Source organism: Pseudoalteromonas sp. NZS11 (assembly GCF_015864765.1).
GTDB classification, from domain to species: domain Bacteria; phylum Pseudomonadota; class Gammaproteobacteria; order Enterobacterales; family Alteromonadaceae; genus Pseudoalteromonas; species Pseudoalteromonas arctica.
In genome coordinates this window covers 57,672-155,777 of record NZ_JADYWP010000009.1, presented here as the reverse complement: position 1 = coordinate 155,777, position 98,106 = coordinate 57,672, and the positions used below count along the sequence as shown (strand labels likewise).

At 40.2% G+C, this 98,106-nt stretch carries 86 protein-coding genes, 1 pseudogene and 1 riboswitch (1 of these 88 cut by a window edge); of the genes and pseudogenes, 42 read left to right on the top strand and 45 right to left on the bottom strand.

Annotated features, from left to right (window positions below; genetic code table 11):
- Positions 1 to 121 (top strand): annotated as a pseudogene (locus I6E82_RS16710) (elongation factor Tu); the annotation flags it as partial.
- 231 nt (positions 122 to 352) lie between these two features.
- Positions 353 to 985, top strand: coding sequence for a hypothetical protein (locus I6E82_RS16705; protein ID WP_165723058.1), 633 nt, complete (start codon positions 353 to 355; stop codon positions 983 to 985).
- A 77-nt stretch (positions 986 to 1,062) separates the two neighbouring features.
- Here the strand turns inward: I6E82_RS16705 and I6E82_RS16700 are convergent, their stop codons facing one another.
- The 5 genes from I6E82_RS16700 to I6E82_RS16680 all read right to left on the bottom strand — a co-directional run bounded on the left by I6E82_RS16700 (position 1,063) and on the right by I6E82_RS16680 (position 6,434).
- A complete protein-coding gene (locus I6E82_RS16700; RefSeq protein WP_197118322.1) occupies positions 1,063 to 2,259 on the bottom strand; it encodes a dipeptidase in 1,197 nt (398 codons plus the stop codon).
- Between the two features lie 64 nt (positions 2,260 to 2,323).
- Positions 2,324 to 2,578 (bottom strand): YheU family protein, encoded by a 255-nt coding sequence (locus tag I6E82_RS16695; RefSeq protein WP_007582257.1) that lies wholly within the window; start codon positions 2,576 to 2,578, stop codon positions 2,324 to 2,326.
- Entirely contained in the window at positions 2,575 to 3,567 is a 993-nt protein-coding gene (locus tag I6E82_RS16690; protein WP_197118321.1) for a hydrolase, read from the bottom strand. The genes I6E82_RS16695 and I6E82_RS16690 overlap by 4 nt, the downstream gene beginning before the upstream one ends.
- Before the next feature lie 538 nt (positions 3,568 to 4,105).
- Positions 4,106 to 4,528, bottom strand: a complete 423-nt coding sequence (locus I6E82_RS16685) for a TIGR02444 family protein (RefSeq protein ID WP_197118320.1) — start codon at positions 4,526 to 4,528, stop codon at positions 4,106 to 4,108.
- On the bottom strand, positions 4,512 to 6,434 hold the full coding sequence (locus I6E82_RS16680; RefSeq protein WP_197118319.1) for an ATP-binding cassette domain-containing protein: 1,923 nt from the start codon (positions 6,432 to 6,434) through the stop codon (positions 4,512 to 4,514). Before I6E82_RS16680 ends, I6E82_RS16685 begins: the two co-directional genes overlap by 17 nt.
- A 132-nt stretch (positions 6,435 to 6,566) precedes the next feature.
- On the opposite strand from I6E82_RS16680, the gene I6E82_RS16675 reads away from it, so the two are divergent.
- Positions 6,567 to 6,770, top strand: coding sequence for a YheV family putative zinc ribbon protein (locus tag I6E82_RS16675; RefSeq protein WP_007378899.1), 204 nt, complete (start codon positions 6,567 to 6,569; stop codon positions 6,768 to 6,770).
- Between the two features lie 32 nt (positions 6,771 to 6,802).
- Here I6E82_RS16675 and I6E82_RS16670 read toward each other — a convergent pair whose 3' ends face one another.
- Together I6E82_RS16670 and I6E82_RS16665 are read right to left on the bottom strand one after the other, a co-directional pair.
- Positions 6,803 to 7,018: a SlyX family protein gene (locus tag I6E82_RS16670; protein WP_007378900.1), complete on the bottom strand. Its 216-nt coding sequence runs from the start codon at positions 7,016 to 7,018 to the stop codon at positions 6,803 to 6,805.
- Positions 7,005 to 8,003, bottom strand: a complete 999-nt coding sequence (locus I6E82_RS16665; RefSeq protein ID WP_101216799.1) for a WD40 repeat domain-containing protein — start codon at positions 8,001 to 8,003, stop codon at positions 7,005 to 7,007. Before I6E82_RS16665 ends, I6E82_RS16670 begins: the two co-directional genes overlap by 14 nt.
- Positions 8,004 to 8,218: 215 nt before the next feature.
- On the opposite strand from I6E82_RS16665, the gene fkpA reads away from it, so the two are divergent.
- Positions 8,219 to 8,965, top strand: a complete 747-nt coding sequence (fkpA, locus tag I6E82_RS16660; RefSeq protein WP_007582243.1) for an FKBP-type peptidyl-prolyl cis-trans isomerase — start codon at positions 8,219 to 8,221, stop codon at positions 8,963 to 8,965.
- Between the two features lie 65 nt (positions 8,966 to 9,030).
- Here fkpA and I6E82_RS16655 read toward each other — a convergent pair whose 3' ends face one another.
- Positions 9,031 to 9,501: an Rsd/AlgQ family anti-sigma factor gene (locus I6E82_RS16655; RefSeq protein ID WP_007582240.1), complete on the bottom strand. Its 471-nt coding sequence runs from the start codon at positions 9,499 to 9,501 to the stop codon at positions 9,031 to 9,033.
- Positions 9,502 to 10,031: 530 nt separating this feature from the next.
- Between I6E82_RS16655 and hemE the strand changes: the two genes are divergently transcribed.
- Positions 10,032 to 11,096 (top strand): uroporphyrinogen decarboxylase, encoded by a 1,065-nt coding sequence (gene hemE / locus I6E82_RS16650; protein WP_002961084.1) that lies wholly within the window; start codon positions 10,032 to 10,034, stop codon positions 11,094 to 11,096.
- Positions 11,097 to 11,365: 269 nt separating this feature from the next.
- Here hemE and sthA read toward each other — a convergent pair whose 3' ends face one another.
- Both sthA and I6E82_RS16640 read right to left on the bottom strand, forming a co-directional pair.
- Positions 11,366 to 12,796 (bottom strand): Si-specific NAD(P)(+) transhydrogenase, encoded by a 1,431-nt coding sequence (gene sthA, locus I6E82_RS16645; RefSeq protein ID WP_007582237.1) that lies wholly within the window; start codon positions 12,794 to 12,796, stop codon positions 11,366 to 11,368.
- 13 nt (positions 12,797 to 12,809) lie between these two features.
- The gene (locus tag I6E82_RS16640) at positions 12,810 to 13,943 is read right to left on the bottom strand and encodes an acyl-CoA desaturase (protein WP_024589509.1); all 1,134 of its coding nucleotides are present in this window, start codon (positions 13,941 to 13,943) and stop codon (positions 12,810 to 12,812) included.
- Between the two features lie 126 nt (positions 13,944 to 14,069).
- On the opposite strand from I6E82_RS16640, the gene fabR reads away from it, so the two are divergent.
- From fabR to leuD, 5 genes are all read left to right on the top strand, one after another.
- Positions 14,070 to 14,693, top strand: coding sequence for an HTH-type transcriptional repressor FabR (fabR, locus tag I6E82_RS16635; RefSeq protein ID WP_010555448.1), 624 nt, complete (start codon positions 14,070 to 14,072; stop codon positions 14,691 to 14,693).
- Positions 14,694 to 15,098: 405 nt separating this feature from the next.
- Positions 15,099 to 16,652 carry a 2-isopropylmalate synthase gene (gene leuA, locus I6E82_RS16630; protein ID WP_008171909.1) on the top strand — a complete coding sequence of 518 codons (1,554 nt, stop codon included), beginning with the start codon at positions 15,099 to 15,101 and terminating at the stop codon, positions 16,650 to 16,652.
- The gene (gene leuB / locus I6E82_RS16625) at positions 16,649 to 17,725 is read left to right on the top strand and encodes a 3-isopropylmalate dehydrogenase (RefSeq protein ID WP_007582207.1); all 1,077 of its coding nucleotides are present in this window, start codon (positions 16,649 to 16,651) and stop codon (positions 17,723 to 17,725) included. The genes leuA and leuB overlap by 4 nt, the downstream gene beginning before the upstream one ends.
- A 60-nt stretch (positions 17,726 to 17,785) precedes the next feature.
- Entirely contained in the window at positions 17,786 to 19,186 is a 1,401-nt protein-coding gene (gene leuC, locus I6E82_RS16620; protein ID WP_165735711.1) for a 3-isopropylmalate dehydratase large subunit, read from the top strand.
- On the top strand, positions 19,186 to 19,785 hold the full coding sequence (gene leuD, locus I6E82_RS16615) for a 3-isopropylmalate dehydratase small subunit (RefSeq protein ID WP_010555450.1): 600 nt from the start codon (positions 19,186 to 19,188) through the stop codon (positions 19,783 to 19,785). The genes leuC and leuD overlap by 1 nt, the downstream gene beginning before the upstream one ends.
- Before the next feature lie 93 nt (positions 19,786 to 19,878).
- On the opposite strand, the gene I6E82_RS16610 is transcribed toward leuD, so the two are convergent.
- Positions 19,879 to 21,378 carry a DUF3360 family protein gene (locus tag I6E82_RS16610; RefSeq protein WP_197118318.1) on the bottom strand — a complete coding sequence of 500 codons (1,500 nt, stop codon included), beginning with the start codon at positions 21,376 to 21,378 and terminating at the stop codon, positions 19,879 to 19,881.
- Positions 21,379 to 21,796: 418 nt separating this feature from the next.
- On the opposite strand from I6E82_RS16610, the gene I6E82_RS16605 reads away from it, so the two are divergent.
- A complete protein-coding gene (locus I6E82_RS16605; RefSeq protein WP_197118317.1) occupies positions 21,797 to 22,783 on the top strand; it encodes a hypothetical protein in 987 nt (328 codons plus the stop codon).
- Between the two features lie 86 nt (positions 22,784 to 22,869).
- Here the strand turns inward: I6E82_RS16605 and I6E82_RS16600 are convergent, their stop codons facing one another.
- Positions 22,870 to 24,495, bottom strand: coding sequence for an endonuclease (locus tag I6E82_RS16600; RefSeq protein WP_197118316.1), 1,626 nt, complete (start codon positions 24,493 to 24,495; stop codon positions 22,870 to 22,872).
- A 303-nt stretch (positions 24,496 to 24,798) separates the two neighbouring features.
- Here I6E82_RS16600 and I6E82_RS16595 point away from each other — a divergent pair, with 303 nt between their 5' ends.
- The 4 genes from I6E82_RS16595 to I6E82_RS16580 all read left to right on the top strand — a co-directional run bounded on the left by I6E82_RS16595 (position 24,799) and on the right by I6E82_RS16580 (position 29,848).
- Positions 24,799 to 26,613, top strand: coding sequence for an assimilatory sulfite reductase (NADPH) flavoprotein subunit (locus I6E82_RS16595; protein WP_101216850.1), 1,815 nt, complete (start codon positions 24,799 to 24,801; stop codon positions 26,611 to 26,613).
- A gap of 61 nt (positions 26,614 to 26,674) precedes the next feature.
- Complete coding sequence (gene cysI / locus I6E82_RS16590; protein WP_007582193.1) at positions 26,675 to 28,372, top strand: assimilatory sulfite reductase (NADPH) hemoprotein subunit; 1,698 nt, start codon at positions 26,675 to 26,677, stop codon at positions 28,370 to 28,372.
- A gap of 43 nt (positions 28,373 to 28,415) precedes the next feature.
- On the top strand, positions 28,416 to 29,156 hold the full coding sequence (locus tag I6E82_RS16585; RefSeq protein ID WP_007582191.1) for a phosphoadenylyl-sulfate reductase: 741 nt from the start codon (positions 28,416 to 28,418) through the stop codon (positions 29,154 to 29,156).
- Positions 29,157 to 29,299: 143 nt separating this feature from the next.
- Positions 29,300 to 29,848: a DUF4124 domain-containing protein gene (locus I6E82_RS16580; protein WP_197118315.1), complete on the top strand. Its 549-nt coding sequence runs from the start codon at positions 29,300 to 29,302 to the stop codon at positions 29,846 to 29,848.
- On the opposite strand, the gene I6E82_RS16575 is transcribed toward I6E82_RS16580, so the two are convergent.
- The 4 genes from I6E82_RS16575 to I6E82_RS16560 all read right to left on the bottom strand — a co-directional run bounded on the left by I6E82_RS16575 (position 29,849) and on the right by I6E82_RS16560 (position 34,364).
- Positions 29,849 to 30,103: a hypothetical protein gene (locus I6E82_RS16575; RefSeq protein WP_010554784.1), complete on the bottom strand. Its 255-nt coding sequence runs from the start codon at positions 30,101 to 30,103 to the stop codon at positions 29,849 to 29,851.
- 403 nt (positions 30,104 to 30,506) lie between these two features.
- Positions 30,507 to 33,251, bottom strand: a complete 2,745-nt coding sequence (acnA, locus tag I6E82_RS16570) for an aconitate hydratase AcnA (RefSeq protein WP_197118314.1) — start codon at positions 33,249 to 33,251, stop codon at positions 30,507 to 30,509.
- 202 nt (positions 33,252 to 33,453) lie between these two features.
- Positions 33,454 to 33,882 carry a hypothetical protein gene (locus tag I6E82_RS16565; protein ID WP_197118313.1) on the bottom strand — a complete coding sequence of 143 codons (429 nt, stop codon included), beginning with the start codon at positions 33,880 to 33,882 and terminating at the stop codon, positions 33,454 to 33,456.
- 98 nt (positions 33,883 to 33,980) lie between these two features.
- Positions 33,981 to 34,364, bottom strand: a complete 384-nt coding sequence (locus I6E82_RS16560) for an RNA-binding S4 domain-containing protein (RefSeq protein WP_010554787.1) — start codon at positions 34,362 to 34,364, stop codon at positions 33,981 to 33,983.
- A gap of 245 nt (positions 34,365 to 34,609) precedes the next feature.
- Between I6E82_RS16560 and I6E82_RS16555 the strand changes: the two genes are divergently transcribed.
- Positions 34,610 to 34,897 carry a hypothetical protein gene (locus I6E82_RS16555; RefSeq protein WP_007582180.1) on the top strand — a complete coding sequence of 96 codons (288 nt, stop codon included), beginning with the start codon at positions 34,610 to 34,612 and terminating at the stop codon, positions 34,895 to 34,897.
- A gap of 55 nt (positions 34,898 to 34,952) precedes the next feature.
- A complete protein-coding gene (locus I6E82_RS16550) occupies positions 34,953 to 35,618 on the top strand; it encodes a hypothetical protein (protein WP_197118312.1) in 666 nt (221 codons plus the stop codon).
- Between the two features lie 9 nt (positions 35,619 to 35,627).
- On the opposite strand, the gene I6E82_RS16545 is transcribed toward I6E82_RS16550, so the two are convergent.
- The 5 genes from I6E82_RS16545 to glnA all read right to left on the bottom strand — a co-directional run bounded on the left by I6E82_RS16545 (position 35,628) and on the right by glnA (position 40,709).
- Complete coding sequence (locus tag I6E82_RS16545) at positions 35,628 to 36,086, bottom strand: cyclic nucleotide-binding domain-containing protein (RefSeq protein ID WP_010554789.1); 459 nt, start codon at positions 36,084 to 36,086, stop codon at positions 35,628 to 35,630.
- A gap of 29 nt (positions 36,087 to 36,115) precedes the next feature.
- Positions 36,116 to 37,501: a nitrogen regulation protein NR(I) gene (gene ntrC / locus I6E82_RS16540; RefSeq protein ID WP_197118311.1), complete on the bottom strand. Its 1,386-nt coding sequence runs from the start codon at positions 37,499 to 37,501 to the stop codon at positions 36,116 to 36,118.
- 14 nt (positions 37,502 to 37,515) lie between these two features.
- Positions 37,516 to 38,586, bottom strand: a complete 1,071-nt coding sequence (gene glnL / locus I6E82_RS16535; protein ID WP_007582173.1) for a nitrogen regulation protein NR(II) — start codon at positions 38,584 to 38,586, stop codon at positions 37,516 to 37,518.
- A gap of 82 nt (positions 38,587 to 38,668) precedes the next feature.
- Positions 38,669 to 39,190 carry a DUF4124 domain-containing protein gene (locus tag I6E82_RS16530; RefSeq protein WP_024589531.1) on the bottom strand — a complete coding sequence of 174 codons (522 nt, stop codon included), beginning with the start codon at positions 39,188 to 39,190 and terminating at the stop codon, positions 38,669 to 38,671.
- A 112-nt stretch (positions 39,191 to 39,302) separates the two neighbouring features.
- Positions 39,303 to 40,709: a glutamate--ammonia ligase gene (glnA, locus tag I6E82_RS16525; protein ID WP_010554792.1), complete on the bottom strand. Its 1,407-nt coding sequence runs from the start codon at positions 40,707 to 40,709 to the stop codon at positions 39,303 to 39,305.
- A 507-nt stretch (positions 40,710 to 41,216) separates the two neighbouring features.
- Between glnA and typA the strand changes: the two genes are divergently transcribed.
- On the top strand, positions 41,217 to 43,040 hold the full coding sequence (gene typA, locus I6E82_RS16520) for a translational GTPase TypA (protein WP_010554793.1): 1,824 nt from the start codon (positions 41,217 to 41,219) through the stop codon (positions 43,038 to 43,040).
- 316 nt (positions 43,041 to 43,356) lie between these two features.
- Positions 43,357 to 44,106 (top strand): potassium channel family protein, encoded by a 750-nt coding sequence (locus I6E82_RS16515; RefSeq protein ID WP_197118310.1) that lies wholly within the window; start codon positions 43,357 to 43,359, stop codon positions 44,104 to 44,106.
- Between the two features lie 160 nt (positions 44,107 to 44,266).
- On the opposite strand, the gene I6E82_RS16510 is transcribed toward I6E82_RS16515, so the two are convergent.
- The 3 genes from I6E82_RS16510 to I6E82_RS16500 all read right to left on the bottom strand — a co-directional run bounded on the left by I6E82_RS16510 (position 44,267) and on the right by I6E82_RS16500 (position 46,873).
- Positions 44,267 to 44,995, bottom strand: a complete 729-nt coding sequence (locus tag I6E82_RS16510) for a CBM9 family sugar-binding protein (RefSeq protein ID WP_197112421.1) — start codon at positions 44,993 to 44,995, stop codon at positions 44,267 to 44,269.
- Positions 44,996 to 45,062: 67 nt separating this feature from the next.
- Positions 45,063 to 46,142 carry an MBL fold metallo-hydrolase gene (locus tag I6E82_RS16505; RefSeq protein WP_197118309.1) on the bottom strand — a complete coding sequence of 360 codons (1,080 nt, stop codon included), beginning with the start codon at positions 46,140 to 46,142 and terminating at the stop codon, positions 45,063 to 45,065.
- A 74-nt stretch (positions 46,143 to 46,216) separates the two neighbouring features.
- Complete coding sequence (locus tag I6E82_RS16500; RefSeq protein ID WP_007582161.1) at positions 46,217 to 46,873, bottom strand: DUF2959 domain-containing protein; 657 nt, start codon at positions 46,871 to 46,873, stop codon at positions 46,217 to 46,219.
- Between the two features lie 87 nt (positions 46,874 to 46,960).
- On the opposite strand from I6E82_RS16500, the gene I6E82_RS16495 reads away from it, so the two are divergent.
- Both I6E82_RS16495 and dtd read left to right on the top strand, forming a co-directional pair.
- Positions 46,961 to 47,866, top strand: coding sequence for a virulence factor BrkB family protein (locus tag I6E82_RS16495; RefSeq protein ID WP_007582159.1), 906 nt, complete (start codon positions 46,961 to 46,963; stop codon positions 47,864 to 47,866).
- On the top strand, positions 47,867 to 48,304 hold the full coding sequence (gene dtd, locus I6E82_RS16490; protein ID WP_197118308.1) for a D-aminoacyl-tRNA deacylase: 438 nt from the start codon (positions 47,867 to 47,869) through the stop codon (positions 48,302 to 48,304). It begins immediately after the preceding gene.
- Here the strand turns inward: dtd and I6E82_RS16485 are convergent.
- Positions 48,293 to 49,006, bottom strand: a complete 714-nt coding sequence (locus tag I6E82_RS16485; RefSeq protein WP_007376217.1) for a spermidine synthase — start codon at positions 49,004 to 49,006, stop codon at positions 48,293 to 48,295. The genes dtd and I6E82_RS16485 overlap by 12 nt on opposite strands.
- 248 nt (positions 49,007 to 49,254) lie before the next feature.
- On the opposite strand from I6E82_RS16485, the gene I6E82_RS16480 reads away from it, so the two are divergent.
- The gene (locus I6E82_RS16480) at positions 49,255 to 50,148 is read left to right on the top strand and encodes a bifunctional GNAT family N-acetyltransferase/hotdog fold thioesterase (protein ID WP_010554800.1); all 894 of its coding nucleotides are present in this window, start codon (positions 49,255 to 49,257) and stop codon (positions 50,146 to 50,148) included.
- 72 nt (positions 50,149 to 50,220) lie between these two features.
- On the opposite strand, the gene I6E82_RS16475 is transcribed toward I6E82_RS16480, so the two are convergent.
- The 5 genes from I6E82_RS16475 to dapA form a co-directional block, all read right to left on the bottom strand.
- Positions 50,221 to 51,255 carry a phospholipase A gene (locus tag I6E82_RS16475; RefSeq protein WP_197118307.1) on the bottom strand — a complete coding sequence of 345 codons (1,035 nt, stop codon included), beginning with the start codon at positions 51,253 to 51,255 and terminating at the stop codon, positions 50,221 to 50,223.
- Positions 51,256 to 51,462: 207 nt separating this feature from the next.
- Positions 51,463 to 52,584, bottom strand: coding sequence for a succinylglutamate desuccinylase/aspartoacylase family protein (locus I6E82_RS16470; RefSeq protein WP_197118306.1), 1,122 nt, complete (start codon positions 52,582 to 52,584; stop codon positions 51,463 to 51,465).
- Positions 52,585 to 52,589: 5 nt separating this feature from the next.
- Entirely contained in the window at positions 52,590 to 53,795 is a 1,206-nt protein-coding gene (locus tag I6E82_RS16465) for a PLP-dependent decarboxylase (protein WP_165722239.1), read from the bottom strand.
- The gene (locus I6E82_RS16460; protein WP_007376223.1) at positions 53,795 to 54,535 is read right to left on the bottom strand and encodes a 2,3,4,5-tetrahydropyridine-2,6-dicarboxylate N-succinyltransferase; all 741 of its coding nucleotides are present in this window, start codon (positions 54,533 to 54,535) and stop codon (positions 53,795 to 53,797) included. Before I6E82_RS16460 ends, I6E82_RS16465 begins: the two co-directional genes overlap by 1 nt.
- Positions 54,536 to 54,550: 15 nt before the next feature.
- Complete coding sequence (gene dapA, locus I6E82_RS16455) at positions 54,551 to 55,435, bottom strand: 4-hydroxy-tetrahydrodipicolinate synthase (RefSeq protein ID WP_165722238.1); 885 nt, start codon at positions 55,433 to 55,435, stop codon at positions 54,551 to 54,553.
- A gap of 190 nt (positions 55,436 to 55,625) precedes the next feature.
- Positions 55,626 to 55,826, bottom strand: a riboswitch (Lysine riboswitch).
- A 191-nt stretch (positions 55,827 to 56,017) separates the two neighbouring features.
- Between dapA and I6E82_RS16450 the strand changes: the two genes are divergently transcribed.
- From I6E82_RS16450 to I6E82_RS16425, 6 genes are all read left to right on the top strand, one after another.
- Positions 56,018 to 56,713 carry a DNA-3-methyladenine glycosylase I gene (locus tag I6E82_RS16450; protein ID WP_165722236.1) on the top strand — a complete coding sequence of 232 codons (696 nt, stop codon included), beginning with the start codon at positions 56,018 to 56,020 and terminating at the stop codon, positions 56,711 to 56,713.
- A gap of 11 nt (positions 56,714 to 56,724) precedes the next feature.
- Entirely contained in the window at positions 56,725 to 58,134 is a 1,410-nt protein-coding gene (locus tag I6E82_RS16445) for a protein adenylyltransferase SelO (protein WP_165722234.1), read from the top strand.
- 390 nt (positions 58,135 to 58,524) lie between these two features.
- Positions 58,525 to 59,586 (top strand): OmpA family protein, encoded by a 1,062-nt coding sequence (locus I6E82_RS16440; RefSeq protein WP_024607656.1) that lies wholly within the window; start codon positions 58,525 to 58,527, stop codon positions 59,584 to 59,586.
- 292 nt (positions 59,587 to 59,878) lie between these two features.
- On the top strand, positions 59,879 to 62,482 hold the full coding sequence (gene acnB / locus I6E82_RS16435; RefSeq protein ID WP_197118305.1) for a bifunctional aconitate hydratase 2/2-methylisocitrate dehydratase: 2,604 nt from the start codon (positions 59,879 to 59,881) through the stop codon (positions 62,480 to 62,482).
- 200 nt (positions 62,483 to 62,682) lie between these two features.
- The gene (locus I6E82_RS16430) at positions 62,683 to 63,315 is read left to right on the top strand and encodes a 2OG-Fe dioxygenase family protein (RefSeq protein ID WP_008167256.1); all 633 of its coding nucleotides are present in this window, start codon (positions 62,683 to 62,685) and stop codon (positions 63,313 to 63,315) included.
- Between the two features lie 11 nt (positions 63,316 to 63,326).
- Complete coding sequence (locus I6E82_RS16425) at positions 63,327 to 64,562, top strand: cysteine desulfurase-like protein (protein WP_197118304.1); 1,236 nt, start codon at positions 63,327 to 63,329, stop codon at positions 64,560 to 64,562.
- 20 nt (positions 64,563 to 64,582) lie between these two features.
- Here I6E82_RS16425 and I6E82_RS16420 read toward each other — a convergent pair whose 3' ends face one another.
- Positions 64,583 to 65,287: a 2OG-Fe(II) oxygenase gene (locus I6E82_RS16420; RefSeq protein WP_197118303.1), complete on the bottom strand. Its 705-nt coding sequence runs from the start codon at positions 65,285 to 65,287 to the stop codon at positions 64,583 to 64,585.
- Between the two features lie 33 nt (positions 65,288 to 65,320).
- Between I6E82_RS16420 and I6E82_RS16415 the strand changes: the two genes are divergently transcribed.
- The 7 genes from I6E82_RS16415 to I6E82_RS16385 all read left to right on the top strand — a co-directional run bounded on the left by I6E82_RS16415 (position 65,321) and on the right by I6E82_RS16385 (position 76,310).
- Complete coding sequence (locus tag I6E82_RS16415) at positions 65,321 to 65,719, top strand: acyl-CoA thioesterase (RefSeq protein WP_076925789.1); 399 nt, start codon at positions 65,321 to 65,323, stop codon at positions 65,717 to 65,719.
- 200 nt (positions 65,720 to 65,919) lie between these two features.
- Complete coding sequence (locus tag I6E82_RS16410) at positions 65,920 to 66,894, top strand: aldose epimerase family protein (protein WP_197118302.1); 975 nt, start codon at positions 65,920 to 65,922, stop codon at positions 66,892 to 66,894.
- A gap of 187 nt (positions 66,895 to 67,081) precedes the next feature.
- The gene (locus I6E82_RS16405) at positions 67,082 to 69,826 is read left to right on the top strand and encodes a TonB-dependent receptor (RefSeq protein ID WP_197118301.1); all 2,745 of its coding nucleotides are present in this window, start codon (positions 67,082 to 67,084) and stop codon (positions 69,824 to 69,826) included.
- A gap of 196 nt (positions 69,827 to 70,022) precedes the next feature.
- Positions 70,023 to 71,549 carry a tryptophan halogenase family protein gene (locus tag I6E82_RS16400; protein ID WP_197118300.1) on the top strand — a complete coding sequence of 509 codons (1,527 nt, stop codon included), beginning with the start codon at positions 70,023 to 70,025 and terminating at the stop codon, positions 71,547 to 71,549.
- Positions 71,550 to 71,561: 12 nt separating this feature from the next.
- Positions 71,562 to 72,323: a SapC family protein gene (locus I6E82_RS16395; protein ID WP_197118299.1), complete on the top strand. Its 762-nt coding sequence runs from the start codon at positions 71,562 to 71,564 to the stop codon at positions 72,321 to 72,323.
- Positions 72,324 to 72,376: 53 nt separating this feature from the next.
- Positions 72,377 to 73,855 (top strand): SLC5 family protein, encoded by a 1,479-nt coding sequence (locus I6E82_RS16390; RefSeq protein WP_007580003.1) that lies wholly within the window; start codon positions 72,377 to 72,379, stop codon positions 73,853 to 73,855.
- 322 nt (positions 73,856 to 74,177) lie between these two features.
- Entirely contained in the window at positions 74,178 to 76,310 is a 2,133-nt protein-coding gene (locus I6E82_RS16385; RefSeq protein ID WP_197118298.1) for an alpha-galactosidase, read from the top strand.
- 160 nt (positions 76,311 to 76,470) lie between these two features.
- Here the strand turns inward: I6E82_RS16385 and recG are convergent, their stop codons facing one another.
- From recG to asnC, 3 genes are read right to left on the bottom strand one after another with little or no spacing between them, the layout of a single operon-like run.
- Entirely contained in the window at positions 76,471 to 78,552 is a 2,082-nt protein-coding gene (recG, locus tag I6E82_RS16380) for an ATP-dependent DNA helicase RecG (protein WP_197118297.1), read from the bottom strand.
- 58 nt (positions 78,553 to 78,610) lie between these two features.
- Positions 78,611 to 79,297 (bottom strand): tRNA (guanosine(18)-2'-O)-methyltransferase TrmH, encoded by a 687-nt coding sequence (gene trmH / locus I6E82_RS16375; protein ID WP_007580009.1) that lies wholly within the window; start codon positions 79,295 to 79,297, stop codon positions 78,611 to 78,613.
- A gap of 41 nt (positions 79,298 to 79,338) precedes the next feature.
- Entirely contained in the window at positions 79,339 to 79,797 is a 459-nt protein-coding gene (gene asnC, locus I6E82_RS16370) for a transcriptional regulator AsnC (RefSeq protein ID WP_002958822.1), read from the bottom strand.
- 197 nt (positions 79,798 to 79,994) lie between these two features.
- Here asnC and asnA point away from each other — a divergent pair, with 197 nt between their 5' ends.
- On the top strand, positions 79,995 to 80,990 hold the full coding sequence (gene asnA / locus I6E82_RS16365) for an aspartate--ammonia ligase (RefSeq protein WP_165735737.1): 996 nt from the start codon (positions 79,995 to 79,997) through the stop codon (positions 80,988 to 80,990).
- A gap of 49 nt (positions 80,991 to 81,039) precedes the next feature.
- Here asnA and I6E82_RS16360 read toward each other — a convergent pair whose 3' ends face one another.
- The 5 genes from I6E82_RS16360 to gmk all read right to left on the bottom strand — a co-directional run bounded on the left by I6E82_RS16360 (position 81,040) and on the right by gmk (position 86,718).
- Positions 81,040 to 82,647 carry a DUF342 domain-containing protein gene (locus I6E82_RS16360; protein ID WP_024589558.1) on the bottom strand — a complete coding sequence of 536 codons (1,608 nt, stop codon included), beginning with the start codon at positions 82,645 to 82,647 and terminating at the stop codon, positions 81,040 to 81,042.
- Positions 82,648 to 82,798: 151 nt separating this feature from the next.
- A complete protein-coding gene (locus I6E82_RS16355; protein WP_007580015.1) occupies positions 82,799 to 83,191 on the bottom strand; it encodes a RidA family protein in 393 nt (130 codons plus the stop codon).
- Positions 83,192 to 83,203: 12 nt separating this feature from the next.
- Complete coding sequence (gene spoT, locus I6E82_RS16350) at positions 83,204 to 85,309, bottom strand: bifunctional GTP diphosphokinase/guanosine-3',5'-bis pyrophosphate 3'-pyrophosphohydrolase (RefSeq protein ID WP_007580016.1); 2,106 nt, start codon at positions 85,307 to 85,309, stop codon at positions 83,204 to 83,206.
- Positions 85,310 to 85,696: 387 nt separating this feature from the next.
- Positions 85,697 to 85,972: a DNA-directed RNA polymerase subunit omega gene (gene rpoZ / locus I6E82_RS16345; protein WP_007378835.1), complete on the bottom strand. Its 276-nt coding sequence runs from the start codon at positions 85,970 to 85,972 to the stop codon at positions 85,697 to 85,699.
- Between the two features lie 125 nt (positions 85,973 to 86,097).
- Positions 86,098 to 86,718: a guanylate kinase gene (gene gmk, locus I6E82_RS16340; RefSeq protein ID WP_165735738.1), complete on the bottom strand. Its 621-nt coding sequence runs from the start codon at positions 86,716 to 86,718 to the stop codon at positions 86,098 to 86,100.
- A gap of 241 nt (positions 86,719 to 86,959) precedes the next feature.
- Between gmk and I6E82_RS16335 the strand changes: the two genes are divergently transcribed.
- The gene (locus I6E82_RS16335; protein WP_197118296.1) at positions 86,960 to 88,435 is read left to right on the top strand and encodes an NAD(P)H-hydrate dehydratase; all 1,476 of its coding nucleotides are present in this window, start codon (positions 86,960 to 86,962) and stop codon (positions 88,433 to 88,435) included.
- A gap of 22 nt (positions 88,436 to 88,457) precedes the next feature.
- On the opposite strand, the gene I6E82_RS16330 is transcribed toward I6E82_RS16335, so the two are convergent.
- From I6E82_RS16330 to I6E82_RS16310, 5 genes are all read right to left on the bottom strand, one after another.
- Positions 88,458 to 88,889, bottom strand: a complete 432-nt coding sequence (locus I6E82_RS16330; RefSeq protein ID WP_165722208.1) for a VOC family protein — start codon at positions 88,887 to 88,889, stop codon at positions 88,458 to 88,460.
- Positions 88,890 to 89,079: 190 nt separating this feature from the next.
- Positions 89,080 to 89,493: a nucleoside diphosphate kinase regulator gene (rnk, locus tag I6E82_RS16325; RefSeq protein ID WP_188161689.1), complete on the bottom strand. Its 414-nt coding sequence runs from the start codon at positions 89,491 to 89,493 to the stop codon at positions 89,080 to 89,082.
- Between the two features lie 193 nt (positions 89,494 to 89,686).
- Entirely contained in the window at positions 89,687 to 91,333 is a 1,647-nt protein-coding gene (gene groL / locus I6E82_RS16320) for a chaperonin GroEL (RefSeq protein WP_007580030.1), read from the bottom strand.
- A gap of 48 nt (positions 91,334 to 91,381) precedes the next feature.
- A complete protein-coding gene (locus tag I6E82_RS16315; protein ID WP_007580032.1) occupies positions 91,382 to 91,669 on the bottom strand; it encodes a co-chaperone GroES in 288 nt (95 codons plus the stop codon).
- A 110-nt stretch (positions 91,670 to 91,779) separates the two neighbouring features.
- Complete coding sequence (locus I6E82_RS16310) at positions 91,780 to 92,256, bottom strand: FxsA family protein (protein WP_007580034.1); 477 nt, start codon at positions 92,254 to 92,256, stop codon at positions 91,780 to 91,782.
- Positions 92,257 to 92,434: 178 nt separating this feature from the next.
- On the opposite strand from I6E82_RS16310, the gene cutA reads away from it, so the two are divergent.
- The 5 genes from cutA to accC all read left to right on the top strand — a co-directional run bounded on the left by cutA (position 92,435) and on the right by accC (position 97,135).
- On the top strand, positions 92,435 to 92,755 hold the full coding sequence (cutA, locus tag I6E82_RS16305; RefSeq protein ID WP_007580036.1) for a divalent-cation tolerance protein CutA: 321 nt from the start codon (positions 92,435 to 92,437) through the stop codon (positions 92,753 to 92,755).
- Positions 92,755 to 94,590: a protein-disulfide reductase DsbD gene (locus I6E82_RS16300; RefSeq protein WP_197118295.1), complete on the top strand. Its 1,836-nt coding sequence runs from the start codon at positions 92,755 to 92,757 to the stop codon at positions 94,588 to 94,590. Before cutA ends, I6E82_RS16300 begins: the two co-directional genes overlap by 1 nt.
- Positions 94,591 to 94,818: 228 nt before the next feature.
- Entirely contained in the window at positions 94,819 to 95,271 is a 453-nt protein-coding gene (gene aroQ / locus I6E82_RS16295) for a type II 3-dehydroquinate dehydratase (RefSeq protein WP_007580040.1), read from the top strand.
- A gap of 38 nt (positions 95,272 to 95,309) precedes the next feature.
- The gene (gene accB / locus I6E82_RS16290; RefSeq protein ID WP_007580042.1) at positions 95,310 to 95,768 is read left to right on the top strand and encodes an acetyl-CoA carboxylase biotin carboxyl carrier protein; all 459 of its coding nucleotides are present in this window, start codon (positions 95,310 to 95,312) and stop codon (positions 95,766 to 95,768) included.
- Between the two features lie 26 nt (positions 95,769 to 95,794).
- Positions 95,795 to 97,135, top strand: a complete 1,341-nt coding sequence (accC, locus tag I6E82_RS16285; protein ID WP_007580045.1) for an acetyl-CoA carboxylase biotin carboxylase subunit — start codon at positions 95,795 to 95,797, stop codon at positions 97,133 to 97,135.
- Between the two features lie 417 nt (positions 97,136 to 97,552).
- Here the strand turns inward: accC and I6E82_RS16280 are convergent, their stop codons facing one another.
- Positions 97,553 to 98,106 carry the 3' portion of a FadR/GntR family transcriptional regulator gene (locus I6E82_RS16280; RefSeq protein ID WP_007580047.1) on the bottom strand. The gene runs 148 nt beyond the window's last position, so the window shows 554 of its 702 coding nt (coding positions 149–702); its start codon lies beyond the right edge, outside the window; its stop codon occupies positions 97,553 to 97,555.

The following is a 98,106-nucleotide window of genomic DNA, read 5'->3' as shown; positions in this document are numbered from 1 at the left end:
TAACATCAAGATGACAGTAACTCTAATCGCACCAATCGCGATGGATGAAGGTCTTCGTTTTGCTATCCGTGAAGGTGGTCGTACTGTAGGTGCTGGTGTTGTAGCAACTATCGTAGCGTAACAATTAACGTTAAAGTTAATTGTTAGAAAAAGGTCACTCAGGTGGCCTTTTTTAATGCCTGAAGAAAAGTGATTTGCTCCTAGGTATAGCATTATTGCCATAGCTTGGGTTGAGTTTTACGAAACCTGAGGGAAAGTTCTTTGTGGTATTATTTGCCAAATAAGGCGGCTTTGGGCATCCTAAAAAAGCTTTTAGAGTAAAGCTGTGTCAATAAAATAAAAAGGAATTAATTTGGACTCTTTTTTTAACTACCTTGAAAAAATAGATAAAAGATATCCTGCCTGGGACTTATCACTGTTTTTTATATTAATTTATTTACCAATATTACAGAGGGTTTATATGGAATTAAGTATTGTAGAAATAGTGACTTGCTCTACAGCAATTGTCACTTTGTTTATTGCTATCCTTACTTGGCAAATTGCCAAAAACTCGCTAAAAGTAGCTAAAGAATCCAATAACTTTGCCAAATTTCAATTAACAGAAAGGCTTTCATTAAAACTTTATGAGTTGAAGGATCTTATAGATAAAGAAAATGGATCGAGACTTTGGACTGATTTTTTATCTAATGGAAGAATATCCAAAGAGTATGAAAATTTGCTTTATATAATTAAAGATAATGCCAGAGCCAATAATGTATTGAGTGAAAAGCAATCAAACGATTTAGTTAATATATATGAATTTTTTATAGATAAGCCAAATAAAAAAATAGAGCTAGGAGAAGGAAAGCTAAATCCTAAAGATATCTTAAGAGAATATAAAGAAGAGAGAAAGAAAGAGGAACCTAATGATGAAGAAGCAGAACATGCACATAATATTATATACGATATTATAAATAACACTTTAATAAAGCTAAAGCTGCCATAGCATTAGTCATATAAACACGGCCAAGACCGCGTTTATAATATTAGGTGTATTAGGTCATTTTGCTTACAGCTAAAATTTTAGTGCTTTTTCGCATACTCTTCAGCTTGTTTTAAAACTCTTAATAAATTACCGCTAAGAATCTTTTTAATATCTTTGTCGCTGTAATCTCTGTCCATTAAACCTTGAACAAGATTAGGGTAGCTAGATACATCTTTTAAACCGATAGGTAATGAATCGCCAACTCCATCATAATCAGAGCCAATACCTACATAATCAATACCAATTAGCTCAACTACGTGATCAATATGGTCAAGCACCTGCTCAAGACTTGCAAATGGATACGGGTTTTTAGCGCGGTACGCAGCATCAAAATCTTTGCTTAATTTAGTGCCGTCTTTTTTAACGGACTCTTTTGTGCTTTTTAACTGCTTGCCCCAACTGCCTGCTTTAGCGGTAACAAAGCTTGAGCCAAAGTTAATTTGAATAACGCCGCCATTTTCTTTAAGTGCCAATAGCATATCGTCATTCATATTACGCTCAAAGCCAGGCGTGTATTTACGAAGTGATGAATGTGAGGCAATTACGGGTGCTTTAGATAGATCCATAACCTGATAAAACGCATCATCAGAAATATGCGATACATCGATTAGCATACCAATATTATTCATTTCAGTGACAAGCTCTTTACCAAATGGGCTTAAGCCTTTCCATTTACGGCGTATATCGTAAGACGAATCCGAAATATGGTTGCTTTGCGAGTGCGCTAGCGTAATGTAGCGAATGCCACGGTCGTAAAAGTGCTGAAGGTTTTTCATATCCCCTTCAATAGGAGAGCCGTTTTCCATACCCATGGCTATAGAAAGCTTACCTTGTTTAAATTGCTCTTCTATATCAGTACTTGAGCTAGCAATAGCAAACTTATCGGGTGCGCGCTGGGCTATGGCTTCCATACTATCAATCATTTGATTGGCTAGCTGGTAGCTTTTTCCTTTACCTTCAAATTCCAAATGCGCAGGAATATAAATCGACATAAACGGTGCGTTTAAACCGCCTTTTACAGCGCGAGGGTAGTCAAAATCGCCATCAGTTGTCGCTTTAGTTACATCAACCCAGCTTTCGTGAATTCGATAAGGTACATCGATATGGGTATCAATTAAAATGGTGTCTTTAGCGAGTTTAATTGCCTTGTCAGATGCTGTTATTGTTTGTTCTGCTTGGGCTTGGCTAGTTAAAGCTAGTGATATGGCTACCACTAGAGTGCTGAGTTTTATCATGTTTTGGCTCTTTGGGTAAAAAGCCATTGTGTACGTTCAATTCAAAAGTTACAAGTACTACACCTTAATCAAACGCCTCTGCTTGATGCTCTTCACTTTGCAGCGCTTTAAATTCGCCCTTAGAAATAATAGTAACTGACTCATGTAATTCAGAGAAAAACACCATCGCTTCGCCATTTTTAAGCTGTAGCTTAACTTGGTTAACTTTAGATTCGATGCTTGCTTCTACTTCGCCATAATCGGTGCCTTCGCGCAGTACATAGCTTTCTATTAGGTTGTATAGTGTATCTTTATCGAGTTGTTCAAAAGGGATAATCATAATTGCTCTTTGTTTGCGTTGCCTAAAACATGTTGCCCAAAATAGCATGGCACGGCTTTCTCTAACCAAAATATAGGCTTAAACGGATTTTTACCGCTAATAAAACCAACGTGTCCGCCTTTGTCAGAGATGCGCAGCGTAACATGCTCACTTACGTCTTGCCTACTTGGTACGGCCTTAATTGAGAGCATAGGGTCGTCTTTGGCATGAATAATAAGTGTAGGTATAGCGATATCTTTTAAGTACGGCATTGCACTGGCTTTGCGATAGTAATCATGTGCGTTTTCAAAACCATGCAGAGGGGCTGTTAACTGATTATCAAACTCTAATAAATCGTCAATTTTCATTAACTGTTTTGGTGTTAGTGAAATTTGCTGCTTAATTTGTGGCAGCTTTCGCTGCATTGATTTTTTCATGCGATCGAGCAGATATTTTTGGTAAATTTTACCTAAGCTTTTACGAATAACATCGCTTGATGACGACAAATCATAAGGAGCAGATACCACCGCTGCAGCACTTAGTGGGCATGCTTGTGATTGTTCACCTAAGTATTTGGCCAGTACGTTACCGCCTAACGAAAAACCTACAGCGACCATAGTGCGCCCAGGAAACTGCAGCTTTAAGTGATTTATAAAAAAGGCTAAATCGGCGGTGTCACCGCTGTGATAAGCGCGAGGTAGGCGATTGACTTCAGTTGAGCAATTTCTAAAGTGCATAAGCACAACTGCATAACCTTGCTTTTTTAACGCCTTCATCATGCCTTTGGCATAAAAGCTATTTATATTGCCTTCAAGGCCATGTAAAACAACGGCAAGTGGAGCGGTTTCGTTATGTGGAAGTGACCATGCGAGCTCAATAAAATCACCATCAGGTGTATCAAGTTGCTCAAGTTCGTAGCGAGTGTGGTGAAATGGGCGGAAAAAACGCGGCATTATGGTTTGAACGTGACGATTGGTCATCCACCATGCTGGTTTGAACTGAGAGATCATGTTTGTACTACGCACTTTGTATTAAACGAAAAGCTAGTGTACCAAATTTTTCGCTTCAGAAAATAAAAAGCGCCTAACTAGTAAACTAATAAGGCGCTTTAGTGCGTCGTGCTTAATTTTGTTCGGGGATCTCTGCATCATGTATTTTTTTCAAAAAGAAAAAAGCAAAAAATATACACAAAGAAACAACGATGGTTAAAAACCCAAAAGACATAAATAAAACTGGATCTGTAAAAAAGTCTCTAAAGAATACGTTCATGAGTTGTTCCCCTCGTTGTTGATGGGTTAATCATAGGTGGTGTTTGCAGGTCGCAACGTGATCGAGATCAAGTTATTTACATAAGCAGATATAGGGGTGAAGCTAAGTTGATTTAGATCATGCTTTAAGGGCTACTAAGTTATTACCACTGAGAGCTAAGAGAGTTTTTCACTTTACCTAAAAGCGTAGCGCTTTAAACTTTTTTGAGTAAACCACTTAAAGATTTTTTGCACAAAGAGAAAAGAATGAGAAGTAAATGAGGGTATAAAAAGTAGCAGCCTAAGTGGCTTTCATATATAGCTTAATATTGTTTGGTTCTGCATGCTCGATTAATTCCAACTCATTTACTGCTTCAATCAACATATGTTGCTGTTGTTTTTCAAGCTTTAGCTCAGTGCTTAGTAACTCTGCGCGTATTGTGGCGTAATCACTTATTGTATTCTGGTTAGCTTTTAAATAGCTACGAGCAGCGCGCAGAGGTTGTAATGCGTGAGTATCAAACTCACTAATTGCGTCTATTAACTCATTTAACTGTTGGGCATTAACACTTAAATTTAATGAATCTAAATAAAGCAGTAATAAGCATAAATTAACGTTTTTTCCTTGCTGGTTTTGTAGTGCCAGCAAGGTTGTTTGTTGATCAGGCTTTGCGTACAAGGTGCACGCAAACTGCCAAAAATGGTCGCTATTGAGCAAGTTCATCGGCGAATGCCTGCTCTTTTTCTTCCATTTCTTCAAGTGCCATAAGTAGCTCTTCTTCAACGTCGTTAAGCTTAGGCGTAAGGGTTGCTTGCTTGGCTAATAACTCTTTAAGCTTGGCTTTGTTGTCGTCGTTGTACAGTTCGTTATCACCTAAGGTCACTTCAACTTCACTTAATTCGGCGGTAAATTTATCGAGTTGCTTTTCAAGCTTTTCAATTTGCTTTTTAAGTGGCTGAGTGGCTTTTCTAAACTCAGCCTCTAAGCGCTTTTGCTCCTTACGGTTAACACCTGGGTTTGCTTTAGGAACGTCGGTTTGCTGCGCTTTAACAGCTTCTTTATTCGCGTTAAGTAACCATTGATAATATGCATCTAAGTCGTAGCCAAACTGAGTTACTTTGCCGTCATCTACTAAGTAAAACTCATCGGCAGTATTTTTAAGCATATGGCGATCATGCGATACGGTAACCATAGCGCCTTCAAAGCCTTGTAGTGCCATAACAAGTGCATGGCGCATTTCTAAATCAAGGTGGTTGGTTGGCTCATCCAGTAATAATAAGTTTGGCTTTTGATATACCAACATGGCAAGCACTAAACGTGCTTTTTCGCCGCCCGAAAATGGGGCTACAGGCTCAAGTGCTTTATCGCCAATGAAGGCAAAGCCGCCTAAAAAGTCACGTAGTGATTGTTCAGTAGCTTTTGGGTCTAGTCGTTGTATGTGCGTTATTGCACTGGCTTTTAAATCAAGAGATTCAAGCTGATGCTGCGCAAAGTAACCAATATTTAATCCGTGATGCTGAATAACTTCGCCCGCTTGCGGCTCTAAATCACCAGAAAGCAGTTTAATTAACGTTGATTTACCCGCGCCATTTCGACCAAGTAAAGCAATTCGGCTACCTGGTACAAGATTTAGCTCTATATTATTTAAAATAGTGACGTCACCATAACCCGCTTTGGCTTTATCTATTGTCATTAGTGGGTTTGGTAATGCTTTTGGCTCTGCAAACTCAAAGTTAAATGGCGAGTCGGCATGTGCTGGCGCTAGTTTTTCCATGCGTTCCAGTGCTTTTACACGGCTTTGTGCTTGTTTAGCTTTACTGGCTTTTGCTTTAAAGCGCGTTATAAATTGCTCTAAGTGTGCAATTTGATCTTGCTGCTTATCAAACATTGCTTGTTGTTGTAGTAAACGCTCTGCTTTTTGGCGTTCAAACTGCGAGTAGTTACCTTTGTACACGTTGATAAGTTGCTTATCTACATGCCAAATTTGATCAACCACCGCATCTAAAAACTCACGGTCATGCGATATAAGTACAAGGGTGCCGGTATAAGCACGTAAAAAGCGTTCAAGCCAATAAACGGCATCTAAATCAAGGTGGTTTGTTGGCTCATCGAGTAATAGTAAATCGGCGTCGCGTATTAATGCTTGGGCAAGGTTTAAACGCATACGCCAACCACCCGAAAACGAGCTGACAGGGTTTTCTATTAGGTTATTGGCAAAGCCTAGACCATGTAATAGCTCACCTGCGGTTGATTCAATGCTATAGCCTTTAATGTTTTCAAGCTGAATATGTACTTTGGCTTGTGTGTCGCCATCGTTGTTTTTCTCGGCCTCACGCAGTGCTATGCGCATTGAGTAGTATTCTGGGTGGCCTTGAAGTACATAATCAATCGCGCTTATTTCAAGTGCAGGTGTCTCTTGCTTAACAGAGGCAATAGACCAATCTTTTGGAATGCTGCAGTTACCGGCATCTAGTTGTAGTTCTGATTTTAGTAAACCAAATAACGTTGATTTTCCACAGCCATTAGCGCCAACAAGGCCTACTTTGTGTTCTGGGAATAATGTAGCTGATGCGTTTTTTAATAAGGCTTTACCGCCACGAAGTAGTTCTATTTCTGAGATTTGGATCATGAATGCGTTACTTTGCTGTGCCCTTGTTAAGTTGGCGCTATCATAACATAGAACTTAATGCTCTTATCAAGCGTATCAACAAGTGAAGTTATACGATAAAATGACAGCAGTTCAAACCACAGGAAAAATGTTGTGAGACAAAAGAAGCGATTTATTGCTGGTGCATCGTGCCCTGACTGCAAAGCCATGGATACTATGATGCTATACAGAGAACATGATGTTGAAAAAGTAGAGTGTGTTGAGTGTGGTCATAAAATGGCGCAACCCGATAACGCTGTTCAGGCGTCTACTCGCCAATTTGAACAAGTAATTGGTGTATTTAAACCGGGCGACTAACCCGGTTTTTTATTGCCTAATTTTTACCGGTTTTAGTAATGCGGTGGAGGCGGCTCAGGTGCTTCAGACATCATAGACGATGATGACTGCGACTCTTTAATCTTCTCTGCTAGCAGCTCAGTTTGGCGTTTCATTTTTGCTAACAGTTGCTGGTGCACTTTTATTTCATCATTTAAGACTTCAATTGTTTCGTCTTGAAAAGCCACTTTGGCTTCAAGTTCCATTAAGCGATGTTCAATTGTGTTCATTATTCTCTCGTATAATAAATCGCTCTGCGATACCGCTGGAGCTTTCGGTTAACAACGACTTACCGTTATCTGTAAATGTCACATCTAGTACCACCGCAGATTTAGGCTTACTGCCTTCGCGCGGGGTAACCTGCCAAGTTTGAATTTTTTCACCGCTTGGTATTTGCCACAAATCTACGCGCTTATTTGGCGAGCCGGTTGCAAGCAAAGTGCCTTGTTCGTTAAAGCGCACAGCAGTAAAAATTTTCTGACGCGCAATATACTTCAGTTTACTCACAAGATCACCTGTAGTCAGCTTCCATACATTTGCTTGTGCCATACTATCGGCCGTAAACGCATAGCGACCTTGTGGATCGAGCGTCACTTGGGTAACACGCGTTGGGTGATTAAAACGATGAATTACTTGCCCTGTACGTGTATCCCAAAAGTAAGCAACATAATCGTTAGAACCACTTAAGGCGTAGCGTCCGTTAGGTGATAGGTCAACGGTGTTAACTTTATCTTGATGACCTAAAAACTCAATACGACGTCCGGTTTCTAGGTTTACAAATACGACAACGCCGTCGCTACGGCCGTATAAAACACTACGGCCTTGATTGCTAATAGCAATATCGCGAATACTGGCTTTTTGTATTTTGTAATAACCTTTATTTTTGCCTGTGGCTATATCCCACACAGCAAACGTGGTTTTTTCGGCGGTAACAGCCACGCTGTTATCAAAAGCAATAGCAACGGCGTATACCAAACTGTCTTGATCTTGCTGCTGAAACCATTGGTATTTTAGTACCTGCTGTTGATTATCCCACAGGGCGACCCCATGGTTGATAGAGGAGATCAAACTGTATTTACCATCGTTTGAAACTGTTGATGAAAACGCACCTTGTGCAGCATGTTCGTAACTTGCTACAGCGTGTTGTTTTTTATCGGTACAGGCGATGGCTAAAAAACAGCTAAATACGATTAAAAAAGTACGAAATATCGACATATTACAGGTATTTCCCCTTAACTCTTAGTGACTGAGAGGTTAGACTAGGACGCGTTAAATGCCTAGGTTGTTTGTCTAATCACTGGATATGTTTTTAGTTTAGCTAACAATGTGGAATTTAGTCATTAAACAAGCAGCCTATCATGTGGGCCGTTAATCTTTAACTAGTAATAATACATTAAAATGACAACTGCAAAGTGTGTCGGAGATTTAAAATGAAAAAGACGATTAGATTGTCATTGATTGCAGCGTCAGTTTTAGCGCTTACAGCTTGTAATCAAGAAGCAAAAAAAGAACAAGCTGAAGTTAAATTAGACACTGTAGAACAGCAACAAGCATACGGTATTGGTGCATCTGTAGGTAACTTTTTAAATAAAGACTTAGCAGACAAAACAGAAATTGGTATTGAACTAGACCAAGCACTTCTAATCCGTGGTTTTGAAGATGCACTTGCTGGTAATGCAAAAATTGACGAAGAAAAAATTCGCGAAGTATTAACTGAACTAGATACATCAGTACGTACTAAGCAAGAAGAAAAAGCAAAAGTAGAGTCTGAAAAAAGCAAAGAAGCGGGTGTTAAATACCTAGCTGACAACGCTAAAAAAGAAGGCGTTACAGTAACTGAGTCTGGCCTGCAGTATGAAGTACTTAGCGAAGGCGATGGCGAAAAGCCAGTAGCAACAGACGTAGTTAAAGTACACTACAAAGGTACTTTATTAGACGGTACTGAGTTTGATAGCTCATATGCACGTAACGAACCTACAACTTTCCCTCTTAACCGCGTAATTGCTGGTTGGACTGAAGGTTTACAACTTATGTCAGTGGGTTCTAAGTACAAGTTCACTATTCCTTCAGAACTTGCTTACGGCGACCGTGACTTAGGTAAGATTCCAGCTAATTCAACACTTGTATTTGAAGTTGAATTACTTGAAATTCAAAATGAAGAAGCACCAGCACAATAATAAGCTTATTGTGTAAATGCAAAAAGGGACCTTAGGTCCCTTTTTTAATATGCGTAAATAACATATTAGTTTGCGTGATTAGAAAACAAGTTATCAATAAGCTCATCTTCAAGTGCAAAGCGTGCTTCTAATGCCTCACCAATAACAGACAAGTCATCATCAAAACCCTTTAACAAGTCTTCTTTGTCTACTTCAGCGTACTTATCATTAAAATCTAACGCTATGTCGGTTGTACTGGAAATACGCGGGTAAATAGAGTTTGCAAGCTCTTGGCTCTGTAAGCCCTTTTTTTCACATGCTTTTGCTATATCGTCATACACTTCAAAATGGCCCGCAGATAGGTAATCCATTAAAAGTTGGCAAAATGATTCAATTAGTTTTGGCTCTGGCAATGCTTGATCTTGTTTTTCGTACGGCGTAAAACCTGCAATTTTGCAATAAAGTACAATAAGGTCTTGGCGTTCGTTTAGCCATTTATCAATTACTGTGTGGCTACCACCCCATTTTTGTTGAGCTTTTTCTACACGCGTCAGCATAACTGTTCTCCTAGCTGGGTTGGTCTTTCAATTAGAATATAATAAGTTTATGTACATCAAGATATATTTAATTTGCGCGTATATCAACAAGTAAAGTTGAGCTACTTTGAGGGGTGTACCTTTTTATATAATCTAAGGCGAGAGATTTTATTTTAGGCAAGAAAAAACCACCAGTTACGGTGGTCTAATTTCTTTCAGTGACTTGTTATAACAAGCTTTCTTATTTTTATGAGATGATTTTTATTGTTATTATTTTAAAACATTTATTTTTATTGTTTTAAGATTTTTATTATTGTTTTTGTTAACGCGGGACAAACAATAACAAGGTTTTTGTAATGTTGCAAACATATTAATAAAAAGTTTTAAATGTTATTCTTTTTTGCTTGTTTTATAATCAAAATGGATTAAAGCACGCCATTATATTGATCTGCCTCTAGGTAAAGCTGTTTTCGTCCCTAAGCAATAGAGGGTCGGAGAATATGGTGGTACAATCTTGCACAATTTATACAAGTCTTAGGATCATTTACGCCATGAGCGAATTAAAAAACGACCGTTATTTACGTGCACTTGCAAAACAACCTGTTGATGTAACTCCGGTATGGATGATGCGCCAAGCAGGACGCTATTTACCAGAGTATCGCGCTACACGTGCACAAGCGGGCGATTTTATGAGCCTGTGCCGTAATGCTGAGCTTGCATGTGAAGTAACACTGCAGCCACTACGTCGCTACCCGTTAGATGCCGCTATATTATTTAGTGATATTTTAACGATTCCAGATGCGATGGGTTTAGGTCTTTACTTTGAAACTGGCGAAGGCCCTAAGTTTGAACGTCCTATTTCATCACTTGCTGATGTTAAAAAAATTCCAAAGTTAGACCCTACAGACGAGCTTGGCTACGTAATGAACGCAGTAAGCACTATTCGTCGTGAACTTAAAGGTGAAGTACCGCTTATTGGTTTTTCTGGTTCACCTTGGACGCTAGCAACTTATATGGTTGAAGGCGGTAGCAGCAAAGTATTTGGTAAAATCAAAAAAATGGCGTTTGCAGAGCCGCAAACACTTCATTTATTACTCGATAAGTTAGCTGACTCAGTTATTGATTATTTAAATGCTCAAATTAAAGCTGGCGCGCAATCGCTAATGGTATTTGACTCATGGGGTGGTGTATTAAGCCCGCGCGATTACAACGAATTTTCACTGCAATATATGCATAAAATTGTAGATGGCTTAATTCGTGAATACGATGGTCGTAAAGTACCGGTTACTTTGTTCACTAAAAATGGTGGTCAATGGATTGAAGCTATTGCAGCAACAGGTTGTGATGCAATTGGTCTTGATTGGACTATTAATATTAGCGACGCTAAACGCCGTGTGGGTGATAAAGTAGCTCTACAAGGTAATATGGACCCATCTATGTTACACGGTACACCAGAGCGTATTCGCCAAGAAGTAGGCACTATTTTAGAAGACTTCGGTACAGGCAATGGCCACGTGTTTAACTTAGGCCACGGTATTACACCAGATGTAGACCCTGAAAATGCTGGTGTATTCATTAATGCAGTACATGAGCTAAGTGCTAAGTACCATAAGTAATAGCTACTTAAATAAACTTTAAAACTGTTTAAAAGTAAAAAACCCGCTAAGTTGCGGGTTTTTTGTTACCTATTTATAAAGGCTTTTAAAACTACTTATACCAATTCGCTTAATTAAGTGATCTATTTTGAGGGAAGAAAATCGTGTCGATAACAAGGCAAAAATTTCGTTATTTAGTGTTCTATATCAGAAATTTTTAACGTAGTTAACGTCAGATTTAACCCCTCAAATTGATTAAGTATTATTGCGGATTGGTATTATTTAAGCAGTTATTTAAATAAGCGATTTAAACCATTTAATGCCGCAACACGGTAGGCTTCAGCCATGGTTGGGTAGTTAAATGTGGTATTTACAAAGTAGTCGATATTATTGCCACCATTTTTTTGTTCCATAATAGCTTGGCCAATGTGAACAATTTCAGATGCACGCTCGCCAAAACAATGTACGCCAAGTACTTCTTTGGTTTCAGTGTGGAATAATATTTTTAAACTACCTACTTCAGTACCAGCAATTTGCGCACGTGCCAAATGCTTAAACTGAGCACGGCCAACTTCATATGGTACTTTAGCGGCTGTAAGTTCTTGCTCTGTTTTACCTACTGAGCTCATTTCTGGAATGGTATAAATACCAGCCGGAATATCAACAATCAGTCTGTCATCGCAGTTACCACATGCAATTGCATCAGCAGCTATGCGACCTTGGTCAAACGCAGCACTAGCAAGGCTTGGATAGCCAATTACATCACCTACAGCGTAAACGTTATCAACTTCTGTTTGATATGTTTCGTTAACTTTTAATTGGCCACGGCTATCGGCTTTTAAACCAATGGCTTCAAGGTTTAATGTATCAGTGTTACCAGTACGGCCATTAGCAAATAAAATACAGTCAGCTTTTACGCGTTTGCCTGATTTTAAATGCATAATAACGCAGTCGTCACGGGTCTCTATTCGGTCAAACTCTTCGTTATGACGAATAACAATACCGCTGTTCCAAAAGTGATAGCTAAGCGCGTCAGATATTTCAGCATCCATAAAAGCAAGCAAGCGGTCACGTGTATTAACTAAATCAACTTTAGCGCCTAAACCTTTAAATATAGAAGCGTACTCACAACCAATTACACCAGCGCCGTATATAAGTACGCGGTGAGGGTCGTGTTTAAGACCTAAAATAGTGTCGCTTTCGTAAATACGAGAATGCGTAAAATCTACCTCTGGTGGGCGATAAGGGCGCGAACCCGTTGCTATAACAATCGTTTTAGCAGTCAGTCGCTCAGTTGAACCATCATTTCTTTTTACTTCAATTGTGTGCTTATCTACAAAGCTCGCATCACCTTGAAACATATGAATGCGGTTACGATCGTAAAAGCTACTACGTAAATTGGATTGCTTAGAAATAACAGAACTTGCGTGACGTAAAATATCAGGAAATGTTAAGCGGCTAGGGCGCTCACCAACATTAAATAACGGATTTGCTTTGTATTCAATATAGCGGCTAACAGAGTGGCGAAGCGCTTTTGAAGGAATTGTTCCCCAATGTACACAACCGCCACCAACTGACTCTTGGCGTTCAATAACCGCTACTTTTTTGTCGTTTTTTGAAAGGTTCATGGCGGTACCTTCACCGCCAGGACCCGTGCCAATAATTATTGCATCATATTGGTATGTCACGGGTACTTTTTTTTGTTCTGGTTGTTTGGCCACAGCCACTCCTAAATTAATTAAAAGAGGCTTTTAATAACCTCGCATTAAGTGCTAGCCATGCCTGTTTTTGATTTTCCCAGGCGGCTTCCAACTCATGGTATTGTGCCATTAATGCTGAGCGTTCACACTGCTTTGCCATGTTATTTTTTTTAACTTCTAACACTTGTTTTTGTAGTGAACAATAATTTTGCAGTTTTTTCAGCAGTAAATCGTACTCTTGTTGTAATAATGTAATCTTATCTTGTGCTAAAGGCAATTTTGCAAGACGCGTTTGCGTTTTGCTCATTAGCGTTTCGGCCTTTGCTTTTTCGATACGTTCAACAGGTGTACGCTTCAATTTATTAGCTAAACCAACAGCTGCTAAAGAGCGGATCATCCATTTTGTTGGATCGTAATGAAACCATTTAATACCGTTACGGTAGTCGCTTGCAAATATATGGTGGAAGTTGTGATACCCCTCACCGTATGTAAATAACGCTAAAAAGCCGTTATCGCGTGCCGTATTTTTTTCGGTGTATGGGCGAGAGCCCCAAATATGTGCAACCGAATTTATAAAAAAGGTAAAGTGTTGGCTTAGTACTAAGCGTAGTAAACCTGCAAGAATTAACATACCCCACACATCACCAACTAATAAACCAAGTGCAAGAGGCAAACCTACGTTCATAGCAATAGCTAGTTTTAAGTAGTGCTTATGTTGCCACATAACGACTTTATTTCGTTGTAAATCACGACAATTACTATAGTCGTTGTAGCTATCGCCTTGGTAGTCACGTAACATCCAGCCGATATGGCTATACCAAAAACCATTGGTAGCCGCGTAAGGGTCTTTTATTGGGTCGTCAACTTGACCGTGATGTATACGGTGATCGCTACTCCAATGCAAAGCACTGTTTTGTAGTGCAAAAGCACCGCCAAGCGCAAAAATAAATTCAACAGCAGGGTGTGCGTTATAGGTTTTATGTGCCCATAATCGATGGTAGCCGGCAGTAATTGATAAGCCTGCATAAAACATGCAGCCAACAAAAGCAATCCAATGCGCGCTGGTAAATCCGTAGCTAATGGCGTACCAAGGTACAAGTGTGGCAGCCGCCAAAAAGGTTAGGCTAAAAAATAGGACGTTTGTCCAAATAATCGGTGGTTTATTCATAATTCTCAATCTCAGCGTACAACTGTAAGCTAAAATAGTATTTCAAACTCTCGTCGTCAAGTATTAGACTGTACAATTGAGCTAATATCACTAAATATTCATATAAAATAATTCAGGGAGCTGTTGATGTCGGGTGTTAGAGCGCAACAGAAACAAAAAACACGACAGGCGTTAATTCAAGCGGCATTTAATCAGCTGAGTGCTGATCATAGTTTTTCGAATTTAAGTTTACGCGAAGTAGCACGAGAAGCTGGTATTGCCCCAACTTCTTTTTATCGTCATTTTAAAGACATGGATGAGCTAGGTTTAACCATGGTAGACGAAGCCGGTTTAACTCTTCGCCAACTAATGCGTCAAGCACGCAGACGAATAGCAAACGATGGCGGCAGTGTTATAAATACCTCAGTGGTTACTTTTATGGAGTTTATTGATAACTCAAGTAACCAATTTAGGTTGTTGCTGCGAGAACGCTCAGGGACTTCTAAAGCATTTAGAGCCGCTGTAGCCCGCGAGGTAAAACATTTTATTTTAGAGCTGGCTCATTATTTAGAAAGTGAAACTAAATGTAATGCTATGCATGCCTATATTCAGGCGGAATCTATGGTAACGCTCGTATTTAATGCGGGTGCAGAAGCGCTCGATATAGAAGGGTTGCAACGCGACGAATTGATTGAGCGCGTTATTTGGCAGCTGCGTTATATTACTCGTGGAGCCGGGCATTACGTAAGAGAAACGAATAAAGAAGCATAGCTTAAAAAAATTGTAAAAAGTTAATATAAGCACGGTATATTGCAGTGCATATTAATTTAAGCGTCACTAGTCACGAATTTGTTATTTTAATTCCTTATAGGTACCTTGTTTGAATTAAAAAACCCAATTGAATCGTTTTTAAATCTGTTTTGTGGAATTTTTATGCTTGCTTCGATCGCTTTGTAATGTTAAAAATAGGCTTCACTGAACACACACACAAGAAAACAAGATGCATATTATTCGTTTAATTACACTAAAACTTAACCTCTTACTGCTATGGTCAGTGAGCGGGGATTAGTGTGTTTGCATCGAGTTGAACACTAAAAACCCCGCAATTGCGGGGTTTTTTTTATCTCGCGGCTGGGATTAATTGAAATTTGGGTAACATAGGAATGAGGGGCAGTTATGCAAGAGCAAGATAAAGTATGGATTTTTGATACCACCTTACGTGATGGCGAACAGGCGCTTAAAGCAAGCCTTACTGAAGATGATAAAATTCAATTAGCGCATACAATTAGCCGCTTGAATGTGGATGTGATGGAAGTGGGTTTTCCGGTTTCGAGCCCTGCTGATTTTCGCTCGGTGCAACGTATTGCAACCGAAGTAAAAGGCCCGATTATTTGTGGTTTAGCACGCTCAGTTGCTAAAGACATTGAAGCCTGTGGGGAAGCACTTCGCACAGCTCAGCAAAGCCGTATTCATACTTTTATTGCTACAAGCCCTTTGCACCTTGAACATAAATTACGTATGAGCTTAGACGATGCAACGGCAATGGCTGTTAAATCAATTAAATTGGCACGTAACTATACTGATGATGTTGAGTTTTCGTGTGAAGATGCCGGTCGTACGCCGCATTGGGATTTATGTAAAATTGTTGAGCAGGCCATTAATGCCGGAGCTTCAACTATTAACCTGCCAGACACCGTTGGTTTTGTAACGCCAGATGAGTACGCCGCGATGATCCGCCATTTAATGAATAACGTGCCAAATATTGATAAAGCGCGTTTAAGTGTGCATTGCCACAACGATTTAGGTTTAGCCGTAGCAAACTCAGTGGCTGCAGTGCAAGCCGGCGCACGTCAAATTGAGTGTACTATTAATGGCATTGGTGAGCGTGCTGGTAACTGCTCGCTTGAAGAAGTGGCGATGATCATGAAAATGCGCCACGACCACTTAAAAGTATACACCGATATTAAAAGTGAAGAAATTTACCGCGCATCTCGTCAAGTGGCTAAAATTTGTAATATGCCAGTACAACCAAATAAAGCGATTGTTGGCGAAAACGCCTTTGCACACAGCTCAGGCATTCACCAAGACGGTGTATTAAAAGCGCAAAATACTTATGAGATTATGTCGCCAGAAAGCGTGGGTGTGCCAAGCAACCAATTAAATATGACTTCGCGTTCGGGTCGTCATGTTATTGAGCATCGCTTAGAAGAGTTAGGCTATCAAAAATCTGATTACGATATGGATGGCTTATATAAAAGCTTTATTGAGTTGGCTGACCAAAAAGGCACCGTATACGATTACGACCTTGAGGCGATGATTTACTTTAATCAAATTAACGACAAAGACGAAAAATACCAATTAGAATTTGTTAACTCAGCCTCTAACTCACAATCGGTAGCAAGCTCTACTATTGGAATGCGCATTGATGGCGAAGCTAAACAAGAAGCCGCGACAGGTAATGGCCCAGTTGAAGCTTCGTTTGCAGCTATTGAGCGCTTAACCGGTATGAGCGTTGAAATGATTGAATATAACTTAGAAGCGACAGGCCAAGGTGCAAGCTCATTAGGCCAAGTAAATATTATAGCTAAATACGATGGCCGACCTTACCACGGTGCGGGCATTGCAGCGGATGTGGTTGAAGCGTCGGTACGCGCCATGATCCGTGTTTATAACTTAATTTATCGTGCACAAAAAGTGTCTGATTTAAAACAACAAAGGAAAGCAGGATGAGTAAAACAAACTACAGCGTTGCGGTATTAGCTGGCGACGGTATTGGTCCAGAAGTAATGGCAGCAGCAGAGCAAGTACTTGATGCTGTGAGCAATAAGTTTGGTTTTACCCTAAACCGCGAGCATTATGCAATTGGCGGCGCAGCCATTGACGAATTTGGTAAAGCATTACCAGAGAGCACGCTTACTGCGTGTGAAAACTCAGACGCTATTTTATTTGGTTCGGTAGGCGGTCCTAAATGGGAAAACTTACCACCAAACGAGCAGCCTGAGCGCGCATCGTTATTGCCTCTTCGTAAGCACTTTGGTTTGTTTTGTAATTTACGCCCTGCACAGTTATTACCTGCATTAAGTGCAGCATCGCCACTTCGCGCTGATATTAGTGAAAAAGGTTTTGATATTTTATGTGTGCGCGAACTAACTGGCGGCATTTACTTTGGTGAAAAAGGCCGCAGTGGTGAAGGCGCAGAAGAGTTTGCATTTGATACGCAAACATATTCACGAAAAGAAATTGAACGTATTGCACGCTTTGCTTTTGAAGCTGCAAAACTACGTAGTAACCATGTTACCTCTGTTGATAAAGCCAATGTATTAGCATCAAGCGTATTATGGCGCGAAGTAGTAACCGAAGTAAGCAAAGACTACCCAGAAGTAAGCTTAGATTACATTTACGTAGATAACGCCGCTATGCAGTTAGTTAAGCAGCCTAGCCAATTTGATGTATTACTTTGCGATAACTTATTTGGCGATATTTTGTCAGATGAGTGCGCCATGATCACAGGTTCAATGGGCTTATTACCATCGGCAAGTTTGAATCAATCAGGTTTTGGATTGTACGAGCCAGCAGGCGGTTCAGCACCAGATATTGCAGGTAAAGGCGTTGCAAACCCAATAGCACAAATTTTAAGTGCCGCATTAATGCTACGTTACTCGCTAGGGCAAGACGAAGCTGCTCGCACGATTGAAAAAGCAGTAGCAGAAGCCGTAGAAGCAGGCGTTGGTACACCAGATATATATCCAAATGCAGGTTACAGCACAAGCGATGTGGCAGCAGCCATCGTTTCACGCATTTAATAACATATTAAAGTTGCAGCACCGTTATGCTGCAACTCAAACAGATTAGGGAATTAGCAAGTGGCCCAAACGTTATACGACAAAATTTGGCAAGCACATACCGTTGCCAGCATAAACGAGCAAACCGACTTACTTTATATTGACCGCCATTTAGTGCATGAAGTTACTTCTCCGCAGGCTTTTGCTGGTCTACGTGAAAAAAACCGTACTGTACGTTGCCCAGAAAAAACCTTTGCAACGATGGATCATAACGTATCGACTAAAAGCCGATCACTTGATGCCGCAAGCGAAGTATCTAAAAACCAATTAATGGCGCTTGATAAAAACTGTAAAGAGTTTGGTATTGTGCTTTACGATTTAAACTCAATTAATCAAGGTATTGTTCACGTAATGGGCCCAGAGCAAGGTATTACTTTGCCTGGCACAACCATTGTATGTGGCGATAGCCATACCTCTACGCATGGTGCGTTTGGCGCATTAGCGCATGGTATTGGTACGTCTGAGGTTGAGCACGTATTAGCAACGCAAACGCTACAGCAAAAAAAGGCGAAATCGTTAAAAATTCAAATTAATGGTGTATTGCGTCCAACGGTTACGGCTAAAGATTTAATTATGGCGGTAATTGGCAAGTTAGGTACTGCTGGTGGCACAGGTTATGTAGCAGAGTTTTGTGGTGAAGGCATTGAAGCGCTTTCAATGGAAGCCCGTATGACGCTATGTAATATGAGCATAGAAATGGGTGCAAAAGCGGGTTTGATTGCATCTGACCAAATTACTTATGATTACCTAAAAGGTCGTCCGTTTGCACCTAAAGGCGCAGATTTTGATGCAGCCGTTGAATATTGGGAAACTTTAAAAACGGATGAAGGCGCACACTTTGATTTAGTTGTTGAGCTAAATGCCGACGACATTCAGCCACAAATTACCTGGGGCACAAGCCCAGAGCAAGTAATTGGTGTTGATGAGTGCATACCCGATCCAGATCAAGAACCAGATTTAATTAAAGCCGATGCTATTCGCAGCGCACTTAAATACATGGATTTAAAAGCGGGCGATAAATTATCAAGCGCGAAAGTAGACACGGTATTTATTGGCTCATGTACAAATAGCCGCATTGAAGACTTGCGCGCTGCTGCAAAAATTGTTGAAGGCAAACATGTTGTTGCCGGCATAGAGGCGTTAATTGTACCGGGCTCTGGCTTAGTTAAAAAACAAGCCGAAGACGAAGGCTTAGCCGATATTTTTAAAGCCGCTGGCTTTGAATGGCGCGAACCGGGTTGTTCTATGTGTTTAGCGATGAACGATGACCGCCTAGGAGCAGGCAAGCGTTGTGCATCTACTTCTAACCGTAACTTTGAAGGTCGCCAAGGTCGTGGCGGGCGTACTCATTTAGTTAGCCCTGCAATGGCCGCAGCTGCTGCAATACATGGTCACTTTGTTGATATTAGAGGAGAAGCCTAATGAGCGTATTTTTTAGTGGCTTAATGGCCCCACTTGATAAAAACAATGTAGATACTGACCAAATTATCCCTAAGCAGTTTTTAACATCAACTAGCCGCGAAGGCTTTGATGCGGCATTGTTTTATGATTGGCGTTACCTAGATAACGACGAGCCAAACCCTGACTTTATTTTAAACCGCCCATGCTACCAAGGCGCGCAAATATTATTAACGCGCGACAACTTTGGTTGTGGCTCATCTCGTGAGCACGCGCCATGGGCGCTGAAGCAATATGGTTTTGAAGTGATTTTAGCTGAAAGCTTTGCAGATATTTTCTTTAATAACTGTGGTAACAACCAAATGTTAGCCATAGCGCTACCTGCCGATACGCTTGAGCAATTGTTTGTACTTAGCGAGCAGCACGACGATATTAACATTGAAATCGACCTTGAAAATCAAACACTAACAAGCAGTAAGTTTGCACCAATTAGTTTTGATATTAGTAAAGAGGTAAAAGAACGTTTGTTAAGTGGTTTAGACTTTATTGGTGTAACCGAAACGCTAAACCCACAAATTGATGCGTTTGAAAAACAACTAGCGACTGAGCGTTCTTGGCAGTAATTGCTTAACCGTGTGTATTAAAAATCACGTATTAAAAAGCACGGCAATTGCCGTGCTTTTTTGTGGGTAAATATGAGATGTAATAACTAAAGGTTAATGCCTAAAGTCAGCCATTAACGCAGGTATACCGGGTAACATGCCTACAATTGCCATTACAGTGGTAAGTAACACAAACATAATAAGTGGAATCACCCAGCGGCTCATTTTAGTTAGCTCAGCGCTGCGCTCTTTACAGCCAATCAGCCCTAAGTTATCAAGTAACATAGTAAGTGACCAACCAAAAGCAGGATTAACCAAGGTCGAAGCAAACACCACAATAGCGGCGGATTGCGTCGTTTTACCTTCGCGCGTCATTTCCATGCCAGCTTCAAGTAGCGGGATAAACACCCCAACAATAAGCGCTACACACAATACAGGCTGCCAAATTGCTAAATCCATAGGGTAACCCCATAAACCAGCAATAATACAAAATAATGCAGTTAAAATAGCGCCAGCAGGGATAGGGCGTTTAGCAATAGCGGCAGGCACAATATAAGTACCCCAAGAGGACGCAAAGTTAGCACCACCGGCAAGTGAGCCAAATGTTTGTCTAACCGATGCACTTAGCATGGTGTCGTCGATATTCATTTGTACTTTTTCAGTACGTTGCGGATAGCTTATTTTTTGAAATACTTGATGGCCTAAAAAATCTGGCGACCACATAGCAACGGCGAGCACTGCAAATGGGAGTACAACAACAAAGCTTTCAAGCGTTGGTAGGCCAAGCATCCAGCCCGTGTTTTCGCCCCACCAGTAAGCTGGGTTCATATTTGGTAAACCCGGTGCAGTATGAAACTCAAACGGTGCACCTAAAGCAAAGGCAACCACACCACCAATAAGGCAGCTTAACGGTACGGCTAACCAACGCTTTTTAAAGTGCTCTAATAGCGCATACAATAAAATGGTGGCTAAAATAACAATAAACGCAATATGTGCCATATCAATGGCTTCAGCCCAGGCAAACAGCTTTTTAACCTGCGAAATAGTACCAATAAAACCTAAATAAATGAGTAGCCCGCCACACACACCTTTACTGGTTAGACGCGCGAGCATACTTCCTCCCTTGGTTATGGCTAAAATAAAGCCAAAGGCACCAATGAGTAAGCCAAACGCCATAGGGTGACCGCCTGCAGCAACAACAATAGGAATTAACGGAATAAGTGGGCCGTGAGTACCAGCCAAGTTGGCTGTAGGTAAAATAAAGCCTGAAAACAAAATGATAAAAATAGAAACAATGAGTAATTCGTAGCGCACGTTTTCTAAAACAAACGCATCGCTTAAACCAAGAGGTGCTGCAAATGTTGCTGCAATAGCCCCCACCATAACGACTTTACCAATAGTACCCGCCATTGCAGGAATGGTGTCTTCAAATTCAAATCGGTAATCTCTAAACGGTAAATTAGGACGCCAGCGTTTAGGCTGCATAATTTGTAATTCGTGTTCGAGATACTCGTCGCGAGTATTAAAGTCAGAGCTGGGTTTATGAAGCTGCTCGTAGCTTTGAGCATCCTTGTGCGTGTTTGATGGTGCATCCCCGGACGGTGTAGTTTGCATGCGTTCTCCTGCAACATTGTTGCTTAATCAAATAAATACGGCTTTTGTTAAAGCAAATGAATATTGAACATGCAGGGTAGATCAGCTCTTAGGCTGGGATGTATAGGCAAAAGGTCGTGCATGGTTGTTTTTAATACAGTTAATCTGACAATCAGCTTTACGTTAAAAATTATAAAACTACACAAAATAATTTAAAGTTACTATAAATCAATGGCTTGTTTTTTATTTTAAAGAGTTTGATCACTGTTTATAGCGGGAAATAGTGTTAATGGCAGGTTATTATCCTTTAGTCTTAGTGGTTGTAAAAGCCGCTTTGTTTGAAAAGCTTATTGGTAGCAGCCGTTAATTTCGTTTTATTTGTGGTGAAATAATACTTCTGTTACTTTCGGATTGTTAATAACAACAATAAAGAATAGAGATGCAACTCAACTCCCCTAAATCAATTGGTATTTTACTTGGTACGCTTTACGGCATATTTATGCGGCTGTTTGTAGAGCTAGTCAATGCTTACAATTTAGGTAGCTTAGTCTCTATATCATTTATGTTTTTAGTGCCTGTTGCTATTGGCTATATTCGTATTCACTTTGAGTACAACGAATCAAAAACATTAACTAAAAAGCAAATGATCACGATTGCTTGGCAGCCTATTTTTGTTTTTTTATTTGTAAGTGTAATTACTTTGCTTGAAGGGAGCATTTGTGTGGCAATGGCTTTGCCTGCTTTTATGTTTTTTGCCAGCATTGGTGGGTTACTTGCGGGCTTTGTTAGAAAGCGTAAAATAAAAAAAGCGAATAGTTCTTTATTATCAATCGCGTTGTTACCTATATTGCTTTCACCTATTGAAGTTAACTTTTTACATTTATCAAAAATATACGAAGTAACAAACTCTATAACAATTAATGCACCCATCAATGTTGTGTGGCAGCAGTTAGCTAATGTGAGTGACATAAAGCCACAGGAAGTGCCTTTTTCACTCACCCAATTAATTGGTGTACCAAAGCCATTAAAGGCAAGTATGAATGCTAGCGGTATAGGCGCTGTTCGCACAAGTACTTGGCAAAAAGGTGTTGTGTTTAAAGAAGTAATAACCGACTGGCAGCCAAACAAAAAAATGCTTTATAGGTTTGAAATAAACCCGGATTTAATTCCGGATGATGCACTTGATAAGCACGTGAAACTTGGCGGTGAATACTTTTCTCCACTTTATGGAGGCTATCAGCTAAGTGAAGATAAAAGCGGCAATACGATTTTAACGTTAAAAACGACCGTGAAAGATAATACAAATTTTGGTGTTTATTCACGAATATGGGGGGAGGTGATATTTCAAGATTTTCATCACACACTTTTAACGTTGATGAAAAACAGAGCTGAAAAGTCACTTATCGCAACTGTTTCTTATAATTAGCTTAAACCATTGTGACTATAAAGAATATTACACACTAAAGGTAAAGCCTTTGCAATTGCAAAGGCTTTTGTTTTAACTGCTAACTTTTACCAAATCATTTCTACAAATTCAGGGTGGTCGATATACGGGTTACGATTACCTTGAAATTCAAAGGCTGCTTGGTTACGGTCAAGTTCCATTTGGCTTACAGGATCGCTGTTATGCCAGTTAAGCAGCATGGCTACAACCCAGTTCTCGAATACTTGGTTGCTTGAACCATTAAGCACTGCATTACTTGAGGTCGTTTTGGTTTGCCAAGTGCCTATTACATTTTCGTAGCGCGTTGCCATGTAAAAATAAGCGCGAGCAAAGTCACCTTTAAATTCGTCAATTGGCTCAAATACAGTACCTGAGTAATTTAATGAATTTGCGGCAGAACCTAATTTACTTCCGTTAGTTGATGTAAATGAAGCGCTTGCTACTTCACCAAATGGGAAGTTACTACGTTTTGAGTTTACATAACCGTCGGTTGCGTAAATATGATGCACATCTGAGTTCATTGGTTCAATAGTGCCGCCAAACCAGCTTTTAGGAAATGAATGTTCACGGTTGTAACAGCCGCCTTCTCCACTATAGTTACCACATTGATCGCTCACCGCAGCATAATTGTAGCTATCTGAGCCGTTTGGTTTTTCGCTATACATATCTAAAATGCTGTTATCGTTTTCAAAGTATGTATCACGTGCAGATGAGTCGTAAAAATTCCAAATAGCCGAGTAACCCTGTGCATTATGATCTTTAATAATATTATAAAGCTCAGTTTTTAATGCATAACCCGATAACCCTTGAGCAGTAACATAGTAGCCAGTTGGTGTTGGGTTGGTCCCGCCGCCATCACCAGAGCCACTGCCTAAAGTAAATGCCGTGCTGTCTGTATTATTAAAACTTGCACCGCTAGCAAGTGTGGTAGAGCCTTGCTTAAGCGCATAACTGCCATTACCTGTTGAACAACACATGCCATCGCCGTAGCTGTCGTTAATAACAAGTGTGTAAGTTCCATCAGTTAGGCATATTTGCTCATCATACTGAGTGTTTGATGCGTAACCACTGCCGTTAGCGATTGCGCTACCTTGATTGTTATTTACGGCCCAGCTAGTTTCGCTGCCGTAATTATCGGTATTAAGCGTTAGGGTAAGGCTATTGTCGGTACAACTTGTTGATGCGCTGCCACCAACGTTTGGTAAAAAGTTATCTACGTATACGGTTTCGCTGCCATCAAATCCACTTACATCGTAAAACCTAAGTCCAACACTAATTGTTTTATCACTGCTTGCTGTATAGCTATGGCTAACTGTTTGCCATTGGTTAGTTTGTGCTTGATTTGAATAGCCTTGATAACCATCTACATACAAGCGAGCTTTAATTTTACCTTCGGTGTGGTAAACATCAGCCGAAAAGTTATAGGTTTTACCCGCTTCTACAGTAACTTGTTGTAATAAATCGGTGTTACTTTGCGATCCTGTTGTTACATTTACAGCAGCAGAGCTACTACCGCTTTTAACTGTACTGGTTGAGCGCGTTAAGCTGATTCCGCTATCAATAGTGCTCCAAGAACTAGGTGTATTGCCAGTCCATTGTTCAAATCCGCCATTAGCTACATTGGCCATTACAGGTAATGAGCCAAGTAACAAAGCGGTACTAAGTAGTTTATTTTTATATTTCCCGTGTAACATAGTTGTTCCTATTTTTATTTTGAATGAGGAATATACCCTACATTAGTTAGGTTGCAAAATTGTTAATTTAAAGTGCTGTAAAAAGCAATAATCGTCCTTTAATCTGTTTTTGAAGGTATTTTTATAAATTAATAACTAAATGGAATATCAAAGCAGATTCTATTCTTTTTTTATCTATGCAGAGCCCGTTATCCTACATACTTAGAAAACCTCAACAGATACGCTCTGGATGAGGTAAAACTCATTTTTAACAATACACAAAGTGTGTTGTGTTTAATTTTCAGGGTTATGGGGAATCGATTCATGTTGTTAGGTCAACTAAATGCTGCGGCAAGCCCGCTATCGCAAGATCAAGTACAAAAGCTGCAAGGTTTAGTGGCTGAACTTAATCCAATTCAACAAGCGTGGGTAAGTGGTTACTTAGCTGCAAATGCTAATTCGGCTGCGTTAGGTGCTCCTACGGCAGGCGTACCGGCTGCGGGTGATGCAGCAGCGCTAACTATTTTATATGGTTCGCAAACAGGTAACGCAAAAGGTGTAGCTACCAAAATGAAAGAGCAGGCTGAGTCGCGAGGCTTAGCAGTTAAGCTTGTTAGCATGTCAGATTACAAACCAACAGCCCTGAAAAAAGAAAAGTTTTTAACTATCGTTGTATCTACTTACGGCGAAGGTGAGCCACCTGAAGACGCAGAAACACTTCACGAGTTTTTAGCCACTAAAAAAGCGCCAAAACTAGACGATGTAAAAATAGCGGTTATTGGCTTAGGTGATTCTAGCTATGAGTTTTTCTGCCAAACAGCAAAAGATTTTGAAGAGCGTTTAAATAAACTCGGTGCGCAAACCATATATCAACGTGCTGATTTAGATGTAGATTACGAAGATGAAGCTGCAACATGGATTGCCGGTGCAGTTGATGCATTCGAACCTGATTTAAAAGCGCAGCAAGAAGCCGCTGGTGGTCAAGTTGTATCAATGCCATTTGGCGCTCCAACCTCTGCAGCAAGCCAATATACAAAACAAAATCCATTTGAAGCAGAGCTATTAACTGTTCAAAAAATTACCGGTCGCGACTCAACTAAAGATGTACGCCACGTTGAAATTTCGCTTGAAGGTTCAGACATTACTTACACACCTGGTGATTCATTAGGTGTGTACTTTTTAAATGATGATGTATTAGTTGATGAAGTACTTACACTTACTCAAATAGATGCAACAAGCATTGTAAAAGTAGGTGATGAAGAGCTAAGCGTACGTGATGCACTTATTGAAAAACTAGAGCTGACTCAGTCATACCCTGGTTTTGTAGAAAAATACGCAACAGCAACTGGTACGCCTGAATTATTAAAGCTTGTAGAAGATAAAGCCGCAATGCGTGCGTATATTGAACCTCGTCAAATATTTGATGTGATTCGCCAAAACCCTGCAAAAATTGATGCACAAACATTAGTAGATTGCCTACGTAAACTACAAGCTCGTTTGTACTCAATTGCATCTAGCCAAGCTGAGGTTGAAGACGAAGTGCATTTAACACTAGGTCTAGTGCAGTTTGATGCATTTGATAGCGAGCATTTAGGTGGCTGTACAGGTTACTTAACTCGTCGTGCAGAAGAAGGTTGTAAAGTTAAAGTATTTAGCGAACACAACGACAATTTCCGCCTACCCACTAACGATGATACACCTGTGATTATGGTTGGCCCAGGTACGGGTATTGCGCCGTTCCGTGCATTTTTACAAGAGCGTGATTCGCGTGAAGCACAAGGCAAAAACTGGTTGTTTTTTGGAAACCCACATTTCACTCAAGACTTTTTATACCAAGTAGAAATACAGGGTTATTTAAAATCGGGTTTACTTAACAAAGTAGATGTTGCATTTAGCCGCGATCAAGCAGAAAAAGTATACGTACAAGATAAGTTACGCAGTAACAGTAAAGACGTGTTTGAATGGCTAGAAGCTGGCGCTCACTTTTATATTTGTGGCGATGCAAATCGCATGGCAAAAGATGTACACAACGCCTTGCTTGATATTGTTAAAGAAAACACAGGCAAGAGCAATGAAGACGCAGAGCAATATTTAAAAGATTTGCGTAGCGCAAACCGCTATCAGAAAGACGTGTATTAATCACGTTTCTTATTTTATTTAACAGCTAGCAGCCGTCACTGTAACAAATTTAGGATTTAAAATGAGCGAACAAGATAAAAACGTAAAACTTTCTGATAACGAACGTTTGAAAAGAGAAAGTAACTTCTTACGTGGCACCATAGAAAAAGATTTAACAGACGAAATTACTGGTGGCTTTACAGCCGATAACTTTCAGTTAATACGTTTTCACGGTATGTACCAACAAGATGACCGCGATATACGTGGTGAGCGCGCTAAGCAAAAGCTAGAGCCGCTACATAATGTAATGTTACGTGCACGTATGCCTGGCGGTATTATTAAGCCAGAGCAGTGGTTAGCAATCGACAAGTTTGCAGATGACAAAACAAGCTACGGCAGCATTCGTTTAACAACGCGTCAAACGTTTCAGTTTCATGGAGTGTTAAAGCCAAATATTAAAGGCATGCACCAAATGCTTGATAGCGTAGGTATAGACTCTATTGCTACAGCGGGTGACGTTAACCGTAATGTGCTTTGTACTACTAATCCCGTTGAGTCTGAGCTACATCAAGAAGCTTACGACTGGGCTGCAAAAATTTCTGAACATTTATTACCAAAAACGAAAGCGTATGCCGAAATTTGGTTAAATGGCGAAAAAGCAGAAACCACAGAAGAGCCAATTTTAGGATCTAATTACTTACCGCGTAAGTTTAAAACCACGGTGACTATTCCACCTAACAACGAAGTTGATGTACACGCTAACGATTTAAACTTTGTGGCAATTGCTGATAACGGCAAACTTGTTGGTTTTAACGTATTAGTGGGCGGTGGCCTTGCGATGACGCACGGCGATACAGCAACTTATCCGCGTAAGGCTGATGACTTTGGCTTTATTACGCTAGAAGATACCTTAAAAATTGCAGAGCATGTTGTATCTGTGCAGCGCGATTGGGGTAATCGTTCAAACCGTAAAAATGCAAAAACTAAATACACATTAGACCGTGTAGGTGTTGATGTATTTAAAGCAGAAGTTGAAAAGCGCTCAGGCGTTACGTTTGCACCAAGCCGTCCGTTTGAGTTTACTCACCGTGGCGACCGCATTGGATGGGTTGAAGGCATTGATGGTAAGCACCACTTAACGCTATTTATTCAAAGTGGTCGTATTTTAGACTACCCAGGCAAACCGCTTAAAACTGGTTGTCGTAAAATTGCAGAAGTTCACCAAGGTGACATGCGTATGACGGCAAACCAAAACTTAATTATTGCTGGCGTACCTGCAGATCAAAAAGCCGTGATTGAAGAAATTGCTCGTAGCCATGGCCTGATTGATGACACAGATTCGCAGCAGCGTAAAAATTCTATGGCGTGTGTTTCACTGCCAACGTGCCCACTTGCAATGGCCGAAGCAGAGCGTTACTTACCAAGCCTAGTAGAAAAAACTGAAGCATTACTTGCTAAGCACGGTATACCCGATGACAGCATTATTATGCGCGTTGTAGGTTGTCCGAACGGCTGTGGCCGCGCAATGCTTGCAGAAGCTGGTTTAGTGGGTAAAGGCCCAGGTAAGTACAACGTTTACTTAGGTGGTAATTTAGAAGGCACACGTATTCCTAAATTGTACCTTGAGAACGTAGGCGAAGACGTTTACCTAGAAGCATTCGATAAGCTCATTGGCCAATGGGCAAGCGAGCGCAATGACGGTGAGTGTTTTGGTGACTTTGTTATACGCAAAGGCATTGTTGCTGAAGTAAAAGTATCAGTAACCGATTTTCACGCTTAATTAAATACCAGCGCTTTGGCGCTGGTGAGGTTTGGAATTTACCATGAGTGAATTTAAAAACATTTTACAGCTAGATAAACAAAGCCAAACGGCTATGTTAGCTGATGCTAATGGTTTACTAGCGAATATGAGCGCAGAACAGCGTGTTGCATGGGCGCTTGATAACTTGCCTAATACGGCTTTTTTATCATCTAGCTTTGGTATTCAAGCGGCAGTAATGCTGCATTTAATGACCTCACAACGTCCAGATATTCCCGTTGTATTAACCGATACAGGCTATTTATTTCCTGAAACGTATCAGTTTATTGAGCAAATGAGTGAGCGTTTATCACTTAACTTAAAGGTGTATAGAGCGCCGCTTAGCCCAGCATGGCAAGAGGCTAAATTTGGTAAACTATGGGAGAAAGGCGAAGACGGCATTAAGCAATATAATCAGCTTAATAAAGTAGAGCCGATGACCCGTGCGTTAAAAGAAATAGAAGCGGGCACGTGGTTTAGTGGTTTGCGCCGCGATCAATCATCTACACGTGCTGATAAACAGTTTGTAGAAATTAGCCGTGGTACCGTTAAAGTGTACCCGATTATTGAATGGTCTAACCGCGACGTGTATCAGTATCTTACCAAGCACGATTTACCTTACCACCCATTATGGGAGCAAGGTTATGTGTCTATGGGAGACGTACATACAACACGTAAGTTAGAACCAGGAATGACAGAGGAAGAAACTCGCTTTTTTGGTTTAAACCGAGAATGCGGACTACACATGGATGGTGACGGTATTTAACGCGACTACGGTGTAGTTAAATTGCAAATAAAAACGCAGCTTCGGCTGCGTTTTTATTTTTTTATTAGGGTACAAAAAATTGCCTAATTAAGTATTTTTTATTAGACTCAAGGCAATAAAGGATTAATTAAAGCAGGAACGCTATGAAATACTTTACCTACTTAGCTATATCAATCATGGCTATTGCAGTCATCTCTTTGTTTTATTTAAAAAAGCCCGATGGTCAAACATGGCTTTCTGCATCATCAATTAGCAGTGAATCTCAGCAAATTAAAGAAAAAATGGTTGCGCTATCTAGCAATACTTTGGACCAAGCAGTGCAGGGCGTTAAGCAAGCTGGCGATAAAATTGCGAGCAGTATTTCTGATGAACCAATGCCTGAAAGTACTACCTCAAGCAGCAAAATTTTTAAGTGGCAAGATGAAACAGGCCAATGGCACTTTTCTGATACACCTAACCCGCATGCAAAAAGTATTGAAGTAAAACTCGATCCTAAAGATATTACTGTTATTGCTGCAGAAGACACATCTATTTTAAATACCTCTCCAAGTACAAATACAATGTCGGCTGCACCAGAGGGGATCAGTATTTTGAACCCAGACTCGGTTAAAAAGTTATTTAATGATGCCAATAATGTAAAAGACAAACTAGAAAAACGTAATAAAGAAATTAATAATTTAAGTGCACTTTAATTATTTAGAGTGAGTGCTTTTATGGTTTTTTAAATAACGTTTTTCGGCTTCCATCAGTAATACGGTTAAATATATTTTAGTAGGGAGCGACAACAACACGCCTATAGCAATGCATGCTGCCGCTATAATTATTCCTTTAATACCATGATTAACAGTGAAGTAACTCGACACAATTAAAGTGTGGCCAGTCACGATAAGGCACAACCCAAGCACTATTGATGTTTTAAGCAGCCTAATTATCATTGTTTGCGACATAGTTACCTCACTAAGAGTAGCCCTAGGGCCTGTTTATCTTTCGAGGTTAAATTTGCAGCAGTGTGTTTGGTATTTAGGCAAGGCAGAGCCTATGTAGTGTGGTTATTCCCCATGAATAGGCGATAACGTGGAATAAATGCCAAACATGCGCTGCCCGAAGGGTTCTGCCTAGGGGCTATTTACTCTTTGTTGCTCGGTTTTTACTTAGCCCACTAGGTTACAAACCTCACGCCGCGATTAAATAGCCCCTAGGTTGAACAAATTTTAATCCTGAAAGGTCAACAGGCCCTAGTGTAGGCACGCTTTAAATGCTTAGCATTGATTTAAGACAACAAACAGCACACATAAAAAAGCCCAGCTTATTATTAAGCTGGGCTTTTAAATGTATTAACTACTGTCTTTGTTAGTCGAGCATATTACGCAGTACATATTGTAAAATACCGCCGTGTTTGTAGTAATCCCACTCTTTAGGGGTATCAATACGTACATCAGCACTCAAGGTTACTTTTTTACCTTCGGCATTTGTAGCAATAACGGTTACTTCATCGGTTTTATCGTACAGGCCATCAATATCAAATTGTTCTTGCCCTGTTAACCCATGTGACTCGTAGCTTTCACCTTCTTTAAATTGCAGAGGTAATACACCCATACCAATTAAGTTAGAGCGATGAATACGTTCATAGCTTTGTGCTACAACGGCTTTAACGCCTAATAAAAGTGAGCCTTTAGCAGCCCAGTCACGAGATGAACCCGTACCGTATTCCTTACCCGCTAAAATGATGAGTGGCGTATTATTTTTTTGATACTCCATTGCTGCATCATAAATACTCTCTAGTGTATCGCCAGGCTGAGTACGTGTTACGCCGCCTTCAGTACCTGGTGCTAGTAAGTTTTTAAGACGAACATTAGCAAACGTACCACGCATCATTACTTCGTGATTACCACGGCGTGAACCGTACGAGTTAAACTGCGCTTTATCTACGCCATTTTCTTGCAAGTATAAACCTGCTGGCGCATCTGCTTTAATAGCACCTGCTGGAGAAATATGATCAGTGGTTACTGAATCCCCAAGCTTAGCTAAACAACGTGCACCCTCAATAGTAGGAATGCCCGGTGGTTCTACTTTCATACCATCAAAAAATGGTGCTTTTTTAATGTAGGTAGATGCGTCATCCCAATCGTAAAGTTTGCCATCTGGTATTTTAATTTGCTGCCAACGGCTATCGCCTTCGTAAACGTTAGCGTAGCTTTTTTCGAACATTTCTTTAGTTACTGTTTCTTTAACTAGGTCACTTACTTCTTTAACGCTTGGCCAAATGTTTTTAAGGTAAATATCGTTACCGTTAGCATCTTGAGCAAGGGGTTCGTTGTATACGTCAATATCGGTTCTACCTGCAATTGCATAAGCTACAACAAGCGGAGGAGAGGCTAAAAAGTTCATTTTAACATCTTGGTGAATACGCCCTTCAAAGTTACGGTTACCCGATAAAATAGAGCTCACTACCAATTTATGTTTTTGAATTGCGTCTGATATTTCAGTTGCAAGCGGCCCTGAGTTACCAATACACGTAGTACAGCCGTAGCCAACTAAGTTAAAGCCTAAGCTTTCTAAGTCGTCCATTAAGCCTGCTTTTTCTAGGTAGTCGGTAACTACTTTAGAGCCTGGTGCAAGTGATGTTTTAACCCAAGGTTTTACATTAATGCCTAACTGTTTTGCTTTTTTGGCAACCAAACCAGCAGCTAAAATAACACTTGGGTTAGAAGTATTAGTACAGCTGGTAATTGCGGCAATAACACAAGCGCCATCGTTTAACTCAAACTCTTGCCCTTTAAATTTAACCTTGGCGGCGCCCATAAACTGCGCTTCGTTAACTGGTTCATCTGGATTTGTTGTTGGCCCTTCACTTTCAATACGAGCTTGTTCTTCGTCGCTATTATCACGACGAGCCATACGTTCATCTTGAAAGTTTTTTAAATGCTGGCTAATCACTTCACCAGCCTTGTCTAGGGAAATTCTATCCTGTGGTCGTTTAGGGCCTGCAAGGCTTGGTACAACATCACCTAGTTTAAGCTCGAGTGTATCGGTATAGCTAGCTTCGTCACCATCGTTACGCCATAAACCTTGGTGTTTTGCGTAATCCTCAATTACCTTTAGGTGACTTTCGTCGCGGTTTGTTAAGCGAAGGTAGTTAATGGTTTCATCATCAATTGGGAAAATACCACACGTAGCGCCGTATTCTGGCGCCATATTCGCTATGGTTGCTCTATCGGCAAGTGGTAAGTCGGCAAGGCCGTCACCATAAAACTCTACAAATTTACCCACTACACCATGGTTACGCAGTATTTCGGTTACCGTTAACACTAAATCTGTAGCGGTAGTACCTTCAGGTAAGCGGCCGCTTAGCTTCATACCGACTACTTGTGGAATGAGTAAGCTAATTGGCTGACCAAGCATAGCTGCTTCGGCTTCAATACCGCCTACACCCCAACCAAGTACACCTAAGCCATTTATCATGGTTGTGTGAGAGTCGGTACCTACGAGTGTATCTGGATAAGCGAACTTTTTGCCATCGCGGTCTTCATTAAAAACAACGCGCGCTAAGTATTCTAGGTTTACTTGGTGAACAATACCGGTTGCAGGTGGCACTACTTTTAAATTATCAAAAGCGGTTTGTCCCCAACGTAAAAATTCATAACGTTCTTTATTTCGGTCGTATTCAAGTTTTGCATTTAAATCAAATGCACCATCATTTCCGTAGCCATCTACTTGTACCGAATGGTCAATAACAAGTTCAGCAGGTGATAACGGGTTTATTTTTGCAGGATCTCCACCTAGTTTTTCCATTGCGTCACGCATCGCGGCTAAATCTACAATAGCGGGTACACCGGTAAAATCTTGCATAACAACACGGGCGGGAGTAAAGGCAACTTCAGATGCAGGCTTTGCTTGAGGATCCCAATTAAGAAGGGCTTGAATGTCTTGTTCTTTTATATTTGCGCCATCTTCGTTACGAAGAAGGTTTTCAAGTAATACTTTTAAGGAAAAGGGCAGTCGTTTCGCTTTGTCGCCAAGTCCTTTTAGAGAATGAATATGATATTGCTCACCATTTATTGTGAGCTGATGTTGGGTATCGAAACTATTATTCATTATTTGCCCCTTTATGAATTAGAAAAATATTTTGAAGAGTGACCTCTGTAGTGTTCGAATTGCAAAGTACATACCAGTGTAAAAAATCGTGTTTAGAGAACGAATTTTATACAGTTAATATAGTAGAGATGATGCTGAAAAGTTTAATTTCAAGAGATGATTTGAAAGAGGTAGGATCAAAAGTTATTTCGACCCTTATTAATTACTGTAACCAACCTTGTTGCTTACCTTTAATACTCAAACAAAGTAAAGCGATGGCAATAACGATTACAAAAATAGGCATAAATACAGCACTTGCGCCAAGTAGCTCAATACTGTTTATGACCACAAAATTATAATATTGCTGAATTAAAATAGCGCCGAGCGATAGCGCAAAAGTAGGTGTTGCCAGCGCGTTTTTAGCAAGCAAAAACAGACAACCCAAAGTGCTTCCAAATACAGCTATAGCAAATGCAATGGTTGACCAAATAGGAACGTTAGAGTAGGCAGCTTGTTGATCTAGCGGAAGTTTACCTATCATTTCGGGTGTCATCATCATGTGCATAGCAAATGCAATAACGCCAAGTAAGTTCCATACGAGTGCCGCCCATACAACGGGCTTAAACCAATTTTTAGGTGTTTTAACAGACATTTTATAACCTTGTTTTTATTATTAACTAGGTTATTAAAGAGTAAAAAGGCCAACTATACAAGTTGACCTTTTTATATAAAAAGAGGGCTTTTAAATGCTTAACCAAACGAAATAGGTCGACGACCTGTTTTATCATCTACTTTTGGTTTTTTAGTTCGCTTACGCTTACTTTTAGCTGGCTGATTTGTTGGTTGTGGTGCAGCTTGCTTTGACTCTGCTTGAGTTTGTACCGCAGGTTTTTCTGCAGGGGTTGCATCTTCACTTAGCGCAAGTTTAAAAAATTCACCATCAAATTCTAATACATCGCCACTGTATAATTTTTTCCGCTTTATTGTACAAATTTCATGGTTAACACCCACATAGCCTTCGGTAATTAGGTTTTTAGCTTGGCCGCCACCTTCAACTAAGTTTAGTACTTTTAATAATTTACAGAGCTCAATCGGCTCTTCTTCTAATTCTATTTCTATGTATTCTTCGTTCATATTTGCTCTCGGTGGGGTAACGCACAAGCTGTAGTATAAAGGCTTGCAGCGACTTTTGCACCAAAGCAAGTAACTTTCGCTAATTGTAATACGTAAATAGCTATGAAATTTTTTATGTATTTTATCTGTCTTTAAAAAAACTGAAGCAATTGAAGAGTAACCTTTGCAGCAGTTAATTTTACGTATGGCCTGCTAATTGCTAAAACTTTGGCGGATTAAATAGTTTTCATTAAATGGAGTAGGAAATGGGCGTAAGATTGGCAATGAAAAAAGAGCTAATGGGATTAGACAATTCAGGTATGTTAACTGCTGACGATGTTAGAGAGCACCTTGCTAATTCTGTAAAAAAGCAAGCTGATCAAGATGAGCGCGGTTTTTCTGTAATTTCAAAGTTCAATGATACCCATAGCCGTTTAGTTAGTGGTGATGCCACGAGAAAAACAAAACTCGAGTTTGAACGTCATCGTTTATTTAAAGAAGTTTTATATACTCGCAAAAGTGTTGATGCTTGGTTAGATAGCCAAACAAATTAAATTGCTATAAATAGTTACCTTTAATAGACTACAAGCGTAATCAAAAGGGGTAACTATGAAAAATGGAATTTTAATGTGTGTGTTGGCATTACCATTAGCTGCGTGCCAACAACCTACCGTGTATGTATTTAGTGAAAACTTGCAAGATGAACAGAGCAATCAGCTCGATGCTGCGCTAAAAGCACAATCGCTCCCTTATGAATATGTAGAGCTGGCAATTCCACCTGATTTTGGTGAGGCTACATTACTCTTATCAAGTGACAAAATTTACCCAAAAGAGACTGAGCAGTTAGCTACTATTATGCAGGGGCTAGGTTACGAGCCACAAGTTAACTATACAACGCGTTCAAATCATTTTTATGGTGATGGCAATATAGGCTTTTATCTAAAAAATGCAGTGGCGGGTACAACCTTTGTTATGCCTAAAAAGTTACGAACAACTCAATGCAGCGAAGACAAGTACAATGATTTACTCGTCACATTTACAGATAAATATGCTGACTTTACCTTACCCAGTGGCGCTGTTGTAAGGTTAGGTTGGGAGTTTTTATACGGTTACGTTGTCATTTATTACAAAAATTATTCGCAAACATACAGTTACTCACAACCACTTATAAATACGCCCTTTGGCGCCAAACCATCCGATACTTACAGGTTTACAGCTCACGTTAATAACCCCAGCTGGCTTGATTGCTCACTACAAATTGTTTATATGGACTGAGTGATAGAGTTAACCGTGAGTTTCTATATGCTCGCTTAGTTTGGCAATGCGCAGACTCATACCTTCTATAATTCGGTCTTTAATTTTTTCGCGGATAACATTAGGTAAACGAGTGAGTGCTTCAGGGGTAATAGCGAGGACTATACTGTCGGTTTTAGCGCGAGCGCTAGTACTACGCTCTCGGTTATTTATAAAGGCACCTTCACCTATAAATTCACCGGGCTCTATAGTGCCAAGTTCTAGCAAATGATTATGTTTAAATACTAATAACGCGCCGCTAAGTACAATGTACAAACGTTTGTCGTTATCGTATTGCTTAAATAAAAATTGATGCTGGCTTACTAAATACAACAGGCCGAACGACTCTAATAAGACTTGGCGCTCGCTGAGCGTAAATTCTTTAAAAAAGTGCAGCCTGTTTATAATTTCCATTTGTTTGAATAATGGAATATGTTCGATTAGCTTCATCAATAACCAAATGTGTTAAAAGCGTTTAATCAGCTAATATTGCGCTCTTTTAATTTTCGGGTCAACGTGTTGCGTCCCCAACCAATTTTTATAGCAGCATCTTGCTTATGACCAGAACAATTAGCCAGTGCGGTTTTAATTAAGCGAGTTTCTAGCTGGGATTGAATGTCAGGCCAAATATTTTCTTTGCCTTGTTTAAGCTCTTGATTAAGCCATTGCTGAAACGCATCTAGCCAATCACCTTCTTCCTGGGTTGGCGAAGCATCCAGAATTTCCGGCGGTAAGTCTTGCTCGCTTACAAGCTCACCCGGTGCCATTACAGTAAGCCAGCGACAGGTGTTTTCTAATTGGCGTACATTGCCTGGCCAATTAAATAAGCGTAATTGCTCAGTTGCCTTAGGGCTCAGCACTTTGCTTTCTACTTGTAGCTCTTTAGCGCTTTTATGTAAAAAGTGTTGCGATAAGCTTTCTATATCTTCAGTGCGCTCTCGAAGAGCAGGTAAACGTAGGCGCACAACATTAAGACGATGGAATAAATCATCCCTAAACTTGCCCTGTTTAACTAAATCTTCAAGGTTTTGGTGCGTAGCCGCAATAATACGCACATCTACTTTTATACTTTGATGGCCACCAACGCGATAAAACTCACCATCGGCAAGAACGCGTAATAAACGTGTTTGTACATCAAGTGGCATATCACCAATTTCATCTAAAAATAGTGTGCCGCCATTGGCTTGCTCAAAGCGGCCTTTACGCACGCTGTCGGCGCCCGTAAATGCGCCTTTTTCGTGGCCAAATAACTCTGACTCAACAAGCTCTTTTGGAATGGCTGCCATGTTAAGTGCAATAAATTGGTTTTCTTTACGTGGGCTATGATTGTGCAAAGCACTGGCGACAAGTTCTTTACCTGTTCCAGATTCACCATTTATTAATACGCTCATGCTAGAGGCCGATAGTTTACCTATCGCTCTAAACACTTCTTGCATTGCGGGCGCTTCACCAATTATGTGGGCACTTTTTGGTGGAGCTTGCTTGCGTTTAGTTTTTTTAGTGGAGTTTGCTCTGCATGCGCTTTCGACTAGCGCCACTGCTTCGTTTAAATCAAACGGCTTAGCTAGGTATTCAAAAGCACCTTTTTGGAATGCATTTACAGCTGAGTCTAAATCTGAGTGCGCAGTCATTATAATAACCGGCAGCCCAGGGTTTTGCTCTGCAATAAGTTCAAGCAACGCCATACCATCCATACCAGGCATTCGTACGTCAGAAACTAAAACAGTAGGTTGGCTAAACTTTAGTGCGCTTAGTACATCTTGCGCATTAGCAAAGCTCTCTGTGTTAAACCCTGCACGGGTTAGTGCTTTTTCAAGTACAAATCGAATAGAAGCATCATCATCTACAAGCCAAACTGTTTTCATGCAAACTCCAAACATTAATCTGCAAAGGGCAGATAGATATTAAATTCAGTATGTCCAGGCCAGCTATCACATTCTATATAGCCATCATGTTGATCTATCAGTGTTTGCGCTATTGAGAGTCCTAACCCAGAGCCACCTTCTTTATTGGTGATCATAGGGTAGAACAGTGTTTCGCGTACACTGGGATCAATACCTGGTCCGTTATCAGATATTTGGATCAACAAGGCTTTTTTAGGTGCTTTACCTGGGCGACGATGCTGATGATTAATGCGGGTTTTTATTGTTATTTCACCGCCATCTACAAGCGCCTGTTGGGCGTTTCGAACAATATTTAATACTACTTGCTGAATTTTGCCTTGATCAATGTATACATCAGGAATACTTGGGTCGTAATCTTTAACCAAGCTAATATTAGAACAATTATCTAACGTACTTAGCCTTGCAACTGATTCAAGTGATTGATGTATATTGCCATACGATTTTTGCGGAAGTTGATTGGGCCCCAAAAGCCTATCTACTAGTTCGCGTAATCGGTCGGCTTGCTCAATGATGAGCTCAGCACATTGATCTCTTTCTTGTTGATCAACCTCATACTGCAATAACTGCGCCGCTCCGCGAATTCCACCTAAAGGATTTTTAATTTCGTGAGCTAAGCCTCTAATTAGGTTTCGGGCAGCTTGATATTGATGCATTTGATTAGACGCTTGGTCATGCTTAATTTCGTCATCGGTTTGGCGCCACTCAAATAAAATATAAAGCGAGCCATTAAACTTAATTTGTCGTGTACTTACGGCTACTTTTGCATGGCGAGAATCGCTAAAAACCACGTCAGCTCTGTGCTGCTGGCAATCTACGCCTTCAACTAATGAGTATTGTTCTATACGCTGTAAATCGATTGAATGGTAGTTAAAAAGGCTATCAAACGGTTGTTCTAACAAGCGCTTATTACCAAGGCCAAGCAGCTCGCTGGTACTAGTATTGGCATATACAACGGTAAAGTTTTTATCAAGTAACATGATAGCGGTTGTTTGATTTTGCCAAATGGCATCGAGTAGCTCAGGGCTAAAGTTTTTATTATTAATCATAGCTGCACCATTTTAGTGCGTGGATGTTTGCAAGCAAGTTATATGGTTAAATACACTGCTGCACGTTTAGTAATGCCCCAATTTAGTTACCTAGGTTTAGCCCTTTTCGGTGCATAAAAAATATGCAGGGTTCGCTTGTAGCAATAACTTGGTTTTTACTATTAAAAAGCTTTAATTGTAGTGTGTGCTGACCACGTTCTACATCTCTAATTGCAAAGGTTGAGCTGTCACTGGCTGGGCCGTGTGCTTTACCATCAATAAAAAGTTGTATAGTAAAACCAGTTTCAAAGCGTGGTTTTATTCGGCTAGTTACATAAACAGTGCCGGTATTTTCACGAATAGTCTGGTTATGATCAGGGGAGGAAATAGCAATACTAAAGGCCGCTTGTTGAGGCTGAGGTTGCTCGTCAAAAATGTCAGTATTTGTTGCAGGCATATTAAGATCTTGGCTGGTGAGCTTTACCTCTTGAGCCCCTTTATGAGGGGTGTCTGAGAACACTAATACGCCATTTTTATCTTTCCAAGCGTATATTTTTGTTTCACCGGCATAACCATAATTACTTAATCCTAAAGTAATTAATAGTAATAAAATCTTGTTATTCACTCTGCAGCCCTGCATTTTTATCGGTAACTTAACTTTAGTGGAGATTGACTAATTTTACCATTAAAAAAGCCCGCAAAGCGGGCTTGAGAACACACATATTTTTACAGCTTAATTAACAGCTGTAGTACATTTCAAACTCAACTGGATGAGTTGTCATGTTAAGCTTTTCAACTTCTTTAGACTTAAGTTCGATGTAAGCATCGATTAAGTCATCAGTGAATACGCCACCTTGAGTTAAGAATTCACGGTCTGCGCTAAGTGCAGATAGTGCTTCGTCAAGTGATGCTGCAACAGTTGGAATTTCTGCTGCTTCTTCAGCTGGTAAGTCGTATAAATCTTTATCCATAGCATCGCCAGGATGGATCTTGTTTTTGATACCATCAAGGCCAGCCATAAGCATTGCTGAGAAAGCAAGGTATGGGTTAGCAGTTGGATCCGGGAAGCGTACTTCAATACGACGACCTTTTTCAGATGGAACCACTGGGATACGGATTGATGCAGAACGGTTACGTGCAGAGTATGCAAGCATAACTGGTGCTTCAAAACCTGGTACTAAACGTTTGTACGAGTTAGTAGACGCATTTGCAAAAGCGTTAATTGCTTTAGCATGCTTGATGATGCCGCCAATGTAGTAAAGTGCATCTTCAGAAAGACCGCCGTACTTATCACCAGCAAAAAGGTTTACACCATCTTTAGCAAGTGACTGGTGACAATGCATACCAGAACCGTTATCACCAACAACTGGCTTAGGCATAAACGTTGCTGTTTTACCGTATAAGTGAGCCATGTTATGGATAACATATTTCATTTCTTGAATTTCATCCGCTTTTAATACCATTGTATTAAAGCGAGTAGCGATTTCGTTTTGACCTGCTGTTGCTACTTCGTGGTGATGTGCTTCTACTACTTGGCCCATTTCTTCTAGAACTAGACACGTAGCTGAACGCCAATCTTGGAAGTCATCAACTGGAGCAACTGGGAAGTAACCGCCTTTAACACCTGGACGATGACCAGTGTTGCCATCTGCATATTCTTTATCTGAGTTCCAAGCAGCTTGCTTAGAATCAATTTTGTACATAGAACCAGACATATCTGATTTGTATTTAACATCGTCAAATACGAAAAATTCTGGCTCAGGGCCAAATAAAACAGTGTCTGCAATGCCTGTAGAACGCATGTAATCTTCAGCACGCTTAGCAACAGAACGCGGGTCGCGCTCATAGCCTTGTAGTGTAGAAGGCTCTACTACGTCACAACGTAAAATTAATGTCGCTTCTTCAGTGAAAGGGTCTAGTTTGATTGACTCAGGAACTGGCATTAATACCATGTCTGATTCGTTTATGCCTTTCCAGCCTGCAATTGAAGAACCGTCGAACATTTTACCGTCTTCGAAAAAATCTTCATCAACTTGGTGATGAGGAATCGATACATGTTGCTCTTTACCCTTAGTGTCAGTAAAGCGTAAATCAATGAACTTGACGTCATTTTCTTTAATAAAATCTAAAACCGATTGTGACATGTGTCCTCCAACTATTGGGTTTTGTTATTGCTGCATAATTGCTTTGGTATTTACTAAGCTGATTTTGTGCCATTATTGTAACTGGCTGTTTATAAATTAAAAAAATATCATTGCATCAAAATGGAATATATAAACGCACCATCTTGGTGCGTAAATATTCCATTTCGGTGCAAAATTTACAGAGCGTAATTTGTTGTTAATTTAATCAGCTGAAATTAGCATAACCTAAATGTAAAAGAGTAACAAAAAGATCGGAAAAATAGCCAAAAAGACTGTTTTTCAAAAAAATATTGAAATTTAATTCATATAATTGTCATATATAAAACAGATACTTAGTAAAAGTATTGAGAAAGTTTTAAAATATGTATTGGATAAACTTTCATCCATGTCATTAATGAGGGATAATATGCGCCCTTTTAAATCCTATGCTGGGACATCTCGCGAAAGCGTGGATGAGTGCGTAGATCTTGCAGGATCATTGAGAATTTAATTTCTCTGAGTAAATATATGAGCATCGAAAAGTTAAGAAATATAGCGATTATCGCGCACGTTGACCACGGTAAAACAACTCTGGTTGACAAACTACTTGAGCAATCAGGTACATTAGAAACACGCGGCGGTAACGAAGAGCGCGTGATGGACTCAAACGACATTGAGAAAGAACGTGGTATTACCATTTTGGCTAAAAACACAGCCATCTCTTGGAACGACTACCATATCAATATCGTAGATACTCCGGGACACGCCGATTTCGGTGGTGAAGTTGAACGCGTACTTTCGATGGCTGACTCAGTATTATTACTTGTTGATGCTCAAGAAGGTCCAATGCCACAAACGCGTTTCGTTACGCAAAAGGCATTCGCGCAAGGCTTAAAGCCAATCGTAGTTATCAATAAAATTGATAAGCCAGGTTCACGTCCTGATTGGGTTATGGATCAAATCTTTGATTTATTCGACAACCTTGGCGCAACTGACGAACAGTTAGATTTTAAAGTAATCTACGCTTCAGCTATCAACGGCTGGGCAACACTAGATTTAGACGAGCCATCAGACAACATGGAACCTATGTTCAAGATGATCGTTGACGAAGTATCACCACCGGATGCAGATCCTGAAGGTGACTTCCAAATGCAAATTTCTCAACTAGATTACAACTCTTATGTTGGTGTAGTTGGTATTGGTCGTATTAAACGTGGTTCTGTTGCTCCTAACCAACAAGTTACTATTATCAGTGCTGATGGCACTACACGTAATGGTAAAATTGGCGCAGTACAAAGCTACCTAGGTCTTGAACGTATCGAAACTGATAGAGCTTACGCTGGTAACATCGTAACTGTAACAGGTATTGGTGAGCTTAAGATTTCTGATACAGTTTGTTTCCCAGGAAACGTTGAAGCATTACCACCACTAAGTGTTGATGAGCCAACTGTAACAATGACATTCTCTGTAAATAACTCACCTTTCTGTGGTAAAGAAGGTAAGTTTGTAACGTCACGTAATATCCGTGAACGTTTAGACAAAGAATTAGTACACAACGTAGCACTTCGCGTTGAAGATACTGGTAGCCCAGATAGCTTCCGTGTTTCTGGTCGTGGTGAATTACACCTAGGTATCTTAATTGAGAACATGCGTCGTGAAGGTTACGAGCTTTCAGTTTCTCGTCCAGAAGTTATCTTACGTACTGTAGATGGCGTTCTAGAAGAACCGTTTGAAACAGTGACTATTGACTGTCAAGACGAGCATCAGGGTTCTGTTATGGAACAAGTTGGCCTACGTAAAGGTGAACTTACTAACATGACTCCAGATGGCAAAGGCCGTATGCGTTTAGATTTCATGATCCCTAGCCGTGGTTTAATTGGTTTCCAAACTGATTTCATGACGCTTACTTCGGGTTCTGGTCTTATGTACCATACGTTCGATCATTACGGTCCTCACAAAGGTGGCGACATCGGTGTTCGTAAGAACGGCGTAATGATTGCAAACGCAACTGGTAAAGCACTTACTAACGCATTATTCAACTTACAAGAACGCGGCCGTTTATTCATCGGTCACGGTGTTGAAGTATACGAAGGTATGGTTATCGGTATTCATAACCGTGATAACGACCTTACAGTTAACGCCCTTAAAGGCAAGCAGTTAACTAACGTACGTGCATCTGGTACTGATGAAGCGCAAACGCTTTCTCCACACCTTAACTACTCACTTGAGCAAGCGCTTGAGTTCATCGATGATGACGAGCTAGTTGAAGTAACTCCACTAAACATTCGTATTCGTAAGCGTTACCTTACTGAAAACGAACGTAAACGTGCAGGTCGTGGACCTAAGTCATAATCTATTAATTTAGAATAATGATTTTAAAAGCCGCTGTATTGAAAAATACAGCGGCTTTTTTGTGTTTGTGACAAAGAGAAGCTTTAAAGTCAAGGCAACTATTTGCATCATTATGATCGTTGAGGTGTTGCATATCAATGAAAGGTTGAGTCAGTAGAATTTTTGCAAAGGTGAAAATTAATAAATTTCAGCATGAAGTACTGGTAAGTTTCTAATATAACCGGAATTATTATTTAATTCGTAATGTAGTTGATAAAGATATAGAGTATTTGCCAATTTCCTTAGTAATTACCTATTAGACCTCAATGGAGTTGAGATGTTACACCTAAAACCTTCATCGTATGGAATTATTTATCTTTCTTACATCCCTATATTCGGGTTTTTATATTACATATTTCCATGTTGTGTAAAAAATTTAAATATAGTGGATTCTTTGTATTTTAGTGTTGTTACCTTGACAACTCTGGGCTATGGGGATATTGCACCTAGTTCGTTTTCAGGTAAAGTTATGGTTTCAGCCCAAACTATCCTAGGAGTTGTAACTGTAGGTTTGTTTTTGAACTCTTTAGCAGAGCTAAGAGCCAAATTAGAGTTTCAGCGATTAGCTGAGAATAGTGTGAGTATTTTAGAGAGACATGTATGCTTGTTACTTGATCAGTTAAAAAATGCTAGACCAATGGCATGGGACAAACATGCTATTAATGCTGAAAGTTATGAACAATTACGAGAGTTTATTGATAGTGTTTATTTAGGGGTGTTAAATGAAAAGTATAAATTACATAAGCCTCAAATCATGACCTTTTTACAAACAGTAGATCAGCAACATGATACGATTGTTGGACTAATACCTATAGCAACTAATGTATCTAGTGATACAGGAATGCAATGGATTTCATTGGTTAGTAATGTTCGTAATTTAACTCAACAATATAAAGCATGTGTAAGTAAAGAGTTAGATGGTGTTTCGTTACCGACACAGAATGATATAGCTTTACAGGTCGAAGAACTAATTAATTCTTTTTATATTATTTGTGATAAAAATCGACCTAATAAGGTACGCAAATAGGGTCGTGTTTGATTTTATCTTTCAAGATAACATACACTAGACCTTACTACATTTAAAACAGCCGATAATGCAAAGCACCTGTGTTTGTTGGTAGGGTATTTTTTCGTTGGGTTTCGCTGCGCTCAACCCAACCTACTTAATTATTTATTGGTGGGGTGGCTTACTTTTTCGGGAGTAGGGTGATTTTGCCAAATACGTCTGCATCTATAAAGCCACGATTTCTGTCGCCATTTACTGGTTGTACTTCGTGTGAACCCATAAAGTGCTCGCGCACGTCACTGCCATCGTTATCGCAATACGCTAACATAAAGCCTATTACTTGTTTTTCGCTAAGTGTAAGTGGGGGGTTTTTAGCACCTTCTTTATAATCATTAGGGTAGAGTTTTATTGCTACTTCCCAGGTAATATTAAAGGGTGCGGTGGTATTGCGCTTCCAGTTACTAACTAGGTGGTCGGTATACAAATGGGCTTTTTTATCAGGTCCGTAATCGGCAGCTTGGTTATCAAGGCCAATATGGTACGCCAAAGCGGTGTGATTAAATTGATGATTTCCGCCTGATGCATCGCTATCAATAAATACTTCAAGCGCGTCGTCATCCCAATATTTATAGGTTGGATCGGCGTGTGTATCTATTAAAACGTCATCCACAATATCGGCTTGTAGGTATAAATAGTTTTGATCCCACAGTAAGCGATAACGCCCTTTAAAGTCGGCATCGTTTGATGGCAGTGTGCCATCCATTAGATAAGGCATGTCGTGCCAAGCGGCTTTATCCCATGCGCTTTCTGATACGCCATCAATAGTAATTGGAGTTGATGTATGTTCAACATCAATAGCCATTGCTGGCGTGCTTAATAAAAAGCTTAAGGCGAGTGCTAATTTCTTCATTAATCTCTCAATTTTATTGTCGATTTGTCTTAATGTAATAACAATCTTAAAACAGCTAAGTAAATAGTTACAGTGAAATACTTTCGCCTTCGTTTAAAATATACAGCGGTGTTTTAGCATCCATTTTTTTAACCATATGTAATAAGCGCAGTAAGGCAGAGTGGCTAGTATGGTCGCCCATTTTCCAACTTGAGTTACCGTATCCCCACGGTATCATTACTTTACAATTAAGCTCTTGTGCTGCGTTGAGCGCATCCTCTGGTGTGGTGTGAACGTAACGATAAAATTTACCACTTTCTTTACTGTAGTAAGATGCGATTGGTATTAAGCACACATCTATATCGCCATATTTTTGCTGTATGTCTTTAAAGTGTTTTGAGTAGCCCGTATCGCCTGCAAAAAATAAGGTACTGCCGTTTTGTTCAAGCAGCCAGCCATTCCATAAGTCTTTATTGTTATCTTCGTAAATAAAGGGCACCAATACACGAGCGCTAAAATGATGAGCTGGCACGGCATTAATAACTAAGTCGTCAATGTTGGTTGTTGAATACCACGGCATTTCGCTAATATTAAAACCACCGGTAGGAAAGTTGTCGGCCATACCGAGTGGTGTTAAATAGCGAGGTTTATTGCCAATGCTTTGTATGTCGGCTTTATTAAAGTGATCGTAATGAATATGTGAATACATTACCGCATCAATATTTTCCAGTTCTTGCTCACTAGGCCAAGCGCCTGCTTTACGATAAATACCACCGCCGAGTTTAAAGCCAAGTGCGACTGGAGAATCAAACTGATTTTTTACCGGATCAAACAGCACATTTTGACCATTTGGAGTGTTAATTACAAAACTAGCGTGGCCAAGCCAGCGTACGGTATAGCCGGTACTAAGTTGTGGTTTAGTTTGCTGGCCTTGGTACTGGCAGTTTTCGCTGCCGGTTTTGCATAGTAAGTCTGGGTGGGCTGGGTAGCAGTTTTCAGTACAGGTAGTGGGATATGTTTTTTCACCTGTGTATAAATTTTTATAACGACCGTTCTTATCATTTATAACAACAACTGAGTCAGAGCTGGTAATACGATTAATATTATTAGGTGCACCGCAGGCAGTTAGTATACATAAGAGCATTGTTGCGGTTAAAAAGCGTTTCATTGTAAATCCCTTTTAGCATTTCCTTTAACATAAAAAAGCCTGCAATTAAGCAGGCTTGTTAAAGTAACAAATGATTAGCCAGCGCTATTCATTTGTTCAATAAATTTGTTTGAGTCGGCAATCGATTTGTTCATGTCGTTCATCAACAATTGAATATCGCGCTTAAGGTTAGTGAATTCACCTTTAATAGCCGATACCGCTTGTGCATTTAAGTTATGCTTTAGGTATAAAACGTTATCATGAAGCGAGGTTAATACTGGCTCCATTTTACTCTCTGCGCTGCGCATTGAGCGTAATAGCTGATCAAATTGACGCTTAGTTGCAGTTAGCTTTTTGCTGCTTTCACGCTTAAGTGATGCACTTTTGTATTGCTCTAACTCATCGGCCCACTCATCAAATAGCGCTTCTGCCACGTCTTCTACTTTATTGATGTTAGTTGATACTTCGTTAGCGGCATTTAAGCTCGACTCGTAATCATCGTTTAGTTGATTGTAAGTGTCTTGTAGTTCGCCACCATTAAAATCGATTAGAGTAGTTAAGCGCTCTAGTGCCGATTTAAATTCTTCTTGTGACTCTTGTTGCGAGTCTTTGGTTTCTTCTACGCGGTCAATTAGAATATCGCGTTTGTGAACACCCACTTTTTCCATCGCAGAATAATAAGCTGATTGGCAGCCAGTTAAAGTAAGTGTTACTACAAGCATTGAAACACTGAGTAATGTTTGTTTTTTCATTTGAATTCCTGTTTACGAGCGTTAGTGCTGTAAATTATGGCGCTGATTGTTATTATAATCAAAACTATATAAGCACAAGTCAATTGTATGAATGATAAGCTCTCACATTACAAACAGCAAGTTAAGTCCTTTATACGCCAGCAACCTGGTTGGTGGATGCAGTATTTTAATCGTTGTATAGACGATCAAATAACGGTTAATGCAGGTTACCTTGCTTACGTAACCCTTCTTTCTTTAGTGCCATTAATTGCGGTGGGTGTTGCTATATTTTCGGCTTTTCCGGGCTTTGAATCTACTCGCATGGAAATTGAGAGCTTTTTGTTTACTAATTTTGTACCCACCTCTACCGATGTTATTAGAGAGCACATTAGCTCCTTTGCGGGCAATGCCAACCAAATGACGGCGGTAGGTATTGGCTTTTTAGCTGCAATTGCATTGCTGTTAATACGTAATGTAGATGCCACATTGAACCGAATTTGGCGAATTAAGAAAAAGCGCCCAATGATGATCTCATTTGCTGTGTACTGGATGGTTTTGAGCTTAGGGCCTATGTTGCTCGGTGCCAGTATTGGTGTTACCTCTTATATTGTATCGTTGGTGTCGTTTGCTGATCAGGGGATTCCTGGGTTTAGCGGGTTTTTGTTAAAGTTATTGCCGTATGGAATTTCGATGGTGGGCTTTATTATGCTCTACACCTTAGTGCCTAATACGCGCGTGTCGTTTAGAGCGGCAATACCTGGCGCTTTTTTTGCGGCACTTTTATTTGAGCTGACTAAAAAAGGGTTTGCACTTTATATTAGCCATTTTCCGTCGTACGAAGTTATTTATGGCGCAGTAGCAACTATTCCTATTTTGTTTGTATGGGTGTATTTGTCGTGGGTCGTTGTTTTGCTTGGCGCTGAATTTACTGCGTGCATTAGCCCAAATGATATTCCAGAAACACCAGAGCTTGAACTAGAAGATGATGAACCAGCAGTAAAGGACACAGTTTAAATGCAAGGTTTAATACAACGCGTAAAGCATGCCAAAGTAGAAATTAACAATCAAGTGGTAGGCGAAATTAACCAAGGTATATTGTTGTTGCTGGGCGTTGAAAAACACGACGATACGCAAACGGCCGATAAGCTTTTACACAAAGTAAGTAACTATCGTATTTTTACTGACGAAAACGACAAAATGAACTTAAGCCTTAAAGATATTAAAGGTGAGTTACTGGTGGTTTCGCAATTTACGCTAGCGGCTGATACTAAAAAGGGTATGCGCCCTAGTTTTTCATCTGCGGCAACGCCAAGCCAAGCTAACGAGCTTTACGAATACTTTGTAGCTCAAGCTAAAGAGTTGGGGCTTACAATAGCCACAGGTGAGTTTGGTGCCGATATGCAAGTAAGCTTGTGTAACGATGGGCCCGTTACGTTTAACTTATCTGTTTAAGTTTTTGGTTACCACGACAATATGATTTACATAGCCCGTAATTTTTTGCGGGCTAACATTACAACCAAATACATCGAGTAATAGCTGCTGAAGTTGCTTTAATTGCGACTCATGCTGCGATAAAAAGTTAATAAATAGCACGCCGTTGTTATTTAAAGCCGAGTAGATTTTTTTATAAAAGGCCTCTTCAAATAAAAATCGAGGTGCATCTATCTGGCTAAATAAATCTAGAATAATCCAATCAATATTTTGCACACTTTCTAAAATCTGTTGCGCATCGGCGCACAGCAGTTGCTCATTCTTATTTGACGAAAAAAACTGGGTATAGCAATCAATAATATCGGCGTTTTTTTCAACCGATGTTATTTGTGCTTTAGGGTATTTGTGTTGTAAATAGTTACGAATTGCACCGCCGCCAAGGCCGAGTTCTAACACTTTTTGTGGCGCGCTAAGAGCTTGCCAATGCTTATCTAGGTACAATAAGTGTGGAAAAAGTAATAAATCCGGGTTATTTAAATCAATAACAGATTGAAGAGTGTCGTTAATAAGTAACCAGCGTAACTGCTCGTGCTCACGTACTTGAATGTGATCGCCACTGCATTTATGCCAATAGATTAACTGACCAATGCTGTGGCTATTTTCAATAAATTGATCGCTCAGCAAACCCGTCAGTGAATTTATATAATTGATTTTTTCAGTCATATTCTCAGCATAAACTAGCAACGTTAAAGCGCAATGGCCTTTGTCATTATTTTTTTACGTTATTTTACAGCCATCACCAAAGTCGTATTTGCAGTTTTTTTAAGATGGAGTATGGTATTTGCCATAATAATGCCACTCAATTTAATTATTTTATTTTTTTAGCTTGGTAGATAACCAATACTATTAGTATAGCGCCGTAGCCTTTTTTTTGACTTTTATTTACGGCTTATATAACAACAGGAGTATGTATGTTTCAGGTAAGCACCCCACAAAGTAGCGAAGATTGGCAAGCGTATTACCAATTGCGTTGGCAGGTATTACGCGCGCCTTGGGGCGAGCCTCGTGGCTCTGAACAAGACGATATGGAACAAGACTCTGAGCACCGCTTTATAAAAAATAAAGAAGGCGAAGTGCTAGGTGTAGCACGTTTGCACTTTAACAGTCATGAGCAAGCACAAGTGCGCTACATGGCAGTTGCAGAGGGGAACCGTAATCAACATATTGGTAGTCGTTTATTACATGAGCTTGAAAAAATAGCATGGACGCAAAATGCTGATGAACTGGTTTTATTTGCTCGCGAACGTGCGCTTGAGTTTTATAAACGCCACGGTTACGAACTAAAAGAAAAAGCACATTTAGCGTATGGCGATGTACAGCATTTTAAAATGATAAAGCAAAAACCGTCTGAGCCAGGCTGGTTCCGTCATCCAAATTGGACGCAAGTACTACAAAATACGTGGCGTGAGTCTATTCCAATTAGTGACGCGATGGGTATTAAGGTAGAAAGCTATACCGATTGGCAATTTACAACCAGCGCCGACCTAGACGCTAACTTAAACCTACATAACACCATGTTTGCAGGCTCTATTTATAGCTTGGCCACGCTAACAGGTTGGGGCGCTACGTACTTAGCGCTTAAAGAAGCTGGGCTTGAAGGTAATATTGTATTAGCCGATGCTAACATTAAGTACTTAAAGCCGCTTACTACCGACCCACGTGGTTGTGTTGATATACAAACCTGTAAGGGCAAGTTAAGCGATTTAGAAACCGACGGTAAAGCAAGTTACGTAGTGCCTGTAACTATTTACGATGGTGATAACGTGGTTGCAGAATTTGAAGGGCAGTTTGTAGTAAAAAAATAACTGTTTAGCTGTTCAAAACACAAAAAAGCCAAGCGATGCTTGGCTTTTTTGTGTGTAAAACTTAGAGAAGTATCACAGCAGATCGGTTAATAATATACCTACACCAATACGTTCTACATCCGCATTGTAATCAATTAAGCTTTCGCCATAACCGTTAAAGTATTGTGCATAACCACGAACGCGGCCCCATAAAGGAAACGACCAGTCGAGTTGAATTGCACCACGATTATCTGAATTTAAGTTGTTACGTGTCATAAAGCTAAATTCATGGTCATGAAAACGATACGCGCCGCTAAACTCAAAGTAACCCATGTATTTATATATGTCTGGGTTGTCGTCGCCATTGGCTTCTAAAATATCTTCTTTTTCGTCCTCAGCTATTCGGTACCAAGGTTTAAAGCTAAAAACAAAGCCTCTATTTTCCCAGATAAAGTCTGCATAAATACGGTTCCACGAACGTGAGTTTGGTTGGCTTCGACCATTTGATTGATGCGAAATACCTAATGCGATTGCCATTTCGTCGCCCCATAATACGTTTTCTGGGTCGAGGTAATTTATCCAAAATATCTCTGGTTCGTAGTTGGTCTCACGAAATGGAGAAGAAATTTCTGAGTTATAAATCTGCCAATATGATTGCAGTGTAAAGCCAAAAAATATGGCTTGGTCTTTATCCGAAAAATCATCGTAAAGAGGCACTTTTATCGATAGCTGGTATTTTGCTTCTAAGTTGTCGAGCGGTTCACCGTCGTTATCGTCTGTTAGTGCATCAAAGCCATCAAATGGGCGATCGTTTGGGTGCGATACGTACGAAAGCGGTAAAATATAGTTACGCTTATGTGGCGTAATTACATTTCTATTTTTTTTACCTACTTCTTCACGAGCTTGGCGTTTATCAAGCGCGGTAAGTTGTTTGTCTTCTTCAAGAGCTGAACACTTTTTACGAAGATCGTCTAATGTTTGTTTACCATCTCCGCCAATTACCTCATTTAAAATACACTGCTTTACAAGTTCGATGTCGTTGTCTTGCTCATTTGTAGCAACTTCTTCTTGTGCGAAGGTAGCTGTACTTATTAAGGCAGAAAGTGTGATCCAGTGGCGCCAGCTCATTGTAATTCCTTGTGGGTTCGGGTTGTGTTGTATGCGTTAATTTAATTATAACGTCTTTTTACATATGTAACGGTGAACTTTTACTGAATTTGTATTTATAACAAGGTCTGTACGTATACAAAGTAAATATAGATCAGAAAAAAAGCGGCCTAGGCCGCTTTTTTAATGCACATTAACTATGTGCTCTCACGCAATGAGAAGGGTGAGCTAAAGCTCAAATATGTTAGTAAAAAACTTATAAAGTTCGGTGCCTTGGTTAACACTCGCCGAGGCAAAGTGCAAAATGGCAATTGCATCGCAATCGAGAGTAAGTGTTTGCAGTGGTTGCTCGCTTAAGTAGCGCTCCATGCGTAAAATATTAGCAATAGGCTCACCGGCTTTAATGTGCCCACCAAGTGGGGCTAAGTATTCAACCATGCCGCCAATAGGGGCGTAATAAGCAAAGTAGTCATCTAAATTACATGCATAGCGAGTCATATTGGCTGGCGTATGCGGTGCGTTTTGTAATACGCCTTTGTGATTTAAGTAACTTAAAATGCTGTTAGCATCGTTTAGTGCTTCTTTTAAGTCTATTTTTTCTTGGCTGCCTAGCTCTACAGTAAATGCTTCTACAGGTATTGATAATTCACGACCTTGCTCGCTAAGTGCATCACTCAAATGCCACCATGGGCAAAAGTTAGCTTCATCCATAGCGCCGTCAAAATCACTCGGAATAAGCAGTACATGTTCAATATTAAAATAGCGCGCGCTGTCGGTTGCATAAGTTGGGCAATACAAGTGTTTGCTTGAAATAGGACCTGTGTGTAAATCGAGTACTATATCAGCCTGATGAGCGAGCTTTTGTAGGTTAAGTGCAATGCGTTTACCCGTATTAAGTAAATAAGCAGGGCCGTTAAGTTTGTTGTCTACTTCGTCAATAAGCGCCTGTTTGAAGTTACTTTTTAATGTAGCGTCGTCATACTGGGTATGATTTTGTGCAAACTGTGCCACTAAATTTTTATTGTAGTGATACATGCGATTCCAATTAGTGCCCGTAATCGGATCGAACCTGCCAAGGGTAAACTCGCCAGATTTTTGATTACAACCAATTGGGTTAGCATAAGGCACTAATGTAATATCGCCATTAAGATTAAGGTGTTTTAATTGCTCAAGTAGCTGAAAAATAACTGCGTTACCTTGCACTTCAGCGCCATGCATATTGGCCTGAACATAAATACTAGGCCCTGTGCCATCGCCTTTTAAACGATACACCGGAATTGTAAGCGGTAAGCCGTTTGCAACTTCCCCTACTACAATGTTCTCTTGGCTGATGTGTGTTGTATTACTCATGCTTATTACCTTAAGTAGTGGCTGGCATTTTCGGCTTGGCGAACACAGGTAAGTTCACCGTTTTGCAATGTGTACTCGCCGGCGAGCTCGTGGCATAAAAAATACGGCATACTTTCGGTAAAGCCGTAAGCACCGCATTGGCTAAACACTAGCCAGTCATGCTCATTTAAATCGCTTGGCAGGTTATGCTCACCTAAGCAATCAAGCGCTGTACAAAGCGGGCCGTATAAAGTGACCGCTTGAATTTTAGCACTGGATTCACGCAGTAACGCAGCAGGAAAATCTTGGCTGGTAACAGCAGGGCGTAATAAGTGATTTATACCGCCGCTTAAAATTACTTGTTCTTGATTGTAGTTTTGTTTGCGCTCTACTACTGGGTTTGCGTAATGACCGCATTCGCCAACGGCATAGCGACCAAGTTCCATCCATAATTCTTCTACACCCGCATCATTTTTAATTTTAGCGAGCGCAGCTATTAAGTCATCCCAATCAAGCGTTGCTTCATTTTGTGTATAAGGAATACCTAAACCGCCACCTAAATCTAAAACTTTAAGATTGATGTTTAAATCGCTGGCAAGTTGGCTAAGTGGTGCAATCATTTGTGACCACAATTCGCTTAGCTTTTGCGTGCTAAGCATGTTGCCCCACTGAAAAATATGTAAGCCGTCAAACTTAAGTGTAGGGTAGTCGGTTACATTGAGTGCTTGCCACTCATCACAACCCAAACCAAACGGCGTAAGGCTGTCGCCGCCCAGTGGGTTTTTTTCACCTTCAGGCCAGCGTAATTGCACTCGCAGTAATACTTGTAACTGCGTATTTTGTAGTTGCGCTTGTTGGTTTAACCAACGTACTTGATTGAGGCTTTCGGCTACGAATATACGTACTCCGCGCTCAATAAAGTGTTTAATTTGTTTAGGGCTTTTTGCAGGCCCTGTGTTGAGCACGCGCTGTGAGCTAATACCTTGTGCTAGCACTTGCTCAAGCTCACCTTTACTTGCTACGTCAAAATTAAAGCCAGCGCTGTCTAAGCTTTGAATAATTTTAGACAGTGGATTTGCTTTTACCGCGTACCACAGTTTTACATCGGTTTGCGCAACTAAACGTGCAAGATGCGCGTTTAGTTGATCTAGGTCGTAAACAAAAAAAGGTGTATCAAGTTGTTGTGTAATTGTATTTACAGCGGTTTTGATAGGCGTGCTCAAAAAGCTCATTATCGTAAAACCTCTTCAAGCAATAATGATGCATCGCTTTTTTCGTCGCGGTATTTAACTATTAACGCACACGACATGCTTAAGCCTTGCTCGCGCGCCCACTCGTTTGACGCAGGGCGAGAGCCTGGTATTACAATGGCATATTCTGGGATTGGCTCGCCTTTATCAAGTTGGCGCTCGTTTACGCAGTCGTATACCGGAATAGTTGCTGATAAACGCACGCCTGGGGCAAGTACTGCACCTTTTTTAATAACTACACCTTCAACAATAATACAGCCAGCGCCAATAAAGGCGTCGTCTTCTACAACTACTGGGCTTGCACCAATTGGCTCAAGTACACCACCAAGCTGCACTGCAGCACTTAAATGTACGTTTTTACCTACTTGTGCACACGAGCCAACTAATGCGTGGCTATCTACCATTGTGCCTTCGTCGATGTATGCACCAATGTTTACATACGCTGGTGGCATAATAATCGTGCCTTTAGCAACATAAGCACCACGGCGAACACTAGAGCCACCCGGCACCATACGTACGCCATCGTCAGTACTAAATTCTTGCGGAGCTAAGTTATGTTTATCAACAAAACCACCTGCAAACTCAGTATTAGTGCCATTTTTGAAGGCATCCAAAATGCCTTGTTTTACTTCTACGTTAGCTTGCCATTGGCCGCTTTCGTTTTGTGATGCTGCGCGTACTGCGCCCGATTCTAAATTATTTAATAGTTCTAACCAGCTCATTATAAAAACCTGTATTTAATGCCAAGATAAAATGGTGTTGTTTGCAGTTGTGATGCAATCGGTTTGAGTTAACTCAAGGTGTGTTAAAGGTGGACGAAGTTGCGGGCTGCTTAAGCGGCCTTGCAAATGCATCAATACCTTTACGGGAATAGGGTTTGCGACAGCAAATAAGCTATTAATAGCGCTTGACCACTGGGCAAATAAATTAGGGTGTTGGCCACTTAAGCTGCGTTTAACAAACTCGTGAGTTTGTGCGGGCCATGCATTTGCAGCTACCGACACTAAACCTTTTGCGCCAGCTTGAGCAAAATAAGGCATCAGCGCATCGTCGCCACTAAAAATAGCTAAATTAGGCGCAGCTTGGCGGTAAGCTTCAAACTGAGCAATGCTGCCGCTCGCTTCTTTTAACGCCCATAAATTTTTATTATTTTGTAAGTTTTGAATTGTTGCCGTTGGAATGCTAACAGCACTTCGACCCGGTACGTTATAAAGCATACACGGGTGAGCACTTGCATTAAGTAGGCTTTCAAACCAATGAGTTTGACCTATAGCGCCGGGCTTTGCATAAAGCGGTGAGCCAAGTAAAAAGCTATGAATTGGGAGTGTATTACAGTAGTTAACCCACTCAATTTGTTGCTTTAAGTTACTACCGCCCACAGCAACCATGAGTGGTACTGCTGGTTTTAGTTGGCATACGTGTTCAACAATGGCTTGTTGTTCTTTTAGCGTTAGTGCTAAACCTTCGCCCGTACTGCCAAGTAGTAAAATACCGTTATGTGCCGCTTCTTGATCGCTAACCAATTTAGTTAACGTGTTGTAGTCAACATCGCCGTGTTGATCAAATGGCGTTACGAGCGCGGTCCACAATGAGTAGTCGTTTAAATTGAAGTTGTTGATCATCTCTCACGAACTTATAATTTGTACCAACTTTATTAAAAACGTGATCATTTTAGCGATAACTAATTTAATGCAATTGATATTATTCGAAGAGTTAAAAAGCTTTATGGAAGGAGCCGCATTAACGTCGTTCGAACTAATAATTCGAAGAGCGAATGGGCTTAAAATAATAGGGCGCACGGCCTTAATATTTAAGACCAGAAGCTCTCCACCAAACTAATAAGCTGCTTTTTATAAGCAGCTATTGGTGACAGTCGCTAGGGTTCAACCTAGTCGCCCGAAATAAACACCTCGCAAAAGTGGTTACTTCTCGGCGTTAATTCCCCTCACGTATGCTCACTGGAGTTTGCGCTCCTAACATACGCTACCTGAATAACGCACCTCTTCTAGCCCTTTGCACCTGTTTGTAGAGTAAAACTTACAAACCTGTGCAATTTAAATAGGGTAATTACGGCGATTAAAGCATTTTAGCCATCTGGGTGTCAAGCTACTAAATACAGATTAATTCACCGAAAAGAGGGGTGGTTACGTATTGGGTGCTTTTCTCGTACACTAGACCCATAGTAGAAGTAAGGTATTAATCAGATGGAAAAATTTAGCGATATTTATAAGCGAGCGGTAGAGCGAAAAGGCTCTGAAAAAATGCTTAAGTTATTACTCGCAAAACCGCTATCTAAAAAACAACTAAGCACGTTAAGTGACGACGATTGGCTTGAGGAATTTACTCGAAAAGTATTTCAAAGTGGCTTTTATTGGTCAGTCATTAATAATAAGTGGCCAGGCTTTAGAGAGGTTTTTTGGGATTTTAGCGTTGATAAGTTATTAATGATGCCACCCGATATGCTGGAACAAAAAGCAACGGATGAGCGAATTGTTCGTAACTATAAAAAAGTAAAAACAATTACCGAAAATGCTTACATGATCAACGAAATAGCAGGGGAACATGGCAGTTTTAGTCAGTTTATCGCTAATTGGCCAACAGACGATATTATTGGTTTATGGGCGTATTTAAAAAAGCATGGTGCGCGTTTAGGCGGAAATACAGGGCCTTATGCACTGCGAGCACTTGGTAAAGATACTTTTTTACTATCACGCGATGTAGAGAGTTACTTACGGGCCCATAAAATTATAGACGGCGGCTTACAAACTAAAAAGTCACTAAATGCAGCCCAAGCCTTTTTTAACGAAATGCAAAAGCAAAGCGGCTTAAGTATGCAAGAGTTAAGCTTAATTGTTGCTTATGGCGTAGGTGACAACCGTGTTGGTATAAGTCAGCAATAATAGGAATTACCATGAAATTAGTGCCAAGATACACAGACATTACGGAAAACTTTGCGATAGAAGATTTCCCTGCAAGTGTTGCCTTTCCTCAGTTATTACTGTGGAACGAGAGCTTAGCAAAAGAGTTTAATATTAACGTTGCAGCTGATTTGCGTGCTAGCACTTTTAGCGGTAACGAAAAACAGGCGATTCCTGCAGTAGCACTTGGTTACTCTGGGCACCAATTTGGACATTTTTCACCACGTTTAGGCGATGGGCGAGCGCATTTACTGGGCGCTATTAATGATGATAAAAACCAGTTGTGGGATATTCAATTAAAAGGCTCTGGTGCTACTCCTTACTCAAGAGGGGGAGATGGGCGTTGTGCTCTTGGTCCTGCTATTCGTGAATACGTAATGAGCGAGGCAATGCATGCACTAGGCATTAAAACCACACGCTGCTTAGCGGTTGTTGGTAGTGGTGAAACGGTTTATCGTAATCCGCCACAAGCAGGCGCCATAGTGACTCGTTTAGCAACGAGCCATATTCGTGTTGGCTCGTTTCAATATTTAGCGACGCAAGGCGATGTTGAAGGACTTAAAAATTTAGCCGATTTAGCTATAGAGCGACACTGCCCAGAAATAACAGATACAGGATCGCAGCGCTATTTAGCATTTTTAGGCGCTGTGATTAAAAACCAAGTTAAGCTAGTTGTGAGCTGGATGCGTGTTGGCTTTATTCACGGAGTAATGAATACCGATAATACGCTAGTAAGCGGAGAAACCATTGATTACGGCCCGTGTGCCATGATGAATAGCTTTGACTTTGATACTGTATTTAGCTCTATCGACAAACAAGGTCGGTATGCATTTGGTAATCAACCTAATATAGCTAACTGGAACTGTGCTCGTTTAGCTGAGAGTTTAATACCGCTTATCAGCGATGATGACGAACAAGCTGTTTCGTTAATGACGCCATACATTAATAGCTTTGCTGAGCAATTTAATACTGAGTTTACGGCTATGTGGGGACAAAAGCTGGGTTTAAATGAATCTTGCAATAGTAGTGGCGAGTTAATCGCAGAGTTGTTAGCACTATTAAAAGATAATCAGCTCGATTACACCAATACCTTCGATGCGCTTACTGAATCCTTAAAAGAAGAAGTAGTAATACCAGAGTCGCTAATTGAATGGAGAGCTAAGTGGGTAAGCTTAACCGACGATAATAGTTATGAAATAATGAGAGCTGCAAATCCTCGTGTAATACCGCGTAATCATGTGATCGAAGAAATAATTGCACAATATAACGCTACAGGGTCTAGTGAGTTACTACAGCGCTTTATAAAAATAGCCAGTAACCCGTATTCTGACAGTGAAAAATTATCAGAATTTCAGGCTGCACCGATAAATGATAATGATTACCAAACTTTTTGTGGTACTTAATACTTAACTTTGAGTATAACTACATGATTAAAAAGAGTCATTTTTTAATCAAATATGTGCATATACCTAGGGTAATGTTAATTCTGGTGGTATTATGCGCCGAATTAAAGCCAAGCAATATTTCTTTGCATTTATAAGTGCATTTAATTTAATTGCTCTTACATTCCTTGCTAAGTACTAATTTACAACAAACTACTATATTTATTTTTCAATAAAGTTTTAATTTCGCCTATAGTAAGTGGATGTGTGTTGTGACGAGGCATAGAAAAAAGTTATAAACTTTATTTTTCGTTAAGTATTGATTAACAAAGGCTCAGTTAGTCTATATAAAACTGATTGAGCTAGTATCGATTAGCTACAATTTAAAATTGTTCAAATGGGAAGAAAACAATGAAATTAAAATCACTTACAATTGCAATCGCGTTGGCTGCAACTAGCGCATCTACATTCGCTGCTGATAAAGAAGAAGGTTTCTACATTGGCGCATTTGGCGACTATTATGACGCATCTTGGAAAAACATGCGTGCTCAAGCTGGTCTTGATGTAAATGAATCAACTGGCTGGGGTGTTGAAGCCGGTTACCGTTTCAGTGATTACTGGAGCGCACGTCTTGAATATGCAGATATGGATTTTAATGCTTTTGATAAAGTTGCTGGCAACCGCAACGGTATTGATGGCGAGCGTTACGGTATTGATGCTCTTTACCATTTAAATGGCGGTCCTTTCTACGGTCTTTTCGGTATTAAAGAAATAGACGTAGTAGATGACAATACATTCTTAAATGCAGGTGTTGGTTACCAACATTTCATTACAGATGGCTTATTTGTAAATGCTGAAACAGCTGTATACCAAGGTCTTGACCGTGGTTACACAGATGTAGGCGCTAAAATTGGTATTAACTACTTATTTGGCCAAAATTCAGCTCCTGTAGAGCCAGTTAAACCAGCTCCAGAGCCTAAGGTAATTGAAGTAGCTGTAGCTCCTACAGATAGCGACAACGACAACATTCCTGATGCAGATGATAAGTGTGCTAACACACCTATGACTGATGCAGTTGATGGCACTGGTTGTACTTTATATGAAGATAAAGAAGTGACTGTAAGCTTATTAGTGACTTTCCCTAACAATGCTTCAGCAGTATCTACTCAGTACTTAAACGATATTGAAAAAGTATCTGCATTCTTAAAAGATTACCCAGATACAACAGTACTTTTAGAAGGTCACACTTCTTCTGTAGGTAAAGCAACTTACAACAAATGGTTATCTAAAAAACGTGCTGATGCAGTAGCTAAGCAATTAGTTACTGATGGCATTGCTAAAGACCGTATTACTACAGTTGGTTTAGGTGAAGAGCGTCTTAAAAATGATGCAAACACTAAAGCTGCAAACGCAGAAAACCGTCGTGTAGAAGCGCATATCAAAACTATCAAAAACGTTAAAGTTTTACGTTAATTAAATAGTTTGTAATAAAAACCCAGCCAAGTGCTGGGTTTTTTTATGGCTGTAATAAATTAATATTGGTTAATGGTAATGATTCTTACTTAACAAGTATTCATGAAAATAGTTTTTACTACAACCACTATTCATAGTATTTATAATCGGTATAATCAGTTGCGTAACTGGATGGATTTTCATCTATCCATAAAAGCTTTATAATTACGCGTTAGAATACTATAAGTATTGGGTAACTTATTTGCGCTTGAAGCGCTACCGGATACTTTCACGTCACCAAGAGGGCAATATTGTGCTACAAGAATATCGTAAACACGTAGAAGAACGTGCCGCGTTAGGTATCGTACCAGCGCCATTAGATGCTCAGCAAACTGCTGATCTTATTGAATTAATCAAAAATCCACCTGCAGGTGAAGAAGAATTCATTTTAGATTTGTTCATTCAGCGTATACCAGCAGGTGTTGATGATGCTGCTTATATTAAAGCGGGCTTCTTAGCAGCTGTAGCTAAAGGTGAAACTAATTCTCCACTTGTTTCTAAAGAAAAAGCGGCAGAATTATTAGGTACAATGTTGGGCGGTTACAATATTGCACCAATGATTGACCTACTTGATGACGAAACACTTGCACCAATCGTAGTTAAAGGCCTTTCAAATACATTACTTATGTTTGATGCGTTCTACGATGTAGAAGAAAAAGCAAAAGCAAAAGCAGGTAATACATTCGCTAAGCAAATTATTGAGTCTTGGGCAAATGCAGAATGGTTTACTAATAAGCCAGCTGTTGCTGAAAAGATTTCAGTTACTGTATTTAAAGTAACTGGCGAAACAAATACTGATGACTTGTCTCCTGCACCAGATGCATGGTCTCGTCCAGATATCCCACTTCATGCTTTAGCAATGCTAAAAATTGAACGCGATGGTATTACACCTGATAAAGCGGGCGAAGTTGGTCCAATTACTCAGATTGAAGAATTAAAAACTAAAGGTTTACCACTTGCTTACGTAGGTGATGTTGTTGGTACGGGTTCTTCTCGTAAGTCTGCAACTAACTCTGTACTTTGGTTTATGGGCGATGATATCCCGTTTGTACCAAACAAGCGTGTTGGCGGTGTATGTTTAGGTAATAAAATTGCTCCAATCTTCTTCAACACAATGGAAGATTCAGGCGCATTACCAATCGAATTAAATGTTGATGAACTCAACATGGGCGAGCAAATCGACATTTATCCGTACGAAGGTGTTGTTAAGCAACATGGTACTGATAAAGTGATTTCTACTTTTGAGCTTAAATCTGATGTGATTTTAGATGAAGTTCGTGCTGGTGGTCGTATTCCACTAATCATCGGTCGTGGTTTAACTGATAAAGCGCGTACATCTCTTGGCTTAGGCGCAACTGATACATTTAAAGTACCAACAGCAACAGAAGTTTCTGATAAAGGCTTCACACTAGCGCAAAAAATGGTTGGTAAAGCATGTAACGTTGCAGGTATTCGCCCAGGTCAGTACTGTGAGCCTAAAATGACAACTGTTGGTTCGCAAGATACAACAGGTCCTATGACACGTGATGAACTTAAAGATCTAGCATGTTTAGGTTTCTCTGCAGATTTAACAATGCAGTCTTTCTGTCATACATCAGCTTATCCTAAGCCTATCGATGTAAGCACTCACCATACGCTTCCTGATTTCATCATGAACCGTGGCGGTGTTTCACTTCGTCCAGGTGATGGTATTATTCACTCGTGGTTAAACCGTATGTTATTACCAGATACCGTAGGTACTGGTGGTGATTCACATACACGTTTCCCATTAGGTATTTCATTCCCAGCAGGTTCGGGTGCAGTAGCATTCGCAGCAGCAACAGGTGTTATGCCACTTGATATGCCTGAATCTATTTTGGTTCGTTTTAAAGGCGAAATGCAACCAGGTATCACTTTACGTGACCTTGTTCATGCAATCCCTTACTACGGTATCAAACAAGGTTTATTAACAGTTGAGAAAAAAGGTAAAATTAACGAATTCTCTGGTCGCGTACTAGAAATTGAAGGCGTTGAGCACCTAACTGTTGAGCAAGCGTTTGAATTATCAGATGCATCTGCAGAGCGTTCGGCAGCAGGTTGTACTGTTAAGTTATCTAAAGAGTCTATCTCTGAATACCTTGAGTCAAACATTGTTATGCTTAAGTGGATGATTTCTGAAGGTTACGGCGATGTACGTACGATTGAACGTCGTATTACTGCAATGCAAGATTGGTTAGCTAACCCAGAACTAATGGAAGCTGACGCTGATGCAGAGTACAAGCATATCGTTGAAATTGATTTAGCTGAGATTAAAGAACCTGTTCTTTGTGCTCCAAATGACCCAGATGATGCGCGTCTTCTTTCTGATGTTGCGGGCGAGAAAATTGATGAAGTATTCATCGGTTCTTGTATGACTAACATTGGTCACTTCCGTGCTGCTGGTAAGTTGCTTGATGGCTTTAAAGGTCAACTTCCGACTCAGCTTTGGGTTGCTCCACCTACTAAGATGGATAAAGATCAGCTTACAGAAGAAGGTTACTATGGTATTTTTGGTCGTGTTGGCGCACGTATCGAAACTCCAGGTTGTTCACTATGTATGGGTAACCAAGCACGTGTTGCAGATAAAGCTACTGTTGTGTCTACCTCTACACGTAACTTCCCTAACCGTTTAGGTAATGGCGCAAACGTATTCTTAGCATCATCTGAGCTTGCTGCAATTGCTGCAATCATTGGTAAATTACCAACAGTTGCTGAGTACCAAGAATATGCAGCGAAGATCAATGCAACGGCTTCAGATACATACCGTTACTTGAACTTCCACCGTATGCCTGCTTACACTAAAAAAGCAGACAACGTGATTATCCAACAAGCTGTATAATTTTTAGAGTTTGTTTAAAAACCCGCTTAGGCGGGTTTTTTATTGGCTAAAATAAATATTAGATAGTTCATGCTTCTTTTTTTATATTATTGTATTAAATCTAGTCTTAAGTTGCTTTTAAAGTAAGTAATCGCGCAAAAATTCCTATCAAAATGCATTAAAATCCTCATCAATATTCTCATTATTTTAGGCGAGATTTTATGACAGCATTAAACAACCAGAATTTACTGCAACTACGTTTTGTTAACCAAGCAAATATTGATTTGGTTAAGCCTTCTTTTGATAACCTGCCTGCAAATCCTTATGCAGATGGCGCCTTTCGTAAACGTCGTTACTCAGTAGTTAAAATGCAAGATGGTGAAATAAAGCTACAGCAAGCCAAAGCATTTGTTCAAGACGATTCAATTAATACTTTTCAAGGTAATGTAGAGCGTACTTACGAAAACCTAGAGCAAAGTTTACTTGAGTCAGAGGGCATGAAAAGCATTGTAAATGAGTTTCGCCAACTTACGGGTATTGATGAGCAGCGTGATATTGAAATTCATCAGTTCCGTATGCTTGCTATTAACAGTGATACGCCAGCAGCGCCAGAAGGCGTACATCAAGATGGTTTTGACCATGTATGTATATGCGGCGTTTCTCATGAAAACTTAGAAGGCGGCGAGCTACTTGTATACGAAAACAAGCAAGCTGAGCCTTGTTTTAAAATGGAAATAAAAGACGGCATGTTTGCATTAATAAATGACCGTCAAGTGTGGCACAACGCAACACCTATGAACAAAATTGATGCTAGCAAACCAGGTTACCTGGATTGTTTTGTATTAACGTCTTAAGGAAGTTAGGCATGAACATAACGCAATTACGTGAGCAGTTTCCTGCATTAATGCAAAACGTTGATGGTAAATCGCCAATATTTTTAGATGGACCAGGTGGCTCGCAGGTACCAACATCGGTGCTTAATGCGATGACAGCTTATTTAGGTCATTATAATTCGAACTTAGGTGGCGCGTTTTTTTCAAGTGATAAAACGGTTGAGTTGATGGTGAATGCGCGCCAAGCCGCCGCTGACTTACTTAATGCACCTAGCTCACAACAAATTGTGTTTGGTCCAAACATGACCAGCCTAACATTTAGCTTTAGCCGTGCAATTTCACGCGACTGGCAGGCTGGCGATGAAATAATTGTAACCAATGCCGATCATTTCTCAAATGTATCGTCGTGGCAGCAAGCTGCAGAAGATAAAGGCGTTGTTGTAAATACAGCGCTTATTAATGAAGCTGATTGCAGCTTAGATATGGTGCAATTTGAAAGCTTATTAAACAGCAACACTAAGCTTGTAGCGGTAACGTATGCCTCAAATACCACAGGTTCAATTAATAATATTAAACGTATTGTTGAGCTTGCTCACGCTGTAGGCGCACTTGTTTATGTTGATGCCGTACATTACGCACCGCACGAACTTGTTGACGTGCAAGCGCTTGATTGCGACTTTTTAGCCTGCTCTGCATATAAGTTTTTTGGCCCTCACTTAGGTATGGTTTACGGTAAAAAAGAACATTTAGACGGGTTTACGCCTTATAAAGTTGAGCCAGCTAAAGATGTAGCACCAGGTCGTTGGGAAACCGGCACACAAAGCTTTGAAGCCATGGCGGGCTTTATTGCTGCTGTTGATTACATTGCAGCAATTAGCGAACTTGACGATAGCCATTCGCGCCGCGAAAAGTTAAGCATAGCTTTTGCTAAAACTAAACAACACGAAATGGCGCTTAGTGAGCACTTTTTAACGCGCTTGGTAAACTACCCACGCATTAAGTTGTTTGGTATTGATGACTTTGATCGCTTAAATGAGCGTACACCTACTTTTGCTTTAATTTTTGAAGGGCTTGAGCCACGCGCCGTTTCAGAATTTTTAGGTAAGCAGCATATTTGTGTGTGGGATGGTAATTTTTACGCGCAAGGTTTGTGCAAGCAATTAGATGTGCTTGATAAAGGCGGTGTAGTGCGCATTGGTTGTATGCACTACAACACGATTGAAGAGCTAGATCAGTTGTTTAATTTATTTGATGAACTGCTCGGTTAAATAATACTGATTTTGGTGCGCTAACTCTTTGGCGCACCATATATTTGTTCTGCACGGTTAAACAATACCCACGATGTTAAAATATACTTATCGTTTGATACTGGCTTATTACCCCTGTGGGTATGTGTAAAGTAGCCAGGAGCTATTACCATAGTGCCTTTTTTAGGTGCTATTTTACGATTTTGATAGTAAAACTCCGTTTCACCGCCTTCATCAACATCGTTTAAATAAAACATAAATAACAACACGCGATGCAAAGCTTCATTGTGCTGTAGCTGCGGGTAAACTTCACTATGCCAGTAAGGGTAGCCACCTTTGTTTACTTCATATTTTTGCGCTTGAATATTACCAAGTCTAAAAATTTGCTGAACTAGCAAAGGTAATTGCGGTTTACCCACTTCTTCAAAATTCTCTTGGGTTAAATCGACTACTTCACCTGTTTTTGGGTGATAGACCTTTAAGCCAAACGCCCCAATCATCATAAAAATATGCTCTTCAACATACTTAAAAACATGCTGTGCAGTCGTTTGTTGTATATGTTTTAATTGTTGTGCATATTCGGGGTGATTATTTAAGTGTAGGTCGTGACTGTCTTTTTTCTTTAAGTCGACACCGCCCGATGTTACCCCTTGTCTTACATGCGGGCTTTGCGCGAATGTGGAAATAAATTCATCGCAAAACTCATCGCTTAATGCGTTATCAATAACGCGTATAAAGTCCGTCATGGTTTACCTTTATATAATTATTATTGGATTTTTATGTTTATTGAAAAAGTGATGCCGCGCTTTAGCGAAACAGATGCACTCGGACACATTAACAATACCGTACTCCCTGTATGGTTTGAAGTCGCGCGTGGACCTATTTTTAAGTTTTTTACACCGGACTTAAATCCACATGATTGGAAGTTGATAATTGCCAAAGTAGAAGTGTCGTTTGTAGGCGAATTATTTTATGGCCACGAAGTGACAGTAAAAACCTCTGTAGAGCATATAGGCACTAGTTCTTTTACGCTGAGGCAAGAAGCATGGCAACACGATAAATGCTGCGCAATAGGCAAAGCCGTGATGGTGAGATACGATTTTATCGCTAAATCAAAGCAAGCGCTTAGCGTTGACGAAAAAGCGGCGCTTAATGAGCATATTTACCAAAGCAGTTAACCTTACGAAGCTTATATTTTATATAAGCTCGTGCTGAGCTGAATTATCGTAAATATATGACGGCAACTGTAAATTTTTGTCGAGAAATTTTAACGCATTTAGATTGAGTTACAGGCTTCAGTTATATAGTATTTATAATATATATTGTTGCGCCGTTATAACAGGAAATGTTAATTCGGTAATTTGATTGGAGTATGCGTGTGACATCTATTGCCAGTGACCAACCTTTACAAGTTATTCAGCTCAGTGATGGTGAAAATTTAACAGCTGAAATTTTGCCGTTTGGCGCAATAATAAAAAGCATTAAATTTAAAAAACAAGAGATGACGCTTAGCGTCGATGACCCTCAATACTATCTTGAAAACCCATTTTATCTTGGCGCTACAGTAGGTCGATACGCTAATCGCATTGCAAAGGGGCGTTTTAACTTATCTGGTACGCAGTATCAACTTGAGGCAAATAACGGTCCTAATAGCCTGCACGGCGGCGTTAAAGGCTTTAATAAAGTACTTTGGCAAGTAATCAAACAAACTGAAAGTGAAGTTGAGCTTTATTATTGCTCTCCCGACGGCGAACAAGGTTTCCCTGGTGAGTTGCAGGTTTGGCAAACTATTAGCGCTAAAAACGGCGAGCTTACTCTGCACTTTAAAGCGCTAACCAATAAAGAAACGCTCGTTAACTTTACCAACCATTGTTACTTTAATCTTGATGGCAGCGAATCAATTAATGAACACCTTGTTCAAGTTAATACCAATTACTATCTTCCCATCGATAAAACCAGTATTCCACTTAATGAATCCGCTTTAGTTACAAGTACTTGTTTTGATTTTACCAAGCCAGCTCAAGTTGGTAAGGCATTAAGCGCTGTTCATCCTCAGTTAGAAGCTGGAAATGGCTTTGATCACTGCTATATTTTTAATGATGACAGCAGTTTAAAGACGATGGCCACATTAACTTCGCCACACACGAAGGTTAATTTAACCCTTAAAAGCACTCAGCCAGGTATGCAACTATATACTGCTAACTTTGTTGGTGCGCCTTTTAAAGCACGGCAAGCTTTGTGTTTTGAAGCGCAAAACTGGCCTGATGCGCCAAATCGTGAAAATTTCCCAAAAGCTAATTTATTGCCGGGAGAGGATTACGAGCAGGTTATTATTTACTCTTTTTCTGAGTGAATGCAGCCTTTCAATGTTAATTTAAAGAAAATTAAAAGCAAAAATACGGTGATTAAATGCTATCTATAGTTTAGGAAAAGGTTGCACTTTTTACTGTTTTAAAGTATTTATAATATAAATAGTATTTGAAACTATATGCACCACCACAACGACACAACGACTACACACAATCAGGAGTTTTTAAAAAATGATAATCAACAATAAGTTATCGTTCAACAAAAAAACCGCGCTTAGTATTGCTATCACAGGCATATTGGCAAGCGGCAGCTTTGCAGCTCAAGGCGCTGAAGGTGACACACCTAAAGTAAATGAAGATGTTGAAGTTATCGCAGTAACGGGTATACGCAGCAGCTTACGTTCATCAATGTTAGATAAAAAAGCCTCTAATGTTGTTACAGACGGGATTAAAGCAGAGGATCTTGGTAAATTTCCTGATTTAAACGTAGCAGAATCTCTGCAACGTATTACAGGTGTAGCCATCGATCGCAGTGGCGGTGAAGGACAAGCAGTTACAATTCGTGGTTTTGGTCCACAGTTTAATACGGTTCTTGTAAACGGTCGTCAAATTGCGACAGACAGTGCAGGTCGTGAATTCAACTTTGATGTATTAGCTGCAGATCAAATCACCGGTGCTGATATTTATAAGAGTAATACAGCAACTCTTCAAGAAGGCGGCATTGGTGGTACGGTTAACGTAACTACAGCACGTCCTTTTGATTTTGGTGGTTTACATATTTTAGGTTCAGTTAAAGGTATGTACGAAAGCCTTTCTGAAGAAGTATCTCCATCAACATCATTCTTAATAAGTAATACGTTTAACGATGACAAGCTAGGTGTGCTTTTTGCCATCACTAATCAACAACGTAAACTTCAAAATAACCAAATTTTAACGGCAGGTTGGCGCGGTGGCCAAACAATTTCTAACCCAACGGATGGTGTATTGTTTGAAAATGCTTACATTCCACGTAACTGGGACCAAGTAGTTGATGAGCAAGACCGCGAGCGTACAAATGCAAGTTTAGTACTTCAATACGCACCGTCTGACGATGTTACGATTACTGTTGATGGTATGATTTCAAAATTCGAAGTTGACTCAACAGTACGCGATTTAGCATCTTGGTTTGAACCAGACCGCGTAGGCAGTGCAACGATTGATCCAGAAACAGGCACTCTTTTAACTTTCTCTCAAGAAGTTGGTTTAGGCGCGCCAAGTGGCGACCCTGCAAGTGACTTTGTATCGCATACACGTAATTCACGTGATGTAACTAATAAAGCATTTGGTATTAACGTTGATTGGCAAGTAAACGAGTCATTAAAAGCTAAATTTGATGTATCTCGCTCAACAGCCGAAAACGACCGTGCTGGTAGAGATCGTTTTAACGTTGTAGGTGTTATCAATAGCTATACTTTTGACGGTACAGGCAGCATTCCTACTGTACAGCATGACGGTTTTGAAAATGGTTCGTTGCCTGATCCAAGCCTAGCGCGACTTCATTACAACGAAATTGGTAATCAATTTACAGATGAAGATGAAATTACTGAAGTAAAAGCCGATTTTGAATATGTGCCAGATAAAGGCCCAGTTGAGCGTATTAACTTTGGTGCTTATCGCCAAGAGCGTGAAAAATCAAGCTTTCAAATCTTTGGTAGTCAATGTCAGTTCTGTGGTTATGGTACACAAGCACCACTTGATGCAATTGATTTTGAAGCTTATACAGCGAGTAACTACTTCCCTGGTTTAATCGATACATTTTATAGCTACGATGGCGATAAAATGCTTGATTACTTAGCCGATCAAGGTTTCCCAGTAGAGCCAACACTACAAAATAACCGTTACACAATTAACGAAGACATCACTAGCTTATACATGGACTTTACGCTTGGTTTTGACCTTTCAGATATGCCCGTAACAGTTAACTTTGGCGCGCGTTACTCAGAAACTGATATTGAAGTTGCTGCAATACAAAGCTTTATTAGCGATGTAGTTCCAACGTCAGATGCGACATTGTTTGCTAACGTATTTGGCCCAGCGACTAATATTGAACAAGGTACTAGCTACTCAAACTTACTACCGTCTTTCAATGTTAAGTTAGAGCTGCAAGACAACATGATTCTACGCTTTGCAGCGTACGACAGTATTACTCGTCCAACGATGTCTCAGCTATCTCCTGCGACAAACTTTAACGAGCCACGTCGTCAAAACTTAACGGCAAGTGGTGGTAATCCAGCACTTAAGCCATTCCAATCAGAAAACTGGGATATTTCTTACGAGTGGTACTACAACGATGCTAACTTATTTAGCTTTGCAGTATTTAGTAAAGAAGTAGATGACTTTATTGTTACCCTAACAGGTGCCGAAACATACGAAATGTCTGATCGTTCAGGCCCTGATTTTGCGTGTACTACATGTACAGATCAAACAGATGACGAACTTATTGGTAGTTCAGAAGTTTACACTGTAAGTCGTCCTCAAAATGGTGAGTCTGCAACTGTAACCGGCTTTGAAGTCGGTGTTACTCACATGTTTGAAAATGGCTTTGGTTTTATTGCTAATGCAACCGTTGTGAATAGCGACATTAGTGTGGGTGACGATACTACACAAACATTTGCACTAGAAGGTCTTGGGGATTCACAAAACTTAATATTTTTCTATGAGCAAGAAAACTGGCAAGCACGTGTTGCATTTAACAACCGTGAAGGCTTTTTACGCTTAGTTGATAACGGCTTTAACGGTGAACCAGTGAACGTAGAAACTTACGGCCAGTGGGATATTAGTGCAAGCTACGATATTAACGAAAACTTCACTATTTTTGCAGAAGGTATCAACATCACTGAAGAAGAGTTAGTGCAAACAGGTCGTTTTGCTAACCAAATCTATTCAGTAGAAGATAATGGCTCACGTTACGCGTTTGGTATTCGCGGATCGTTTTAATTAATGATGGAGGCGTATTTTTTCGCCTCTTAGTTTTCATTACAGCACCGAGGTGCTAATACCAATTAGGTTAATTTAGCAGTAATGTATATTAGTTAACCTAATTGGCTAAAATGAATTCACATTAAATCAAAATGCCCTAACGGGCATTTGCTGTATAAAACGTTATCAAAAAATACTCAAAGAGTAGTCCATTATGAATAAAGCAATAAAAACAGTAGCGGTAGTTGGCGGTGGTACAGCAGGATGGCTGAGCGCTGCAATTATAGCTTCGTATCACCAAGGTCAAAATGGTGACGGCTTAAAAGTGATGTTGGTTGAATCATCAGACATTCCAACTATTGGCGTAGGTGAAGGTACCTGGCCCACGATGAAAAACACACTTCAGCAAATAGGCTTGCGTGAAGTCGATGTGTTTAAAGCCTGTAATGCTACCTTCAAACAAGGCGGGAAGTTTGTAAATTGGACGCACGGCAACAACGACTTTTACTACCATCCATTTACTGTACCGCTAGGCTACGGCCGCATAGATTTAGCCCCTTATTTAGATAATGTTGAAGACTTTGCACAGCAAACTAATTTTCAACATGATATTTGCGAAGCAAGCTTAGCCCCAAGAGGTATAGCGCAGGGTGAATATCAAGGTAATTGTAATTACGCTTATCACTTAGATGCCGGCGCTTTTGCAGAAATGCTTAAACAGCATTGTAAAAGTAAGCTTGGCGTAGAGCATATTATTGGTACTGTTGATCAGGTAAAGCTTGATGACGATGGTGCAATAAATGTGCTTACTCTAAAAGATCAAACCCGCACTATAAACGCCGACTTATTTATAGACTGTACTGGTTTTTCATCATTGTTATTAGGCCAAGCGCTCAACGTACCGTTTAAAAAAATGGACCACGTGCTATTTAACGACAGCGCACTGGCTATGCAAGTCCCTTACGATGAAAACGAGCAGCTTCTTGCCAGCCATACCATAGCAACAGCGCAAAACGCTGGATGGATTTGGGATATAGGTTTAACGCACCGCCGAGGTGTAGGACATGTATATTCAAGCAAATTTTTATCAGACGATGAAGCAGAGCAAAACCTAAGAAACTATTTAGGCGATGCAGCAAACGGTTTAACTGCCCGTAAAATTAGTTTTGAATCAGGATACCGTGAGAAGTTTTGGCATAAAAACTGTGTTGCTATTGGTATGTCAGCAGGGTTTGTAGAGCCGCTTGAAGCAACCGCTATTATGCTTGTTGAAATTTCAGCACGCTTTGTAGCAGAGCATATGCCAGCAGACACACAAGTAATGCCTATTGTAGCTAAACGCTTTAACGAGCAGATGGATTACCGCTGGCAGCGTATTATCGACTTTTTAAAGCTGCATTACATGCTAACCAAGCGCCCAGAACCTTACTGGCAAGCACATGTACAGCCCGATACTATCCCACAAACCCTGCAAGAAGATTTACTTCTTTGGGGAAGCCGTGGCCCGCTTATTCAAGATTTTCATGGCGCATTAGAGTTATTCCCTGCTGCCAGTTATCAGTATGTTTTGTACGGTATGGGCTTTAAGCCTGACTTTACTAAACAAGCATATTTGTATTCACAACATGTGCAAGCCAAACAAATAATTGAACGTAACAGCCAGCTTACACAGCAGATGTTGCAAACTTTGCCGCCTCACCGTGCTTTTATAGAGCAGTGGTTAGCAGCTAACCCAGTTTAAGGATGTGTAACTATGGCTATTAGTGAACTAGTAAACACCAAACACCAAACATTAAAAATTAACCCCAATGCAGCCGTTGAATACGCAAAAACGCAGCATTTAGTTAATTTAAGAGCAAATGAAATAGCAAAAGCAGCCTGCGACTTACCTATTTTTTTAGCACGTAATACACAAAATGGCAGTTATACAGTATCAGCGTTAACCAGCTTTAGTACAGGTCAAAGTTTATTGGTTAATAACAACCAATGGCAGGCACTTTACACGCCGGTATGTATGCAAACCCAGCCTCTTTATTTAATGACCCGAGAAGCAAATAGTAGCGATTATTTTATCGCGATTGATGATCAAAGCTCAGCCGTAAACACGCAGCAAGGTGAGGCACTATTTGATGCTAAAGGTAATCCGAGTTTATTTTTAAGTGCACAGCAAAAACTGTTAGAAAGCGACTTAAAAAATGACTATCAAACGTATCAATTTACCCAAGAAGTTGCGCGGTTAGGGCTCATTAAAAACATAGATATTGTATTGCAGTTTGAACAAGGCGAAACCCAAACTATTCAAGGTTTGAGCACCGTTGATGAAGACAAACTGCAAACATTAAATAGCGATACCGTTGCAAACTTACACAAGCAAGGTTACTTGAGTGTGCTTAACAGCATGCTTATTTCACTGTTTCAGTTAAATGCATTGGTAAAGCTGCATAACCAACGTCCCGAACTTATGCCTTTAAAGCAAATTAAGTTAGAACTAAGTCGAGATGCGCACGCGCTGTAGCGTGCACTTTTTTATTACACAGACATTGCGCATAACGCGCAGGAGACACACACATGTCAGATAACATTTTACAGCTGGTGGTTTTTGTTTTTGTCACCGCTTTAATTGGTGGCCTTACTTATTGGAAATGCCGAGGCCAAAATCGCAATAACGGACAAAGCCAAACCAAAGAGTATTTTTTAGCGGGCGGTGGCCTTACTTGGATGTTTGTTGCAGGTTCAATAACACTTACTAATTTAAGTACTGATCAGCTTGTAGGTATGAATGGTAACCAAATGGCTTTACTGGTTTGGTGGGAGCTTGCAGCAATTATAGGTTTGATTATTTTAGCCAAAGTGTTCATTCCTGTTTATTACAAATACAACTGTACTACCACCACAGAGCTTTTAGAAAAGCGCTATAACAACAAACATATTCGCGCTGTTATTGGGGGATTATTCTTTTTAGGTAATGCACTTATTTATATGCCAGCGGTTATTTATTCTGGCGCGCTATTTATGCAAACCATGTTTAAGGTTGATATTCCGCTAATGTATATTGCCACCGCATTTGCCATTATTGGTGCTGTTTATGCGTTTTTTGGTGGCCTGAGAGCAGTTGCTGTATCGGATACCTACAATGGCATACTTGTACTAGGCATGGCTGTTTTAGTCGTGTTTTTAGCACTTAATGCGATTGATTATGACTTTACGGGTATTCCAGAGGAGCGCTTAACACTCATAGGCGATGCTGATTCACCTATTCCGTGGCCAACACTTTTAACCGGTATGATCTTTATTCAAATGTATTACTGGGGTACTAACCAAACAATCACACAGCGAGCAATGGCAGCACCTAATGTTAAAGAAGCGCAAAAAGGTATATTTGCAGCTGCGGGTATTCGTTTTTTAATCGTCCCTGCAATTGTGGTATTACCGGGTATTATTTCGTTTAAACTTTATGGCGATATTGGCGACGCTGCTTATGGTCGAATTGTGGGTGATGTAATGCCAGCATGGTTAACCGGTGTGTTCGCAGCGGCAATGGCAGCAGCAGTACTCTCTACTTACAACAGCTTATTAAATTCAGCTACAGCACTATATGTGTGTGACATTCACGAAGCGTACTTTAATAAAGAGCCAAGTGTTGTAAAGCTAAGTGGTTACGTAACATTGCTACTAACAAGCTTAACACTGGTACTTGTACCAATTTACCAGCAAGCAGATAGCATTATTAACTTACTACAGCAATTAAATGGCTTGTTAAGTATGCCTATATTCTCTATTTTTGTAGTGGGCTTATTATTTAAAAATGTGGATGCACGTGCAGGTATTGCAGCAGTAATTTTAGGTGTTGTAATGTACGGCATGCTTACATTTGCAAACTCACCACTACATACTGACATTCATTACATTCACTTAATGCCAATTACACTGATTGTATGTGTCGCTTTTGCATTGATAGTAAATAAAGTGGTATTTGGTTTAAATGCGCAGTGGGCAGGTAAAACACCAGCACTTGATGACGCAGGCCAAGCACAAGTACAAAAATAACGTATAAATAGTTTAAGCTGAAAAAATCGGTCATGGGGAAACTCTGGCCGATTTTTTTATATGTATTAAAAGCAACATGAGAACTTCAAAGCTAAGGTTAGTTTAATACTTTTTATTACAGTGGTACTTCCAGTGAGTTTATCTGACTATTTGCGATGTAAAGACTATCAAAACCTAATTTATATGATATATACTATTATTATTGAGTGTCACCGTCTGATAGATTGTGGCTCAAGCAAAGAGATACATTTAGTACATAGTGTAGCTTACTAATTTTCGTTATATTTATAACTCACACAATGAACAAGAGGATAGGAAAATCATGGCCGACACTAAATCATTTTATCGATTAGACAGTGTAAACAGCACCGTTATTTTCGACTGCCAGAGCAAAACACCGGCGTTACTGTACTTTGGTAAACGCCTATCTGAGCAAACAACAGAAACAATGCTAACTCAGCTTGCTACGCGTCAAGAAGTAAAATGTGCCGTGGTTGAAGAAGCGCCTATTTCTCTATCTCCGTTATTAGGCGAAGGCTTTACTGGTGCGCCAGGGCTTGAGCTAGTAAATGATTCAATCGCATGGTCAGTAGGGCCAGAGCTTCAAGAAGTTCGTCAGCCTTCAAGTGCGACAGTTGAGTTTGTAAGCGTAGATAAGCTTCGTGGTATTGAAGTAGTGCACAGCATTACACTTGATAAAAACACTGATGTACTAAGCGCACATACTGTATTAACTAATTTAGGCGACTTACCGCTAAGCGTTAACTTTTGCGCCGCGCCAACATTTCAATTGCCAGATAGCGTAAGCAAAATAGTGAGCTTTGAAGGTCGTTGGTCAAACGAGTTCCAACGTCAATCGGTTGATTTAGTCTTAGGCAGTTTTGTTCGTGAAAACCGTAAAGGCAAAACATCACACGATGTATTTCCTGGTTTATTAGTGCATAACGAAAATGCAGGCGAGCAGCACGGCGAATGTTACGGCTTTCATTTAGGTTGGAGTGGTAATAATAAACTACGCGCAGAGCTTTTAGCTGAAGGTCGTCGTTACGTGCAAATGGGTGAGCTATTACTACCTGGTGAGCTTACGCTTGCTAAAGGTCAAACGTATCAAAGCCCGAGCATTTATGGCTCGTTTTCGAGTGAAGGTTTTAGTGCGCTTTCTCGTAATTTTCATCGTTTTGTTAAAGCTAATTTACTTAGCCAAGCACAGCGTGAAAAAACGCGTCCTGTGCATTACAACACATGGGAAGGCATTTACTTTGATCACGACGTAGATACGCTTAAGCAGCTAGCCGACAAAGTAGCGCCGTTAGGTATTGAGCGTTTTGTACTTGATGATGGTTGGTTTAAAGGCCGCCGTGGCGATAACGCTGGTTTAGGTGATTGGACAGTAGATTATAAAATTTACCCAGATGGTTTATCACCAGTCATAGATCATGTGAATAGCTTAGGTATGGAGTTTGGTATTTGGTTTGAACCAGAAATGGTTAACCCAGATAGTGATTTATACCGCGCGCATCCTGATTGGGTTTTAGGCTCTCAAAACAACGAACAGTTAAGCTTTAGAAATCAGCTAGTACTTGATTTAACGCGCTCTGAGGTTGTTGAGTACCTATACAAAGCGATTGACGATATTTTAGTTGAATACCCAACTATTAAGTACATTAAATGGGATATGAACCGCGATATTAACCATGCGGGTAATTTTGATGGTAAGCCAGCAGTGCATCAGCAAACATTAGCACTTTATCGTTTAATTGACCGTATTAAAGCGGCGCATCCAGGGCTTGAAATAGAAAGCTGTTCGTCAGGTGGTGCACGTGTAGATTACGGCGTACTTGCACACACAGACCGTGTATGGACGTCAGATTCAAACGATGCGCTAGATCGCCTTGAAATACAGCGTGGATGTTCGTTCTTTTTCCCATCGTCGGTTATGGGTGCACACGTAGGCCCACGCGATTGTCATATCACAGGGCGTAATGTAAGTATTGAAATGCGTGCTGCGGTATCAATGTTTGGCCACATGGGAATCGAAATGGACCCACGTGAACTGAACGATCACGAATACAATGCACTTAAAGCGGCAATAGCACTACACAAAGAGCATCGTGAGTTTATTCATAGCGCCGATTTATACCGCCTAGATAGCGACGATTTATCAATTAACTTTGGTTTAATCGATGAGCAAAAAACAAAAGCGTTATTTGCCTATAACAGCGTTCGCGAAACACCGCGTACAGCGCCTAATAAGCTTCGTTTTGTTGGCCTAGATGCCGATGCGCAGTACACACTTAATTTAGTGTGGCCGGTAAAATTTGAAGAGTATCGTCCATCTTCTATTGCAGCGGTAAATGGTCAAACATTTACCGGTGAAGCGCTAATGCAGTTTGGCTTACAAATGCCAATATCATTCCCGCAAACATCGCTTATATTTGAGCTTAATAAAGCTTAAATTTAACTAAGAGCAGTAAAAGGCGCTAATCGCTTTTATGCTGCTTAGCTTAGATATGAGTAGTCAGCTCTATATTGTTTAGGGCTGGCTTTTTTATATCCTTAGTAAGCTAATTTAGTAAATTAACTTAGTAAACTCAAAAGTATCGAAAATAGAGTGGTTACGCTTGCGCGTAATTTTGCTTGTTACCCAACCAACGTTGAATTAGTGGGTCAACAACCTCTGGGTGTTGCTTAAGCATTTGCTGTGCAATCGGTCTTACTTGATTAAGTATGTGCTTATCGCGGGTAAGATCTGCAATTTTAAACTCGGCTAACCCTGTTTGTTTTGTACCGAGTACTTCACCAGGGCCACGAATTTCTAAATCGCGCTCTGCTATCACAAAACCATCGTTACTATCGCGTAGTACACCTAATCGCTTTTGAGCGGTATGAGACAGTGGTGCGTGATATAAAAGTACACAATGCGATGCCGTAGCGCCACGGCCAACTCGCCCGCGTAACTGATGCAGCTGTGCTAAGCCTAAACGCTCGGGGTTTTCTATAATGATTAAGCTTGCATTAGGGACATCTACACCAACTTCAATAACCGTCGTGGCAACTAAAACATGTATATTACCTGCTTTAAACTCGCTCATAATGGCTTGTTTTTCGGCTGATTTCATTCGCCCATGTACTAAGCCTACGTTTAGCTCTGGTAGCGCTTCTTTTAACTGCAGTGCACTGTCTTCGGCCGCTTGGCATTGCAGTACTTCAGATTCATCTATAAGTGTACATACCCAATAAACCTGTCGACCTTGCTCGTTACACGCTAATTTGACGCGAGCAATAATATCGTCCCTGCGAGTATCAGGAAGTGCCACTGTTGTGATTGGTGTACGCCCAGGTGGTAGCTCGTCAATCACAGAAATTTCTAAGTCGGCATAGGCTGTCATAGCGAGTGTACGCGGGATGGGTGTTGCGGTCATGACTAGTTGATGAGGGTAACAATCACCAAATTTACCTTTTTCGCGCAGTGATAAACGCTGATGTACACCAAAGCGGTGTTGCTCATCAATAACGATAAGCACTAAGTTATTAAACTTAACTTCATCTTGAAATAAAGCGTGAGTACCTACAATCATTTGCGCTTCACCGGAGGCTATTTTTTCAAGTGTTGCTACGCGCTCTTTGCCTTTTGTTTTACCGCCAAGCCAAGCAACGGTTATACCTAGTTGATTAAACCATGTTGTAAAATTAACGCCATGTTGCTCTGATAATATCTCTGTTGGAGCCATTAAAGCTACTTGAAAGCCCTGCGCAATGGCTGTTAGTGCACTAAGTGCTGCTACTAGGGTTTTACCTGAGCCTACATCGCCTTGCACTAAACGCATCATTGGATACGCGTGTTGCATGTCACCTTTAATTTCAGCAACTACGCGGCTTTGCGCATTTGTGGGTGCAAAAGGAAGTTGCTCTAAAAATTGGCTTTCTAATGTGTTTACCGGATTTAATGCGACGGCTTTAACTTGTTGCCCTTGCTCTCGTACTTTTAATAAGCTGAGGTTTTGAGCAAGTAACTCCTCAAATACAAGGCGCTGTTGAGCTGGGTGAGTACCTTGCTCTAATGCAGTTACATCAACATCATTTGGTGGGCGGTGCAGTAATAATAAGGCGTCACTTAGCGGCATATTTGATGGCTGCCACTGTGAAGGCAGTAGTTCTTCTACTGAGTATTTATTTAGTAAATCAATAGCCTGCTCGCTTAAAGCTCTAATCGATAGTTGCTTTAAACCTTCGGTTGTTGAATAAACGGGCGTTAATGTCGTCGCTACTGGTTGCTCGTTGGAAGTATCGCTGATGCTATATTCAGGATGGCTCATTTCAAAGCCAACACGGCCACGGCGCACTTCACCAAAACAACGTATTATTTTACCTGCACTAAATGCGTTTTTTTGTGCGGCGGTAAAATTAAAAAATCGTAGTGTTAGCCTGCCAGTACCATCATTGATTTGGCAAACAAGCATGCGCCTTTTACCAAACGTAATTTGGCTTGTTTCAATTGTTGCTTCAACACTCACATGGCTATGCAATGCCAGTTCATTAATCGCGTATAAGCGAGTGCGATCTTCATAGCGAAGTGGCAAATGAAAAAGCATATCTTGCACAGTTAAAATACCTAGCTTTAACAAACGCTCAGCCATTTTTGGGCCGACCCCTTTGAGCTCTGTAATTGGGTATTGATTTAAGCTAGGTTTAGACAAAGTGTATCAATCTTATTATTTGTGAGTAGGCTAAGTGTACTTACAGAGCTTTAGTCCATCAAGTATGTTTTAAAGCTTGCCAAAATTGCTCGTCAGCGACTATTTCGCCGTTTTCATCAAGTGCGGGGTAGGGTAATTTTTTTTGTTTACACTGCCTTGCAATAATAGGATGGCAGCCTTCAAAGTAAAGTGGGTGCTTAACTTCGGCGCTCAGCATATCTCTATTATATAAACCAGCCAGCTCACGTTGACGCTGTGCTTCAAACAATATTAGCGCAGCAGCAACCGAAACATTTAGCGATTGCACCATGCCTTGCATTGGAATAATAATATTTTGATCGGCATATTCCAGGGCTTTTTCTGAGATCCCTGTTTTTTCTTGTCCAACAATAATAGCCGTTGGCTTGGTGTAATCTACTTCTCTAAAATCAACGGCATCTTCTGATAGATGAGTTGCGAGTATTTGTATTTCTGGATTGCGTTCACGCATTGCAGTAACGGCATCATCAATATTTCTATGTAAGTGCGTCTCTAGCCAGTTTTTACTGCCACCTGAGGTATTATTTGTTAGCCATTTTTGCTTTTCAGGCCATACAGCATGTACGTGATGGCAACCAACCGCATCAGCACTTCGTACTATTGCAGATAAGTTATGGTGTTTGTGCACGTCTTCTAAACACACGGTTAGGTCTGTTTGACGGCGCGAAAGTACGTCTTCGATTCTTTGATAGCGAGTTTGCTGCATGGTTATCCTCTTTTTTCGGCAATTATACGAGATTTTTGCAGTTAAGGCATTACCGTACGGCTAATTGGATTTTGTAGAGAAATAAGTGTTTCTGTTGACTGAATGGCTTCTATTGCCTGTATTTTATTAATCAGCACATCTTGTAAGTGATCAATGGACTTTGTCATTACCTTTATAAATATGCTGTAGTTACCTGTTGTGTAATAAGCCTCTACCACTTCCTCCAATGCTTCTAGCTTTATAAGCGTTTGCGGGTAATCACGTGCGTTATTTAAATTAATGCCTATAAAGCAGCACACATCGTAGCCCAGCTGTTTAGTATTAATCGTTAATTGCGTTCCTGTAATGATCCCTGCTTGCTTCATTTTTTCAATTCTTACGTGAATTGTCCCTGCGCTTACATTAAATCTTTTTGCTAATTCGGCATACGCAGTACGGGCATTTGCCATTAACGCATGAAGTATCTGTTTATCGAGATTATCGATTAAATAATTTTCCATTATATATTTGTCATAAAATTATCGAATATATGCTTTTTATACCACTTAATTGATGGTTTTTATATATTAAAGCTATTTTTGTTATGGGATGTTGAATTAATCCTTTAAATCGTTACATTAACTTCATTAAGGGCGCTAGTTAGAGCGCTTTTTATCAATTAAGCAAGTAACAATAACTGGGAATGAGGCCAATTATTATGAGTTCACACTATGTGCAGCAACAGCAGCAAATAAGTAAAGTTAAGCAATTTTTTTCACAACAACTAGAAACCCAACTTGGGCTGGTTGAGGTTCAAGCACCAATTTTGGCTAAGGTTGGCGACGGCACGCAAGATAACTTGAGTGGCCATGAAAACGCAGTTGCTGTAAATGTGAAAGCGATTACAGATAGCCGCTACGAAGTGGTGCATTCACTGGCTAAGTGGAAACGTAAAACACTGGCTACTTATGGCTTTAGTGTTGGTGAGGGTATTTACACTCAAATGAAGGCTTTGCGCCCAGATGAAGATTCATTAAGTCCTATTCATTCTGTATATGTTGATCAATGGGATTGGGAAAAAGTAATTAACGAAACGACAGAACGTTCGCTGGCAACACTAAAGCAAACTGTTCAATCTATTTATAAAGGAATAAAAGAGACGGAAGCTTTTGTAAGCGAGTCTTATGGTTTAACGCCATTTTTACCGGACGATATTAAGTTTGTGCACAGTGAAGAGCTACGTAAAATGTATCCTGATTTTAGTGCTAAGCAACGCGAAAAAGCCATTGCACAAGAATATGGTGCTGTATTTTTAATTGGTATTGGTGGCGCACTCGGAGATGGCAAAATTCACGATGTAAGAGCCCCAGATTACGATGATTGGTCTACGCCAACATGCGATCAATACATGGGTTTAAATGGCGATATTTTGGTATGGAACCCAGTGCTTGAAAATGCATTTGAAATATCATCAATGGGTATACGTGTAAGTCCGGAGGTTTTAAAAGCGCAGTTAAGTACAACTGGAGATGAAGACCGCTTAGAGTTTGATTGGCATAAAGCGCTACTACAAAGTAAATTTCCGCAAACGATTGGCGGTGGAATAGGGCAGTCTCGCTTGGCTATGCTATTGCTACAAAAGCAGCATATTGGCCAAGTACAAGTGGGTGTATGGCCAAGTCAAACTTATGATACGGTAAGTGGCTTACTTTAAATTGTAAAAAAGTGAGTTAATTTGAGTGCTCAATAGAGCACTCAATTTTTTAGTGTGTTTTAAACTCTATTTCAATTTTATTATTTAAAAGTTTAACGTTGCACGGAGGGTAATTGCGGATTGTTTTAAGTACTTTATCAAAAATATGAATCTCTACGCCTGAATGCAAAACAGAATTCACCGTTAAATTAGCGTCGCTAAGTAAATCGTGTAAGTCATGATCTAAGTTTGAAAGACGTTTTTCTAATTTCTCTGCTTGCTCACAATAATGTTTCTGAGTAGCGCCAATTTTAGTGATTAATATTTTCTTCTTTTCGGCATCCTTCACTAAATCAGTTTTTTCTAGCGCTGCTTGCAGCGTATCTAATTGTGCATCTGTTTTAGCTAAGTCTCTAAAGCAATTATCAGTATCCGCTGTTATTTCAGCACCAGAAGCTGCTAAATTAATAATCATTTTAGCACCTGATTCATTCCCTATTTCGCCAGCAATGAGAGTTGTTGCATCAAGTATTTCACCACCAAATATTTTACCTTTAGGTAAGTCTGGTTGGCCTACTTGCAGTAAGCGTTTAGCTTTCATTACACAATGGCTTGTTTGGCGATCAATAAAAATATTATTTGCATCGAGATAACAATACTGTGAGTGAGATACATGAATATCACCTAGCGCAATTAGCTTGCAAGAAAGTGACTTACTATCCACTTTTTGATGGCCAATAATGCCTTGTTTAACCGTGATGTTTCCGCCTGCGGTAAGCTCACCTGATTCAACTGTGCCAAATATAGTAATATCGCCTTTGGCAGTTACTTTCATCCCAGGGTCTATATTGCGAGTAACAATAACACTGCCTTGAAAGTCAATATGGCCGCTTTTTACATTTACATCTGAAATGGTAAAAATATCGTCGACACGCATACCATTATTAATTTCAACCGGAACACCAGCAATAGTAGAGACTAACTCAAGCGGATTCATTTTTGATATTTCAGTCCCTTCGCCTGCCACTAATTGTTTATTTTCTCCGGGCTTTGCGGGCAGTATGTCACCTATTACGGTAAAGCCTTCTTTACCGGGGGTTGCTGGTTGCTGGCGAATAAGCACAGAGCCAGGTTCTACGCTTGCAAGCTTGCCAAAGTCGCGCATGTCCACACTGCCATCTTCTTTGAGCTTGGGCGCTTTTAAGCGGTCTTTTAAAGTCTCTACGGTTGTTATTAGTTTAGTGGCTAAACCATCGCTTGGGAGCCTACCTTTAGCTAATATCCCTTTAACTACAGATCCCGCAGAGTGTTCAGATTGTTTTTGCAGCAGCTGTTCTAAAAAAGCTTGTTTATACCCACGCACAATGCCTGCTTTAACGAGTTGTTTTTTTGCATCTTCTAAACTTAATAACTTTCCACCTTGGGCAATCGTTAGCTCGCCAATGGCCAGCATTTTATCGTCGCTAATTGTTACATTTAAAGTGGCATTGTGTTTTGTTGCTACAACGAGAGTTTGTTGTGTGTTTTCGTTTTTAAAAAAATCATTAATAGCGTCATGATCTATTTTACAGTCGCAAAAAGCTGACTTTTCGAGAGCCTCTAAAATAAATGCAGCGCTGGGAGGAATATGTTCTTTTACATCAAGTAAAACATTTCCATTGTTGGCAAGCTTAAACACGAGTTAATCCTTTTTTACTACTTAAGTTAAGTTTGTTTTTTAAAACACAACTACAGATTGCTAGAAATTTACATTTGAGTCAAGAAGTCAGATAAAACGAAGTGCGGAGCGAAAAATAAAGGCTATAGAGAAGCTCTATAGCCTGTAATACTTAATTGGTAGAAGGTAATTCCATTATTCCGTCTATTTCAACTTGTGCACCTTTTGGTAGTGCACGAACACCTAATGCAGCTCTCGCTGGGTAAGGTTGTTTAAAGTATTGGCTCATCACTTCATTTACAGTGGCGAAGTTAGATAGATCAGTTAGGTAAATATTGATTTTAACTAAATCGTGAATTTTTCCGCCTGCTTCTTCACATACCGCAGCAATATTTTTAAATACTTGATGCGTTTGCTCGCTAAAATCTTCTGAAATCATTTCCATCGTTTCTGGAACTAATGGAATTTGACCAGATAAATAAACAGCGGTACCTACTTTAACTGCTTGGCTGTAAGTGCCAATAGCTGCAGGTGCTTTGTCGGTAGAGATAAATGCTTTATTCATGTGTTTCCTATTTTATTTTTTACGATAGACTTTTTGTACATCAGGCATAACGCGAATGCGGCGCATAATGTTAGCAACGTGGATACGGTTTTTAACGGTAACCCCTAAATCTATCACGTATAAATTACTTTCTTTTTCATCGGTGGCAATTTCGACAATATTGGCTTGGGTTGTAGCGACAACATTGGTTAGCTTAGCTAACGCGCCTTGATGGTTAATAATTTCAACTCTCAGAGCTGCAATATATTCTTTTTCTGGGTTATCGTCCCATTTTACAACTAAGTATTTAGAGCGCTCATTTTCCCAACCACGAATATTTTTACATTCTTGGCGGTGAACGGTCAGGCCCTTACCTTGGCTTATATGAGCTGTAATGGCATCGCCTGGTACAGGTCGGCAACACTTAGAGTAATTCACTAACATGCCTTCAGTACCAATAATGGTCGCTTTAGCTTGGCTTGTTATATCAGTTAAATCGTCATTGTCATTTTGCAATAAGCGCTTGGCAATTAACATACTCATTAAGTTACCAGAGCCAATTTCTACAAGTAATTCAAGAAGCGTAGTTAGTTCGTGCTCTTCAAGTACTCTCGCTATATTTTCATCAGCAATGCTATCTAGTTTGTTTTCGCCTAATGCCGAATCAAGTAAACGACGCCCTAAAAGCATAGCCTCTTCATGATGCTGGCTTCTAAGGTAATTACGAACACCTAAGCGTGCTTTACCAGTAACAATAAAGTTTAGCCATGTTGCATTAGGGTGGGCACCTGAGCTTGTTATTATCTCTATGGTTTGCCCTGTATCTAATGGCCGACTTAAAGGATGTGGCTTGCGATTAACGCGAGCGCCTACACAAGTGTTGCCTACATCAGTATGCACTGCATACGCAAAATCGACTGCGGTAGCGCCCATTGGTAGCTCAACAATACGACCATCAGGTGTAAATACGTAAATTTCTTCTGGGAATAGCTCAGTTTTTACGTTTTCAATAAATTCAAACGATGAACCCGCACTTTGCTGAAGCTCTAATAAGCTTTGCATCCATTGGCGAGCACGTTGCTGCGAAGTATTACCGGCACCATCACCTGATTTTTTATACATCCAGTGCGCCGCTACACCTTTGTCGGCCATCTGATCCATATCGTGAGTACGAATCTGAATCTCAACAGGTATCCCGTGTGGGCCAACTAATGAAGTATGAAGCGATTGGTAACCATTAGTTTTTGGTACAGCAATATAATCTTTAAAGCGTGTTTCTATAGGCTTATAAAGACTATGAGCCACACCTAATACGCGATAACACGTATCCATAGAATCAACTGCAATTCTAAACGCGTAAATATCCATAACTTCGTTAAATAGCAGTTCTTTATTAAGCATTTTTTTATAAATACTATATAAATGTTTCTCACGGCCTGACACAGTCGCTTTAATGCCTGACTCTTCAAGACGTGCTTCTATTTCATGTTGGATATTAGTGATAACTTCTTTGCGATTACCACGTGCTTTAGCTACTTCAGATTTAAGTGCGCGATGACGCATAGGATATAAAGCTTGAAAACCTAAGTCTTCAAGCTCATTTTTAATATCGTGAATACCTAAGCGGTTTGCTATTGGCGCGTAAATCTCAAGCGTTTCACGTGCTATTCTGCGGCGCTTATCTGGGCGCAGTGCCCCTAAAGTACGCATATTGTGCGTTCTATCAGCAAGCTTGATTAAAATAACTCGAATATCCTGAGTCATTGCCATAATCATTTTGCGGTAGTTTTCAGCTTGGAATTCTTTTTTATCTTTAAAGCTGAGCTTATCGAGCTTACTTACACCTTCAACGAGTTCTGCCACAGTTTCGCCAAAAATTTCGGCTAAATCTTGTTGGCTAAAATCAGTATCTTCAATTACATCATGCATTAGCGCGGCCATGAGCGTTTCATGATCAAGATGCATGCCTGCAAGAATTTGGGTTACTTCTACTGGATGAGTTATGTAAGGTTCGCCACTTGAGCGAGTTTGTCCTTCATGGGCCTCTCGGGCTACCACGTAAGATTTTTGAACCAGCTCTACATCAGCAGCGGGCAAGTATTCTGAAATTTTCTTTTTAAGACCTTCAAAAAGATACATTCACACTCCAATGTTCTAGGGCCTGTTGACCTTTCAGGATTAAAATTTGTTCAATCTAGGGGCTATTTAATTGCGGCGCGAGGTTTTTAGCCTAGCGGGCTAAGTAAAAATCGAGCAACAAAGAGCAAATTGCCCCTCGGCAGAACCCTTTGGGCAGCGCATGTTTTGCATTTATGCTGCGTTATCGCCTATTTATGGGGAATAACCACACTACATAGGCTCTGCCTTGCCTAAATAACAAACATACTACTACAAATTTAACCTCGAAAGATAAACAGCCCTAGTGAAGCAAATTAGGTAAGCTACGAATATACGATGAAATGAAAGGATTGCCAACGGCTATAGTAGAAATACTGCGCCGTTGGCTAAATCAGACCGGGAGGTCGATTATTGGTTGCCACCAACAATGGCAGCAACAGCAGCTAATTCTGCTGCTTCTTGGTGTTGTTGTTCTTCACGGTCAATTAAGTCCATTGAAGCGCTATCAACTAAACCTAATTCAATTTCACGTAAAGCAACTACCGTTGGCTTATCGTTTTCAGGGTCTACTAGTGGAGTTTTACCACCAACAGCAATTTGGCGGGCACGACGAGCCGCAACTAAAATTAAGTCAAAACGATTACCAACTGCATCTACTGCATCTTCAACTGTTACGCGGGCCATCACAGCACTCCAAAAATAATTTAAAAGCAAAGACGTAGTTTACTCCAAGGAGCCACTTTCGCCAATAGCCAGTGTTCAATTTTTATCAGTTTTACTTGCCTAAACCTAATTTAAGTAAGCTTAAATTATTTAAGCAGACTATTTAGTAAAACTTGATGACGATCTTCTTGCGCTTTTAGTGTTAAGCGCTGAGCCATTACAATCATTTTTATGTCGGCAAGTGCGCTCTCAAAGTCATCATTAACAATTACATAGTCGTATTCGTTATAATGTGATGTCTCAGATTGTGCTTTTGCCATACGAGAGGCAATAACTTCAGCCGAATCTTGGCCACGGTTATTTAAGCGTTGTTCTAATTCTTCTTTTGAAGGCGGTAGAATAAAAATAGTTTGTACGCTTGGCATAATTTTGCGCACTTGCTGAGCGCCTTGCCAATCAATATCTAAAAACACATCAATACCCGCATCAAGCTGCGACTCAATAGCCTGCTTTGATGTGCCGTAGTAATTATCGAATACTTGAGCCCATTCAAAAAAGTCATCTTTGGCAATAAGCGCTTTAAATTCTTCTGTAGATGCAAAGTGATAATGCACGCCATTTTCTTCACCTGGGCGAGGGGCGCGAGTTGTATGTGATACAGATACTTTCATATCAGCATGTTTTTTTAATAACGCATTGATTAAGCTTGATTTACCAGCACCAGAAGGGGCTGACAAAATAAATAAGTTACCGCGAGTTTGTGCCATTTTTTTCTCTACCTAAAAATAAACAGGCTTGGGTTACAAGTAAGCCAAGCCTTTAATTAACGGTATTGTACTTTAATTAGCTCACCTTGCTCAAGTTAGTCGTGCTCATGTTAGTCGCAGCCAAATTGGCTTAGGGATATTTTGCTAAGTAAATAAAATTGCAGTGTTAAATTGCCAACAGAACTAGCCGCTAGATATAAGTATTTGATAAGGTGAAGTATCACCTAGTAAAGGAGCCTTTATGCTTAATAAAACCTTATTTACCGCACAACAAGTAAGAGACAATGAAGCTTTAGCGGCTAAAAACAGTCATTGTGATTTATTTACACTAATGCAGCGTGCAGGCGAAGCTGTATATAAGCAATGGCAGTTATTCGATGCAAAACATACCTTAGTACTCGTTGGCCATGGTAACAATGCTGGAGATGGTTATATTGTTGCAAGGCTTATAAAGCAATTGGGTAAAAAGGTAACGGTATGCACATCTGAGCCTAATAAAGTATTAACCGGTGATGCAGCAAAAGCGCAGCAGTTATGGATTGAAGCGGGTGGGGAAGTTTCTCATTTTACAAAAGATGCCCTTAATGAGTACGATATAGTTATTGATGCTCTCCTTGGTACTGGGCTAAATAGCACCGTACGTGATAACTTTGCGGGCATAATTAAAGCTCTAAATAACAGTGATAAGCCCGTAATAAGCATTGATATACCGTCAGGCATTGAAGCAAATACAGGACAGCCTTTAGGGTGCGCAGTACAAGCGACTTCAACCGTTACTTTTGTAGGTATAAAGCAAGGGCTCACAACGACGGCAGGTAAACAATATAGCGGTAAGTTAGTATTTGATGATTTAGCAATTGGTGATGCGTTTACTTGTATCACTCAATCTTCAGGAACCCTTGTTAATATCAATAGCTTTAAAGGAATAGCCACGCGGGCAATCAATAGTCACAAAGGAAGCCACGGTAAACTTTTATGTGTTGGTGGCAATCAGGGTACTGCAGGTGCAATTAGGTTAAGTAGTGAAGCAGCTCTTAGAACGGGTGCTGGCATGGTAAGAGTGTATACACACGAAAGCTCAATAACGCCTATTAGTATTGGCAGACCAGAACTTATGGTAAGCAGTAATAACTTACATCAAGCGCTAGAGTGGGCAAGCTGCGTTGTTATTGGCCCAGGGCTTGGGCAAGACGAGTGGGCACAACAAACATTCGATGAAGTAATGCAATATTGCCAAAACAATAAAATGCCATTGGTTATAGATGCAGATGCCCTTAATTTACTGGCTAAGCAAGCTTCATCATACACGTTAGAGCAATGTGTATTGACTCCACATCCCGGCGAAGCTTCGCGACTGCTAAGTGTTAGCACCAGCGAAATCGAATCTGATCGTTTTAACTATGCTCGTCTTTGCTCCAAGCGCTATACCGCGACTTGTGTATTAAAAGGCGCGGGAACATTAATAGATAATGCCCAGCACACGTGGGTATGTGAAGATGGCAACCCGGCATTGGCCGTTGGCGGCAGTGGCGATGTACTTACTGGTATTATTGGTGCCTTACTTGCTCAAGGTTTAACTATTGATGAAGCAGCACGTTATGGTGTAACACTGCATGCTAAAGCCGGTGATATCGCAAGTGAGCGAGACGGGCAAAGGGGAATGCTACCCAGTGATTTATTCCCAATTGTAAGAGAGTTAGTTAATAAAGTGACGTGAGTTTAAGCGTCACTTTATCGTACTAATTATTAAGCTGCAGTAAATCCCATTTTGTACCATATAAGTCTTCAAAAACCACTACGGTGCCATAGGGTTCTACTCGAGGCTTTTCGTTAAATGTAACGCCTTTAGAAAGCATTAAATTATAATCTCGCCAAAAGTCATTGGTATGCAAAAATAAAAAAACGCGACCACCCGTTTGATTACCAATAGCGCTGATCTGTTCGGGTGTTGTGGCTTTAGCAAGCAGTAGATTAGTCCTGCTCGAATTAGTCCCATTTGAACTAGCTCCGTTTGAATTTGGAGGTGAAATTAACACCCAGCGTTTACCCTCTCCTAAATCAGTATCCTCTACTAACTCAAAATTGAGCTTTTGAGTATAAAACTCAATGGCATCGTCGTAGTCCTTAACAACTAATGCAATGCTGCCGATATGCTGTTGAACGTTAGTCATGTTTAGCTCACTCCGTACTATTAAATAAATGTGCTTTTTATCATATTTACGCAGGGTATATGCCCGCAGTATGTAACTTAGTTATAGGTATAAATTAAACAGTATCAATCTGCTTTATAATAAAAAGCAAAACCCAGCCGAGGCTGGGTCTACTTTAAACCGATTTTTTAGTACTAAGTGCATAAAGTGTTTATCTGTGTAATTCACCAGCACGTTCTGGTTGATAAGTTACTTCTTTTATTTTTACCTTTATTAAGCCGCCACTCGGTTTAGGCCACTCAATTTCGTCGCCTTGGTTTAGTCCAAGTAATGCGCTACCTACAGGTGATAATATCGATATTTTATCGCCGGTAGAGTCACTGTTTTTGGGGTACACCAAGGTTAACGTAAATTCTTCTTTAGAAGACTCAACAATAAAGTTTACAGTTGAGTTCATCGTTACAACTGATGATGGCATATCTTTAGGTTCGACTATTGTTGCTCGTGCCAGTTCAGCTTCCAATTCTTCTTTATTAGCAAAGCTACCTGCAGGCAATGATTCCATTAAGTCATATAATCTATCTGCATCGAGTGATGAGATGATCAGTTCAGGTTTTTTATTCATCTTAATATCCTTAATAATTTTTAATAAATAAAATTAACTCTGAGTATGGCTTGGCATGCATTTAAGAAGCAAAGGGATACGCGAAGTCATTTTATTAATTAGCCACACCTGTGGCTTTTACTTTATTTGTGCCCAATAGCTAAAAACCCAGCCGAAGCTGGGTTTTTATTTGAGCTAGGTGTTTAGGGGATGATTACATCATTCCGCCCATACCACCCATTCCGCCCATGCCACCCATATCAGCGCCACCAGCTTCATCTTTTGGGATTTCAGCTACCATTGCTTCAGTAGTGATCATTAGACCCGCAATAGACCCTGCAAACTGTAATGCAGAGCGTGTTACTTTAGTTGGATCTAGGATACCCATTTCAATCATGTCGTTGTATTCGCCAGTTGCTGCGTTGTAACCAAAGTTACCGTCGCCGCCTTTAACTGCGTTAATTACAACTGATGCTTCTTCGCCAGCGTTAGTTACGATTTGACGAAGTGGTGCTTCCATTGCACGAAGTGCAACTTTAATACCGTGGTTTTGATCTTCGTTGTCGCCAACTAAATCTACCAGCTTGCTAGCTGCACGTACAAGTGCAACGCCGCCGCCAGGTACTACGCCTTCTTCAACCGCTGCACGAGTTGCATTTAATGCATCTTCAACGCGGTCTTTTTTCTCTTTCATTTCCATTTCAGTAGCAGCACCTACTTTGATTACTGCAACACCGCCAGCTAGTTTAGCCATGCGCTCTTGTAGTTTCTCTTTATCGTAGTCTGATGTTGCTTCTTCGATTTGTGCTTTAATTTGTGAAACACGACCGCTAATACCCGCTTCTTCACCAGCACCATCAATGATTGTTGTATCATCTTTAGTGATAATTACGCGCTTAGCTGTACCTAGGTCTTCAACTGTTGCTTTTTCAAGCTCTAAGCCGATTTCTTCAGAAATAACAGTACCGCCAGTTAATACAGCGATATCTTGTAGCATTGCTTTACGACGGTCGCCAAAACCAGGTGCTTTAACTGCTGATACTTTAACAATACCGCGCATGTTATTAACTACTAATGTAGCTAGTGCTTCGCCTTCAAGGTCTTCTGCGATGATTAGTAGTGGTTTGCTTGCTTTAGCAACCGCTTCTAATGTTGGTAATAATTCGCGGATGTTAGATATTTTTTTATCTACAAGTAGAATAAATGGGTTATCTAGTTCAACAGTGCCTTTTTCTGGGCTGTTGATGAAGTAAGGAGATAAGTAACCACGGTCAAACTGCATGCCTTCAACAACATCTAGTTCGTTTTCAAGTGATTGACCTTCTTCTACAGTAATAACACCACTGTTACGGCCTACTTTTTCCATTGCTTGTGCAATGATGTCGCCAATCTCTTTATCAGAGTTAGCTGAAATAGTACCTACTTGTGCAATTGCTTTAGTATCAGAACAAGGAACAGATAACGCTTTAAGCTCTGCAACAGCAGCAATAACTGCTTTGTCGATGCCGCGCTTAAGATCCATTGGGTTCATACCCGCTGCAACAGCTTTAAGGCCTTCATTAACAATAGACTGTGCAAGTACTGTAGCGGTAGTTGTACCATCGCCGGCTGCATCATTTGCTTTAGATGCAACTTCTTTAACCATTTGTGCGCCCATGTTCTCAAACTTGTCTTCAAGTTCGATTTCTTTTGCTACAGATACACCATCTTTAGTGATAACTGGTGAGCCAAATGATTTATCTAGTACAACGTTACGGCCTTTAGGACCTAATGTAACTTTTACTGCGTTTGCCAGGATGTTTACGCCAGTTAGCATTTTAGCGCGTGCGTCACCTGCAAAAAGTACTTCTTTTGCTGCCATGTTTTAAATTCCTCTAAATTCTTAAATGTTTATAAATGAAAAGTAGGTTTAGCCTACAATGCCTAAAATATTATCTTCACGCATGATCAGGTACTCTTGACCTTCGATCTTTTCAACTTTTTCAACATATGAGCCAAATAACACAGTGTCACCGGCTTTAACTTCTAACGCTCTCACGTCACCGTTTTCTAAAACGCGACCATTACCTACGGCTACAACTTCTCCGCGAGTTGATTTTTCAGCTGCAGAGCCAGTTAATACAATACCGCCAGCAGATTTTGTTTCTTCTTCTAGACGTTTAACGATTACGCGATCTTGTAAAGGACGAATGTTCATGTTTTTTAGTTCTCCTAACAGTTTCTGAACAGTACAGAAAAAAGCTTTTCTAATTTGCATTCATTAATGGGGGTAGAGTGAAAAATTCCAAGAGAAAAAACGATAAATTTTTAATCTTTTCGCTCATATTCACCATCAATAGTGGTTGGTCGTTCCATTTGCCCTTGCTCTCGTTCAGCATGTTGCTGCCCAGCAAACGGCGATGGCCCTTGTTGCATGCCTGCGCTCATTCTAACAGTTGCTTGGCTAGCAAGGCCTGCAGCCAATTTGTTACGAATTGCAGGGGTTAATAATAGTAGCCCAAATACGTCAGTCATAATGCCAGGAGTAAGGAGTAATACACCTGCAATTACAACGCATATTCCGGTAAATAATTCTTTGGCTGGCATTTGCCCTTGCGCCATTTGCGCTTGTACGTTTTGCAGCGCCCCCATACCTTGTGTTTTAACCATTTTGGCACCTAAAATCGCCGTAATAACAACAAGTGCAATTGTTGCAAATCCGCCAATCACGTCGCTTACTTGAATCAGCAAAGCGATTTCGATAATAGGGATGATAATAAACAACACAAATAAAAATCTAAACATAGCGCTCTCTAAATAATGACACTCAAAAGAGTTGATGAAATATAAATGAGGGTGACGAGGTCTCTTTTCAAGGTTAGGGCATAGGTATCGTCATTTTACTGATATTTTAGCGTCTACACATTGTATCGGCTATCAGATACTATGATGATAGACACTGTCCAATAAGTATAGGTTCATAATGACTACGCATTTTAAAATGATTTTTACGACCTGCAAAGACGAAGCAGAAGCACGCACACTTGCAAGGGCGTTGGTAGAAAAAAAACTAGCTGCTTGTGTAAATATTTTACCTAACATGGGCTCTATTTATATGTGGGAAGGCGAAGTTGCAGAAGCAACTGAGGCTAAGCTACTTATAAAAACGAAATCAGATAAAATGAACGATGTGTTTCTAACAATAAAAGAGTTACATAGCTACGAAGTGCCAGAGATTCAGGTTTTAGAAGTTTCTACGGGAAATTTGGCGTATTTTAATTGGATGGACGAGGTACTGAATTAATGCGTTTTTTCTTTTTATTGTTGGTTACATTATTAACCGTACCTGTAAAGGCTGCGACTAATAATGTGCTTGGTGATCTACTTGGGCCTCCTCAACACACTTTTTTACCTGTAGACCAAGCGTTTGTATTTGACTTTGATCAGCAAGGCAGCACCTTGTTTGTAGGTTGGGATATAGCGCCAGACTATTATTTATATAAAAAGAAAATAGAAATCATTGCCAAGGGCGCAAACATCCAAGTAGGTGACTCTGGTAGTGGCGAAATTATTGAAGATGAATTTTTTGGTAAAACAGAAGTCTTTTTTAATACCGCGAGCGTTGTTAGTAAGTTAAGTAATATTACTGAGGGAGCGGTTGTTAAAGTTCGCTATCAGGGCTGTGCAAAAGCAGGGCTTTGTTATCCACCAGAAGTGATTAGCATTCCACTTAGTGTAATTAGTGGCGCACAGATTAAAAATGTAGATCAAAATAGCGCTACAGATGAAGCGGCAACAGCGCAAAGTACATTTTCAGCACTCAACGAGCCAACGACTGAACTTACAACAAATTCGGATGATACCGAAAAAGAACTGACTTTTACTGAGCAATTAGCCAGTCAGAGTTTAATAACTAATTTACTCATATTTTTTGCTGTTGGTGTAGGCCTTGCTTTTACGCCGTGCGTATTTCCAATGTTTCCTATTTTGTCGAGCTTAATTGCGGGTCAGCAAAACCTTTCAACTAAAAAAGCGTTTGCGTTGTCGTTTGTATATATACAAGGTATGGCAGTTACCTATGCAGCGCTTGGCTTAGTTGTTGCTGCGCTTGGTGGGCAAGTGCAGGGATATTTACAGCATCCATTTGTGTTAATCAGCTTTAGTTTATTATTTGTATTGCTCGCTATGTCGATGTTTGGTTGGTACGAAATTAAACTGCCAAGCAGTATGATGAGCAAGCTAACTCAAGTAAGTAACAACCAAAAAGGCGGCAACTACGTTGGCGTATTTTTAATGGGTGTACTTTCGGGCTTAATAGCATCACCTTGTACTACTGCGCCACTGTCGGCTGCACTGTTATTTGTAGCGCAAAGTGGTGATTACTTAGTAGGTGGTTTAACACTGTACGTGCTTAGTTTAGGTATGGGGTTACCACTTTTATTACTTGGTACATCTGGCGGTAAATTGCTTCCTAAAGCGGGTGGTTGGATGGAGCAAGTTAAAACCTTGTTTGGTTTTGTGATGCTCGTTGTGCCGCTTATATTACTTGAGCGACTAGTAAGCGCCGACATTATATTATTAATGGCAGGTGTGCTTGCATTAGCAACAGCACTGTACTTACATCATTGGCAAAGTAGCCAAACACAAAGCAAGTTAAAAACTGCATTATGGTTTGCTGCAACTCTATTAGTTATTACAGGCTTTACGTTAACTAAAAACTACTTTTGGCCAGTTCAAGTACAAACAGTACAGGTAAGCTCACAAAATAATGAGTTTAAACAGGTTGCTGATTTAGCAAAATTAAAAGAAGCAGTTGCACAAGCAAACGACGAAGGTCGAATGGTTATGGTCGATTTATATGCCGACTGGTGTGTGGCGTGTAAAGAGTTTGAACATTACACCTTTCCTGATGCCAAAGTGCAAAGTGAGTTTAGCCACTATCAGCTTATTCAAATTGATTTAACTGAGAGTGATAATAAAACAATTGAGCTAATGGAAGAGTACACGGTGTTTGGTTTACCTAGTATTTTGTTTTTTAATACTCAAGGACAAGAGCTTAGTACGCAGCGCGTAACGGGCTTTTTAAATGCTGAGGACTTTGCTAAACACCTAGCAGTTGTGCGCGCCAGCGCACAATAATAGTGCAATAGTGCCACTTGAATTGATTAAGTGGCACCTTCACAATTCCCCTTATATTTGTACCCACGACACTGATAAGACCAGTATTTTGCTGCTATTTACGTCGAAATCACTATAATAGTTGGTTAACGTGAGAAATTGTTGCTACATTGCTTTTTCTGCTTACTTAAAAGTGAAAAACTAGTTAGTAACCGCTTAACTCATTACTTATAGGATATATCGCGTATTATGGCTGCAAAATTTAACCTTTTAGTTATAAATGGTCCAAATTTAAACATGCTTGGTAAACGTGAACCGGATAAATACGGTTTTCAGACGCTGAGTGAGATTATGGAGGAGCTAACCAGTGCTGCTAATAGTCTAGATGTTGAGTTAACGCATTTTCAAAGTAATAGTGAGCAAGCACTCATCGAACGAATTCACGATGCTTGGCAAGCGGTTGATTACATAATTATCAACCCAGCTGCATTTACGCATACTAGCGTCGCATTACGTGATGCACTGTTGAGTGTTGATATTCCGTTTTTTGAGGTGCACTTAAGTAATGTGCACGCACGTGAAGCCTTTCGTCATCATTCGTATTTTTCTGATGTGGCACAAGGCGTGATATGTGGATTAGGCGCAATGGGTTATCACGCAGCATTGAATGCCGCTGTGAGCCGGTTGCAAAGCGCAATTTAATTTTAAATTAACACACAAACAAATAGGCGGGTCGTGTAATGGATATTCGCAAGATAAAGAAGCTTATCGAATTAGTAGAAGAATCAGGTATTGCTGAGCTAGAAATCACTGAAGGTGAAGAATCAGTACGTATTAACCGCAACAACATGAGCGCAGGCCCTGGTTACCCGCAATTTGCTCCACAGCAATATGCACCAGCGCCAGCAGCACCAGTTGCAGCGGCTCCTGTAGCTGTTGAAGCAGCAGCACCAGCTGAGCCTACGGGTCATCAAGTTAAATCACCAATGGTTGGTTCTTTTTACTCAGCTGCGTCTCCTGAAGCTCCAGCATATGTAGAAGTTGGTCAGCAAGTTAAAGTTGGCGATACACTTTGTATTATCGAAGCTATGAAAATGATGAACCAAATTGAATCAGACAAAGCCGGTACAGTAAGAGCTATCTTAGCTGAAAATGGCGAGCCAATAGAATTTGATCAACCTCTATTCATCATTGAATAATAGCGTAACCTAAAAGGCCAACTCTAATGTTAGATAAAGTAGTCATTGCAAACCGAGGTGAAATTGCACTTCGTATATTGCGCGCCTGCAAAGAGCTTGGGATCAAAACGGTTGCTGTGCATTCAACGGCAGATCGCGATCTTAAGCATGTATTGCTTGCAGATGAAACCATCTGTATTGGTAGACCATCAGCAACTGAAAGTTATTTAGATATTCCGCGCATTATTGCTGCGGCTGAAATAACTGATGCTGTAGCGATTCATCCTGGTTACGGTTTCCTTGCAGAAAATGCTGATTTTGCCGACCAAGTTGAGCAAAGTGGTTTTGTATTTATCGGTCCTCGTGGCGACACTATTCGCCTTATGGGTGATAAAGTGTCTGCTATTGCAGCAATGCGTAAAGCAGGCGTTCCATGTGTTCCTGGCTCTGACGGTCCGGTATCAGATGATAAAGAACGCAACATGCAAATCGCTAAGCGTATCGGTTACCCGGTAATCATCAAAGCCGCTGGTGGCGGTGGTGGTCGTGGTATGCGTGTTGTTCGCAGCGAATCTGAACTTATTGATTCAATTGCATTAACACAGCAAGAAGCTAAGCAATTCTTTGGTAATAGCATGGTTTACATGGAAAAATTCCTTGAAAACCCACGCCACATCGAAGTTCAAGTATTAGCAGACGGCCAAGGTAATGCAGTACATTTAGGTGAACGTGATTGTTCTATGCAACGTCGTCACCAAAAAGTAGTTGAAGAAGCTCCAGCACCAGGAATTACTGCTGAAACGCGTAAATTCATTGGCGAGCGCTGTACACGTGCATGTATCGAAATTGGATACCGCGGTGCAGGTACGTTTGAGTTTTTATACGAAAACGGCGAGTTTTACTTCATCGAAATGAATACACGTATTCAGGTTGAACACCCTGTAACTGAAATGGTTACTGGTATCGATTTAGTGAAAGAGCAGTTAAAAATTGCAGCGGGTCAACCGTTATCATTCACTCAAGACGACGTTGTTATTCGTGGTCATGCTATTGAGTGTCGTATTAATGCTGAAGATCCTGAAACGTTTATCCCGTCACCGGGTAAAATTACACGTTTCCATCCAGCAGGGGGTTTAGGTATTCGTTGGGACAGCCATATTTACGCTGACTACACGGTTCCACCACATTACGATTCAATGATTGGTAAGTTAATTACTTACGGTGAAAACCGTGATGTAGCTATTGCCCGCGCGCGCAATGCACTTAACGAGCTAGTAATTGACGGAATTAAAACTAATACTCCTTTGCATAAGAGAATTCTTGCAGATGAAAACTTCCAAAATGGTGGTACTAACATCCACTATCTTGAGAAGAAATTAGGATTGTAATTCTAGCCTGTAAAAGGCGTTTTATCTCAGTTAATAACCAGAGTTATTAATCTGATTTAAATAATTAAAAATCCGATATCAGGAGACTGATATCGGATTTTTTAATGTCTGTAATTTATACCAATTCGCTTAATTAAATGAGCTATTTTGAGGGCGGAAAAACGTGTTGGTAGCTAGGCAAAAAATTCGCTATTTAGTTGTTCTCGGCAATTGCTCCTGCATTGCTCTACCTTCTGCATCCATGCAGTCGTAAATGAGAATTTTTTAACGCAGGTAGCGACGCGTTTAGCCCCGCAAAATGATTAAGTATTATTGCGGATTGGTATTAAGCCTTATAGGCAATAAAAAAGTCCATAAAATATACTGCAAAGAGTAAATTCGATGGACTCAATATTTATACAATATGTTGAAATAACATTAAACTAATTTAGATTCAATTAACTGTAGTGCTTCTTCTAAAATTGTTTCTACTGCTTTTTTAGCGCGTTCAGGATCGCGTGACTTTATGGTTTCTAAAATATCAGCGTGTTTAGCAACGTCTGCGCCCGGTACACCTTTAATGTGGTTTGTATAACGAATACTTACTCTAAGGGCAGTACTAATAAACTCAGTTAACTGCACAAAAAAGCGATTGTTACTGGCAACTAATATGCTGGTATGAAAAGCAATGTCAGCTTCTAGTGGATCGTCCAAGCCTTCGTCTGCTTCAGCCATGCGGGCTAAGGCGTTATCAATTTCAGCGAGTTGTTCAGCAGTTGCATTTAGTGCAGCAAGAGCGGCTGCTTGTGGCTCAAGGGCAACGCGTACTTGAGTAAACTCTTTTAATAATGACAGTGATGGCTTGCTGCTTAAAATCCAACGTAGTACGTCGGTATCAAACATGTTCCAGCTACTTTCAGGTAATACACGAATACCTTGCTTAGGACGAGAAGAAATTAATCCTTTAGCAGAGAGCATTTTTACCGCTTCGC

Coding starts and splice junctions, on each gene's coding strand:
- I6E82_RS16700 (WP_197118322.1), bottom strand. CDS start 2,259: ATGATAAAACTCAGCACTCTAGTGGTAGCCATATCACTAGCTTTAACT.
- I6E82_RS16695 (WP_007582257.1), bottom strand. CDS start 2,578: ATGATTATCCCTTTTGAACAACTCGATAAAGATACACTATACAACCTA.
- I6E82_RS16690 (WP_197118321.1), bottom strand. CDS start 3,567: ATGATCTCTCAGTTCAAACCAGCATGGTGGATGACCAATCGTCACGTT.
- I6E82_RS16685 (WP_197118320.1), bottom strand. CDS start 4,528: ATGAACTTGCTCAATAGCGACCATTTTTGGCAGTTTGCGTGCACCTTG.
- I6E82_RS16680 (WP_197118319.1), bottom strand. CDS start 6,434: ATGATCCAAATCTCAGAAATAGAACTACTTCGTGGCGGTAAAGCCTTA.
- I6E82_RS16670 (WP_007378900.1), bottom strand. CDS start 7,018: ATGAACACAATTGAACATCGCTTAATGGAACTTGAAGCCAAAGTGGCT.
- I6E82_RS16665 (WP_101216799.1), bottom strand. CDS start 8,003: ATGTCGATATTTCGTACTTTTTTAATCGTATTTAGCTGTTTTTTAGCC.
- fkpA (WP_007582243.1), top strand. CDS start 8,219: ATGAAAAAGACGATTAGATTGTCATTGATTGCAGCGTCAGTTTTAGCG.
- I6E82_RS16655 (WP_007582240.1), bottom strand. CDS start 9,501: ATGCTGACGCGTGTAGAAAAAGCTCAACAAAAATGGGGTGGTAGCCAC.
- hemE (WP_002961084.1), top strand. CDS start 10,032: ATGAGCGAATTAAAAAACGACCGTTATTTACGTGCACTTGCAAAACAA.
- I6E82_RS16640 (WP_024589509.1), bottom strand. CDS start 13,943: ATGAATAAACCACCGATTATTTGGACAAACGTCCTATTTTTTAGCCTA.
- fabR (WP_010555448.1), top strand. CDS start 14,070: ATGTCGGGTGTTAGAGCGCAACAGAAACAAAAAACACGACAGGCGTTA.
- leuA (WP_008171909.1), top strand. CDS start 15,099: ATGCAAGAGCAAGATAAAGTATGGATTTTTGATACCACCTTACGTGAT.
- leuB (WP_007582207.1), top strand. CDS start 16,649: ATGAGTAAAACAAACTACAGCGTTGCGGTATTAGCTGGCGACGGTATT.
- leuD (WP_010555450.1), top strand. CDS start 19,186: ATGAGCGTATTTTTTAGTGGCTTAATGGCCCCACTTGATAAAAACAAT.
- I6E82_RS16610 (WP_197118318.1), bottom strand. CDS start 21,378: ATGCAAACTACACCGTCCGGGGATGCACCATCAAACACGCACAAGGAT.
- I6E82_RS16605 (WP_197118317.1), top strand. CDS start 21,797: ATGCAACTCAACTCCCCTAAATCAATTGGTATTTTACTTGGTACGCTT.
- I6E82_RS16600 (WP_197118316.1), bottom strand. CDS start 24,495: ATGTTACACGGGAAATATAAAAATAAACTACTTAGTACCGCTTTGTTA.
- I6E82_RS16595 (WP_101216850.1), top strand. CDS start 24,799: ATGTTGTTAGGTCAACTAAATGCTGCGGCAAGCCCGCTATCGCAAGAT.
- cysI (WP_007582193.1), top strand. CDS start 26,675: ATGAGCGAACAAGATAAAAACGTAAAACTTTCTGATAACGAACGTTTG.
- I6E82_RS16585 (WP_007582191.1), top strand. CDS start 28,416: ATGAGTGAATTTAAAAACATTTTACAGCTAGATAAACAAAGCCAAACG.
- I6E82_RS16580 (WP_197118315.1), top strand. CDS start 29,300: ATGAAATACTTTACCTACTTAGCTATATCAATCATGGCTATTGCAGTC.
- I6E82_RS16575 (WP_010554784.1), bottom strand. CDS start 30,103: ATGTCGCAAACAATGATAATTAGGCTGCTTAAAACATCAATAGTGCTT.
- acnA (WP_197118314.1), bottom strand. CDS start 33,251: ATGAATAATAGTTTCGATACCCAACATCAGCTCACAATAAATGGTGAG.
- I6E82_RS16565 (WP_197118313.1), bottom strand. CDS start 33,882: ATGTCTGTTAAAACACCTAAAAATTGGTTTAAGCCCGTTGTATGGGCG.
- I6E82_RS16560 (WP_010554787.1), bottom strand. CDS start 34,364: ATGAACGAAGAATACATAGAAATAGAATTAGAAGAAGAGCCGATTGAG.
- I6E82_RS16555 (WP_007582180.1), top strand. CDS start 34,610: ATGGGCGTAAGATTGGCAATGAAAAAAGAGCTAATGGGATTAGACAAT.
- I6E82_RS16550 (WP_197118312.1), top strand. CDS start 34,953: ATGAAAAATGGAATTTTAATGTGTGTGTTGGCATTACCATTAGCTGCG.
- I6E82_RS16545 (WP_010554789.1), bottom strand. CDS start 36,086: ATGAAGCTAATCGAACATATTCCATTATTCAAACAAATGGAAATTATA.
- ntrC (WP_197118311.1), bottom strand. CDS start 37,501: ATGAAAACAGTTTGGCTTGTAGATGATGATGCTTCTATTCGATTTGTA.
- glnL (WP_007582173.1), bottom strand. CDS start 38,586: ATGATTAATAATAAAAACTTTAGCCCTGAGCTACTCGATGCCATTTGG.
- glnA (WP_010554792.1), bottom strand. CDS start 40,709: ATGTCACAATCGGTTTTAGATTTTATTAAAGAAAATGACGTCAAGTTC.
- typA (WP_010554793.1), top strand. CDS start 41,217: ATGAGCATCGAAAAGTTAAGAAATATAGCGATTATCGCGCACGTTGAC.
- I6E82_RS16515 (WP_197118310.1), top strand. CDS start 43,357: ATGTTACACCTAAAACCTTCATCGTATGGAATTATTTATCTTTCTTAC.
- I6E82_RS16510 (WP_197112421.1), bottom strand. CDS start 44,995: ATGAAGAAATTAGCACTCGCCTTAAGCTTTTTATTAAGCACGCCAGCA.
- I6E82_RS16505 (WP_197118309.1), bottom strand. CDS start 46,142: ATGAAACGCTTTTTAACCGCAACAATGCTCTTATGTATACTAACTGCC.
- I6E82_RS16500 (WP_007582161.1), bottom strand. CDS start 46,873: ATGAAAAAACAAACATTACTCAGTGTTTCAATGCTTGTAGTAACACTT.
- I6E82_RS16495 (WP_007582159.1), top strand. CDS start 46,961: ATGAATGATAAGCTCTCACATTACAAACAGCAAGTTAAGTCCTTTATA.
- dtd (WP_197118308.1), top strand. CDS start 47,867: ATGCAAGGTTTAATACAACGCGTAAAGCATGCCAAAGTAGAAATTAAC.
- I6E82_RS16485 (WP_007376217.1), bottom strand. CDS start 49,006: ATGACTGAAAAAATCAATTATATAAATTCACTGACGGGTTTGCTGAGC.
- I6E82_RS16480 (WP_010554800.1), top strand. CDS start 49,255: ATGTTTCAGGTAAGCACCCCACAAAGTAGCGAAGATTGGCAAGCGTAT.
- I6E82_RS16475 (WP_197118307.1), bottom strand. CDS start 51,255: ATGAGCTGGCGCCACTGGATCACACTTTCTGCCTTAATAAGTACAGCT.
- I6E82_RS16470 (WP_197118306.1), bottom strand. CDS start 52,584: ATGAGTAATACAACACACATCAGCCAAGAGAACATTGTAGTAGGGGAA.
- I6E82_RS16465 (WP_165722239.1), bottom strand. CDS start 53,795: ATGAGCTTTTTGAGCACGCCTATCAAAACCGCTGTAAATACAATTACA.
- I6E82_RS16460 (WP_007376223.1), bottom strand. CDS start 54,535: ATGAGCTGGTTAGAACTATTAAATAATTTAGAATCGGGCGCAGTACGC.
- dapA (WP_165722238.1), bottom strand. CDS start 55,435: ATGATCAACAACTTCAATTTAAACGACTACTCATTGTGGACCGCGCTC.
- I6E82_RS16450 (WP_165722236.1), top strand. CDS start 56,018: ATGGAAAAATTTAGCGATATTTATAAGCGAGCGGTAGAGCGAAAAGGC.
- I6E82_RS16445 (WP_165722234.1), top strand. CDS start 56,725: ATGAAATTAGTGCCAAGATACACAGACATTACGGAAAACTTTGCGATA.
- I6E82_RS16440 (WP_024607656.1), top strand. CDS start 58,525: ATGAAATTAAAATCACTTACAATTGCAATCGCGTTGGCTGCAACTAGC.
- I6E82_RS16430 (WP_008167256.1), top strand. CDS start 62,683: ATGACAGCATTAAACAACCAGAATTTACTGCAACTACGTTTTGTTAAC.
- I6E82_RS16425 (WP_197118304.1), top strand. CDS start 63,327: ATGAACATAACGCAATTACGTGAGCAGTTTCCTGCATTAATGCAAAAC.
- I6E82_RS16420 (WP_197118303.1), bottom strand. CDS start 65,287: ATGACGGACTTTATACGCGTTATTGATAACGCATTAAGCGATGAGTTT.
- I6E82_RS16415 (WP_076925789.1), top strand. CDS start 65,321: ATGTTTATTGAAAAAGTGATGCCGCGCTTTAGCGAAACAGATGCACTC.
- I6E82_RS16405 (WP_197118301.1), top strand. CDS start 67,082: ATGATAATCAACAATAAGTTATCGTTCAACAAAAAAACCGCGCTTAGT.
- I6E82_RS16400 (WP_197118300.1), top strand. CDS start 70,023: ATGAATAAAGCAATAAAAACAGTAGCGGTAGTTGGCGGTGGTACAGCA.
- I6E82_RS16395 (WP_197118299.1), top strand. CDS start 71,562: ATGGCTATTAGTGAACTAGTAAACACCAAACACCAAACATTAAAAATT.
- I6E82_RS16390 (WP_007580003.1), top strand. CDS start 72,377: ATGTCAGATAACATTTTACAGCTGGTGGTTTTTGTTTTTGTCACCGCT.
- I6E82_RS16385 (WP_197118298.1), top strand. CDS start 74,178: ATGGCCGACACTAAATCATTTTATCGATTAGACAGTGTAAACAGCACC.
- trmH (WP_007580009.1), bottom strand. CDS start 79,297: ATGCAGCAAACTCGCTATCAAAGAATCGAAGACGTACTTTCGCGCCGT.
- asnC (WP_002958822.1), bottom strand. CDS start 79,797: ATGGAAAATTATTTAATCGATAATCTCGATAAACAGATACTTCATGCG.
- asnA (WP_165735737.1), top strand. CDS start 79,995: ATGAGTTCACACTATGTGCAGCAACAGCAGCAAATAAGTAAAGTTAAG.
- I6E82_RS16355 (WP_007580015.1), bottom strand. CDS start 83,191: ATGAATAAAGCATTTATCTCTACCGACAAAGCACCTGCAGCTATTGGC.
- spoT (WP_007580016.1), bottom strand. CDS start 85,309: ATGTATCTTTTTGAAGGTCTTAAAAAGAAAATTTCAGAATACTTGCCC.
- rpoZ (WP_007378835.1), bottom strand. CDS start 85,972: ATGGCCCGCGTAACAGTTGAAGATGCAGTAGATGCAGTTGGTAATCGT.
- gmk (WP_165735738.1), bottom strand. CDS start 86,718: ATGGCACAAACTCGCGGTAACTTATTTATTTTGTCAGCCCCTTCTGGT.
- I6E82_RS16335 (WP_197118296.1), top strand. CDS start 86,960: ATGCTTAATAAAACCTTATTTACCGCACAACAAGTAAGAGACAATGAA.
- I6E82_RS16330 (WP_165722208.1), bottom strand. CDS start 88,889: ATGACTAACGTTCAACAGCATATCGGCAGCATTGCATTAGTTGTTAAG.
- rnk (WP_188161689.1), bottom strand. CDS start 89,493: ATGAATAAAAAACCTGAACTGATCATCTCATCACTCGATGCAGATAGA.
- groL (WP_007580030.1), bottom strand. CDS start 91,333: ATGGCAGCAAAAGAAGTACTTTTTGCAGGTGACGCACGCGCTAAAATG.
- I6E82_RS16315 (WP_007580032.1), bottom strand. CDS start 91,669: ATGAACATTCGTCCTTTACAAGATCGCGTAATCGTTAAACGTCTAGAA.
- I6E82_RS16310 (WP_007580034.1), bottom strand. CDS start 92,256: ATGTTTAGATTTTTATTTGTGTTGTTTATTATCATCCCTATTATCGAA.
- cutA (WP_007580036.1), top strand. CDS start 92,435: ATGACTACGCATTTTAAAATGATTTTTACGACCTGCAAAGACGAAGCA.
- I6E82_RS16300 (WP_197118295.1), top strand. CDS start 92,755: ATGCGTTTTTTCTTTTTATTGTTGGTTACATTATTAACCGTACCTGTA.
- aroQ (WP_007580040.1), top strand. CDS start 94,819: ATGGCTGCAAAATTTAACCTTTTAGTTATAAATGGTCCAAATTTAAAC.
- accB (WP_007580042.1), top strand. CDS start 95,310: ATGGATATTCGCAAGATAAAGAAGCTTATCGAATTAGTAGAAGAATCA.
- accC (WP_007580045.1), top strand. CDS start 95,795: ATGTTAGATAAAGTAGTCATTGCAAACCGAGGTGAAATTGCACTTCGT.